The following is a 113,106-nucleotide window of genomic DNA, read 5'->3' as shown; positions in this document are numbered from 1 at the left end:
CGTGCAGGCCTCTTCCCAGGCGCTGGGACTGATGCCGAGCATGGGGCGCACGGCTGATGCCGTCGTAATAAGGTCCTGAGAGGTACGAATTCCGTCGCGCGCGTAGTCGATGATATCGGGACAGAGTTCGACCACCATGCGAATAGGGATTGCACCGGCGGATTGGGGCCGGTCGGCATCGGCCGTCTCCGGGGCGCCTGGTCTTGGGTCCGGTTCGGATGAGTTCGGCCTCTGAGGGGCTGAATTCGGAATCTGATCGGCGGGCAAGTTTGGAGGGCCGGACTCGATCGGATCAAGGTGTCGCTCGAGGACGCCGACGATCGTTTCCGCCAGGATCGCCAGTTCGACGACGATGGGTTCAAGGACTTCGCACGTCGGGGCGCGAGGAAGCCGGGCCATGATGTCGCGGAAGGTTCGATGAAGGGATCCCCAATCGGCGGCGCCGCGTTGCTCCACGCCAGTTGCAATCATCTTGGCGATGTCACGCCGCGCCAAGGTGATCCGCTCGCGAAGAACGGTAAGGGCTTGGCGTCTGGCGATCGCGGCCTCGGCCAGAGCGGCGAATTCGTCGGCGCGGGCTACGATCGGTCCGAGATCGAAGCCAAAGGCCTGTTCAATATCGCCCGAAGTCGCCTTGCGCGCATAGCGCTTGCCGTTCGGGCTATCGCGCCTAAGAACGAGCCCGCTATCGACCAGCCCAGCAAGGTGGCGGCGCAAGGTCGAAGCGGCCATTCCGTGGGCGCGCAGGCTGAGAAGCCGATTTGACGGGAATACGACGAGATCGGCGGCGCCGGCAGTCAACACCGTGTCAGGATGAAATGAGAGCAGCGCATTGAGGACCGCGAGCGCGCGGTCAGAAACCGGCAGCGATGTCCGCGCCTCGCATATGTTTCGGAATACGTGCCATTTGTGACCGGCTTGCCCTGGGGACATTCCCTGACGTCGCGCTGCACCTTTACGGTGCTGAGCGATAGCGGTCGTCGTCCAAACGGCGTTACGGGATTTGACCAAGCATCTCCATTCGCGTCCTCTCGTTGGTGCTTTGAAGTCGACAATACGATACGACTTCTTGTGGCCACCGCCACGGAAGCGGAGGCGCAGGATAAGATTGAGCAGCGTGCTCTTGCCGGAGCCGCTAGGTCCGACGATCGCGATGCGCTTTCCGACATCGAACTTCAGACTGAGGTTGTTGAGGACAGGTGTCTCACCGCCCTCATATTGAAACGTCACGCGATCGAAGGTGATGTCGTGGGTGATACGCGGCAGATCGGGCGCGCCGGGACGGTCCGCGCGCGGGCAAACAAAGACCGTGGCGTGAAAACGCGGATCTCCTTGAAGTCGGATGGTGCGGGCTAAAATGCGTTCATACGATTGGGGCATTATTGGCGTCGCCAGCTCGTTCATCCTCTCGAGAGACCCGGCTCTGCCGGGTTTTTCTTTGTCCGAACACACCTCTCAGGGTTGCCTGGAATCCGTCTATTATATTGAATGTTAACCAGCAGTCCAACGTGTAGGCTCGTCCGTCGGGCGGACGCATCGATCAACGTCGGGAAGTGCGAGGAATGAGCGATGGGCGAAAAGAAATGCCGCCGAAAGGCAGCTCACACAGCGCAAGGCAGCACGCTGCGACAGGCGTTCCAGGCCGGGTTGGAAGGCCTTCGGTTGGAATCAGGTTTGAGCCGACGGAAGTTTGCCGAACACTTGGGCATACCGCGATCGAGTTATTTCCACCTGATGACGACGGCCGCCAATCCCAGCCTGGACTACATCGAACTCATTGCTGAGCGTGCCGGCATCGACCCGCTGAGATTGCTTCGTCGATCGGCAAACACGGCGGGCGACCGTCGCCCGGAGGTCAGGGAAGACCGACCGGCAAGGTGAGTCGTTTCAAGCACTTGCCTGCTAAAGTTTCTAACGTCCAATATACTGGACCTCGGGCTTGCTGTAGGGTCCCCATAGTTCTCGCTATGGATCCGAAAGCTAGTCAACGATGCCGCCTGTTCGTAAACCGCTGCCCGTCGATCATTCGATCCTGAACGAGATGTTGGCGATCCGGCTGCAACAGCTCGAGATCGAGAACGGCGGCATGGAAGCCTTCCTGCCGAAGACGGGGCTGGCGCGCGGCACCTACTACACGATCCTGCGCGGCATCGGGAATCCGACGCTGAGGACGATGGAGCGGATCGCTTCGAGCCTGAATATGAGCGTACTCGAGCTTCTCGGCTTTGAGGTTGGAGATGCCCGCCGCGCGCTCAAGAAAAGCGGCGTCAACTACGACGAGCTGGTCTCGGCGATCGGCAAGAAAAATCGGGCCGACCGCGGGCTCGCGCGGCAGACCCGATCGCGAAAACTTCCTTCGTAGCGGTCCGAAGACTCGCTCGCGGCGGAACTACCTCGTCAGCCGTTCGACGAGGAGCAAGGTGGGGAGGCCGAAGCCTCCCCGCTGTTCGCTATGCCGCGGCGCGTTGGCTGGCCTGCGCCAACCGGCCGAGCTCCAGAGCGATAAGATCGACGGTGTAGACCCGCTGGCCATCGCGTTCGAAGCTGTTCTGCCGAAGCCGTCCGCGCACATGGACCAGGTCGCCCTTGCTGAGATGCTCGTTGACGTAGGACTGGATCGCCTTCGTGAAGATCGTGACCTCGTTCCAGTGCGCGTCGTCCTTCCACTGACCTTTGTCGTCCTTGAAGGGGTAGTTGGCGCAGATGCTGACGCGAACGGTCTTGCCTACCTGCTTGATGGTTCCGACCCGACCGATGAGGGTGAATTCGGCGATATTGCGCATTGTCTTTCTCCATCTTGTGGGGCTGTGCCCCGTTGCGATGGCTTTTCCGTAATGGCCGGGAAGACGAAACAGAGCCGGAGCCCGCCAGAGGCGGGCAGAGGGCAAGCGCAGCGCTGCGCCCCGGCCGGAGCCACGAATTTTGGCGCCGGAGGCGCATGCGCGAGGAATGCCGGTCGGGGTCCCCGCTTGCGGGGTGTCCGGCAGGGGAAAATTCTTGGCATCCAGGGGCCGACGTGCCGTCGACGGCCATAGGTATCCAGCCATGCAACCGGAAGCGACAGCCCAGACGGAAAGACCTGCGATCGCTGCCCGACCCAGCTCTTTGGTCGACGCGAGAAACAAGCACGGCAATGCCCTGTTATCGCGGGTTTTTGCGCACCTCCCGCAGGCGGACATTTCGGAAGCTCGGACGTGCACTGACGGGTACGATTGGCTTGGCGATTCCCAGTCAGCGTTTTTTCGTAGGCGGCGAGACCACGCAGTGTGGAACGGCCGCGCAGTTTCAGTTTTCCGCGGCCCTCGGGTCGCTCGATCACCCGTTCGCAGTCAGGTGCGCCCATAGTCCAAGCTCGAGAACGCAGGGCAAAGCGAGGATCTGGAGGTGAGGCCGTCATCGCGTCACGCCCGGCGCTTTTCGTTGAGACGCGAATTGATCTGCGACATCAAAATCGGGCCGAGCGAGAATTCTCCGGCCTCCGCTTTCCGCGTCAACCCGCGCAGGTAGCCGCCGGCGGATCTGATCGCGGCGCCGCGCTGCAGGATGCACGCGACGACAATCGCGGCCGGCGTTTCGCCTAAGATCGTTTGCGCGTCCTCCCAGGCGCTCGGACTGATCCCCAGCATCGATCGAACCACCGCGGCGGTGGCGAGCAAATCCCGCAAGCTCGAAATCCCGCCCTTGGCGTAGTCGATGATGTCGGGGCAAGCGTTCAGCACCATTCCCAACGGATAGCTCCCTTCCGCCACTCTCGGAGCTTGAGGTTTTGGCTCAGTCCTCGCCGCCCTGCCTTCGTGAAGGCTAGGTTCAAAATCAATAAGGGAGTCTGTATTTGAATTCTGTATGTGGCGCTCAGTATGGGACTCATTGGCGCTTGGATTCGTAGATTTGATATGTGTTTCCAGAAGATTGAGCACGTCATCCGCAAGCTGTGACAGCTCGTCAGCGACCGGCTCAAGTTCTTGCCTGGTCGCTGTGCGTGGAATCTGGTCGACGATCGAGCGGAAAGCGACGTGAACTTCCTGCCAGTCGGCCGGCCCCTGCCCTCCCCTGCGCGTCGGGACACCTTCCTCGATGCCGGTGGCGATCATCTTGGCAATGTCACGCCGGCAAAGGGTGATCCGCTCGCGGACAAGTTTGAGCGTCCGCGCTTCCGCCTCGATGTCGGCCGCCAGGCTCTCGAACTCTTCGGATCGCACAACCAGTGGCGATATGTCGAAGCCGAAGGCGAGCTCGATCTCGCCGGCGGTACCCTTACGAGCATAGCGCTTGCCGTTCGGACTATCGCGCCGGACGACAAGCCCGGCATCGACGAGAACCGCAAGGTGACGCCGCAGCGTCGAAGCCGGCATCCCATGCGCCCGCAGCGATAACTGGTGGTTCGACGGAAAGACGATCAGATCGTCTTCACCAGTGAGCGCGGTCTCCGGGTGAAACGTCAGGAGCGCGTTCAGGACTGAAAGCGAACGCTCGGAGACGCCAAGACGCGGCCGCGCCGTGCAGATGGCGTGGAAGATCTTCCATTTGTGCACGACCTTCTCAGGAGGTCGCGTCGTTGCCACCATCTGGCTTGCCACATGGGCAAGCGTCAGCGATCGCCGCCCAAAGGGCGTCGTTGGAGAGTGTGACTGCATGTCTTTGCCTCAGTTAGGGCAAAGAAAATCTGCTCGTCAAAACGACGCCGTCTCTCACGAGACACTTGACTGCGATTTGCGAAAGTGATTCTCTGTCAGTCGCCAAACACAACAGAGGGGCTTCCGGGACGGTGACGTTTCGGGGGCCTTTTCTTTTGCCTATAGTTCTCCGACTTGGTTGCGGTGTCTTGATCCGGTCGGCTCATTCCGACCAGGCAAGCTGGGTTATGCTGGCGGATCGCCCGCTTTGAATTCGTCGTAGAGCGTCTGAAGCCGCTTTCTGACAAAGTCGCCGAACTTAGGAGCGACGCGATCGTCAAATATCAGCGTAAGCTTCTTGCCGGCACGCGAGACCTTGGCAGCAGGCGTTCCATCCTTGGCCGCCCACGTTTCAGCGCGAGCGCGCGACGTCTTCTCGCGCAGCCCGGCCGCCAGTGTCTCAAAGCGTTTATCCGTTTCCAGGGCGCAAAAGCTTGGGGCCTTGACCATGTCGATCGCACGAGTGCGATTGTCTTCGTGCTCCAGCAGATCCGTTAGGTCCTGCCAGCGCACCCGGCCGAAGGCCGGTGCCGGTCCAATCGCTTCGATAACGGCAGCTGGCACTCGGGTCGCGATCGAGATGAGCCGCGAGAGAGCGGCTTTGTCGACGTTAAGCGATGCCATAATGATCTCGCGCGAAAACTTCCGATCTTCGAGTTTCGCAGCGAAGCGCGCACGCTCAATGAAAGTCAGGTCGGTGCGCCCGCTGTTCTCCTGGCCCTGCGCGACGACCAATTGCTCATCAGTGAGCGTGCGCACCACCGCGCGCACTTTGATGCCGAGATCTCGGGCGGCCCGCAGGCGGCGGTGACCGAAGGCCACCTCGTAGCGCTCTGTATCGCTCGGCTTTGGCCGAACGAGAATCGGGACGTTTTGTCCGTGCTCTCGAATTAGCTCGCGGAAGGCCGCGTTCTGCTCCTCAGGGGCTTCCATGCGGTCAGGGATGAAAGAATTGTCAATGAGCGCCGGGTCGAGTTCAACAATCACCTGGCCTTCGATGAGCTTTTGTTCGATCTCTTCCGCCCGTTTGACTTTCTCCGAGATGCCACCAAGCGATTGCGATATTGCGCCAAGCGCGCTCGATTGCTTGATCGGGCGATCAAGTCCCAACAACGGCCGAACGCGATTGGCAGGCGAAACGGGCGGCGCTTCGTGCGGTGTCTGCTCCGCCGTCGTTGGAAGATCGAAGTTGATCTTGCGTGCCATGGCTAATTCCTCTTCCAGACCTGCTTGATGAGGCTTTCGATTTCTCCGTTCACGAGATCCAAGGCTTCGATGGCGCGGTCGTACGTGCCGCGCGTAAACTGCTGTCGTTCGACCTCGTACAGGGTCTGCTTTGTGAGCCCGGCATCTGCGATGGCGGTGCTCTTTACCATCGGGTGGGTCAGCACGCGTGAGCCGAAGATGGAACGCATGAGACCAACCATGGTCGTTTGTGGGCCGTCACTAGGCTCATAACGGGTGACGAGATAGCGCATCCAATCGTATTGGGTCGCGCCTCCGGCCTCGGCGACGACATCAAGCAGACTTCCGGTCATGTTCAGGAATTGCGACATCGACATCACGTCGAGCATCTGAGGATGGACGGTAATCAAAACTGCTGTCGCGGCGCAGAGTGCAGACAGGGTGAGGAAGCCTAGTTGTGGAGGGCAATCGATCACCACGACATCGTAGACGTCGCTGACCTGCGCCAGCGCTTCGCCGATTCTGGCGAAGAACATCGAGTCGTTGCTCTGTCGCGTCATCAAAGCTTTGGGTGTCTCGTGCTCGAATTCCATGAGTTCGAGCTGACCCGGAACGATGTGGAGATTCGGAATGTAGGTGGCGCGCACGATCTCCGGCATTGGACGGCGCTCGCTGTCGTAGCGGATGGCACCGAAGATTGTCTCGTTGTCGCCGACATCGAGTTCGGGCTGGTGCCCGAACAGTGTTGACAGACTTGCTTGCGGATCGAGGTCAATGGCCAGGACGCGGTAGCCTCGAAACGCGAGATACTGCGCGAGGTGGGCGGCGGTCGTGGTCTTGCCGCTGCCGCCCTTGAAATTCATGACCGAAATGACCTGGAGCGCCTCGGTGTCGCGCCGGTGCGGAACGTAGCGACGAGCACCTTTGCCAGCGCTGTCGAGGTCGCGGCGTAACGCATCGATGTCTTCGATCGAATAACTCCGACGGCTGTTCGCTGGTGCTGAAGGGCCCTTTCCTTCGGACACCAATTGCCGAAGATAGCCTTCAGCTATGCCGATGAAGCGCGCTGCTTCCGCCGACGAAAACCGACGAATCGTCTTCTCAGCCGCCGGCGGGAAATCGCGAAGCTGCTGGGCGCGGAGTCGCGCCGAAAGCTCCGCTGCGTCCGCATTGATCAGGGAGCGGAGGTCACGCACGTTCTCGTCGAGTGGCTTCGCTGACGTTGGCATCCTAATCTCTGCATCTGCGGAATTTTGAGCAGTTTGCCTCAAAATGCGCTGATGGAGAGTAATGCCCGATTCTCTCGATGCCGCAAGGATTATTGAGTTAACGAGAGGTTAACGGTGCCGCGCTCGCATGTGGTATATTTCGGTACTGCACGCCCGAATCAGCCCCGATGTGGCGTAGTTGTACGCTGACAACTTAGCACCGACTAAGTGATTCGCCCCTCCCCCGCGGCCCGCGGCCCACTGAACAGTCCTCGCCGGAGTTGTACATGGACAACTTAACGAGGAGCCCCAGGCTAGACCCCCAGGCGGACGGCGCGCCCACGAACACGCTCGGCGTCATTGTAGTAGCCGCCTGTTGGACCGACCGGTGCTGCGATTGCTGCATCGCCTCCGGCAGCGCCACGCCCTGACGAGCAGCCTCAGTCAAATATCCCGACCTCAGCCCGTGCGCCGAAAACTCCCGCGGCTCAAGACCCGCCATCACGCAGCGCCGCTTAACGATGAGATTGATCGACTGCGGCGTCAGCGCCCGCTCCTCGATCGCCTCCCAGCGATCGATGGCGCGGAAGATCGGACCCTTGCCGATGTCGGCGCGCTCAAGCCATTCGCGCAGCGCTTCGACCGGCGGCCCGACCAGAAGCACCCTGCCCGCCTCGTCCGCGACGGCGGTTTTTGTCCGGCCGAGCTGGATCGTCACGCACGGCACTCTGGGCGATTTCGGATCCATGGGATTGAGCGCCACATCCGGCTCATCGCTCAGCTGCTCGACGCGCAGCCGCGCCACTTCGCTGCGCCGGCGCCCGCCGGAGGCGAACGCCAGGAGCAGGATCGCCAGATCGCGGGTGTCGGCGAGCCGATCGGAGCGGCAGGTGGCGAGCAGCCGGTCGAGCACGTCGCGGGTGACAGCCCGCATGCTCTTGCGCTGCCGGGGCCTGCTGCTGGCGCGGACCGCGAGCCTCAGCGCCGTGCGAAGACTGGGCGAATGGAACGGACCCTCCTGCCCCTTCCAGCGATGCAGTGTGCCCCAGTTCGCGAGCCGGCGCTTCACAGTCGATGGCGCATGCGGACCATCGGTCCGGAGCAGCAAGGCCGACCGCATGTCCGCTGCGACCTCGGCTGGCATCCCGTGTTGCGGGTCGGTTTCGCGCTCGGCCGGATCCCAGAGGTGATGCGCCACGTATTTCAGCGCCAGGCTTTCCGGCGCCGGCCACGGCAGCGGCGCGCCGGTCGCGGCTTTCGCCCAACCCTCAAGGTAGGCCAGATCGGAGGCCAGCGCCCGCAGGGTGTTTTCGCCCATGCCCTCCCGGGCAAGATGCTTCAGCGTTGCGACGTCATCGTCGGTCAGGAGTTCGGCGAGCCGGTCGCGCCGCTCCATCGGCAGGATCGCGGACAGCGCGTCGAGCTGCAATGCCCGCCGGGTTTCGGGATCGGAAACCAGCGCGCGGGAGGTGATGTCGTCCATGGGTGGCACTCCGTCAGAAGCCGTAGCTTCGATCTGCCCAGCGCAGCAGTACGACGCGCCGCGCCTTCAGGCCTTGCGCGATCGACAGGCCAACATCAGGGTCGACCCAGTGACCGCGGGTCATCATGGAAGAACCAGCCGAAGGGCAGGCCGACCTCGCGATCCACCGCCTCGATCCGGTCGATCAGCAGATGGACCGGAGCATCCGGCGTCATGAGCAGCCGCTCCGTCGGCGGCTGCAACGGCCGGAAACGCCGCGGTGAGGGCCGGGACCAGGTCGCTATCTGCCGAGGCTGGATCGAGCGCAGCGAGGACTGTTTCGAAGGAGGCGGCATCGGGGAGGCGGGCAGCGGCGGTCATCGGAGTGTGCTTTCAGTTGTGAGCAGGCCGTTCACAGTTCGATGTCACGCGGTCGATCACGGACTCGTTCGATATCCATCGGGTCCTGCCGCAAAGGCGAAGCCAGCAGGAAATCTGCCAGCGTGCCTTTGCGGGCTGTTCTGCGCGCCCATTCCTCGGCTGAGACGAGCACCGCGCACGGGTGGCCGCGTCGGGTAATGACCTGCGGGCGGGTCTGCGCCCGGTCGATGATCTCTGAAAACCGCACCTCCGCATCTGCCAAGGTCCAGATGTTCGAAGAGGGCTCTGAGCGTCCATTGTCCGTCATGGGGGCATCTTCCTATGAATACCGACTGCCTCCTGGCCCATTCTCCAAGCGCCGAGGACCACTTGCGGGATTACCGGGATTTCCATATATTACGGAACGAAGGAGATTTGAACCATGAGTTCGACCGTCACCGCCGCCGAGGTCTCGAAGAACTTCGGCGCCTACCAGGATGCCGCCGTGCGCGAGCCGGTGGTCATCACCAAGAACGGCCGGCCCCGCACGGTGCTGATGGCCTACGAGGATTTCGTTCGGCTGTCGAAGCGGGACCGACGCGTCCAGCGCACGATTGATCTGAGCGAGGCGGAGATCGCCGCGGTCGAGGCTGCCGAGATGACGCCTGATCCCGGCCATCTCAGCAGCGCACCCGACGCCAAACATGCTGCCGACTGAGATCAAGCTCGGCTGGATCTTTCGCTATTCCTATCTGTGGGATTGGCAGCACCGCGAAGGCCGCGAGGAGGGCGACAAGGACCGCCCGTGCCTGGTGCTGGCGATTGTCATGACAACGGAAGACGGCGCGCCGGTGGTGCGCGTGCTGCCGATCACCCATACGCCGCCGGCCAATCCGGCCGACGCGATCGAAATTCCGGCCGCGGTCAAGAACCGCCTGCGGCTCGACCATGAGCGCTCCTGGATCGTGCTGACGGAAAGCAATCGCTTTGTCTGGCCGGGCCCTGATCTGCGCAACATCGAGACCGACAGCGGCTACTACGGCGCGCTGACACCGGGTCTGTTCGGCGAGGTGAAGCGGCGGTTCGTGGCGATCGCCCGCGGTGAGGTTGCGATCAGCGCGCCGCACCGGAGCGTGCCGCGCAGCGAGTGACGGCCGCCGCCGGCGGCGAAAAGCGTCCGGAAGAGGGCAGGGGACTGGCAGCGGCGGTCCTCTCGTCAAGCGAAGCGCTGGCGGTGCGATTTGCCGGGCTTGCGGGCCGTCAGACTCGCTGATTTGCGTTGTGACGTCCCACCCTATCGATAAGGGGTAATTATCGATAGTGATACGGATGCGAAAACACGCATCGCTATAACGGAATACAAAGTGGTGTTAGCTTCCGTTTCACGGATTCACGTTAAGGTTATCAAAGTCTTGCCATCCGCTTACCAACTCCCCGACCCGCTGCCCTGGACCGCCATCGCCGCCCCGCTTGTCGCTTCTCCTTCCTGATTTCAACTTGAATGACTTAAGGGGGCGGGGAAGCCCTGCAGTCCCCTTTCGGTTTCAGGTCCGGGCGCTCCGAACCCTTGATCCCGTTGCGCTGTCCGCTCACAGGCCAGCGGCTTTCGTCAGATTGACGCGGAACCGATCACGCCGCCGCTGGTAACGCCTTGTCATCTCGGCCGAGGCGTGGCCGAGTTGGCGCTGGATATGGGCTTCGTCGACCGCGGCGGAGGAGGCGAGGCCGGCGCGCAGTGAATGGCCGGCGAAGGCGAGCGCCCGTTCGCCCTCCGGCAAATCGCCGCGAACGCCGGCGGCCAGGGCCAGCTTCTGGACCAGGCGCGCCACGTGGCGATCGCTGAGACGCCCGGATTGCATGCCGCCATTCGCCAGCGTTACCGGCCGGAACACCGGACCGTCGACGATGCGGCCGAGCTTCAGCCAGGTCTCGAGCGCCTGGACCGGGCAGCTGCGGTCCGACGAGCCACGGGCGATCTCGACGGTGCGCCAGCCGGTCTTGCCATCAATGGTGAGGACGACGCCGCCATCGAGGATTTCAATCCAGCCGCGGCTGTCATCGCTCTGCTTCGGACCGCAATCGAGCCCGGTGATCTCGGACCGGCGGAGGCCGCCGGCAAATCCGATCAGCAGGATGGCGCGATCCCGCCAGCCGCGCAGATTCTGCTCCAGCATCGCGATCATCGCCAAAATGTCCTCGGCGAACAGCGCCTCCTTCTGGCACGGCGGCCGGCCGTGGCTGCGACGGATGCCGGCCATGACGTCGACGATATGGCGATCCTGGCGGGGGAGGGGCGTTCCAGCGCTGCGATAGGTCGTGGTGACCGCCGCCAGGCGGCGTTCGATCGTCGAAACGGCGGCCTTTGCGATGCCCGTGCCGGCGGCCGAGGCGGCGATGAACAGCCCGACCACGCGCGGGTCGGGATGGCGGGCCTCAAAACCCTGGCGCCGACACCAGCGTTCGAATTGTCTCCAGTCCGAGGCATAGGCGCGGGTGGTGTGGGCGCTGTCTTTCGCTTTGGCGTAGCCGCGCGCCGAGCCGGCCAGTCGTTCGAGTTCCGGGCTCGGCAGCGGGGTGCCGCCGCTGCCATCAAAACCCGACAGCTGCGGCGTCGCACGCCGCGCCGGCGCGCGCGCCGCACGGTCTTCCGGTGGGCTGGAGGGCTGGTTTTGCGGTTCGAATTCGGGTGCAGCGGCCATTTTGCCAGGGTATCGAATCGTGTCCGATAAGGCAAGCTTATCGGATATGGATTGGCTCTGACGGCAGCGGCGGAAAACAGTCGATCTTGCGCCATTAGCGCCGTTGTGGCTAGGCTGCGACGATGGACGCGGCAGTGATTCCACCCCCCGATCGGCGGCGCCGGACGCGCGTGGCAAACCCCGGCGACGATCGAGACGTCGTCGCCAGCACTCTGATTCCACAGCCGCTTCCGCGCTGGGTGGGGTATGGCGCCGGTCCAAGCGCCGGCGGTGGCGCCCGCGACGCGGCCTTCGCGGCCGGCGCGGCGCTGTTGTCGCTCGACCAGATCGTCCGCACCCAGGCGCCCTGGCTCGGCGTCCTGCGCGCCCGCCTGGCGCTCAAGGCGACCAGCGTCGCCGCCCGGCTGCTGCGCCTCAAGGCCGACGCGGCCGCCTTGCGCGACGCCGAACATTTGACCCGTTCCGGCGACGATCCGGGGCCCGCCGGTCGCCTGCACCGGCTGCTGCGTCAGTTCGCGTCGCGGCCGACCCGACACGCCGGCGAGGTTTTGCCAATGCTCGAGGCCGAACTGCGCGGCGCGCCCGTCGCCGCCGAACTGGTGTCCTTGCTCGAAGCCGATCTGGCGCTCGCCCAAAAACTCGGCTGGACAACGCCGCTGCTGCTCCATGCCGGCATCGTGCTCGAGCCGGCGCTGCGGCCTGGCCCGGAGGGCCGCCGGCCGCGCGCCGACCGGCCGGACTGGTCGGCGGTCTGCGACCAAGTGCTGCTTTTTGCCGTGAGCGCATGTCACGCCGAGGCCGTGACGCTGGCCCGGCGCGCCGCGGCGCTGGCCGTGGCGGCCAGGCGCCTGCGCACGCGCGATCAGGGTCGAGGCCTGGCGCTGGTGCTGGCCGACGATGCGATTGCGCCCTGGCGGATGGTCGGCCGGGCCGGCCTGGGATCCGACCGGGCGGCGCGGCGCTTTTGCGAAACGCTTGCCTCCCAGGGGGTTTTGAAACGTCTGACCGACCGGCCGACGTTTCGGCTGTACGGGCTGTGACCATGCCCGGCGCCTCAAAACCGCACCGCTCGGGCCGATCGTGTGACGGGGCCGGCTGAGCCATGGCCAAGCGAGCGACCGCTGATGGGTTCGATGCCGAATTGGCCGATCTGCCAGCGGAGCTGCGCTGGCGCGAATGGATGGGCCGGGTCGAGGCGGCGATCTTTGCCTCGCCGACCCCGGTGCCGCGCGAGACGCTGGCCCGCCTCATCGGGCGGGCTTGCGTGCTCGACGAGCTCATCGCCGACATTCGCGACGAACTGAAGCCGCGCCCCTATGAGCTTGTCTTTGTCGCCGGCGGGTTCCAGCACCGCTCGAAGGCGCGGTTCACCGAGGCCATCCGCGCTGTGCTTGGCGGACGCGAGACCGGCCCGCCCGATCTGTCCAAAACCGAAAGCCTGGTGATCAGCGCGATCGCCTATCTGCAGCCGGTGACCCGGTCGAGCATCTCGCGGCTGCTCGGCAAGGCGATCAGCCGCGACATCATCGCCAAGCTCAAACGCCTCGATCTGATCGGCGCCGGGCCGCGCATGGCCGAGCCCGGCGCGCCGTTTTCCTATGTCACCACGCCGACATTCCTGTCGGTGTTCGGACTAGCCAGCCTGCGCGACCTGCCCGAGATCGAGGCGATGCAGGAGGCCGGGCTGCTCGATCTCGCACAAGACATCGCGCTGGTCGATCCGCTCGACGACGCTCTCGCCGACGGCGACGACTCGGATGACGACTCGCGCGATCAGGTTTTCGGCGCGCCCGATCGCTTGCCCGCCGACTGAGCATGGGGCCGGATCGCGACCGCCGCATAGGCTGTCAGCAGGTCATGCATAGTCGTTCGCGGCGAAACGGGCGGCAGTGGCGAAGGCGTCTTGGCCAGCGCCAAAATGCGCGGCCTGGCAAAGCTCAAGCAGCGGGCTCGCACCATCCCTGAAAGCTGCGTCAACGGCCGGGAGAGGGGCGGATCGAGCTCCAGCGGCAGCGCCAGGATTTTGGACCGATGGTGGAAGCCTGCGATCCGGCTGGCGCGCTCGAGCGCCAGCGCGATGCGCAAGGTCGACGTGCCCAGCTGAGGGCCAGCCGCCGCGCGCAGATCCTGGCCGCAGGTCGTGCAGGTGATGAACGGGCTCAGCGAGGCTGCTTCGCAGACCGCAAAACCCTGGCGGCAGGCTGGGCAACGGTCGATCAGCTGCCGGCCATGATGTTGGCAGATCAGCCTGGTCGCGAGCCGCCAGTGGCTGCGAAGATAGGGCGCCTCGTCCTCTTCGAGGCATCGCGGGCAAAGCTGCAGCCACGTCGCCTGGCGCCGGCCCACGGCTGACGATGAGACGTTCACGCGCGGCGCGAGCATCAGGATGTGGTCTGTCCTCGGAAGGACAAGCGTCGGCAACATGGCGGCCGACAGCCCGCTTGCCGTCTCGAGGTCGCAGGCGATCGCCGGCGACATCCCGCATTCGATGTTCCGCGCCCAGTTGCCGCTTTCCAGCCCCAGCAGCGCTCCAAGTGCGTGCGCCGGGACGCCGTTGGCCGCGCCAAACCGGATCAGCCAGCCCGGCAGCCATTCGTCGGGGCGCGGCGCGACCATCACGGGCCAACGTCGCGATGACGGTGACCGATAGCGCGGCTGCAGCGTGATCTCGATCTCGACGGCAGCCGGTCTCATGCCAGCACCTCGCGGGCCAATGACTGGCGCCGTCGCGACAGCGGGATGTAGCCGAGATCACGCAGGCATTCGCGACTGATACGCTCGGCCCCGGATCGCACCGCGGCGATCGCCGCCGTCGTGACGATCGCCACGGTCTCGCCGATCAGACCATCCGAGAGCTCGAAGATCAGCTTTGCGGTCGGCGCGTCGGAAAGCCCGGAGGCCTGCGCCAGCGGCAGCGCCGCCTCGAGACTGTCGAGCAGCGAGAGATAGGCCTCGTCATAACTCCAGCGCGGCACCGGCGCGAGCTGGAACCGGCTCGCCATCTCGGCCGTCAGCATGACGTGGTCAAAGATCGACAACTCGCCGACCAGCGCTGGCGAGAGATCATAGTCCCGCCCGAACCGCCGCAGCACCGCGAAAATCGCCTCGATGTCGCGGCGGCGGCCCCTCAGGCAATTGTGGAATTCGTCAAAGATCATCACGCGGGGCTTCAACTGTCGAAGCAGACGGTCGAGCTGATCGGCTTTTGCCGAGGTGTCGCGCGCCTTGATCTGCGGCGCTTCCAGCGCGGCCAGGATGCCCGCGTAGAAATTGACCAGGCCAGAGCCCTCGCGCGTCTGGACCAGCACGACGCGTCGCGGGTTTCGCGCGGCATCCGCGCGGCGGCGATCCATGATCGCGAAGCGTTCGGCGATCATGCTCTTGCCGTTGGCGTAGGGCCCGATCAGCATCACCCCGCGCGTGCGCAATGCTGGCGCACGATCGAGGCCTGCCTGCAGCAGGTCGATTGCGTCCCGCGCCGCTTGCGTGCCGATCCAGCGTGGGGCCTGCAGATGGGCGATGCGCTCGGAGGCGGGTTTTTGAAGCCAGGGTCGCAAGCTCTCGGTCAAATGCTCGCCCATGGCTCACCAGTCCTCGACCGGCAGTGGATTTCGCGCACGCACGGGGTGGTCAGGAAAACGCGCCGGTTGTGAGGCCAGCGCCTGATGCGGTTTCGGTGCGGCATGCGCAAGCGCCGTCCGCGCCGCCTGTCGTCTCGCGTGCTTGCCCGGTTTTGGCGTGTCAGGTTCGACGGCCGGGCGCATCGCGCCATCCGCGATCGCCCGGAGCGCGCGCCGGAGCGCGATCCGGGATTCAGGTCCACCGCCGAGCGCGCGCCTGATCGCGCGAGCGTGCTCATGCTCCCACAGCGTAACTGCGTCTGTACGGCCATCGCGCCGCTCAACGGCCAGGAAGGCTCCGGTGTCGGGATGGCGCAGATAGATATGGCTCAGATCGCGCGGATCGGTGCGCATCGCGAGTTTGCCGACCCGGTCGCGCCGCGGCACGAGTTCGCCCAGCCATGGGGCATAATAGTCGATCGCATTCACGCTGACGCCTTGAGGCGTGAGCCGCCGATCGCCGCCGGGAAGAAAGGCGATCAGCACCTGGTCGGGGTCGTCTTGATGCGGCGGCAAGCCAGCGGCATGGGCGCGCCAGACCTGATCGGGAATGTCCAAGGTCTTCTCGTTCGGTTTGGCGTTGTGCTCGAGCACTGCGAGCGCGACGCAGCGTTCGAGATCGGCGAAGCTGAGCCGGGCGCGGGCCTCCGAGGGATAGTGGTCGCGCTCCGTGACCGAGCGGCCGGTCTGGCCCGGCAGCGTCCGCAGCACCGTATTGAGCGCGCCGAGCAGCCGCTCGATCACGCCGCCCTGATGAACGTTCCCCTTGTGCCGCGGGCGGATCGTGATCCCGAAATCGTCGCAGCCGCGGGCAAAAGCATGGCCCTTGAACTCCTTGGCGCGATCGACCACCAGAACGCGTGGCCGGCCGGACATCGGCCAGTCGTGTTCGCCAAGACCATGCGCCGCGAGCCATGGGGCCTTCGGCGTCAGCGCCTGTTGCAGGCAAAGCGCCACCGAGAGTGAACTCGGCTTTTCCAGGGTCAGGCAGAACCCGAGAATGGCACGCGAGAAGACATCGATTACGACAGTGAGATAGGGCCGTCCGACCACGACGCCGACACCGTCGATCACCTCGACGAACTGGATGTCGGCCGGCGTGTGGTCGATCTGGCCAACATCGAGCAGACCCCTCGCCGAAATATAGCCGGGTCGCGCCTTCAATCGCCGCGCATGGCTGGGGTTGGCGGAGCGGCCCTTGGCGATCGCGAGATCTTCGAACAGCATCGGAATGCGCCGCTGAACCGCGCGATAAGAGGGCGGGCGCTCGCCGGCCTCACAGCACCGCGCCCGGATCTCGCCGACGCAGGGACGCAATTCCGGCCCCTCCTTGACCAGCCACTGCTCGCGCAGAACCTCTGCGATGACCGCCTCGACGGGTGCCGTCAGCCGCGTGGCTCGCGGCCTGTCCCGCCGCGGCAGCAACACTGTGATCCGCCGATCCGGCGCATAGCGCTTGAGCAGATTGTAGATATGCCGGGTCGTGAGTCCGAGCTCAGCCGCCGCCCGCGCGATCGACACCTGCCGCGGACCTTGCCCATCAAGGATCCGATCGAGTTCGCGCACTTGGCGCTTCGCTTGCGCCCAGGCATCATCTCGCGCAATCGCCACGCTGCGGGAGCCGCAGCCAGAACCCGATGCCGCCATGTGAAATCCCTCACGCGACAGGTCGAAATCGCAAGGACAAATCCGAGCCCCGAAATCAGGCTAAACCTCGGCAAGGACATGACGATCCACAGTTGCAATCGGCAAGGGAAAGCGACACCGCTCGCCGCCGCCGAGGATTCTTTGGCGCGCCTCGACGAGCGCCTCGCCAAGAGCCCGATCCGAGAAGGATGGATCGCCCGCACTCATTTTACCGACGCCGCGGCCTGCCTGTGGCTGGAGGGCGCGCTGGTCCACCTCGACGATTTCGTGCTCCACGACGCCGGCATGGACGTCCGCGCCCCGACCTTTGAGCTCACCCGCGCCCACGCCGTGCTGCGCACGCGACGGCGCATCGCCGAGGCGAAGCCGGATTGGGCGCTGTCGGCCGCCGGCTTGGCGGGACTGCTCGGCAGGGGAGGGCAGTGCGACCGGGAAGACGGGAGTGGCGACGGGGAAGAGGAAGGGGACGACGCGCTCGACATGGACGGGGATGGCGCGGCGGAGACAGCTGAACCGCTTCGCCTGACGCCACCCGACGACCAACTGGCCGACGTCTTCGCAGCCGTCGACGCCGCGATCGCGCAGGCCGACCGAACGCTTGCGGGCGACATCGCGACGCAGGCCAGACGTCCGCCCGAGCGGCACCCGCTGGTCTACGACCTCGACTGGGACGAAGAGGAACGCCTCGATGCCTGGCGCGCCGTCATCGACCAGACCCGCACGCTGCCGCCGACGCTGGCGGCGGCGATCGCCGCCGACGCCTGGAGCGCGATCGAGCCGCTGCAGCACACCCCTTGGATCGGACGTCTGCTCGCAGCTAGCGTGCTGCGCCAGCGCGGCAAGACGCGCTCGCACCTGGCCTGCCTCCATGACGGACTCAAAGCCATTCCGCGCGAGCGGCGACGACCGCGCGACAGCGCCGGGCGCCTTGCCGTCGGGCTCGAGGCGATCGCGGCCGCCGCCGCGGCCGGGCTCAAAGAGCACGACCGCTGGCTGATGGCCCGCACTCTCCTGACCCGCAAGCTTGATGGCCGTCGCTCAACCTCCCGGTTGCCCGCGCTCCTAGAGTATGTGCTCACCCGGCCGATCGTCTCGGCCGGCATGATCGCGGCGGAGCTGAAGATCACGCCGCGCGCCGCGCAGGACCTTGTGGCCGAGCTTGGTTTGCGCGAGGCCACCGGGAGAGGGCGATATCGGGCCTGGGGAATCCTTTGAAGAACTCGTCCCTCCGAAGGCAAAGGTCACACGTTCGAATCGTGTCGGGTGCGCCAGTATTTCTAGGGGTTTTTAGAAATATCGCTTTGACGGCAAAACACTCGGGTAAGCAATAGGTAAGCGCTGGCTGCCATCTCGCACCCTCCACCGTCTTCGAAATTTTTATGGCAAAGTACCCCACCTAGTTTGGGGCCCCATGCCGGGTCTCTGCGAGTAGCAAAAAGCGAATTACCCCGCGCTTCAACGGTGGTGCCCATTTTATTATGCCCGCTTCCCACGCCTTCTTCGATAGAAGCGGCGCCTACGGCTGCCCTCTCGGATTGTGAAGGAAACCGCCGTCTGAACACCAAGCTCCTCCATGATCTCATTCAGGGACGTGATCAGCGGCTTAGTGAGGTCTCGACCAATGCTCCGGTCGCCCTCTTCGCATCGCAAGCCATTGGCAATTAATGAGCCTACCGACTGGCCGCCGCTTCCTTTCGGGTGCGGATTGAGATAGTCGCCGGCAGGATAGCAGGTAACGCCGTTCGGACCGTAAACCCACACGTACGATGAGGACTTGGAGCGCTCCGTCATCTTGCCGATCTGCTCCGGCAGCTTTGGGTCCTTTGCAGAGTGGTCCCACTTGGCCTGGGCGAGCATCCCCTTGCTTACGTCCTTCCGATCTTCCGGGATAACAGCCACCGAAATATACACATCGGCACCCACCTTCCCTTCGAGCGCTCCGCGGCCTTGAGCCGGGAAGTCCCGCACCTCTACTTGGACGTTCAGGTCTCCGACATCCATCATTTTGATCGTGTGCTCGATCGCACCCGCGATCTTCGAGGTGAGCTGCGGCTCCTGAGTGAGCGCCTCATAATGCCCCTCCACGACCTCCGAAACGATGGTGTCAACGGCCTGCTCGATCGCCTGGAAGACGTGCTCTTTTTCTTCGTCCGTTGCCATGTCGCCCCCATCAAACACTACACGCCGGACGGGTATCCTGTCAGCAGACCGTCTTGCGATTCCACAAACAGTTTGCGGCACGTCGGTGCATACTAAAACCGACTATGCCGGACACGCTGGATTCCGCTGCGTCGGGATGCGATCTCGATGAGCCAGATTCTGACGCCCCTCAGTCACCATCCTGAGCGATCGAGTGGAGCCGATCCAAGATCTCGGAAGGCTTGAGAGCCAAATCGACTGTGACGAACCTGATATCATGGCCCTGGATGGTGAATGTCTCATCCACATCATGGTCGAGCGCGGGATAGAGCAGCACGCCTTCCGCCCTGTCGCACAGGCGTCCGCGGCCCCGCTGGGAGTGAAGATAGGCGTAGATCTGATAGATGTTGGCGCTCTTGAGCTTGTCCCTGTCGGCGATGCCTTTCGCGAGAATGCTGGTGAACTTGGTATCGATGACGATTCTGCGGTCCTGCTTTCTGTCCAGGATGATGTCAGGCTTCATTCCCGGCAACAGACCCACATCGCCGGATCGGCCCGGCTCCAGCTGCCAGCTCTGATAATTCTGCTCCCGCACGGACCAGCCATCGGCGGCACGCAAGTGATGCCGATAGAACCCCGTGACCGCCTTCTCGAAGATCTTTCGCAGGGTGATCTCGTCCCGCTTGAGCCGCGACAGTTTCATGTCACCAGGCGTTTCGTTCGGCAGCAGCATTTCGAACACGAGCCTGGCCGCGCTGATCATGAAGCGGTCTTCGGATTGATGGCTTCCGATCGTGTCTGCGGACATCTCCTGCTGGGTCGGCCGTGACGCCGCAATGCCCAGCCGCCCGAGATCGTCACCGAGCCGGCGGCAATCGGCGGCGACGGCATGATCCCGCACCCGTCCGGCGATCGCAATCAAAGCGCAGCGCACCAGCCGGTTTCGCGGCGTATCGAACGACAGTTCCTCGAACCGGCATGCGAGGCGCCCGCGCTGCAGATGCTGGCGGGACAGCGTCTGCAACCAGTCCACGCGCCCCCTGACCCGCGGAATGACGGCTTGCCTGCGCTGATAGCCACGCGACAGATTGGTCCTCAGCCGCCGCTTGGCCAGCCTGACCAGCAGGCGGCCGAGAATATCGGCCAGCTCGATATCATCATCCGTGCCTGCGCCGCACTGGCTCTCGAACTCGGCGAGACCGGACGCATAGACGAGCAACAGCCAGAGGTTCCGGATCGGAATGCCTGTTTGGCTGCGCCAGACCTGATCGGACATCTGCACCCCTCCCTACAGGCAGGCCTGCAGTGTCTTGACATGATCCTCCGCCTTCGCCCTCGCGTCGTACCAATATTCCAGCAGCAGCGGTTTGATCTCAGTCAGGATCACATTACCGATCCATGTCTTCCATCGCGCGGCATCCATGTTCTCAGCCGGCGTGAGAAAGCTGTGACCGACACTGAACTGAGCACCGAGCGACTGGTCCGCCGCAATGACCTCGTTCAACGCGACGATGGCCTGCCCTATGGCCTGCAGCAGCTCATCCGGAGCGCCTCGCGCCTTGCAGTATTGCTGCCAAGCAGCTCCGAAATTGGGATTGAGATTCACGAATGCGAAGCGGCGCCGCAGCGCGAGATCGACCAGCGCCAGCGAACGGTCGGCGAGATTCATCGTCCCGACGACATAGAGATTCGGCGGCACATGAACCCGCTCTGTCTGCGAGATCGGATAGGCCAGCCGGAGCGCCTCGCTCTCGCTGCGCTTGTCCGCTTCCAGCAGCGTGAGCAACTCGCCGAAGATCTGCGCCGGGTTACCCCGATTGATCTCCTCGATCACCAGAACATAAGGCCTCGCGGGCTCTGCCTTCGCCACTGCAACCGCTTCCAAGAAGGCGCCATCGACCAGTTGCAGGCCGGTGGTTCCGTTCGGGCGGTAGCCGCGGACGAAATCCTCGTAGGACAGCGAGGGCTGGAACTGCACCGCCATCAGTCGCGAAGGGTCCTTCTCGCCGATCAGTGCGTATCCCAGGCGCTTGGCGAGCCAGGTTTTGCCCGTTCCCGGAGGCCCCTGCAGAACCAGGTTCTTCTTCGTCTTCAGCAGGTCGATCGCCTGTTCGAGCGTCGCGCGCTCCAGGAAGCAGCCTTCATCTATAATGGCCTCAACCGTATAGGACGCCCCCGAGCTCGCCTCTTCCGCGATGATCTCGGGAGCTCCATCGTCCAGTGCCTCGGCCGCGACGTCGATCCGCCAGCGCTCCTCGAAATCCCGCGGCAGGGCGGATACATATTCCTGACCGTCATCCGTCAGATAGAGACGGTTGATGCCCTGAACAGTTTCGGCTCTCACGAGACCGGTTACTCTGGCCCACGCGATGATGTGCGACCCCGGCATCGTCGTGGTCCAGGTCGGTACCAGCGATTGCAGCCATTTGGCCGCATCAGTCGCCCCCATCCCCTCGGGGTGGCGCGACAGCTGAAGCAGCAGATGCCCCATGCCGAAGACACGACCGACCAGCGGCGCGCGCAGCACTTCCGCCGGTTCGTTCGCGGACAGCAGTTCAAGGCCGCGCTGCGTCGGCCGGTACGCCCCGTCGACGAGATGAATGAGTCCCAGTCCGCCCGTGGCCTGCGAGATCACGTTGGCGGCACTGTTCGTATTGAGCTGCGGCGCTTCCGACAGAATCACGCTGGCGAGGTCGTCCCGTGCAATCCCGTTCTCCGCTTCCCGGACAACGGCCACGAACACGCCGACCGCCCCCTTCATGCAGGCTAGGCTTCGCCGTTGCGCGCTCACCGGCAATAGCGACAAGGGCGGTATGTCGCTTGCCTCCGGCTGCGCCGCCTCTACCGTGATCGCCCCTTCGTCGGGACGGTTCAAATATCTGTTCCAGAGAAACCACGCGAAGATCGACTGGTCGACCTCGCCGGCGATGTCAGATGCAGGCCCGATCGCGTCACGAATCCGCTGACGGACTGCCGGATGCTGCGCGATGAATCCTCCGACGAGCCGGGGCGCCATGATCAGGCGCTGCGTCGCCCACACTCTGGGCGCATCCATCAGACAGGTCATGTCGCGCGGAAACATCGCGGCCATCAGCCGGACCAGGCGCGCCTTGGGCCGGCGCTTGGCGTGAGCCGGATAAACCTTGGCCAGGACATGGTCGAACATGTCCTGGAGCCTCTTCCCGCGCTCGGCGAGATCGCTGCCGATCGGTGCGTCCCGGAACTGAAGAAGCTCAAGCGAGATCGCGACGTCGGAATATGCTCCTTCCACCGTGACCGAAGTGCCCGGCCCGATGTTGGAGATCGGATTCTCATCCCAGAGCCTGCGCTGGAATGCGGGATCGAGCCATTGCTCCTTGTCGGCATTCCTCACTAGCTCGACATGGGCGACGTATTTCTGCCTCCATTCCACTGCCCATGGCTCGTCTCGGTACGCTCGAAACGGCCCGTTGAACGCTTCAATCAATGCCTTGTCATCAAATGAATCAACCATCTCGTCAGCCTTGATCTAGATGTCGACAGTACACTGGCCGGCGTTTGTTACGTCAATTCCGCGCCGTCGATTGCAGATGCAGCACTATTTCTTTCCGCGTCCTGGTTTGAGCAGCTTGCGGCGAGCCTTTGCACGTTCGCGGGGCGGCGTTGAGCGCTTCGTCGGGTGATGCTTGCGCTTCAGCTCCTGCAATCGGGCCCAATCCCTCTCGCGCTCGCCCGGAACGGCTGCACCGGCCACGCCGCCTTCCTCTGCTTTGTTTGGTGTACGCGCCTTGGTGAGACGATTACGTTTTTCGTGATTGATCTCGTTCACGGCGGCCCCCCTTAGCCTTATCTACTCGCACCAACGCTGCTGTTTTGGGATCGTACAGATAGTCAGTGATCGTTCCGTCCCTGATCCGATCGACCGCTTCGTTGACAACAAACAGCGGCACGAGAAACCATTCGCGCGGAATCACTGGCTGTCCGAAGCGATCCTTGATTTCGATATCGAGGCGCGCCAAGTCGAAAACGCGGTGGATCAGGTTCTCAAGGCGTGTGCGGTTGACGTTGAACAGCTCGTAAGTCGCGATCACCTCAACGTCGGCCATGAGAAACGTCGGGTCGTGCTTTGCGGCGGCAATACGGCGCGCAATGTCGCCTCCGGTGACGCCGATCTTGTGCAGCACATCGCGGTGGGCCGCGACGGCCGGATGGTCTGACTTGCTACGCAGCACATAGATCGTGCCGCTGGCCAAGTCGCCGTCTCCGCTCTCGCCGGAAAACAGCGGCCCTGCCGTGGGGTCGGTGATGCGCCGGCCCGCCTCATCGCGGTGGAGGGCACGTTGCAATGAGCGCAATAGAACGTCGCTCTCGGTGCCATTGTCGTAGATCACGCGCAACCGGCTGTCGCGCCGGTCGTACTCTGTCACAAATTCCGCCCCGACTTCCGCGACATAGGCGATCTGGCCGCCGACTATGAAAAATTCGCCGGGCTGGATCTCGGCCATCGTTTGGAATCGCCGTGTCTGGCGTATGCCGGCGTCGAGGTCCTTCTTTACCTGAACGAACAGCGGCTTGAAGTTGTCGAAGTCCTTGCAGGGCGTGCGGTTTGCAATCTCCTCGGCCGCGCGCTTGTCGGCGGCGGTGCGAACATGGCGAAGCTCGGTAATGTCGGACGCGCCACCCATGCCTTCCAGTTCGGCGAGCAATTCATCGTCACCTATCGTTTCGACTGGCTCGGTGGCAGGCGTCACCACGCCCGCCAAGAGGCCCTGCTTGTCGAGTGGGGCGAGAAGCGAACGGCATTCTTCCAGCCCGCGCAGACGGTCGAGGCGCACGGCATAAAGCCGCTCGAATATGTCGTTGCTCTCGCCATGCGCTGGCGCTCGGCCGTTGGCTTCGGCGAAACGCTGGACTTCCTCAAAGCCCGCGATGATGCGTTGCTCGCGTGCGCTACGGCCGCCTTTCTTGTCCTGCGGGGCGAAGTCGGCGAGGTCCGCCGCCAGCTCGTCAAGATCGAGGTCATCCGTCATAGCGGCCCTCCTTCTTGAAGCGCATGAACGCGACGGCCCCCTCGGCCATGCGTCGTTCCCAAGGGTCCTGGGCATCGACGGAGGGCAGCCGACCGCGCTCCCTCTTGAAGCGAGATGCGCGGATGGCAAGCTCTTTGGCTTCCTCCGGCGTTAGGCTAGTGCGCTTGGCGGCAATGGCCGCGGCGACCTGTTTCAGGCTATCCTCGCTCATGGTCTTGGCGAGGATGGCATAGGCTTCGCCGAACGGATTGATCCGGTCGATCAGGTCGATATCGAGTTCGCGAACGTCCATCGCGAATTTCCGCACCCCGTCGATCAGCGCAGTGTTGGCGCTCGGCTGGTCATCGCCGCCGGTCCCCGCCCCGTCGCCGCCAAGCGCAATCTGCTTGGCCTTCTGCGTGATGTTGAGGGCGGCGATGGCGTGTTGGCGCACGGCCTCCTGATCTTCCTCGTTCAGTTCGGGATACTTGTCCTTGATGATCTTCCCCAGGCGCACCTGGGTCAGTTCCTCCGGAATCAATTCCTCATCGAATAGCCCGCGCTCGATGGCCGTCTTGTCCTGCACGAAGGCGGCGATGACCTCATTCAGATCCTCGGTGCAGATGCGCGCGCCCTCCTTGCTCTTGGGTTCGGCAAGGCCCTTGATCTCGATATGGAACTGCCCGGTCTGCTCATTGAAGCCCACATTACCCTTGCTCGGATCGTAGCCGTCTTCGCCATAGTCGAAGCCGTCAACCGGGCCGCTCTGGGGATTCTTCGGCGTGAAGTTGAAGCGTGGCGCGAGCACCTGTTCCATCAAAAGGCTGGCTGCAATGGCTTTCAGAGTATCGTTGACGGCCTCGGTGACGGCCTCTTCGGAGGCGTCCGGCTCGGCGATCAGATTAGTGAAACGGGCGCGGGTTTTGCCCGGCGCGTCCCGGGTCGCGCGGCCGATGATCTGCACGATCTCGGTGAGGCTGGATCGATAGCCGACGGTCAGCGCGTGCTCGCACCAAACCCAGTCGAATCCCTCCTTGGCCATGCCGAGCGCGATGATGATATCCACATGGCCGCGATTGTGCTTCTGCGCGGGGTCCTTAAGTGCAGCCGAAACTTTTTCGCGCTTCGCAGGGTCGTCGTCGACCAGATCAGCGATGCGCAGGACGCGGCCATCGCGTTGTTTGACCAACTGGAACCCAGTCGCGGGGTCGATGCCTTGCCACTCGCCCAACGCCTCGATGATGTGTTCCACCTCCCTAATCTTATCCTTCGTGCTCTCACGCGAATTGACGCTTGGGATGTGGATGATGGTTTTCTCATTCGGGTCAAGGACGCTCAGTATGTCGTCGGCATAGGAACCGGAATAGAAGAAATAGCCGATGTCGAGTTGCTTGAGATATTCGTAGCCGTTGAGTTGTTCGTAGTAGGTATAGGTAACGGTATCGAACTTGGCCTCGTCCAGCGGGGCCAGTACCGGCACGGCATCGCCCCGGAAGTATGAGCCGGTCATGGCGACGATATGCACCTTGTCGCGGACGATGAGCGCGCCGAGATGCTGGCCGAGCTTGCTCTCCGGGTCGGCCGAAACGTGATGGAACTCGTCCACCGCGATAAGCCGGCTGTCGAACTTCTCGACGCCGAACTTGTCCACCGCGAAGCGGAAGGTGGCATGGGTGCAGACCAGCACCTTGTCGTCACTGTCGAGGAACGCGCCGAGAGAATTGACCTTGCCGCCGTTGTCGGAGCCGGGCGCGTCGCAGAGATTCCATTTGGGCGCAACCGTCCAGTCCGCCCAGAAACCGAACTTGGTCAGCGGCTCGTCATGGAAGCTCGCGCCGATGGATTTTTCCGGCACGACGATGATGGCCTGTTTCAATCCCTGATTGGCGAGCTTGTCGAGAGCAATGAACATGAGCGCCCGGCTCTTGCCAGATGCCGGCGGCGACTTGATGAGAAGATATTGCTCACCGCGCCGCTCATAGGCACGCTCCTGCATCGGCCGCATGCCGAGCGCGTTGGCCTTGGTCGATGAACCGTTGCGGGCATAGGAAACCGAAACGGAAGGGACGGTTTTCTCGTGGTCGGTCACGCGCTTACCTCCGTCTTTTTCTTCTTCGCCGCGGCTCCCGGCGACGCGATCATCTTGGTGTAAAGCTCAAACAGTTTTTCCAAGCGCTCCGTGTCATTGCGGAAACGACGGCCAATATAGATTCGCTCAAGCACTTCGTCGTTGCGCTCGTGCGCCGCGCGCAGATCGTCCGGCAAATTCTCCGGGTCATAGAGGTAGGCGATAGTTGCGGGGAAATTCGCCTCGCGCGCCAGCAGGATGTTCTCGGCGCAGCGGCTGAGGTCGGCCTTGTTTTTTTCCGTGAGCCTGTGGATTGGAAAGGTATGATAGGCCAGCTGAGATGAGTATCTGAGCCCGTCTCGCATTCCGCCTGCTACCGTCTTTGACCAGATGAGGTGCAGAGAGCTTGAGATGATAGAAAAAGCAACCATGTCCATAGGATATATTACAAAGGCAAGGTCGCTAATGACGGCATCTGATCCGAATACATCCGGCGTCAAATATGCGTCGTTTCCAGTGATCGTTTTGGGAATACCGATGCAAGACTCGTCTCGGTGACATCTCTGTGCAAATTTATGGGGGATGTTCGCGTAGCCGCGGGTCGTCTTTGCAGTAGATGCGGTTCGCTCTTTTTTCACTTGTTCAATTCGCCGTGCGACTTCAGGAATATCCTTAGCTCGCTGAACATCCTTATCTGTTATCCAGAGACAGTATCTTTTGCTGCCCTGATTTATCTCTTTCGTTCCGACAAGCTTCTTGATGAGCGAGACCGCTTGCGGATGGGCCGATAGCAGCGCCTCAGTATCGTCCCGGGACAAAATCAGATTGCCGCCATCACGAGCCATATTGCCGCTAATCATACGAGGCAAATCGGACGACACCGGCGAGTCTGCGGCTTCGACGAAGATTTCATCGCCAGGGATTAAGTAAGGCCCAATACAATTGACTTCACGAGCCGTATCAGCTTCGTAAATGAACTTCGCTCCGGAAGCTCTATTGCTCACGCCGACTATTACACAGTGCACACCGGCGTTATTCGATGCATTATTCCGCCACAAGAACGTTCGATGAGCAAAGAAAATATGTAAGTTCTTTGCGTACAGTCGCGACCACAGATGTGCGACCTGTTCCCCTTGCGCAATCGAGTTCGTGGCGACGAAGGCAAACGGGGCTCCGCAAGTTGTCGAATACTCTGACGCTTTGATGAACCAGCCAACTACATAGTCGCAGTCCTTGTAATCGATATTTCCGTGGAACAGGAGCGAGAGGTCATTTTTTTGATCCCGACTTTGCTTTCGCGCTCCTTTGAACTGAGGATTGCCGCAAATGTAAGTCTCGCCCCCTTGGTTCTCGAAATCGATCTGCGCCTGATCGAGCGGCGTGCTGAACAGGTCATCCGCTTGTAGCTTCACGCCCGTTCCGGTCGGCGGGCAGATGCTCAGCCAGTCGAGCCGCAGAGCATTGCCGCAGGTGATCCAGTTCTGTGCGTCGAGCGGCAGGAAGTCCTGCAAGGCTTCCTTCTGCCCGCGATAGAGGACATCGCATTGAAACTCGGCGATGATGAGGGCAAGGCGCGCAACCTCGGCCGGGAAGTCGCGTAACTCGATGCCGCGAAAGTTGGTGAGCGGGATATCCGTGCGCCGGTCGGCCTCGCCGCGCCGCCTGTTGATCTCAGCCTCGATCTCCCGCATGGCCTTGTAGGCGATGACAAGGAAGTTGCCGGAACCGCAGGCCGGATCGAAGACCCTGATTTTCGCCATGCGATTGCGGAGGTTCAGCAGTTTGCGGGGATTGTCGTCCGCTTCCGCAAGCCGGGCGCGCAGATCGTCGAGAAACAGCGGATTGAGGACTTTCAGGATGTTCGGCACGGACGTGTAGTGCATGCCGAGCGCGCCCCGTTCCTCGTCCTCGGCGACGGCCTGGATCATCGACCCGAAGATATCCGGATTGATCTTCGTCCAGTCGAGACTGCCGATATGGAGAAGATAGGCGCGGGCGATCTTGCTGAATCGCGGCGTGTCCACGCTACCGGAGAACAGTTCGCCATTCACGTAGGGAAAGGCGTCGGCCCATCGGGGAATGCCGACGCTCGCTCGGTCCTCCCGCTTGGTGTTCATGGAGAGGAACAATTCGCCGATCACCTTATGGGTGTCCGACGAGTCCTTGGCGCTCATCCGAGCGATGGTGTCGGTGAACAGGCCGATACCGTGGAAGATGTCGGTGCGTTCGGCGAAGAAGCAGAAGATCAGCCGCACCATGAAATGGTTCATGTCATGACGGCGCGCGGCGGTGCCCCAATCGGGGTTGTCTTTCAGAAGCTCGACATAGAGCCGGTTCATGCGGCTCGTGGCGCGGATGTCGAAAGAGCTTTCGCGGACCTGCTTGACGGTGGTGATGCCGGCGAGAGGCAGGAAAAAACCGAAATGATCGGGGAAGTCGGCATAGGCGCAGGCGACGGTTTCGCCGGTGTCCAACTCCTCCGCCTCAAAGTCTGCGCCGTCGGTCGCGAGGGTGAAACGCGCCTTTGCCTTCGCAGTGGCCGGGCTGGCTTTCAGCGCTGCCAAGGTCTTGGTGACCGCGCCCGGCGCGCAGACGGCGATATGAATATGGTTCCGTTGCAGGACGCCGCCCAGGTCGGAGCTATTCGACGCGCCTGCCCGCAGCTTCTTGATCGTCGTTTCCTTATTGCCGAAGGCTTGCAGGAAAGCGAACGGGAACTCGCCGCCGTCGAACGGCCGCTCGGCCAGGGCCGATATGGCTTCTTCAATCTCGACGGCGTTCATATTGCCCCCGCCCGAGCGGATGCCGGAAAGGACCGCTGGTGTAAATGCGGTCGAACTTTCCCTCTCCATAAAAGGGCATTATTTTTTTTGTTGTGATTTCTGAGAAAACATAGGTCTTTCATAGACTTCAACGGCTGCGGTAATTCAAGGAAATTCTGAGAAATCGAGTTGGTACTGCACTGTTGGGCGTCGGAGGTGTCCCACTGTCCCACACCCTAGGGGAGCGGGACAGCGGGACAGTGGTCGCTATTGTTTCGCTTCCGCCGGCTTGGCTTTCTTCGAGCGCTTGGCCTTCTTCAACAGCCGGTCAACCCTAGACTTGCTCATCGAAAGCTCTTTACCGATCTCGCGGGTGCTCTTACCCGCTTCCGACAGCTCCAGCACCTTCTGCACCTCCTCTGCATCTTCGCTCTTGAGATCGGTGCAGACCCACCGGGCCGCCCCTTCGTCGTCCAGCTCAAGTTTTGCCTCGAAGGCCAAGGCATCCTCGCCGAACACCCCGCGCGCCTTTGTCAGGTGCACCTCGAAGCGCGCTCCTTCGGCGGGATCATAGTCTTCCGGGTGCTTGAGCTGGATCACCGTGTCGAGCACGTCCTCCCGCTTGGACGTACCGCGCGCATTGCCCCCGCGGCCGGCGTGATGCACGACCAAGACCGTGACTCCGCGTCGCCGCAACTGGAGCAGCCAGGCCTGCATCGAGATCCAGGACTCTGCGTCACCGCATATTCATCCCAACACGCCTTGATGATCTCCCATCAATAATGCGCATCCGCGTTCGGCGGCTTGCTCTGTAGCAGCACACCGGAAACCGCCGCATTGAACCGTTCCGTCACTTCGACATGGGCGTATTCATGGACCAACGTGTGGAGGGCTTGTTCGTAGAATGCCCCAGCTCGTCTTCGAGCGGAAGCAGGACGCCGGCATTGAAGAGCATGTGGCTCTTGATTTTCCCGTCGCGGATGACGGCGGGCGTCATAGCGACGTCCAGTACAATGCCTTCCGATGGCGTGAGCTTAGGGAAGCTGCTAAATCGCTTTTTTCGTGGGAGGAGCTAAAGGCAACGTGAGTGCGGGCGCATAGGAACGGCCTCGTCCGCCATCGAAATCGAACTCGTACAGGCGGACGGAGCCGAGGGCCGTCTGGCGCTGACCGAGAAAGAAGGTGAAGGCGTTGGGTGCGGCGATGAACAGATGCGTAAGTCGTGTCCCCTCGGCCCTTGCAGAACGGACTGCGTCGATCGCCCCGTCAGCGAGCTCGAACGCGTGCCGCCCGCACGCAACGGCCTGGGCGCCGGAGCCGGTGCTCGGCTTCAGGATCAGTAACCGCCCCACGTCGGGAAGCTTTGCTTCGCAGTACCGCCGCACGTCCGCCGAGACGTCATGTGTCAGACCGAGCGCGACGGCGAGGTCCGGCTGATTCGGACGGAGCTCTATGGACTCCGCGATGAGGGGCGGCCAGCTTGGATCGGAGATCGCATCGTCGGCAGCCCAAACGCGCCGGCTCGTGCTGCGCTGCTCCAGTTCGACCTGGCGGCCCGACTTGATGTTGATGATCGAACCGGCGGCAAAGGCCAAGGTGACATGAGCGTCGAGCGCGAGCCGCAGGCGAGGGGGATCTTTGGCCGCCGCCAGCAGAAAGGTCCGAAGCGCGGGATAGAGGATAGTCTCCCAATCACTGTCGCTGCGGATGTAGCGTTCGTCGAAGGCCGGGATAAGGTCGAGGACCGAGTGACAGCGTTCCTCAAGCCTATCGAAGGCGTGCTCGAAGGATTTTATGCCATAAACGCGCCGCGCGCTCTGTGCTGGGCCGAGCAGGTCCTCGCGCGCGCAGATCGCTCGGAAGGCCGCGCGATCGAAATTGAGGCGCCCCTGCGCCATCCACTGAAAGACGACGTCGTCATAGGGAAACGCGCTCTGGTTCGCGGGAATGCGGCGCAGCCCGACCAAGCCGAACAGGATGTCGAGATGATCACGCAGGGCGTCGAGCGTGTCGGTCGCCTCGCCGAACGCGAGTGTACGCGCTAGGAGCCGAAGCTCCTCTTCGTCGATATCCAGATGCTCGCGCCAAGCCTTGCGCACCGCGCCCGCCTTGCTGTTGTCCGTCAGCGAGCCGTAGAGCCGGTCGAGGCGCATTGCGCCGGAGCGATTGCCGACCATCTCGCGCAAAGGATCTGCGCGGTCGAGGCGCCAATTCGTCACCAATTTGAACCGGACGCCGATCCCTGCGGGGGCGTAGGCGAGTTGCGCCTCGCGCGCCCGCTGCAAGAGCGAGCGCGCATTGGCATTGATAAATTCAGGATCGACGAGATGGGAATAGCCGTAGCTGTCCGGCGTCACGTGCCATTTGCACTGCATGTGCTCGCGCCGCAGTGGGTCGCCATACTGATCGAGCGCGCTACGTGCCGGATCGTATTCGACCCAGATGTCGTCGAAGCTCTTCGGACCGGTCTCGAAGCCCACCCGCGTGACCGGGCTTTGGGGATCGAGCAGGCGAGCGGCGTGCAGCCAGAAGATTCGCGCCTGAAAGGTATCGCCGTCGCGCCGGACAGTCACCGCTTGGGTCATCGACCTCTCCTCACGCCACTGGCTCGCCGTCTCGGAAGGGAGGTGTCGGCGTCATGGCTTTGGCGATCTCCACCGCGCGCGCACCATTAACCGGCCGCGAAGGATAGGCGTCGAGGACGATCGATGGCAGAAGCCGTTGGGTCAGATCCGAGAAGGTGAAGCCGTAATCCCGAGCACTGCGCTGCGGCCCGGTGGCAATGACGAGAGCGTCGATATGGTGACGGCCGAGGCCGATAGGTTCGAGACGGCTCGATAGGACAAAACGTCGCTGCTCGTCACCGGGACGGGCGAAACTAAGCACATCGGCCGCGCGCCGCCGCACCGCGGGGTCGAGTGCGCTCAGGCGGTTCGTGCACATCAGAACTGCTGCGGGAAGTTTGGCGTTGGCGATGCGGTCAATGCCGCGGATGAACGCATTCACGCCGGCCCTGTCTTCGTGGTGCATCTGCGCCGTCTCGCGTGACTGGGCAAGCGCGTCGGCCTCATCCACGAGAAGGATGACTGCTCCACGCGCCTTGCCGGAGGCGGACTTCAGCCGGGACGCTTCGGCCACCGTGTAGTCGAACGCGGCTGAGAGGAGTTGCGTCATCTCGCCGACGCGGCCTTGACCGCGGGTCGAGAGACTCAGCGGCAGAAGGGTAATGTCAATCTTCTCCTGCCGCGCGACCGCATCGCCGATCGTCTCGGCGAGTTCGGTCTTGCCCGATCCGACATCGCCGGCGAGCACCACCAGGGGCGGACGCCGCAGAACTGCATCAAGGAGCGCCTGGGTGCCAGGATGATGCCGCTGCGCCCACTCCGCCAGCCCACTGGGGTTGACGAGAAGGCCAAGGATTTTGGCGAGGCGACTCTTCTGATCGTCAAGACCGACCAGCCTTGCGAGCCGCGATTGCGGTTCGAAATCGGGATAGGTGATGCGCCGTTCGAAGAGCTCATCCAAAGTGGGCTTGGTGTTCATCAGAAGCTCCTGACACAGGCGCGATCGAGGGCTCGCCCGCCGGACGAATAGGAGTGGTCGTTGTCGAGATATCCGGAAACGCCCGGCTCGGCGGCGCCATTGCGTGAGAAGGGAAGCGTCGCCTTGAATGCGTCCCGCTGCGTCTGGGTCAGCTGGTCCCACGCGGCGCTGTAGGTCATATAGCTGTAGAACGACGCGCCGCTGATGTCCGCCCCAGGTCGGATACGGCCAGGATCGTCGTCATTGGCCGAGGCACCGGCAAGATCTCGGGCGGTGTAGCGCAGCGTCGGTTCGATCCAGTTGCCGTCCTTCCTGAAGCCGTAGGTGACCGTGCCGAGGTAGCCGGCTCTGATCATCTCGGTCGCTTCGGCTTCGTAGTTCGTAATGCTCTCATCGGACGGGCTGCCGTAGAAGCGCTGCATACGCTTGAGGTCGGTCGCGACCTTGGCTACCATGTGCCGGGCGTGGGTGACCGTGAAGGTCGAACTCTCGGTATAGCTCAAACTGTAGGACATGCAGTGACCTCACGCCTGGAAGGAGGAGCCAAAGACCTTCTGCCAATAGGCGACGGTCAGTTGCTTGTTGGGAGCGGCGAGCGCCGCGTCGACCGCGTCTCCGGCATCGATAGCGGCATCGACGATCGCGTCTGCGTTCGCCATGGTGTAGAGGCGCGCCACGTTGTTAACGGCGTTCACCGGATCGATGATCTGCACCGTGTCGGAAAACGTGCCCACCGACGAAACGGCGTAATAGTCACCGAACACGATGCGCTGCCGGAAATCGGTCCGAGCGATGTAGGTGAAGAAGTGCTGGAGCGCCTCCGGGTAGTCGGAGAAATCCAGACCGTCGTCACAGAGCTTGGCGAGAATCATCTCGATCATAAAAGATTTGAAGCGGAAGCCATCGCGCTCCTGCTTCATGCGTCGGGCCCAAAACTTCGCGAGCCGAACCACCTGCGCGAAATGCTTCTCTTGGGCGCGCTTGCGCTTGGCGGCGAAGTCCAGATGGAGCGGAATGCTCGTTTTCAAGAACGAGCCATCATCCTGGCTGATAAGGTTCCCGTACCATTGCGGGTCGCCGTCATAGAGGATCGGTACCACGTCCACGTCGAGCCCGGTCCCGCGGAAGGAGACCGTGACGGAATAGGTCTGCGGCTGCACCTGGTCGGGGCTGAAGTTAGGGAAGGCGTTGCGAAGCCGCTCGGCCAGATAATCGAGCAGCGCCCGCACATCCTTAGGTGCGTCTGCGCCGCTGACGTAGCAGGCGACGTCGATGTCGTTGAGGGAACGCAGCGCGGTGCCCTTCGCCAGGCTGCCCGAGAGCATCATCTTCTTGAGCGTGAAATCCGGATGTTCACCCAGATAACCTTCCAGCTTCTCACGAAGCCGGCGGGCCTGCGCCCGATACTCATCCGCCTTGACCTTCGGCAGGTTCACTTTGTCCTGCGCGAAGGTGGCGATCTCGCTATGGCCGACGTGCTGCCGTCCCATATGCCCAACTCCTGCTTGGCCGGCGACCCAAGGGCAGCGGCACGTTGAGGTAGTGATATAGTAGCTAAAAATTAGCTATTCAATAGCTACGCACTAGCTATTTTACGTTGACAAAAACATACTGATTCTCTATATGTTGTCACAATGACGGAGGACGAGATGACAGCGAAGAAGACGATGACGCTGAACCTCACCGACGCCGAGATGCGCGTGCTGGACGAATTGTCGGCGCGCAAGGATCTCACCAAGACGGCGGTGATCCGCCAGGCTCTGCGCCTCTATCAGACCGTCGAGGCAAGGCTCGAACGAGGAGAGAAATTCCTTTTCGAGAATGACACGACGAAGGAGAAGGCGGAACTGATGCTCCTGTGACGGAGATCTCGACCATTTACCTGCTCGATGGCGTGAGCGGGCAGGGCGTCGAGGCGGAGTTGCGCGATGCCATCGAGGAAGCTCAACTCGGCGACTGGCAAACGCAGTGGCAACCGGCGCTTATCAAGGTACTCCAGGAGTTGCGACGCAAAGGCGTCCCTATGGCTCAATGGCCGCAAAGCTGGCATTGGGATTGGCGAGAAAAGACGGCGCGCGTTCAAGGTTTCCTGGCGTTCCCTGGGTTTTGCATCGTCTGCGGTGGAGTGACCCAAGGCTTAATGTTGCTCGATCTGCGAAAAGTAGCCCGAGAGCCGTCGCAGACTGGCAAGCCTCTAGTCTACGTCGACTATCTCGAGGTCGCGCCCTGGAACCGTCCCGACCTCGAGCAGCGTCCGCAATTAAAAGGCGTCGGCATGGCTCTGCTCACGGCCGCCATCGCGCTTAGTGAGCAGGAGGGGTATCGTGGTCGGATCGGTCTCCATTCGCTGCCGCAATCTGAAGCCTTCTATCGTGACCGGTGTCGTATGTCGGACCTCGGTCCCGACGGTGCCTATCAGAACCTGAGATATTTCGAGATGACCGCCGAACGCGCGCGGTCATTTCTCGGCGAGGAGTGACGTCGATGAGAATCGAGCGAAGCAAGCAATGGTGGCTTGACCGCGCCCGGCTTGAAGGCGCCGACGTGATCGGCGCCGGTCTTGCTGCGCGCGATCCTGTTCTGGACGATCGGCCTATCGCTGGCGTGTCGGCTCCGCGCGAGGAGGCTCGCATCGCCTTCGGACGATTCATCAATCTGATGCGCCGTCAGCGCGGGTTCTCAATGGAGCGCCTAGCCGAAGAGGCTGAGCTCGATGCGAGCGAACTGCTCGTGATCGAAGGCGACGTCCATTACATTCCCGAGCCGCGCACCGTTTATCGGTTGGCGCAAACTTTCAATGTATCGCAGCAGCGGTTGATGCAGCTCGCCGGCCTCTCGGCCGCAAATGACAGCGGCCTAAGCCAAGAGGCAGTCAGGTTCGCCGCGCGATCGGAATCAGTACAGAAGTTGAGCCGGGAAGAGAATGCGGCGCTCGATGCCTTCGTTGCCGTGCTGAGCCGACAGGATGTAAAGCAGAGCAAGTGAAGAATCTCCAGCTTGGCGCCCGTACTGTTGCTGACATCGACGCACAGGTTGCCAAGGTCCTGCGGGGCCTTGGCAACCCCGAGCCGCCGATTGATCTCGCAGTCGTGCGCGACTTGCTTCGACTTGATCGATACTATTACAGCACGACAGATGATGGTCTGCTAAGTGAGACGATTAGCCGGTTGAAAGTTGCTGGACTTCAGGTTCTCCTGCGGCCCACCTTGCTCAAGGAAGCCGTTCGGAGCCTGAGTCTTAAGGCGCTTTACTTGCCCGATCAAAAGCGGATTCTTATCGACAAGGATCTCCCGAAACTCAAGCATCGTTGGAACGAAGCCCACGAGGTCGGGCACGATATCATCCCCTGGCATGAAGGCATGATGCTCGGGGACACCGAACAAACGCTCACTCCGACCTGCCACGCAATCATGGAGGCCGAAGCAAACTACGCCGCCGGCCAACTTCTCTTCCTCGCGGAGAGGTTCCGCTCAGACGCCTGCGATTCCGAGCCATCTCTTGGGCACATTCGACAGCTCAGCGAGCGCTTCGGCAACACAATGACTTCGACACTCTGGCGGTTCATCGAACAGGGACATCGCGGCCGGCCGATGGTCGCCCTTGTGACCGGACATCCGCACCAGATCAAGCGAAAGGCAGACTTCGACCCTGCAAATCCTTGTCGCTATTGCGTGCAATCGCCAGCATTCGTCCAACGTTTCGGTGGGTTAGGCGAAGTGGATTTGTTTCGCGTCGTAACGAGCTATGCCGGCGCACAGCGCGGCGGAGGTCTCGGGGCGAAAGAGGTCATTCTTGCCGATGCCTCTGACGAGCGGCACCTCTTCAAATTCGAGACGTTCTTTAATGGGCATGAAGCTTTGACGCTTGGGCACTGGCTTCGAGCAACTCCAAAGCCTGCCGTTTAGATGCATCACGGAAAGCTTCACGATGCTTCGGGACACAGCGCCTGGTTGATCTATCGTCGCACGGCGATGCTCGGTACGCCCTCATCGTAATACATCTGAACCGGAAGGCAGCGGGATTACCTCACAGCTCGACGGCAGGTTGATCGGGGAATAGGCCGGCACCGCCTTCATACGATCGATGACGGACTCATGAATGTAGGCGCCATCAGGAATTACGCGCGGCTCTGCGCTCGGGATGTAGTGGCGGAGCCACGACCGGCGATCCTTCCATTCTTTGAATCTGTCTGCTTTCGGTATCCACTCCAGACTGCGCCACGCAAGCGTCATCGATTGATGTGGATCACGCCTGATGTCGGGTGCCACATAGCTAAAAGGGCTTCCTCTACGTTGAATACCCCACGCCAGCTGATTGACGGTTTGTCGGCTAACCGTAAGGCCATATTTGACCGCCTCCTCGATCATCCAGAGTAACGGGAACTTCGAAAGACCGCTTTCTTTCTCAGCGTAACCTCCACCGATATCGGCATGCACGCCCGCGAACCACACTTGAAGCGAATCCTGCGGCTCGGCATTGTTCGTCGCACTGAAGCGATTGTGCATAAACGTCTGGGTCTCCTTCCACGGCTCAAGGCGGAGCATCCTGCGCCGCTCGTCGATGGCGATGGCGTGGCGAAACACCTTCACACTCGGATTGACCTGCGTGAACGACAGCTTTTGGAGACTGAAAGCATAAAAACGGTCAGGACGTGGCACGATGACACTTGCCACGGTGTCCCAAACGCCAAGAAATTTGATTGTAGGCCATCGGGTCGAAACGATCCGCGCGAATTGTGAGGCCGGATCATCACGCGCCGCCGGCGGCGCTTGCCGTTCGTCTTCCGTATCGACAGATGTATTGTCCGGGCCTTTTTGCTCATCCCGTTCAACGATCGTTGAATTCGCCTGTTTGTAGGCTGTGAGCGCGGCATCGGCTAGATTGCATTGTTGTGGAGCGAGCAGGCCGACCTTGTGGATAAGTCCTGCCAGAACCCGCACCGTATAGGCGCCGCGACTAAATCCGAACAGGAAAATGTCGTCACCTTCTTCGTAATTGTTGATCAGGAAACGGTAAGCTTTGAGAACGTTGTCGTCGAGACCATAACCGGTTGCGAGGCCCAGCACGGTGACCGTGTCCTGTTTGAGCTTGGTCCACGGATTCGGGCGCGCAAGCGTACCGACACCGGGATCGTAAAACGCTATTTGCCGGGGATCGGTCTTGTCCGTCTTGCGGAGCACACGATAAAGCTTCAGCACATTCGAAATGTTCTCACCGATCTCGTTTCCCGTACCGTCGCAACAGACGATTAGATTCTTCATGCTATTCCTCCGCCCCGTAACGACCGTTCCGGCGTTAGTTATATCGATGCAACCTGACTGTCGCGCACATACGTTTTGCACAATGCACCCGCACTCGAATCTTTGCGACTTGTTGCGCGCGAGCGTGATAGGCTAACGCGCGAATTGAGCACTTGCCCACACTTCAAACAGCGGTCTCTGCGCATGCTGCATCCAGTAGGCGCCGGTGCAGCGCTGTGATCCGCGTAATTCTTCTAAGCCTGAACTGCCTCCATGGAAAAGCCCCGCCCGAATCGATGGGCGGGGCTTTCACTGTGATCGCACCGTCCCGCCCCGCCGTCGGCCATGGCGCGCGAGGCGACGTCATGCGCGCGCTATTGAGTGAGACCAGCAGTGCAAAACGTGCTCGGTTCCAGTTCACCCACGGTGCACAGTGACTGGTTTGTGTTCTTACCGTCACGGTCCTGACTCATCCGGGGGTTAAACGGTCGGCATGAGGGAGTTCGTGTATGCTAAAGTTGTCACCGCAGAAATTCGCACCTGAGCTTGTTTCAACCATGCGCTCAGTGCTGAACGTTGCTGTCGATCAGATTGACGCGGCCCACCGCACGCCTGCTACCAAAGCGAAGATGGCCGAGCGAATCCTTCGAACGGCCGCTGAAGGTGTTACTGAAGCTCAGGATTTTATTACCGTAGCAATCGAGGAGGGGAAGCAGCCGGCAGACTAGACGCTCGATTCCATGAAAGCTACGCATATGCATCGCTTACTTTACCCAAGAAATACAGGCTGTTTCGAGAGCAACGATATGATTCGAACTTTGCAAGCGCCTGACTAGGCTTTCCACGTTGGAATTGGACGCCGCTTTTGTGTGCTTCCACCATGGTGTCGCGAGCGTTGTTTCTACGGTAATCTTCAACATCAAATACGGTGGATACGGAGGCACCATGCCGGCGGTTACGCTTTCGGCCACGCCCAAGGGCAATGGCTATCAGGCGACGGTAACGTTTCTCGACGGCGTCTCGATGAGTTCGGCCGAAACTTATCCTACAATCGCCGAGGCGATCGCCGCGGGCGCGAGGAAGCTGCTCGATACGCCAGAGCGCCTGGAAGCGCTCGATCGATCGGAAGCCGCACGCGTCTTCTGAAGCGCGGATAAGCCGGCGTCAGCGCCAGCCGAGCGCCGGCGCGACATGGGCCAGTATCGCCTCGATCACATGCGTATTGTAGGCGACGCCCAATTGGTTCGGCGCGGTCAGGAGCAGCGTGTCCGCCTCGGCAATCGCCTCGTCGGTCTTGAGTTGCTCGATGAGGACGTCCGGCTCGGCGGCATAGCTTCGACCGAAGATCGCTCTTGTCTTCTCATCGATGAAGCCGACCTGGTCCTTTTCCTCGCCGCCACGACCGAAGTAGGCGCGATCGCGATCATCCAGCAGCGCAAAGATGCTGCGGCTCACCGAGACTCGCGGCTCGCGGATATGGCCGGTCTCCTTCCAGGCAGCGCGGAAGGCCCGGATCTGGGCGGCCTGCTGCATATGAAAAGGCTCTCCGGTCTCGTCATTCTTGAGGGTCGAGCTCTGCAAATTCATCCCGAGCTTCGCCGCCCAAATCGCGGTAGCGTTAGAGCTGGCTCCCCACCAGATGCGGCCGCGCAGACCATCTGAATGGGGCTCGACACGCAGCAGGCCCGGCGGATTTGAAAACATCGGTCGCGGATTGGGCTGCGCAAACCCTTCGCCGCGAAGTAAGTCGAGGAACACCTCCGCGTGACGCCGGCCCATATCGGCGTCGCTCTGCCCTTCTGCCGGCTGGTAGCCAAAGTAGCGCCAGCCATCGATCACCTGTTCGGGCGAGCCCCGGCTGATCCCCAATTGCAGCCGCCCGCCGGCAATGAGGTCGGCCGCCCCGGCATCCTCGACCATGTAGTGCGGGTTCTCATAGCGCATGTCGATGACCGCCGTGCCGATCTCGATGCGGCTGGTCTTGGCGCCGACGGCCGCCAGTAGCGGGAAAGGCGAAGCGAGCTGGCGGGCAAAGTGGTGAACGCGGAAATAGGCGCCGTCTGCGCCAAGCGCCTCAGCCGCGACGGCCAGATCGATGGATTGCAGCAGCGCGTCGGCCGCCGATCGCGTTTGCGATTGCGACGAAGGCGTCCAGTGCCCGAACGACAAGAATCCGATCTTCTTCATAAGAACACAGCCTAACGATGGCTTACGCATGGGAGCAAGAGCAGAATATCGAAAGCGGTAGTCTCTGCGCGCGCTCCATCCGGCGGGCGCCGGTGCAGCGCTACGATCCGCGTCATTCTTCGAAGCCGGGACTGCCTCCATGGAAAGGCCCCGCCGATCGACGGCGGGGCCGGACTGTTCGCTCAGTCGCGGTTCGGACGAGACCAGATGAGCGAGTGGCCTTCCTCGCCTTCCACCTCGACCAGCGTGGCGTAAATCGGAGCCGGGAAGCTCGGGTCGTCCAGCTTGACCGAGAGGTAGTCTCGGTTCTGCTCCTGGGACTTCTTCTTCCACGCGGCGCCGAACTCGATGGTGCCCGCGAAGATCCGGTAGTCCGGGGCCTTGTCCGAGCTGCGCTCGGCCGGGACGATCTTCGCCTTCACGGTGCCGAGGGCGAGGGTCTTGACGGTGCCGACGAAGCCGTTGCCGTTGACGGTGAAGTTGCCGATGGTAGCCATGTTCGTGCTCTCTTTCGTTTCTCGGGCCGCGACCATCGCGACCTCGATGGCAGTCGTTGACCGAAGGCGATCGGGCTGCACCCGAAGGGCCGCAACGCAGTGGAGGGCGGCCAGGGCGAGGCTTTCTTGTCTCGCGAGGAATGGACGCGAAGCGGCCAGGGGAAGAAAGCTGAGAACGGCCGTTGCGGTCTTGAGAGCGAGACGGAGCGCAGCGACGACGGCCTTCGGTTAGACATGCCAAATCGAGGACGCATTGGGCGCGTCAGGCCGAACGATGCGGACACGACTGAGCGACAGGCACGCCACACCGCATGGCGACGGTCCCGGGCACGATGAAAGAGACTCGCATACACACCGCTGAAGGGTTCTCCGGCCCAGCCATCACAAGAGAGCCCGGACGGCAGATCGGGAGGCACCAGGACTCGGCCGCGGCGGGAAGACCGTCGGCCTAGGACAGCCCGACAGATCGGACAGCCTGGCGACACGTACCCACCTGATCTCGCCGGCACGGCTCGGCCAGGTGGCGGGAAGGACCACCATCTCCGGTCGACGGCATACGCATGACGATGCACGCAATAAGGCGGCCCCGCCGCACGGCGGGGCCTTATTGATCTCGAGAAAAATGAACGATCAAGCACACGCGACCAACGCGCGGAGCGCTAGCGCTTCATGCTGCTTCGTCGATCTCGGCCGGCTTCGGTTGAAGATCGTGCAGGTAGGCGACAGCGCGCTGCGCGAGCGCGGCCGCGCTGAAGATGAAACGCTTGTCGTTGGACAGGACCTCCAACCACGACGCCAGGTAGCTCGCGTGATCGGCGCGCGGCTCGAGTTCCGGCACAATGCCGAGATCGGCGCTGAGGAAACATGCGCCAAGTTCCGCCACGAGTTCTTCGCGGGCGCGTTCGCTGCGATCCTTCGCATAGCGGCTGAGATCGCGATTGGCGCGATGCGCCGGCGCAGTCCAATGTACACATTCATGTGCGAGCGTGGCGGCGTAGCTCTCGGCATCGCGGAAACTTTCAAACGGCGGCATCTGAATGAGGTCGAGCGACGGGGCGAAGAACGCCTTGTCGCCGCCGTGCCGGATGGTCGCGTCGGTGTTGGCGAAGAAGGCGTCCACCTGCGCGAGACGCTGCGCCGGCGCGATGCTCGGAGCCGGACGCCCATAATAGTGATCCGGCAGATTCTCGATCTGATCGACGCAGAACACCGTATAGGCGCGCAGGAATGGAATGGCGCGTTCGACTTCGTCGCCATGCTCATCGGTCTCGGTCTTGGTGATCTTGTTGGCATAGACCACCATCGTTCCGCTCTCGCCTTTGCGGACGTGACCGCCGAGTTCGAGTGACTGCTTGAAGGTCATCCAGATCGGCGACGTGAAGCCGCGCGCGACCGCTTCCGACCAGAGCAGCACGACGTTGATGCCCTGATAGGGCATGCCGTTGTGGCGTAGCGGCCGCGTGATGCGTCCAGCCGCGTTGGCTGCGTTCCATGGCTTGACCCAGGGACGGACACCGCGTTCGAGATCGGCAACGATGCGATCGGTGATGCGCGCGTAAATGTCGGCGCGCGGGTTGTCTTCCTTCCTGCTCATTTCCAGGACCTCCGTTTCGAAGGCCGCGCCAGTCGCGGCCCCTCGCGGGGGGGCGCAGCGGCGGATAAGGCGCTCGCGCACCCGACAGGGCCGCAGCGCAGCGGAGGACGGCGAAGCCGTTGCGCGTGCGCACATCCGCCGCAGGACCACGGACCGGGAGGGGCCGACTGGCGCGATGCGTGGTTCTTATTTTGCTTGATTCCGCCAGCGACAAAAAAGGGCCGGTCTTACGACCGGCCCACGAAGTTGCGACGTCGAAAAGGCGGGGCTGAAGCCCCGCCGTGACGGCTACTCGAAAGCCGCCATCTGGGCCACGGCCGCCTTCTTGGTGACGGTTTCACCGGCGTGTTCGATCTGCCGCTCGAAGGGCTTCCAGGCCTCGCCGATAACCTGCTCGTAGGCCGCGACGGCGCCCTCGGCCGCCATGCGGAGTGCGTGTGCCTGCAGGCCCATGTCGGCGGCGAACTCGCGCTTGCGCTGCGACTGGCTGTCGAAGCCGACCGGACCGTCAAGATCCTCGTCGCGCAGGTCGTTGGCGAGCTTGGCGGTCGCGTCGCGCGCCTCGGTTACGGCGCGTGAGTAGAACTGGCCAGCGCCGTGGGCAGAGCCAACATAGGAGCCGACGATGCGCTGCAGATGGATTTCCATCGCACGGTCGCTGAGCCCGTCCTTGAGGGCGTCGGCGGTCTCGACGATGAGCCGTTCGTGCAGGTCGCGGATGCCGTCGCTGTCGAGGATCGCGAGGCCGAAGCTCTCGGAGATGCGGAGCGCCTGGGCGGAGTCTGGGCAGGCGAGGCGGACCATTTCGAGGGTCGTGGCGCGGCGAAGCGGGATGACGCGGGCGGAGGCGCGAGGGGAACGGGCGGTCTTGGTCATGATGAGATCCTTTCTCGGTTTCGCCTTGGGAAGTGATCGGGCCCTTGGCCGTCACCCCCTCGGGTGCGGTCGACCGGAACCGGCTTCAGCGGTCCGCTTCAGGGGGCGGTGGCTGCCAAGGCGAGCATGGGCGGGTTGCGGACGAGCGGGCCTTCAGGCCTGCGAAGGACGCGGCCCCCCATGACGAGACGGCGGCCGCCGCTCGCTTGCGACTTGCCCTTGAAGCGGACCGCGGCCGGTTCAGACCGCAGCACAAATCGAGGGGGTGACGGCCAAGGGCTGGGCTGCGGCCAAAACCGTGAGAGGTCGTGTCAGACCGGCGAGCCCTCCTCGTCAGCACCAAGCGTTCGCACGTTCCGTTCGCACCCTGAAGAGCCCGGCGCTTCCGCTGCTGACCTCCATGCAGCGTAAGCGTGTTGGCGCGACCGAAACTCGGCAATCGCCTGGTCCTGCCGTTCGAGCTTGCGCGTGAGGGCGTCGATCTCGACGCGACGGGCCAGCGTGAGCTCCGCGACATGCTCCTGAAACAGCCGCTCATCGGCGTTTGTCCAGTTCGATGCGCCACGGCCGTGGTGCCGGCGCTTCGCCCGATCGGTGATCGTCAGACGTTCGGCGCGTGCTGCGATCTGACGCTCGATGATGCCGAGATGGCGCTGCGTCTCGGCTTGCGCGACTTCCATGCGCGCGAGCAGGACGCGTCGTTCCGGGAGCTCGTTCATCGCACCGTCCCCGTGGGCCATAACGGGAAGGCCGACACGCCCGGCATGTAGTCATCGGAGAACGAGACCCCGGCGATGGATGATGCAATGTCGTCACCGGCGATCGCCCAGTCGATAAGCGCTGAATTGCTGCCGGCATGTTTGTGCATATCCGGCGTCAAGATGCCATTGAGCGCGTCGGCGATGGCGCTCTCGGGACGATGATGCGCCTGCACGAGGAGATTCACGGCGACAAGGTAGGCCTTCATGACTGAATCTCCTTTCTGTCGGCGTCGACCGGGTAAGGTTGCGGCGCGTGGATAGACAGACGCACGGCGCGCTTCCAGGCTTCGGAACCGGTAAAATGCCGTCTGAGGCGGGGATGCCAGACGACGAGGATGGGCGTCGCGCCGTCCTCGTCGGTGGCCGTGCGCCAGCCGAAGGCTTTGGCGATGAGGCGCCAAGGCATGGGTCACCTCCATCCGACGAAGTTGGAAGGACCGCCGTAGAGTCGGTGGCGCGCCTCATTGATCACGAAGCCAAATCGGCCGAGGTGATATTCGTCGGACGGCACGAGATAGCGCCGCTGCTCGGCCGCACGGCGATCGCCGCCGAGCGTGGCGACGCATTCTGTCATGCCACGATGGTGATCGGAGCGGATCGCCGAGATCACGATCCAGTCGGAGGCATGATCTCGCTCGAAGGCCTGGCGATCCTTCTCGTGAGATTCTCCCGGCAGAAGTGGACGTCCGTGAATCGTCTCCCAGGCGTCGGGATACCAGTCGCGGATGGTTTGATCGGCGCAACGCCGTTCGAAGTCGGTGAACAATTCCGGAAACGCTTGCGCGACAGTCGCCCACGCGCAATCCTCTTCGTACCAGCCGCCACGCGCGCGAAAGGCAGGGTGTACCTTTGCATTGCGCGCGGCATCGAGATGAAAGCCGCCGTGTCCGGCGGTTGAGTGAGAGACGACGCCGTCCGCGTAGACGGTTACGCATTGCGAAGCGCCCCACGGCGTGTTCGCCCCGCTGCGGATTTCTCGACGCCCGAGGGCGGCGCGCTGGCGCTGGTGCTCGGCATTCTCATGGACGCGGGCGCGGAAAGCGGCTTCGTCCGCGAGTTCGCCGCCATGACCGTAGAAATCGCCGCGTGACCATTCTTCCATCGGCCGCGACAGCCGCCAGGCGGAGGCGAGATAATACCGGTCGTTTCTGGCTGGCATCATCGCGAAGGCGTTGTCGCGGATCTTGGCGACGAGAAGACCGTCATGGGTTCGGGTAAACAAAACCCCCGCCGCGGCGGGGGTGGGATGGTTGGCCTGATCACAGGTCCGAGGCGCGGTCATGCCGCCCTCCCTTCGCCAGAGCCTGCCGCCGTATCGTCATCGATGACCTCGTCGAGCACGGCATCGGAATAGCGATGCGAGGCGAGCCAGGCTTGCGCCGCCGCGCGATCGGCTGCGAGGTGGAGGAGCTCGGCGCGCCCACCAGTGCGATCAAGAACACGCACCATCCCGGGCGCCGGCCGTTCCACGATGGTGAATGCCAATGGCGAACCCACGGAAAAGGTCTTGAAGACCTTGAGCACCACGACGCCGGCGCTGCCGAAGTCGCCCTGGTGCAGAGTGAAACTCGCCGGTGTCGTGTGGTTGCCGATTGTGTGGGACTCGGCTTTGCGGACGAGACGTCCGACATTGTTGTTGCTCTCCCAGGCCGCAAGTTTGTTCTTGAATCGCTGCGGCGGCCGCGGCGTGCCATCCGAATAGCGGATGAGCGCGCCGATCGGCGCTTGGTCATAGATCGATTGCGCGGACATGATGTCCTCCTGTCGGTGATGGAGAAACAGAACCGCCGCCGGCTGGGGGCCGGCGGCGGGGATCGTTGGAAAAGGCAAGACAGCCGTTATTCGGCGGCCTCGGCGAAGCCAGCGGGCGTGTCGTCGTCCGCCCCTGTGTCCTCGGCCTGGGCGTCGGACTCGTCCGACGGTCCATCGCGTTCATCGTCCGGATCGGTGTCGCCGGAGAAGCGTCCAACCCACGCCGTGACGGTCTCGAGCGGCGGGGCGAACAGCGCGCTCGGATGAACGAACTGGCCATCGGCGAAGTGCTTCACCAGCTCGGCCCTGGTGTCCTTGACTCGAGGGCGAGGCAGGACGGACGTTCCCGCGCAGGCGCCCTCGAGCGCGGAACGCGAGAGGCAGGACAGAAATTCCTCCGTGCCCATGTTCGGCAGGAAGGCGTCCGCGCCGATCGCTTCGCCGGCGATGCGCGCGATGACGCCGCTGTCCGAGCGGTTCTCACGGCACGAAAGCACATCGCTCAGGACGGACCGGGCGACCTGGTGCAGGGTCTCCCGGTCGAAGTCGAGCTTGCCCTCTTGCGAGATGAGCCGAACGACGTGCCGCTCGACCCGTGCATGGCCGTAGGGATTGTCCGATGCACCCGAGGCGATGCTGACGTTCTGACCGGCGAAGGCCAGAACGAGCAGGGCAAGAAGAGTGTCCTCCTCGATGGGCGCACGGCCGAGCGCTTCGTGCAGCGCATCGGTGCGAATGTCGCCGATCATCTCGCACCCCTTGCGCGTCACGTCTGGCCTTGGCTTCGCCACCGCGGCTGCGTCGTCGCTTTCGGCCGGGGCGCCCTTGGTCTTCTTGTCCGGCTTCGGGACCCGATAGGCGACCGTCTCGACCTTGCCACTGCGGTCGAGATACATGCCGACGTGGTCGGATTTGCCAGGCTTGCCATACACGCGCTCGGCCTTCGCCGGCAGTTTCGGCTGGCCCCATTCGTTGACCTCGATGATGGCGCCACGCTTCGGCAGATGATTGGCCATCCATTCGTGCTGGGCGCCGAGAAAGGCCTCGACATCGGTCGTGTACCGGCTGTCCTCGTTAGCCGGCGCGAACAGGTCCTCCTGCCAGACGATGCCGTAGGCTTTGGCGAGATCATCGTCGAAGCTCGCGTCACGCGCATACATGCGGGTGCGTGTCAGAGCGCGCGCGACCTCGCTCCAGGAGACGGTCGGCTGTCCCTTCTTGGGCTTATGCTTCTTCCAGACCTCGCCCTGTTCCTCGTCGGCCGCGGCCGCGATAATGCGGAGCTGCTGCTCGCTCGGCATGTCCCCGCGAGCCATTTGGTCGAGCATCGCCGGCAGGACGTTCGCCAGGAGTCGCAGCTTGCGGACCTGACGCACGGACTGGGCGAGCGCGATGGCGATCGATTCCTCGGTCCAGCCGAGCCCGACCAGCCGCTCGATCGAACGCCACAGGTCGACCGGGTTCATGCCCTCGCGCGCAACGTTCTCGACGAGGGCACGGAGTGCATCCTTGTCCGTCTCGGGATCGGCGACGAGCACTTCGATCTCGGCGAGATCCGCGGCGATCGCCTGGGAGACGCGACGATGGCCATACTGGATGTAAAAGCTGTTGCCGCCGTCCTGCTGCGGCGAGATGATCGGCGGCTGCACGATGCCAACCGCCTTGATCGTCGCCAGCAAGAGTGCGTCGGCCTGCGGTGTCGCTGGCGTGCGTCGGGTCGGATCCGGATTGGGCTTAAGCGCGCGCGGATCGACTGTCATCAGTCTCATGGTATTTCTCCATTTCGGGGTTGCGGACCGCAGCTTTCCGGCGGTCCCTCTCTCGTCTTCTTCTCGAAGACCCCCTCCAGCCCGCAGGGCGGGCGGGGCGGCGCAACTGCCGGCGAGCATCCCTGCCCGGCAGGCGGGAGCGGGGTGCTTCAGCGCCCTGCGAGCGCGCCGTGGCCGGGATCGCGAGGCGGTCGGTTGAGCGTCAGCGGCGCCACGCCGATCGCTCTGCGAAAGGCTTGTTCAACCCCTCATGCGGCGATGCGTTTTGCCACTCCCGGCTTTTCCTTTTCCCCTTCGGCGCCGCTCGCGGCGAGATCTGCCTCGAGCGCGACCAACGCCTCGCGCTTGAGGCCAAGTTCAGCGTCAAAGGCGAAAGCTTCACCGACCCGAGCGGAAAACGTCGCGCGCCGTTTTTGTGCGTCGAGCAGACGACGACGGTAGGTCTCCTGCTCGCCGTGGAAGTTTGAGAGCGCATGCTCCAGCCTCGCAACCGCGCCCAGGGGTGACACCGTCATTGAAAGCTCAATCTCGAAGACCGCTCCTGTTCGCTGAAGCATGGTGGTGTAGGTGTAACCGTCGTGGCCGAGGCGTTGCCCCTCGAACCTGAGTTCGAACCCGCCGATCGATGCGATTGCGATGTCGCCGTCGTGCTGGAGCTGCACGAGTGTCAGGACCTCCTGCATCACAGCGCGACCCGCGAGCTTGCGCTCGGCGAAATGCTGGCCCTTGACCGACATGGCAAAGGTATCGCCGGCGGTCGGAATGAACCTCTCGATGTCCTGCCCGACTTCGCCGATCCGGCGCGTAGCAAGTTCGATCTCACGCCCGGCGTCGCGAATCTGTCGACGAATGGCGTGCTGATCGTCGATATGGGCGGCGCGCAGCCGCTCGAGACGGGCGATCTCGGCTTCGAGTCCCGCCTTCTGCATGAGGCGCGGATCGCCGGATGCGATCGCCTTGGCCATGGCGAACTGGTTGGCCTGTCCCTCGCCGAGGTCCTCTAGCCGGCGCACGCTGGTGTCGCCCGACAGCGCGGCGGCTATGAATCGAGCCTTCCGCTCGTTGTTTTGCCACATGGTGGCGTCGAGCGAGCCGAGCGTCGCATAAGCAAAGACGTCGACCTCGTCGTGCTGATTGCCCTGGCGCACGATCCGGCCCTCGCGCTGCTCGATTTGCGACGGAAGCCACGGAACGTCGAGATGATGCAACGCCTTGAGACGGAGCTGCACGTTGACGCCGGTGCCCATCGTATCGGACGAGCCGAGTAGAATGCGCACCTTGCCGGCGTTGAAGTCGTTGAACAGGCGCTGCTTCGCCTCGGACTTCTTGTGGTCCTGCATGTAGGCGATCTCGGGCGCTGGCACACCGAGCCGCACGAGCTCGTTGCGGATCCAGCGGTAGGCCGAGAAGCCGCGCGAGGCTTCGACCGAGATCGTGCCAAGGTCGGAAAAGATGAGTTGGCCCGCGCCGGGTTTCTCGAAGGGCTGGCCGTCCTTGAGCCGGAAGGTGTGGTGGCCAGTCTCCTGCCAGACCCGGAACGCGTTGGCGATGAGGGCGTTGAGCTTGTTGCCCTCTTCGTTGTCCTGCGTCGAGTCGACGAGACGCAGGTCGATCGCCGCGTGGCGGCCGTCGGTGATGACGGAGAGCAGGATGTCGTCGCCTGGCTCTGGCGCGCGGTCGCGCTCCTCGATCGCGGTGATACGCTCGTCGAGGAGTCGCTGATAGGCCTTGAAGGCCGCCGTCGGCTGGGCCGTGATGATCTGCCGCTTGCCGCTGGCAATCGTCGGCACCTTGACGAATGCGCGCAAGTCATCCGGCAGCACCACGTCCGCGAAGGAGCGGAACATGGCGATGAGTTCCGGCACGTTGACGAATTGCGCGAAGCGCGTGACCGGGCGGTACTTGCCCGACGGCTGCAGCTCGAGTTCGGTCGAGGTATCGCCGAAGGTGGACGCCCACGCATCGAATTCGTGCAGGCCGCGCACCTCGAGCGCCGCGCGATCCATCAACCGCTGCACTGTAAACATTTCGCCGAGTGTGTTGGTGATCGGCGTGCCGGAGGCGAGCACGAGCGCCCGGCCGGGATTCTTCATATCGATGAAGCGCGATTTGACGTAGAGGTCCCACGCGCGCTGCGAGCCGTTCGGGTCGACGCCACGCAACGACGTCATATTCGTGGCGAACGAGAGCTTGCGGAATTCCTGCGCCTCGTCGACGATGATCTGGTCGACACCGATCTCCGAGATGGTCAGGAGGTCGTCCTTGCGCGAAGCCAGCGCCTCGAGCCGTTCCTTGTGGCCCTCCTTCATGCGCTCGACGCGCTTGCGCGATAGCCGATCCTGCGAATCGATCCGCGTCAGCAGTTCCTCATAGGCCTCGAGTTCGTCCTGCAGTATCTGCTGCTCGAAGACGGACGGGACGGGGATGAACTTGAAAGCGGAATGGGTGATGATGATCGCGTCCCAATTCGCGGTCGCGGCCCGCGACAGGAAACGATGGCGCTTCTCCTTCACGAAGTTCGTCTCGTCAGCGACGAGGATGCGGGCGTTCGGGTAGAGCGCGAGAAATTCGCGAGCTGCCTGCGCCAAACAATGGCCCGGCACGACGAGCATCGCCTTGTTGATCAGGCCGAGCCGGCGCTGCTCCATGATCGCGGCCGCGATCGAGAGGGTCTTGCCGGCGCCGACGGCATGGGCGACGTAGGTCGCGCCCGAGGCAATGATGCGCCAGATGACGCGCTTCTGGTGCCCATAAAGAGAAAAAGCGCCAGAGGCGCCCGGAAGCTGGAGATGCGATCCGTCGAAATGACGGGGCACGATGTTGTTGAACGTGTCGTTATAGAGCCGGGCCAGCCGGTCGGTACGGTCGGGGTCGGCCCAGATCCAGCCTTGGAACGCGGTCTTGATCTTCTGGAGCTTCTCCTTCGCTGCCTCGGTGTCGACCGTGTTGAGAATGCGCCGCTCGCTGTCGCCATCCTTCACGATGTCGAAGATCTGCGGGACGGACGAGTTGAGGGCGTCCGAGAGAAGCTCGGCGGCGTGGCGACGATGCGTGCCCCATTCCGTGGTCCCCGCCGCCGTCCACGACAACTGTCGGGCGTTCACCGTCCAGCACGCGAGCTCGGGCGTGTGGTGGATGGTGATGTCGGCTTCCATCGTCTCCTTGACGAAGGCGATGATGTCGGTGGCCGGAATCCATGGAGCGCCGAGACGCGCGGTGATGTCGGACGGCTTGAGGTCCGCGGGCTGGACGCGTTCCAATGCGGCGGCGTTGCGCGCAAAGATCGGATCGAGTTTGGCGGCTGCCTGCGCGGCCACAAGCTTCGAGCGCACCGCGCCGGAGAGATAGGCGTCCGCGGTCTGCCAGGCACCGGTCTCAGGGTCGCGAAAGATCGCGTCGCCGAGTTCGGCGATTACGTCGTCGCTTTCGCGATGGAGGAGCTCAGCGACGTGGTCGGGATCGACGGCACCACGCTCGTTGAGCACGACGGCCAGGGCGTCGATTGCCGAAGTGATGATCGGCGCAGGGGGCGGAGCGATAACCCGCTCGGTGAAGATAGGCCCCGGCTTTGCGGTGTCGGTTTCGAGGTCGTAATCCTCGATCGACGCAACGAGCCAGCAGTCGGGATCGTCCGTGAAGGGAGCGAGGTTCGGTCGCCGGTGCGTCTCGCGCACCTCGCCGGTCTCGTCGTCCTCGGTCGACGAAACGACCGTGGTGTTGATCGGCCCGAAGTTGCGCACGAAGCTCGACCAGGCGATCCTTAAACGCACCTGCGCCTGCTTCCAGGGCTGATCGGTCTCCTGGCATTTGAGGATTTCACGAACGGCGTCGCGGATCGGGATGAGCTTGCGAATGATGCGGGCGTGTTTCTCGAAGATGCCATCGGTCGAACGGCCCTTTCTGACCGTGATGGTCACCGCCACGCCGTCGACTACCTGCATGAGGGCGCCATTCGTTCCGACGAAATAGCTGCCCTCGCGAACGGCAGAGGCCTGCGGTTCGCGGCCCGTGGCGGCGGACGGCTCGGCGTGATCGGAACGGACCGCCTCCGGCTCGCCGTCGTAGACTGCTTCCGGAAGCTGGAGGACGGCGGCGGTGAGCGCGGTCTCGAGATCGCTCCCCACGCGCGATAGACAGGTATAAGTCTCGTCGGGCCCGTAGACGCCGCGCCGCAGCGCATGCTCACCGAGGACCATGTCGGGACGTTCGGCAAAATACCGATTGACCCGGATTGCGCCCTCGTCCTCCGTTGCCGCGCGGACCTCGGACAGGTCGAGCCACGCGTCGTTCGCAACGGTCTCCCCATTCCGGCGCTTTCGGAAAAACAGGATATCGACGACGACGTCGGTGCCTGCGTCGGCGCGGAAGCTGGCTTCGGGCAGGCGAATCGCACCGAGGAGATCGGCCATCGCCGCGATCTGCTCTCGCGCCGTGGCGTCGGCTTTGTCCAACGTGCCGTGCGATGTCACGAACGCGGCGATGCCGCCGGGTTTCAGCCGGTCGATGGCCTTTACGATGAAGTAGTCGTGGAGCCGCAGGCCAAGCGAGCGGAACGCGCGGTCGCTGCGCACGGTGCGATCGGAGAAGGGCGGATTGCCGATCGCGAGATCGAAATGCTGCTTCAGGCTGCTGCGTGCGAAGTCCTCGTTCACGATCATCGCACGCGGCTGCAACAACTTGGCGATCCGCGTTGTGATCGGATCGAGCTCGACGCCGGTGACATGGCTGACGTCGCGAAGTGCCTTCGGCATCAGCGCAGGAAACAAACCCGTTCCGATGCCGGGCTCGAGAACCCGGCCGCCGCGAAAGCCGAGGCGCAAAGCGCCCGCCCACACAGCACGAGCGATATATTCCGGCGTGAAGTGAGCATACTGGGTGCAACGGGCGAGAGAGGCGTAGTCGGCCGTGCCGACAAGCTCCACGAGCTGTTGCCCAATCACTTCCCAGCCTTTGCGGAATCCATCCTCGCCGGGGCGGCGAAACACGCCGTTGGCGAGCTCCGAAGCGCCGAAGCCTGTGAAACGGATGAGTTGCGCCTGCTCGTCGGACGTGGCCGGGTGTTGTTCGGCTTCGAGGTCCGCTGCGAGACGGATAGCGACCAGATTGTCGCGCGCGCGGTCGCGCCAGGAGGCCGCCAGGCCCCGGCTATCGGCGAGATAGAAGTTCTCGCCTGCGACACGCGCGGTTTCCGACTGAACGACTGTCATAGGAGAGATGGCGGGCGAGGATGGTGAAGACGGATCGCGATCCGGGTCTTCACCTTCAACGGACGTCGCAAACGCCGTGACGCCGAGACCGAGGCCCGACGACAGGGAGGTGTTGTTGAAGAGATCAAGCGTGAATGGGTCTTTCTGCGTCATGACGATGAAGTCCTGCTGTTCGGGCGCGCGACGTCGTCCTGCCGTCGGGAACAGCGGGCTGATGACGAGGCTCGCGATGAGGGGAGAGGGGGTCTGAGCGCGCTCAGAGCCGGAAGGTGAGGACGAGTTCCTGGTGCCTTTGGTGGCAACCAAGCATTTCGCGATAGAAGCGCTTGCGCGCTTCTCTCATCGCCGCGCCGCGGCGATGTTTCCTGGCGATGCGGGTGTTCGCGGCCCGCACGACATCGCGCCATGACGCGAAGACATGGACGCGAAGACGGTCGTAGGCTCCCTGCATGGGACTGCTCCCTTGCTCAGGCGGCGACCGCGTCGGGCAGGTGGCGCAGATGTACTGGCAGTTTCGCCGAAATCTCCGCCTCGGTCAGGTCTCCGAGCAGCTTCAGCACCGTGCCCAGCGGGCCGCCATAAAGGAGCACCGTGCGCTTGCCGCGCAGATGCACCGCCCAGCGTTCACTGGCGTAGCCGCGATAATCATCATGGGTGCTCGACCAGATATGCTCGAGGCGCTCTTCGCGCGTCATGGCGCGGATCGGCCGGCACTCGCGATCGACGATCACCTGCTTCATGCACTCAGGCGATCGGCGATCGGAAAGATCGCAATAGCCGTGGAAGAAGCGCTTGCGGCCGTCGATCCAGAGCGCGAAGAAGACGCTCGTGACATTGCCGGTCATGAATTCGCGCATCGCGAACATGTCGGTGCGCATCCACAGCGGCGGCAGGATCTCGAGCATGTAGTCATGCTCGCGCTCGGCGATTTCGAACCACTCGCCGGCGAAGAGGTGCTGGGCATCGCCTTCGGCCACCGCCGGATCGCCGCGATGGCGGTTGAACATGCGATACATGTCGGGACGCGTGGCGACGCCTTCGAAGATCTTGCGGATGGTGGGTGAGGTGTGCATCGGCGGCTCCTTTCAGCCTGGCCGGGCCGAAGCGCGAGCGATCCGCCTGATCTCCTCATCACTTCAGTCCTTCGTCACACCTCTCCGGCGGCCGCCTCTCCGGTCCGGCGGGTCAAGGGCCGCGGCACGCGGGCGCAGCGCACCCTTGACGCGTCGGCCGGGCATGCGGCAGCGATTTCATGTTCCTTCGTTCTTTCCCTATTTCATGAAAGGCCCGCCCCCTGGCGTTCACGCAGCGGCCGTCACGCCGCGCCACCACGCGATCCGTTCTTCGCTCGACGCATTTGCGAGACGAAGCAGGAGATCGCCGTGGCACGCGCGCGGCGCGAAAGCAGACGAGGTCGCGACCGCGAAGCTCGTCGAGCGCGCGCAAGAGGTCGTGCTGATCGGCGAGCCAGCGCTCGTGTTTTGCGATGACGGCCGCCCGGTCGCCATCAGGGCCAATCCGGAACGGATTGCCCCATTTCGAGCCGCGGCCAATATAGACGGCGCCCGCCGGCACGCCCGCGTGATGCTCGTTGAGAACCCTGCACATCGCCTTTCGCTCCTGACCTCGTTGCGTCGGGGACGCGGTCGGATGCAGCCAGGCTTTGCCTGTCACGCATCAGATTGGATGCGGGAACGGCTTGCCCGTTGACTGGCAATGCGCTGCGTCCAGCGGATGTCCGACGCTCGGCGGCCAGGATGCCGATGGTGAGGCAGGGTTTTGAACGGCGGCGTGTCGACGCTGTTGGCTAAAGCGCGCGGGGCCCGGCGATGCGACGATGCAAGCTCGGATTCAGGCGGGGTGGATCCGATCATCGTCGAACGCGACGTCCTCGATCACCACCTCTCTGCCACCGGGCGTGATCCGGTCGATGAACGCAATGATGCCTTCGCGTCGTTCGTCGACATCGATGTGCTCGGGCTGCGCGGTCGAGTCCATCGCGCTCTTGGCGGCGGCCTTGGCCTTTTCGATCGCCTCCGCGTCGGACTCAGCCTCGATGCTGACGCTATGGTAGGCCCGCAGCCAGAAGCCGATCTTCACGATATATCCCGTCATGGCGCGTCTCCGACGATGTCGGGATCGCGTGCGCCTGCGAGGATCGCCTCGGCCTTGGCGATCGCGGGCTGGGCGGGTTCGCGCCAGAAGTTGGGATCGGGCGATTCCTGGTCCTGCTTCGCCAGAACCTTGACGAGACCGAGCAGCACCTCGAAATGCTGCACGATCCGCTGGTGCGTCTCGGTGTAGTGCGAGGGGATCGATTGGGAGGCGCCGCTATAGGCCGCGTCTGGGCCAGACCAGATTCCCGTCACATAGACTTCGCCTGCGGACTCATAGTCCCGCTTTTCATCGTCCCAGTTGTCATCCTCGATCGCGAGCCGGCAGGCTTGCGCCAGCGTCTCGGCCTCGTAGGTCTTGTGCCGGAAAACCGGCAGGCGATAGGTGGTTTCAATGGTCCTGAGAGCCATCGGTTGGTCCTTCCCTTTAGGTGTTGCGAACACCCTGGGGCGGCCGACTCTCCGGCGCCGCGGGTCAAGGGCCGCTGCTCAAGCGGGCGAAGCTTCCCTTGACGCGCCGACCGGCAGGCGGCATCGGCGACCTTACCCGCTGGCTGCGACAGGCTCTATCTCCAGTCGCATGACCAGAACCTTCAGATCCTCATTCCAGTCACCGGCGCGGGGACGCGATCGTGCGTAAAGCGCGGTCGCTTCCGCCGCGATGGCGCGAATCCGATCGGCGTAAACGTCGCCCTGCCGATTGTTGTCGGTCGCGGCAACAAGCCGGGTGTTCACGCGGCCGGCCAAGCCGCGGATGGCCTCATCGGTCGCCGGAGACCAGCCGCCTCCGGTGCTGACATAAAGTGTGTCGTCGCGCAGGACCTCGATCGCAGCGAGGCTCAGGGCATCGATCGCGGCTTCGGTGATGCAGATTCGCTGGGCGCCGATTGGCCCAAAGCGAAACAGCTCCTTGGTCCCGTCGGTGGCGAACCCGCGCCACCGCGGGCCACGCTCTTCCCAGCCGATGACGCGGCCGGCGAGGTCATCGTGCGCCGCCCACATGCTGCCCTGCGGACCCTCGCGCAGTCGACCTTGAACCACCGCTGCCGCGATAATGGTGTCAGGGATACAGCGCAGATCGGCGAGATAGCGCCAGGTCGCCGAACCGGGCCTCGGGACTGTCCGGCACGCCCAACGGTCGGCGACGGACGTGAGCGCCGGGGGTCTGGACACGCGTGTCCACACCGGCGAGCTTGGAACGAAGCCGACAAGAGCGGCGACGCGATCGCAGGCTTCAGGGAATCCGCTGGCGCCAAGATGTTCGACGAGGTCGAAGACATCCCCTTTGGCGGGCGACAGCGGATCGAACCAGCCGCGCCCCTCGTGGATGACGATGATGATGTTGGCATCGCGCCGATATTTGAGTGCGCGGCGCGTGCTCTCCTTCAGGTCGATTTTCCAACCATCCTTTTCGAGTACGGCCGCGCAGGCCACTTTGGCGCGCAGCTCTTCAATGTCCTTCTTTTCCATATCTCCGCACCGAGCGCGCTCAGCGCGCGACCCGGCCCTTTCTTCGGTTGGCTCTTCTTGTTCCTCATGTTCGGGAACGGGACCGACCGGCCGCGAAGCCTGCCGGATGCAAGGGCGCGCTGACAAGCCGTCCAACATGTCGGACTCCGGCCGCGGCGAAGCTTCCCTTGCGACCGGCACGGCGCCAGCGGCACCGGTCACCCGGCTCAATGAGCCGGGCACCACGGATCGTATTCATGCACGATGGCATCCTCTTCGCCGTCGTATTCACTGGAAACCATGACGCCGAATTCGTTATCAACCTGGAAGAGAACGACCGGCACCATCAGCGTGCGGGCCAGATCGAAGGCGTGATTCTGTGCGAGGGCGAGATTGTGCGACATCGTGAGGCTCCCGTCTTGGGGCGGGGACCATCCCCCGCTCGACAGGCGCCGACGTGTTCAGGGGCGGCCGCGGTCACCTCGCAGGCACAGCTGAAGAGGTCGCACGCTTGCGTAGCGAACCCCTTGCGGGTTGATCGTGGAAGGCCGCGCCTGAACCAAGGAAAGCCTATTCGAGAGCGGGGCCGGTCCTTTCCCGGAAGCACGGATTGCAGAACCGAACATCTCTGCTCTGCGGGTCCATGCCGCCCTGATCGACAGGCATGAACAATGGTTGTCTCTTCGCCAAGGGTTGGAGAAGGCCGCTCATCAACGCGTTCGAACCGGCTGTACGAAATGGAAACTGCGAAGCTCTGTTGGCGGGCGCCGCGCTGGCACGCACCGAAGATGACCGTCCCGACGTGGTTGGCGACCGACCGGATCAGATCGGATCAACCGTCGTCGCCGTTGGCAGGCTCGAAGCTCTTGCGTCAGGGATGGCAGCCCGCGAGGGGGATGACCCGCTTGAAGGGCTTCAGCGCAGCCGCCAGCCCGACCCCGCAGGGGTGACGCCCAATTCCTCTCTCGAACATGTCCAATGATTTTGAGCAGCACATCCTGTGGGCCTGATGCAGGCGATCGAGTTCGGAATCCCCACGATCATCGAAATAGCCATGCCGGTCAGATCGCTGCCAGCTTCACGCGCTCGGATAGCTTGTCAGCCGCTTCCTTGCGTTCACTGTAGCGGTTGGTGAGATAGGAAGAGAGGTCGCGGGTCAGCAGTGTGAACTTGAACAGTTCCTCCATCACGTCGACCACTCGGTCGTAATAGGAGGACGGCTTCATCCGTCCCGCCTCGTCGAACTCCTCGTAAGCCTTCGCGACGGAAGACTGGTTGGGGATTGTCACCATGCGCATCCAGCGGCCGAGTGTCCCGTCTGCATTCGTTGCGGCCGACTGAGCCGCGAAACATCGCACGCAAGACGCGCACCACCTCTCTGAAACGCATTCATGCGATGGAGCCGGCGGTGACGGCTGTATAACGTCATGCAATGGTCTTTTATGACCATACCGTGACCGGGCTCAGCGTGGCCAACTCGGCTTCTCCGATAAGCCGAGGAGTTTGCGATGCTGATGGTCATCCCCGGCTCGGACATCAGTCGCCATGCGGCGCTGATGGACCGGGCTTTCCGTTTCCGCCACACGGTATTCGTTGACGAAAAGGGCTGGGAGGACCTGCGTCAGCCCGATGGGCGCGAACGCGACCGCTTTGATGACGCGCATGCCATCCACCACATTTGCCTGCGCGGCGACGACATCGTCGGGTACCAACGGCTGCTGCCGACGACACGGCCGCATTTACTTAGCGACGTGTTGACGGACCTATGCCGGCATCGGCCGCCGCGCGGTCCACGTGTGTACGAGTGGACGCGCTTCAGCGTCGCGCCAGGACGCCGCGAGATGCGGCCGCACGGCGACGCGCCCTTCCTCGAACTGGCACTGGGTGTCGTCGAGTGGGGGATGGTGAACAAGGTCGACACGGTGACGGTCGCCATCGACTGGCGGCTTATGGTGATCGCGATGCAGCTGCGCTTCTTCGTGCGCACGCTGGGTTTTCCCAAACGCGTCGGCCGCGACGAGGCGGTCGCCCTGCGCATGTCTTTCAACCGCGAGACGCTCGCCGCAATCCGGCAGGCGCGCGGCTGTGACGATCGCGTTTTGCCCGATGCCATGTTGCCTACGGCTGCGTGAGCGATACCTCAACGTGAGAGGAGGCCCGCCCGTTGATCCACACTGCACATACGAAGATCGTCGCCGACGAACTCCACACACGCTACGACCACGCTCGCGCAGTGACGCTAATCAGCCGCACGCTACAGAAGGCGCTTTTTGCCGGGCGGTCCGACGAGGTCGTCTTTTGGGCCCTCGTGCACGCACATTATAGGGGTGGCGGCCTTTGTGATGCGACCGAGGAACAGCTGCACGCCTTCTCCGATTTCATCGTCCGGGATCCGACGGAGATAAACTAAGCGCGAATGGCGGGGACTTAATCGAGGACGCAGATGGCAAGGACTGCTTCGGATTGAGGTTGTGCTGCCAAACGGTGACGCCAGCTTTGCGCCTCAAGTCCGTCATTGGGCCTTTGACTGGCAGTTCTGAAAGCGGACATCGCACTGCCGCGCATACAATGTCGGAGATATAGACACTCCGCACCCCTGATATGCGGCGGCCACACCGCATTGGACCGGAAATATGCTTGCGCGGTAGTTTCAAAGTCAGCCGATGCCTTGGCGGTCCTCAAGGATTTGTGCAGCTAAACTCATTGCTCTGATGGCGGAGGATCAACGGTGGGGCAGATACGGCTCGCCGATGACGGAGGATACAGCCACCAGAAGCTCAAACTGGAGCAGGGCGGGTTTCTCGGGCCAATCGCCTGGCTTTACGCTTCGCGCCACCTCATAACCGGCGGGGTCAAGCCAAACAATCGCGTCCGCCTCCACAAGCGGCAATACGACTAGTCGTTGCTGCCGATACGCCTCGACGGGACGAACGCATTCCACTTTAATCGCTATCGTCGTTGTGCCTATCCGCGCTGCGCGTGCGGGCTGCCTAGCTTCCACCCATGCACGGATCGTCCGAGGGTCGAGAACAGCGTTGGCATCCTCGCCCTCCGGACGGCTTTCGTAATAGGTCTTCGCATCAAGCTCAGCCTGCGGACGATCAACGGCATCGCCACGCGCGAGGAGAAAAGCAGCCACCGGATCGAGTGTACCCCAGCTGATAAGCTCTTTCAGCCAGAAGCCGATCCACGGCAAACCGCTCATGGGCCAGTCGGTTATTTCCAGCGCGCGAATGGGCTGTCCGTCCTCGGTCGTATCCAGCAATAGGCCGATGACACTACCGAGTCCCCAAGTTCCGCGATAAATGAAGTTGTTCGCCACAAAGGCATACCAATTCGTGACCTCGTTCGGGCGGGGTTGTCGCACTAGCGTCGGCTTGGCTAGCCACCAACGAAGCAACATAGGCCAATCATCGAACTTTTTCTTTCTGCCGAGTTTTGTTTCTATCGCAAAAACCGGAATTTCCGATAAAAATGACAACACATCGCGGATGAAGGCGAACTGCTCTTCGGTAGTCCATCTCGCATAATCGCGGCCCTCCGATAGCTTCACGCGAATTGCCTCCGCGCGGTCCAGCAATAGCTTTGCAGATCGGGGCGTCAGGCTCGTCTTATATAAGCGTCGCCGCTGATCGGCATCGGGATACTGGGTCTTTACGGCTCTACCGCGGGCCAGCCAGATCGTCGCCAGATGCGCCTCACCATGCGAAGCAGCATGCGCATAGGTACGTCGCCAAATCTTAGCCAACTCCGCCTCAAGCTGGGCAGGGTCGAGTTCGATACCCCTGAGCTCCTCGACCTCCTGGATCGCCGCGATCAAAAATGCGTCCAGTGAATCGAGATAATCATGGCTGGACGGCGGGTATGCAGCCTGCTCAGTGACGGCCGTTTGCTCAAGCCAAGCGGTAAATTCGGTCTCGGTCCCGCCTCCCACTAACGCTTTCCATGCATGCTCTAATTCGCGCAGCAGATGGCCAAGCGGGCTTGATGCCTGATCGTCCGGGATGAGATCGCCTACTGCCGCGGTCGCAGCCTCAAGCTGGGCAACCAAGCTTTCGTATCCGTTCCACTGTCGGTTATAGGTCGGCACGATCCGCCGGAACCGGTTCTCGTAAGTGCGTTCGGGCAGGACAACGAGCGCACTGCCTTCTGTTGCGACACCGGGCCGTCCCGCCCGGCCGATCAGATTGCTGAATTCCTGCAACGGCAACTCGGCATTACTTCTGAAGACGCTTGGGATAAGCAGGAAATTGACCGGAATGTTTACCCCTTCCGAAAGGGTCGAAGTGGCGATGATGACTCGAACATAACCGCGATCAATAACAGTCTTCAGCCGCCGGGCGAGGAGGCCCGGCATCTTGCCGTGATGCACCACGATGCCGCGCGCTAGCAGTCGGTATTCGACTGAATCCGCTGTAAAATAGTCGATCGCAGTCGCCAGACAGCGCGCCCAAACCTCGTTGTCCTCCTCAATCGCCCAATAATCTGGAAGTGCGGTGTCCTGCCATTTGTCCAAGAGATCGGCGCACGTCGCGGCAAAGGTGTCGATATTCTGTGTCAACGAAATGAGGACCGAAGGCAATGAGCCGTCCGGCCGTTTTGCGGCCAGGTTGAGCGCCGCCCACAGCGTGGGCGCGCGCATCCGTACCTCGGGTCCATCTTGCGGATTTATACCCCCCGGAACAGCCGGGAATGGATCGGGTACGAACGGCGAGTCATCCCGCCGTTCGTCGTCAAACTTCAGCGAATGACCATCCATCAGGCTGTAACGGATCGAGAACTGGCCGGCTGGGCGTACTTCAAGACGCCCCAGCATCTGCCGTGTGCTGCGATAGGATGAGCTTGTGGGAATGGCGTCCGGCGCGTCGGAGACCCAGCGGGCCAAGGCTGGCGCTGCCCGTGCCGCGACCGCCGACAGCGCGACAATGCGGAAGTCGTGCTCCTCCCGCGCGCGCATCAGGCGTGTGCCGAGCTGCTCAAGCCGGAAGGCGCGCGATGTCCCGTCCCCCAGCCCAGTCAGCCGGGCCTCATCCTGCTCCACCATATGGGCTTCATCAATGATGACCGTGCGAACCCTGCTGAGGAACAGAACGCCCAAATAGCGCAGGAGCGCATCGGCTTTCTCAAACGTGCATATGACCACGGTCGGCTGATCGGTTTGGATCCAGGCGTCGGTCGGCCCCCAATCGACACCTCCATACAGGCCCGTAACCACAACCGGCTCCGCTGCAATCCCACGAAGATCCTCGGCGAGGCGGCTCTCCACCTCCGCCGCGAGCGCGCGGGATGGAACGAGGTAAAGTACGAGATTTCCAGCAGCGCCTCCGACCGGGGGATCGGCGAACAGGCCTTGTACCGCGCCAAGGGTGGCGACCGTGGTTTTCCCTGAGCCGGTTGGCGTACACAGTACAAACGAACTGTTGTCGCGCAGCTTCGCGATGCCAGCCGCCTGCGCAGGCCAGACGAGTGCTCGCTTGTTGGCAAAGGCCGAGCGCGCAAACTGGATTAGAGCATTGCCGGCCGGGCCGCTGGACGTAAGGCGGAGCCGATCGATCTGCGGCCAAAGGCAGGTTTCGATAAACCGCCTTGCGCTAGCCGCCGTCAACCGCGCCAGCAGGTAGGAATAGGAATCGCGACTATGCAGGAATCCTAGGGCGAGCGCTTCCAGCTTGATCACCGCGCGCTCGACGGGGACATCCCCGCCCGTTCTAAGAAACGCGCAGATCGTCCCGACACACATGACTGTATGTTGGACTGCCGCGACTTCGAGGTCATTAGGATCGATGCGGCCTTCGGCCCGCAACCCACGATAATTGTTCCAGAACGTCTGCGCCGCCTGGAACGCGCCCGGGAAATCTGCGCGAACGAACTGGCGGAGCAGCTCTGAGAGCGGCTCCCCCTCCGGTAGTCGCCGTAAATGTCCCAGCGCCATCGCCGGATAATCGGCCAATTGATAGGCTGCGGCAGCCAACAGATGTAGCGGAGCGCCCGGCGGCTTTAGCCGGGATTGCGAAAGCCATTCGATGATCTCTGCCGCACGCTTGATCGAGGTGCGCCAAGGCGAGGTAATGTCCGCGCTTCGCTCAAACCAGCCGCTTTCCAGTAGCAACATCGCTTCTTCGAGATAACCGGCGATGTCTCCCGCTCCGAAACTCGCTAAATCATCACGGCCCATGTCGCGGCGTAACCGTTGGCTGTAGAGTTTGGCTTGGCGCGCCGTTAGGGCTTGGCCTGCCAAGTTCTCTCGAATTTCGCGGGCGATGGCGATAGTAGCTGCGTTTGCCATCTCAAGCGCCCCGATACAATATGTCGATTACGGCATCTAAGTTCTCGAATTGAAACTCCATCGCTTCGAGGTTGCGCTGTATCGTATATGCCGGATGAGGCGCTTCAGGAGGAAGCCAGGCGATCCGGTCAGCGGGCTGTTTAGGAGAGTGACCGACAGCATAAGCGAGCCCATCGTGGCGAGCTGCCGTGCGGAAACCGTCCCTATAGAATTGAAGCAGCGCCTGTTGCCAGGCCTCGGCTTCAGGCGTGTCATATTCCGTCAGAAGGTTGATCAGTTCGCGCACACCGCTGGGCCGGTTTCCGCCTACCATGAGCTTTTCGTGTGCGTCTTTCATGATGCCAGTATTATTGGTCGTGAGGCACTTGGCTTCGAGTGTCAGAATGTCGGTAATCACGCCATTTTCGTCTACTCGAAACGCCAGTCCGTCGTCGCCCGTCCGACCTGGCCGCTTCTCTTTGTCGGCGTCTGGTTCATGTGCTTCACCCGCCAGAAGGCGTTCATTGATCAGATCCAGATGCTGGAATTCCTGATCGTGAAAGCGGAATAGGAGAGCTGGAACCATCCAATTCGAATATCCGATCGCTCCGAAGTGCTCCACCGCGAGCACGCCAAGTGTTTCCCCAAGATACCCCTGAAGCGATATACGATTGAGCATTGCAGGATAATGTGCGGCAGGGTCATGCACCAGACCGCTGAAGGGCGATAGATCATCCTGGAAACCGGATCGAATACGCCGCCGGGCATCGTCCAAAGCTTCCTGAACGTAGGCGATCAGTTCATCACGCAATGGGCCGAGGGCAGCGTGAACTTCTCGCCAGACCCGCAATCGGTAGCGTTGATGCGTCTGGGGAATGCCTTGATCAACCAACCAGGAATTGAGATGAACAGGCTTTAGGCGACGAAATCGAATCACGTTATTGAGTCACCCCCATGCCCCACACCCTCCGTTAGCACCAAAATGATGGGGATGCATTCGAAGGGATGGCGCCTTGGTCAGGTCAATTTTACCGATTGGAAACAATGGTAACTTTCGAGGAGAACCACAGCGGGTTGTTTGGTCTGGAAAGAGGGGCTTGCGACTACCGCTGTCTCGCAGCTTGAAGGTCAGCTTTCCTGATGTCGCGCCTGAAACCGGATAGGTAGCTTACGGCCCCGAGCTGTAGCTCGGGCGTTTTCATTTCTCCATAGGTCAATCAAGGTCAAGGAGAACTGAAATGGGTTATTAACTGCGATTGGTCTGCGACGAGCAGAGTATGGCACCCACTCGCTGCGACGAACGAAAGCATCAATGATCTACAAGGCGACTGGCAATCTGCGCGCTGTACAGATCCTACTCGGCCACACCAAGATCGAGAACACCGTGCGCTACCTCGGTGTAGACGTCGAGGATGCGCTGCTCTTGGCCGAGCGAACTGAAATCTGAAATCGGGTGCGGTCATCCGGCGATACTGGATGGCCGCTTCCTGCGCCTAGCGCCCTTGCTCTTCAGCTCTGACATTGGTGGATTCCTGCCTGACCGTTTCAGGAAGACCGAACGCAATAGCTGCCGTTGATCGTGCCAGGCCAACGCGGCAGCTCGCGACCCATATCGACCGCTCAGCCTCCGATTTTCGATCCCCAGGTGCCGACCGTCAGCTTTCCTGATGGCTACGCCTCCGAGTAGCCGAAAGTGGTCAGTCCATTCTCAACAGCAAAGCCGCGCAAGCTGCGCTCCAGCTTAGGTTGCAATGGTCGATCCGCCAGTTCGCTAGCGACATGGCGACCGAACCAGCCGGGCCCACCAGCGATGGGGTGGTCGTCAGCCTGGGATGGCCTCTTTCCGCTAGGCCTTCCGGCGAGGCTTTATCGCACTCAGCGTGATGGTCGCATCGGTGAAGATCTCAGCATCACGGTGAAAGATGGCGGAGCCGCGGAAATAGCGGCGCTGTGCCATTTCCATCCTGGCGATGCCATTCTCGACCCGCCGATTGAAGAACCGGACGTCCAAGCTCGACGCATGGGCATCCGCGAAGCCAGCGTCCATTTCGACGGTCCAGATCAAGCTCGGTATGTCGAAATAATAGTCCAGCCTGAAGCGCGTCTCATCAATCGCTTCGGTCGATGTGATCGAAATGTCCTCAAGGCCGTCAAAATCCTCCACGGAGAAGCCCTCGATGGCGGTGAGTAAGTCCTCTGGGATATCGGAATCTTCGAGAAACTCTTGGATCCGCGATACAGGCAGGCCGTTCAGGGTCTGCAGAACAATCTCGACGGCGGCCTCTTCCAGCTCGCGGCCCCAATTCTCCTCGAAATCCTCGAGCTGTTCACGGTTCAGGGCAGAGGTCTTCACCTCTGTCCATTCTGCACGCGAAAGGGATGTGGTGAAGAGCGCCATCTCATCGTCGGAAAGCGCGATGCGGACGTCGCCGAACGGGTCGCGCTCGACACTGCCCTTGATTTTGGCGAGCCCCCATTCGTTCGCGCCCATCACGCTCACGGTATCGTTGACCTGTAGCCTAGGGACGGAACCTCGGACCCGCATGCGAATCGCATCCCAGATCAGCGTGACATAAGAGGGACCACCTTCGAACGACGAGGAGAGGATACCAACGAGATAGCCCTTGTCATTCACGACCGCGCCACCGCTCATGCCGCCTACCGTCTCCATGGCGACCTCGAAGCAGGGCGAGACCATGCGTTCGCCCCGCCCCATCGGAAAGGCCGCGGTGACCAAGCCTGACGACACCAGCGGCGTCACCAACGCAGCCTGCTTGTCGATGCCCTGGTGGCGGAAGCCCATCGCCCAAAGCCGGTCGCCAACCAGAGGCAGCGCGATCTGCATCGGCGCCAGCATGAGCGGCAGGCCCGCATGAGCCTCCGAATTTAATGTGCAGCTCACCAGCGACAGATCGGAGCTGATTTTCCGTTCCGCGTCGAAAATGCTCGGCCGCGAGATCGTTCGTACGTCCTGGGGGAGCCATGCTCGCTTGGCGCTGGGAAGAAAGGTCAGAAAAACGGGGCCGGGCCCATCCGCCGGGAATTCGTCGAGCACATGGGTGGCGGTCAACAGCATTCCGGGTGCCACCATCACCCCACTGCCCAGGATCGTCACGCCGTCCTCCTCGAAGCGCGCCACGGCAACGAGCGCGTCACCGGCTTCGTGCAACGAGCCCATCGGCCCGATGCCGTCCTCGGCGCCATACTCGGCCGTCCGCCAAGAGAGCGTCAGGTCGGTCAGGGCAGGATTGCCGCTCGTTATGCGGACGGAATGCTGTGCATCAGCGGTCACCCCTACATCCTCAGTTTCGCGTGCCTCGAGGTTGTGAGGCTGAGGCCTATACAGGTCAGGTGAATCACCGACATTGCCTGTTCGCTCCTCGCGCGTTGAAGCCAGAGCAATTTAACCCATGGGCTCACAAAAGCGATAATGGACAGAACCGCGAGAGCGCCGGTGAAACGCCAAGCCTCCCCATGCGCTCCACCTCTCCGACCGGACTCCCGTGGTAGCTTACCGTCCATGTGGCGTAGGGTCGAATGCTCCGGATGACCTCGTGGAGATAGGCCACATCGACGTCCGAGAGCGAGTGACCGAGCACGAGGACCTCATCAATGTTGGTGATACCGCTGAAGAAGGCGGCGTTGCGGCAGAGGATGTCGTCGGTCGGCTTGAAGGTGCCGGAGAAGTAGCCGTCGATCAGCTGATAGCCGCCAGCGACCCTCGTGTCCGTGTCCTCGTGGACCTTGGGCGACAGCTTCTCCTCCTCCAGACGTTCCCAGCCGTGGCCGAGCACGATCTGGTCGCTCGGGATAGTAGCGTTCCCGTGTATGTGCAGCACGTTCGCCGACGGCACGCCGTAGGTGGCCTCGAGCGTAGGAGTGTAGTTGAAAGTGAGATAGAGCGCGCCGGGATCTATGCATCGCACTGGTGAATACGTGTCTGGGATAGGCGGCGGAAGTTGGCGGATCCAGGCGGCGAAATGATCGCGTAGCTTTCTCGAGAGGGCATCTACGACCTGTTCGATCTCATACTCGAAATCGTGATGATAGGCGTCGCTCCAGTCGTCGGCGCCGTAGCCCACCAGAAACTGTTCGGCATGGTTGATGACGGCGTCCTCGTCGAATGATGCCAGGCGCTCTTCGAAGCATGCCCAGAAGTCCTCATCGACATAAAGGTACTCGTTGATCATCTGCCATGCCGTCGGATCCACAGCGAGAAGATATTCGCCGAACTGGGAGTAGCGGGAGGGTATCCCGTGATGGAGGTCGAACCCGTTTCCGATGATGAACAGCCGGTTGGCCATGGGCTGCGATCCTCTATTCTGCCAACTAGACGAAAAGACCTATACGGCCGGCCTGAGGGTTCTTGGTGAACTGATAATTATGGTACGGCTTGACCACGTCCTGATCAGACTTGTGGTTCTCGACTATGATGAACTGCGCCTTGTCAGAGAGCCCGTTCAGGTGTCGGTAGAAATGGGTGGCAACGTCGGCGTTTCGCAATGCGAGATCGTCATCGCCAAGATCCCCAAAGCGAGTTTCCTCGGCAGGGCGATAGGCCAGCAGCGGCGAGTCCAGGATTATAAAGCCCGGATGGGGTCTTCCCTTTTCAATGCAGTAGACTAGCACGCCAACCTTGAAGGCGGCGTGCAGCAGTGCGCGGACTCCTGCGCCATTGTCGCGTCGGCGCTTGCCATCGACGACTATGTCCTGATCGCCCTTTTCGAAGTGTACGGCTTGGGCTCCAGGATAATTCCATGCCGTGAGGACAGCGCGTACGGCGGTTGAGAGCTCATGCGCTTCGCTCGTCGAGAGGTCGAGATTGACGTCGAGCCCGTCGGCACGTGGACGCGACCTCACGCTTTCGGCGTTGATACGGGCCACATGTTGTTCGAGTTCGGACAGTCGCTGGCGATTATCCAGGTCGACCTCGAACCTCTCGCAACGCTCGCTGGCGCTTTTGAAGATCGAGCGTGCGCTGATTTCCTGTTGCTCGGCCTCCTTGCGTGCGAGCCGATGCCTTTCGAGTTCTTGCTCCGCGATGGCGATCAGGTTCTCGACACTATCTATTTCTGATTTGGCATCGGCAATGGCCGCGGCGAGGTCGCGCGCTTCGACACGGATCTTATCAATCTCTAGCTCGACGGCGTGACGCTGCTCTTCAATCCCGCCAAGGCCATGATCGTGCTGCTGGTGTTGGGGCAGCGCTCCGCAAAGCGGGCAATTTATCGTCGCGAAACGCTGCAGGAGAAAGCCACCCTCCTCCAACCCATCGAGACGCTCGATATCAGACGCGTAGACGCTCGCGAGTTCATCGAACCGGATGATGAGAGCTTTGAGCTCCGCGATGCGGGCATGATAGGCTCGAATGTCTGCAGCGAGTGACCTCTCCTCTGCGGAAAGCGTATCCAGGCTATCTTGGCGTTCGTTCACAACCTCTAGGAGCTCGGCTTTTTCGCGTTCTGCTTGGGTGAGCTCGGCAACGACAGTTGCGGTTTCAACTGTATCGTCGATGAGTTTGCGCAGCTGGTCGGCCATTTGCGAGAGGAGTTCGATCTTTGCCTCTTTTGCCGCCTTCAGCTGGTCGCCAGAGCGTACTTGCGGAATCGACGCCCCATCGATCCCGGTCAGCAGGAACTTAAGCAGGCTCTTGTCCTCGGAAGTGATCGCTATGTGATAGGCGAGCAGGAGGCTCTTCTCGTCGATCATTCTCGTTTCATCCACGAGAAGATATCGCATCAGCAGGCGGAGAGAGAAGGGTGACTTTTCGGCCCGTTCGTTCTTTAGAAGAAGGGCTTCGCGGAAACCCACCTGAGAAAGCAGGAAACGCGAGATGTTCGGGGAAGTGACGTGCTTGCGCGAGAAGGATTCGTACCCCGGCGAATTCTGGTCAACAGCATAGAGATGGCCCTCGGCTTTGTAGATGTCGCCGCCCAGTGCCGAGGCGCGCAGCGTGACCGGCCGGCCACCGGGAAGCGTCAGCCACAAAAGGTAGTTGTCCACCCCCTGGCCTTCAGGAGGGAGTGTCGGAAGGTCGCCTCCCAGAAGGTAGTCGATCGACTTCCGTACGAACGACTTCCCGCTGTTGGACGCCCCCCAAATGATGTTGACTCCAGACTGGAATGACACCTCTATCGGCCCGCGCTCAGGGCCCGTGAAGGCGAGTTTGTCGATGATAATTCGGCGACGGTCAGCCATTGTCGCTGGCCCCTCCGACAATCTCATGTGACCAACGCTCTAGGCTGTCCCTGAGTTTTTGGAAAAACCAGTCGTTTCCTTGGGCAGTGGCCTCTTCGGCCAGCCAACGTGCCGCTTCGGCTAGGCGGCGATTGTAGGAGCTCCCGAACAAGTCGATCATCGCGGTCGCGGTTTCATGGGCTTGAAATGTGATGCCGTCGTTTCCGAATACCTGCTCCACCAGCGATGCCCGAGCCATGAGGAGCAGCCCTTCTTCGACGAGATGACGCCGGACGAAATATTCGCCCGCGCGCGCCGCATTTTCGGGATGAATGCTAGGAGGCCCGCCGGCATCTCCGGTGTGAACTACATAATAGTCAAGCAGTGACAGAGTGGCGAGGTCGAAAGCTTGCGGCGCGAAGGCATCGAGGACCAGCAGCGCTCGAACGCCGGCTTCGAGGGGCGTGTTGAACAACTGCGGCGGGGTCACGAGCACACTCATGCCCAAGGCATTCTACCTACGTTCGCAAAATGATGGCAGACGCCCTGCTTTACGCTTGGGGTTACGCGATTGTGCCGGCCGAGGGGGCCTGTAATCTGTACTGTGGAGGCCGCACTCATAACTTCATTAAGCCTCTCGAAGAGCCGCGCTCTTTCCAACGCGTGATATCGATCGATCACGGTCTCGTGCACATCCTCGTCGACATTGTCGATCTGGTTTGCAGGAAGATTGTCACGGAAATGGCGCCGAAACGCCTTGCGTTCAAGATAGCGACGGCGGGCATTGACGATTTGCGGACCATAAGTGGCGTGCACCACAACCGCCGCATAGTCCGCCAACGCAGTCCCACTTTCAGCAGCGAACACCGCCACGAGTTGGGTGACATAGGCCATCTCTTCGTCGGCGACCTCTTCCGGAACCTCGTCGACATGAACACGGGGAGCCTCGCCCGGATCAATGTCCAGGTGTTCGTTGAGCACCGCCCGCATCCGCGGTTGCTCAACAAGCTCGCTCGCCTTCCATAGTTCGACGTGTTCGAACGCGTATGCTCGGATGGCGGCCTCTATCTCCGGAGTCAGCGGGGAGGCGGTTTTTGATATGCCGTTGAGGCAATACTTATCCCAGTGCTCCACCACGAAATCGGCGATCAAGGATGGCCTGTCGATGACCTTCTTGACGTCTCTCACCGCAGAGTTGGGGCAAACGAAGATGTATTTCGTCGGGGGCGTGAACTCTCCTCGGCAAGCATAGTGGAAGATTTTGCCGAGCTCGATCGTGAAGTCCGCCTTTCCAAGCGGTGCCTTGAGGTGCTTACACTGATAATTATGCCATTCGCCATCGTACCGCTGCGGTGACAGAAAGCCGACAGCATCTCGGCCCATGTCTGCAGATTGCGTGGGGCGTTCGAACCCGACATAGCTGTCCTTGAGGCATGCAACCCACTTCTTGATCAGGTCTTCGAGCTCGCTATCCGTCAGATTCAGGATGAGACGATCTTCATTGAATGCCATCGTGCCCTTATTCCCCCCGCTCGGATGAGAAATTGAACGATATTCGTCGCCCTCTCAAGTTGTATTTGTCTTATCGTACGATCCGATTTGAGGACTTTTTCATGTACGCGGCATTATCTCGCCCGATCTGGGCCGCGCATTCCGAAATCAACCTGCCGTTCCGCCATTCAAGGAAGCGACCGAAGACGAAATTTGCTCGATCCATTGCGGAGCCGGGGCGCGCCGCGGAATCTCGCCCATCGTCTCCGACGCCCTCGCCCCTGATGAGGCGCTTCCTGAGTTCTTTGAACGCCTTTTGGACATGGTCCGCCGAACTGGATGAGCGGCGGGATCGGAGGATAGCAGATCTTATTTGGAATTCATCGCAGGCGAATGGCCGATTTCTCGATGCTGCATGGCCAAACCTGCCAGCCTCCCAGACAAGTCTGGGCATTCAAGTGTGCGAAATCCACATGAACGAAAGACCGGTTCCGACGATCGGATAGGGGGCCATGAACGTCAACAACGTTGGCAGCTGCGGACGACGCGTTACACGGCTGCCCGGTGTCTGATATCCTCACCCTATCGCTCCAAAGCCGACCGAGCACTAAGTCCCACACTCAGTCGTTCGCACGGGCGTGTGCCATATGAACGGAAGGCCGCTTCCAGGAAAGGCTGAGTAGGCGTGGAATGACCCAGATTAGGTCGATTGGAGAATGGCCGCTTACCGCCAGATTTCTCCATGACCGGACTGTCTGCTCCCGGCCCTAATGCGATATTTGAGTAGCAACTCTGCAAGGTCAGCTTTTGGCGCAAGGCGATCATCGTCATTGTGGACGCCAATATAACTACGTTAAGGCTCTCGATCTTGATCGAGAGCGGATCGTGCCCTTCGTAGCGGCGAGCCGCTCGTTAGGCGTCATCAGTGCCGCCGGGGGGGGGCGAAGCCGACCGGTCTCGGCGTATCGCGTTCGAGCTGCGTCGATATCAGCAAGTTCGCAATCACCCGGTCGGCCAGCGCTTCAACGGGCTTCGCCGGCGCAACGTCCCAGCCCGCCGAAACAAGCGTCGCCGACTTTCGTCTCAGTCCTTCGGCCTAATCGTATAGCGCCATGTTGAGGCAGCGAACACCGGCGTGTTATTTGAACAGCTAGACGTCGCTCGGCGACACTACGACGGAGGCGCTGTCGGCGGCCGGCGGATTCGCGGCGATTCCCGTCGTAGTCGGGAAGTCGCCGGGACCGCTGGGAGACTGCACACAGACGGTCGACTGCTGTCCGGTAAAACACGAAGCGTCATAGCCGGCGCCGCGCATCAGGTAGGTGCAGACGCTCACGCCATTGCCGTCCTTGACGTTGCGCGCGCTACAATCGCCGCCCGCGGCGTAGTTGGCGAGCTTGCCTTTCGGGCCGCAGCCGAATTGGCATGCCATGAGGATCGCCGATTGATCGATGGTGGCGCACTTTCCCCCTGAACAGACCTGTTGGCCGACAAGCGAGGTCAGACCGTTCTTCTGCGCCTGGCTCCACGAGTTTTGTTCGTACTGCGTCCATGCAGCGGTCTGCGCGGATGGGCTGTTGAGAAAGCTCTGCGCGCTGTCGTTGTAATAGCGCTCGAAGGTGCCCGGGCAGAATTGAAACGCACCGAGGCAGCCATACTGATTGGTGGTGCCGAAATTGCCCTCGCTGCTCGATACCTTCGCTGCGAAGTCCGCGCAATTTGAGGGGATGCCAGCGGCCGTCAGGCTCGCGGCAGACTGTCCTGCGAAGGCCGCGGCGGCGGAAAGGCAGAGAATGAGCGCGGCGTCAAAGAGCGTTTGGCGAACGGCCGCGCGGATCGTCATGGCTTTGCCCCTGCGACCTCGAACTTATAGTCGCCGTTTACAAGCGTCTTGCCGTCCTCGCTTAGCGCGAAGGGTCGCCGCGCGAACGTCTTCTGCGCGTCCGACATCGGCGTAGTCGCGAAGCGCGGGTCATCGGGCGGCACGACCTGGTGCATCATGTCGTCAACGGCAACGGTTCGATGGCCGTCCTCTCCGATCCTGACGAGCCGCGTGGGGCAAGCGCCCGACGAACAGTCCTCGTTCCAGATCTGCGAGATCAGCCAGTCGCCATGGGCCGTGCGCAGCTGGTACTCGTGGATGGTCACCGTTCCCTTCGCCGTGGGGGCGAGCGCGGTGCCCGTCCAGACATGGTCCGGGTCCTCGGCGACGTTCCGGTAAGACGTCTTGTAGGCGAACGCGGCTTCGGCAGCCGTTGCGGGCGCGGCGTAGGCGAGGGCGAGGAAGCAGGCGGTGAGAAAACGGAGGCGGCGGCACTGCATTTGCGGCTTTCCCTCTTCGAGGCGAGTCATTGGCGATGGAGCGGGATGTCGAGTGAACACCCCTCCACAGCCCGGTGGTCAAGGATCATCCCGGTTTTAAGCGTTCTGGCTGCGACATCGTAAGACGCGTAGGCAACCGACGCGGCGGGGTCAGGCGGCGCACCCGGTGCGAGCTCCAGGAAGCACGAGCGGCCCGCGTCCATCGTGCGGACCTGAATGCCCTCGTAGATCGCGACCCGCGTCGGACAGAGTTTGACGGTCGCGTGCGCGTGGACGCCCACCTGCTTCACCGTGCATCCAGGCGCTGTATCGAGGACGCTGAGGACAACCGAGCGGCGCGTGCTCCAAATCACAAAATGAGCTTCCGTCGCCGGCGCGTTGCCCGCGGTGAAGCGTCGGTCTCCCGCCGCCGCATAGGCGCGGTTGTTGGAGTCGACGGCGTCCTTCCAGATGTCGAGGTAGGTGGCGGCCTGCGCGGAAGGCCGCTGCAGGTCGGCGTAAGCCATCGGCCGCCAGGCGCCGGGGTCTGGTGTCAATGGCCGCGCCTCGACGGCGCCGACGATCTCGATCATCATCATCATCAGGCTCGCGGCAACAGAGCAAAGGGCCCGGCGGGCGGGCAGGGCACTCGCTGCTGCCTCCCAACATCTAATATATTGTATTTGATGTGTCGATGCCACCGATGCTTCCACGGCGCGACCCTACTCGTAACGGGGTCGGCCCGGCACCCACCACCAAAAATCTTTCGGTGAAGCCTCCCGATTAAACCAAGGCGCCGCGGTCAAAGGAGGGTGGACCGGCTGCATGTTCCAGACGACGCCGTAATAATAGAAGTTCGCCGTCTCGCGCCGCAGCCTTCCGCCTGCAGCGTCGAGGTAGTCCGTGGCGCAATGCACCACGGGGCTGCGATAACGCGTGACACGTGCCGTCTCCTCGTCCAGGCCGCCGGGCTTGCAGCCGAATAGCCAGACGGATGCGGGGTAGTGCCCTTGCGCGGGTGCGCTGGCGACAAGCCTGCGGTAAGCCGCGTTCGCCTCCGGCTGCGTGGGGTAGGTGAAGCGCTCGGTCAGCACGGGCGCGAACGTCGAACGGTCCGGCGCATACTCGAGCCGCCCCGGCTTGACGCGCCCCGGACTGTAGAGCGGCTCCGATGCCGGCGTCACCACGTCAACAACCGGCGCGGTCGGTGCGGCGCAGCCGGCGAGGACAGCGAGGAGCGGCGCGACAAGTGAGTAAGCGCGGCGGATCACGGTGTTGCTCCGCGTTGGGCGGCTCGTGATGGATCGGTCTTCGCGCGCCAATCCCAGGGCATCTGGAATGTGCTCGACCACAGGCCCCGGTAGGCCTTGCGCGCATCCTGCTCGGCAGCGGCGTAAGCACGCACGCCCGGGTCCTCAGGCGTCGGCAGGCGCGCTACCGCGATCCCGTCGCGGACCATGTCGGCGGCGATATCAGGGTGACCGGCCGAGGAGCAGCGAGCGAGGTGCTCGCTTGCCTCGTCGCGCAGCGTCCTGCATGCGAGCCAGGCGTTGAGGGTGGCGGTCACGAGCCAGGCTGTCGCCATGGTTCCGCACGGCCATGGCTGTCGCTTGAGTCGCGCCGTCTGACCAGGCGCGCAGGTGTCGATGCCATATAGCTGATAAACCTCTTTGCTCTCCACGTCGCGGAAGCGCGTCCCATCGATCACCTCGACGCGCAGCGGCGGCGACTGGACCACGGCCTTCGGCTCGTAGACGCCCGGCGGCGCGTTGCCAGTCTGAGCGAGCGCCATTGACGCGCTCAGCACTGCCAGCGCCGAAACCACCCCGAGCACGACGCTAGGCGGCGGCATCGTTGCGCTGCCCGAGATCGAGCTTGTGGAAGACGTTGGCGATGACGTCGGTCGTGTAAACCGTCTCGCCGTCCTTCTTGTACGATCCGTCCGCAATGCGGCACTCGGCGTAGACGGCGTCTCCCTTGGCGACATTTGCGATTGCCCACTCCGCCGCCTTCTCGTTGAGGATGGTAACGGTCACCCAATCCGTCTCCTCGCGCCGCTCGCCCTTGCCGTCGGTCCAGGCGCGGTCCGTCGCGACATTGATCTTGGCGGCCTTGTTGAAGGCCTTCGGCGCCTGCCCGACGCGGCCTCGCAGGATAAAAAGGTTGGTGGTTCTCATTCGCTCTCTCCTGTGTTGTGAGTCGTTCTCATGGCGTCGCGAGTTGCGGCGCCGCCGGCGTGGGCGAGGGCGTTCCCTCGCGCAAAGTGCGCAAGATGATGGCGTTCGGCTCCGGCATGTCGGCGAAGGCCCAAAGGCCTGCCTTGGCGCGCTGAGCGACGAGTTGCGCCACGAAGTACGGCGCATGCACGGGCTGCCCATCCGGCTTCAACGCGGCAAAACCAAAGCCCGTCGCGATCAGCGCCGTGCCGAGGTCGATGCGTGAGCCCTGGCCCGAACCAACAGTTCGGGTGGCGACGCAGAAAACGAAGACCGTCTGCGTCTGCGGTTGCTCGGCCGCGTCGTAGCATCGCGGCTGCAGATCCCGCGTCAGCGCGACCAGCATCGCGAGCGACGCCTCCCCGCAGTCCCGCCGCATCCCGTGCGCATTGGTGAAACTGGTCCCGCGCAGACACGACTGCACCCCGTACAGCCGGTAGATGGTGCCGGCGTCCGACCAGCTGTCGCCCGTCAGGTAGACCGCACTCGCGGGGACCGGGAACCAGCGCGAGGGTGCGGTCTGCGCCGACGCGCCGTTGAGCACCGCGAGCGGCGCGAGCGCGACGGCAAGGGCGTGGGACCAGCGCACGCTAATAGCCCTGCAGGGAGAAGTAGAACCGCTGGCTTCGGTTCGCGGTTGTGATGTCGACGAAATAGGGGTCGCTGCGCGCTTCGCGCGGCGTGGTTGGATAGCTCGCGGTGCAGCCGCCGTCTCCGCCGGAGCACACTTGCTGCGGCCTCGACAGGTCGGCGCAGAGGCCGCCGTTCGAAGCGCGCTCGAGGCCGGCACCGCCATCAGCCGCTAGTTGAACCGGCGTTAGCTCAGACGGGCAGGCCTGGTAGGGCTCGTAGCCATGGCCGCTGGTGTTGCCTTCCGCGCAAGATGGCCATCCGCCGCCTTTTGCCAGCTGCCGAAAAAGCGTCTGCATCACCGGCACGCAATAGGGAATCCCAGCCCAGCCGGGCGCGGGCGCGGGCGCCGCGGCGCACAGAAGCACCTTGCAGCCGAACGAGGCGTCCTGCGCGGTCGCGGGGGGCGGCATGTCGAGCCCTGACCCGAGGCCCACCACCGCTATCACGAGCGCCCCACGACGCATCATCCATCCTCCGCAGCCAGCCTGTGGACGACCCGAGTCCAATTCAGTTGCCAAGATATCAACATTCAATATATTGTCTATTGGAAAATGGAAATGGGGTGGCATGTTGATTCGCGTCGCAGCGATCGGGTTCGGCGTCCTGGCGAGTCTCGCGGGCGCAGCGGCGCAAGACGCGAGGCCGCAGACGCTGGCTGCTGTCGACGCCTCAGGACACGTGCTGCCGCTCGGCGCCGCGCCCGTTTCGGTAGAGCGGATCGGCGCTGCCCAGGTGTCCCAGGTCGCCTCGCCTTGCCCCGACGCCGTGGCGATGGTCCCGGAGGAGGCCCGCGCGCTCGTCACACGCATCGCGACGGAAGAGGCCTTCTATCCAGACTTCGTACTGTCCGTCGCAAAGGCGGAGAGCCAGTTCAATTCCGTAGCGCTCTCGGACAAGGGTGCCTTCGGGCTGATGCAGCTCGAGCCGGAGACGGCGCAGCGCTTCAAGGTCGACCTTTGCGATCCCGTCGGAAACATCCGCGGCGGCATCCGCTTCCTTCGCGCGCTGCACGAGAAATATCGCAATCCGCTCTTCATCCTGGCCGCCTACAACGCCGGAGAGGGCGCCGTCGAGCAAAGCCGAGGCGTTCCTCCTTATCCCGAGACGGTGCGCTTCGTCGCACAGGTCCTCAACGACTTCTACGCGTGGCCAGCGCTCGGCCCAGCCGCGGCACGCGGCCCGCTTCGATCTGCGTCCCGGACGCTAGAGGCGCCCGACTTGATCGAGCCGCGAGAGGCCACCGCGCCGCCCAAGACACCGAAGCCAGCCCCCAAAGACCGCACGCGGTGGGATAACGGCTTTGTCATGCACGTCGACTAAGAACGGAGGACTGGATGAAGACAATGCTCTCACGAACGCCGCTCGCCGGAGTGCTTCTCGCTCTGAGTGCTGTTGAGGCAGCCGCGCAGTCGAGCGGCGGCACGCTGCAGCCGGTTCAGTCGACGCTGACGCAACTGGTCTCCGCACTCACCGGCCCGATTGCAACAGCGCTCGCAACCCTCGCCGTGATCGCCTGCGGATTCTTCGCGTGGTCCGGGCGCCTGACCTGGGGCATCGCGGGCAGCGTCATTTTCGGCATCGTGCTCGTGTTCGGCTCGGCCCAGATCGTGCAGTTCTTCCAGTCGGCGGTTGGGCAATGACAGGAGACGAACTCGAAGACCCGCTCATCAGCCCGCTCGTCAAGGCGCTCACACGCGCGCCGACACTGATGGGCGTGCCGTACATGTACTTCATGTTCAATGGCGTGGTCTCGAGCGTCTGCTTCCTGGTGACGCATAACCTGTTCATGCTCCTCGTCGCGATCCCACTCCACCTGTTCGGCTATGTCATGACGCTCCGCGACGATCGAATCTTTGAGATCCTCTTCGTAAAGTCGACGAAGTGCCCGCCGCGCTCGCGCGCCTTCTGGGCTGCCGACAGCTATTCGGCGTGAGGACTCGGAAATGGTGGCGCGCGCATTACTCGACGAACTGACATTCGGTGCCGTGTCGCGGCGCGAGCGCCCCGTCGCCTCCCACGTCCCCTACACCCGCCACGTCGACGACCATATCATCAAGACGCGCGACGGCCTCGTCCTCACAACCCTCAAACTCGACGGGTATTCCTTCGAGACATCCGACATGAGCGAGGTCAACGCGCGCCTTCTCGGCCGCAACGACGTCGTTCGCACGCTCGCGAACTCCCGCTTCGCGCTCGTCTCCCACATCGTCCGGCGCGAGGTCCAGCCACGGATCGTGTCGACCTTCGACAACGCGCTGTGCCGGGAGCTCGACGAACGATACAACGCCGCGCTCTCCAAACGGCGCATGTTCGTCAACGACATCTATCTCACCATCATACGTCGACCGCTGCAGGGGCAAGCCGGCACGTTCGATGCGATGCTGACGCGACTTCTCGGTCGCAAGGACGTAGCCGGCGAATCAGTCGCCATGCAGACCGCGTTGGCGGAGCTCCGCGACGCGGCGACCGCGGTGCGCGAGAACCTCGCCGGCTATGGCGCACGGCAGCTCGGCGTCGTGCGTCGCGACGGTGTCTGGTTCTCTGAGCCGCTCGAGTTCCTCACGCTGCTGCTTAACGGCGGCCTTCCTCGTCCGATGCATCTGCCACGCATGAACCTCGCGGACGCGCTGTCGATGAAGCGCATCTTCTTCGGACACAACGCCATCGAGGTGCGGGGAGCCGGTCCCGAGGACACGCGCTTCGGGGCGATGGTGTCGATCCGCGAGTACCCGGCTCAGACGGGACCCGGCTCCTTCGACAACCTCCTGCGCGTGCCGCACGAGTTCATCGCGACGCAGAGCTTCGCGATCGTCGACCGCCCGGAGGCGGCCAAGCAGATCGACCGTGTATCGCGCCAAGTCGATATGTCCGATGAGGCGGGCTCGATTGTCTCGGAGCATCTCGACGACGCTCGCGACGAGCTGCTCGCGTCGGAAGCGATCTACGGCGAGCACCACATGACCGTGATGTGCCTCGGCCGCGACCTTGCGGAGGTCGGCGCAGCGGTCACGGCGGTAGGCGCCGCGCTGACCGATCGCTCCGTAATCTGGACGCGCGAGGATCTCAATTGCGAACCCGCGTTCTGGGCGCAGCTGCCGGGCAACTTCACCTACATCGCGCGCAAGGGCGTCATCTCGTCGAAGAATTTCGCGGGCTTCACCTCGCTGCACAACTACCCGAGCGGCCGGCCGGCTGGCAATCACTGGGGCCCGGCGATTTCCGTGTTCGAGACAACGTCGCAGACGGCCTACTATTATAATCATCACGTCCGCGACATCGGCAACTTCACCGTCGTCGGCCCGACCGGGTCCGGCAAGACCGTCTTCTTGTCATTCATCGCCGCCCAGACACAACGCATTCAGCCGCGGCCCAAGCTCCTGTTCGTCGACAAGGACCGCGGCGCCGAGATTTTCATCCGTGCGCTGGGAGGCCAATATGAGACACTCGTGCCCGGAGAACAGACCGGCTTCAATCCGCTCTCGCTACCGGACTCGGCGCCGAACCGAGAGTTCCTCTACCAGCTCTTCGCCTTCATGCTGCGACCCGGCAAAGGGGGCGAGCTCAGCGCCTCGGAGGAGCAGGTGATCCGCAACGCGATCGCGTCGGCGCTCGCGGCAGGGCCGGCAGGCCGCACGCTGAAGGCTTTCTCGACGCTGCTGCGCGGCCGCATCCGGGCAGGCGAGGGCGACCTTCTCGCACGCCTCGAGAGCTGGATGCGCCCCGACCAGCGCGGCTGGCTCTTCAACAATGACGAGGACAGGTTTTCGCTCTCCAGCGTGTTCGGTTTCGACATGACGCGCGTGCTCGACGACCCCGTCGTCCGCACCGCAGCTCTGATGTATATTTTCCACCGGACGGACGAGTTGCTGACAGGCGACCCCGTAATGATCTTCCTCGACGAAGGGTGGCGGCTGCTCGACGACGAGGTGTTCGCGTTTTTTATTCGCGACAAGCTCAAGACGATTCGTAAGCAGAACGGCATCGTCGGCTTCGGCACACAGTCGGCGGCCGATATCGTGCGCTCGAAGGCGTCGAATACGCTGATCGAGCAGACCAGCACCAACATCTTTTTCCCAAACCCGAAAGCGGACGACGAGAGTTACAAGCAGGCTTTCCGCCTCTCCGGCCGGGAGGTTGCGTGGATCAGAGGCACGGTACCGGAGAGCCGCTCCTTCCTGATCAAGCATGGGCGCGACAGTGTCGTGGCGAAGCTCAACCTCGCCAACATGCCGGACCTGATCAAAGTGCTGTCCGGGCGCACGGAGACAGTCGCCGAACTCGATGCGTTGCGGGCGCGCGTCGGCGACGACCCGGCGGCGTGGCTACCGATCTTCATGGGGAGGGCCCAGGGATGAGATGCGCAATCGCCGCCACTACAGTGGTGCTCTTAGCGATGACCGCCCCCGTGCTTGCCAGCATTCCGGTGAACGACGCAGCGCAGCTGACGCAGCACTCGCAGACCGCCAGCACGACCGTGAAGCTGGTGCCCGTGACGACGCAGCGCCAGGACGCCAACAGTGGCGTCAAGTGCGCGGTGACGACCGGCAAGAAGGCGAGCGTCACCGACCCAACCGCCCAGCCGCAGAGCGGTGCAGGCAGCAAGGCGATCCAGTCCTACGCGCCCGACCAGCCGGCGGCCCCCGATACGGCGGCGCAAGGCGCCGCTCTCAACAACCAGACGCTTTTCAAATCGAGCGGCGACGTCGTCGCCGGGCTTGATGCGTCTCGCCAGACCCTGAGCGCCGCGCAGACGGCGTTCAAAACGGCAGGCCAGCAGGTCGGGACGGCCACAACCGTGATGGCGGCGATCGACATGAACAGCGCCGCGCGGCTTCAGAATAACCTGGCGTGGAATAGCGCGATCGGCTCCGCCAACCTTTGGGTCACGGCCTTGAACGCGCTCAACCTCGCGCTGACCAGCGACACGAGCCGCGCTGCACTCGGTATGCGCGCCACGGCGACAGCCGGCGCGACGCCCCGACAAGGCCCTGCCTGTCCGCTTGGCATGATCGGGGCGGGCACCGCGGCCAACCCCTGCCGCGCGCCGTCGACATGCTCGACGACGCCGGCCGGCTCCCCGACTGATCCCGCGTGCATCGTTGCGCGCTACGTCGACAGCGACGGCAACGTCGTCTTCTACCTGTCTCAGGCACAGAGCGCAGCGAATGCTGCCGGAAGCCTGAACGCCTTCACTGCCGACGATGTCGCGGCGGGGCTCGCCGCAATCGCCTCAAACAGCCGCTAGGGAGGTCCTCATGCGCCTGAAATTCGTACTCCTCGTTTTGGCCGCGCTGATCGCCACCGGCGTGCCGCCAGCTGCCGCGCAGGTCCCGGTCCTCGATAACGCCAACCTCGCAAAGGCGCAGCAGATCGCCACGAGCACGCAGCAGATCCTGACTGCGGACAAGCAGATCCTGCAGTTCACCCAGAAGACGTTGCAGGCGGTGACCGGGGATAGGTCGTCGCAGGCGCAAGGCACTCTCGCACAGATGGCGCTCGGTGGCGGCTTCTCGATGGCGCAGGCGCCATCGCTCGGCTCCGTGATCTCCGGCGGCGCGCTGTCCTTCGCCGGTATGGGTTCGGCGTCGCAGAACATCGTCTCGACGCTCATCAATGGCCTGCAGCTCGTGCAGACGATCACGGGGCTGGTCAACGGCCAGAGCCATCCCGCGGACACAGCCTACAAGAACTCCGTCAACGTCGCGGCGACGCTGTCGGGGCTCATCAACTCGACGCAGGGCGCGGTGCAGCAGAGGTCCTCGGCGTTCACGCAGGGAGGCCAGCAGATCGGCAAGGCCCAGGACCTGAAAGGCAGCGTCGACCAGAACACCCAGGTGCAGATTCAGACGGGGCAGACGATCAACGAGCTCAATGGCGTCGTCAACAACGCGGCAGCCGCGGCCAATCAGGCCAACCTCGACCGGATCGCAGCAGAGTCGTCGGCGGCGCGCGCCATGAAATTCACGCAGCAGTGAACCGCAAGGGAGGGCGAAGCGTGTCGAAGCGCAATCTGATTCTGATCATCGTCGTCGCCGTTGCCGCTTTCGCGATCGGCCGCTTCGTGGTTTCGCGCGGCCCGACGCCGTCCGCCGAGTCCGGCACCACCGGAGATCAGAGCGCGGCGGCGAAAGCCGCGTCACGGGCCATGACGTTCACACAACCGAAGGCGCCCGCACAGTGAGAACCGCCGCTCTCGCACTTCTGGTGCTCGTCGCCGCGGCGCTCTCAGGATGCGCATACAAGCCGCTGAAGGCGCCCTGCTCGCCGGATGAGGGCGGCACGCCGCTGGGCTACGCCGACATGCAGGCGCCCACGCAACCCGAAGCGTTCAAGAGCCTCGACCGCTGCGGGCCGATGCGGCCGATCTGAGAGGGGCGATGGGAAACAGCTTCAGCATTACCTCGCTTCTGCAATCGGTCGACCAGCTCGGTCAGAACTATGTATCGACCGCCTACCAGGCCTTGGCGAATGCGGCGACCTCGGGCGGCGCGACCAGCGTCGCCGGCTCGCTGCTCACGCTCTACATGATTTTCTGGGGTATTGGCATCTGGCAAGGCACATCAACCGGCGGTCCCGCCGATCATGCCTTCCGGCTGTTCCGCGCGGTGCTGATTTACACCATGGCGACGAAGTGGGGTGACTTCCAGACACTGGCCTATAACGCTCTCAACGACGGCCCGTCGGCGATCGGCAATGCGCTCTTGAGCGCGGTCACGTCGGCGAACAACACCGGCACGTCTGCGAATCTGAACTCGGTCAATGGCGTGCAGTCGGCGCTGCAGAACATGTGGGATACCACGAACAGCGCCACAGAGGCATTCCTGCAAAACGCCGGCATCACCAATTGGGGACCCTACATCTTCGCGGCCGTCTTCTACGTGGTGATGGCCATCCTGATCGGCTTCGCAATCTTCCTCATCGTGCTGTCGAAGATGTTCATGTGGCTGCTTTTAGCGCTGGCACCCTTGTTCATCATCCTGCTGCTGTTCGGCGTCACGACGCGGTTCTTCAGTGGGTGGCTGAGCGCGCTGGTCCAGTATTTCCTGGTGCAGGTCCTCGTCTATGCATTTCTGGCCTTCTACGTCTCGCTGATCCAGCAGACGATCGACACGCTCAACAGCGTCGCCAATTCCAAGTCGGCGACCTGGGCAACCATCGGCCCGGTCGTGCTGCTCGCGATTATCGGCATCCTACTGCTGAGCCAAATCAACAATATGGCGGCGGCTATCGCCGGTGGCGTTCCGATCTTCGCGCCTCGCATCGGCGCGGTGCTTGCGACCGCAACCGGCTATCGGCTTGGCGCGGCCGCAAACCGAGCGCGCCTCGCCTTCCGCAATCCGCTCAATCCCGCCTCGACGTCGCGGCGTGAGGAGTTGGCGTCACGTCAACGCGCGCGTGTTGGCTTGCGCGCAGCCTCCTGGGCGCAGTCGGCGGAATTCCGGCGCCTGGCCGACCAGCTCCGCAATCCCAACGTTCCGCCGGCGTCGAGCGGGAGTGGCCGGCCATGACGGAGACAACAGCCTCAGAGTCCGCGCGGGTCGATTCGCGCTATTACGCCGACGGCGCGACATGGGAGCGGGATATCGCGCGCCGAAATCGCAATTCGCGGGCGCTTGCCTGGATCGTCGCCGCGGTCATGACAATCGTGGCCGTCGGCGCACTCGGCACCTTGGCTTTGCTGGTCCCGCTCAAGACCTACGAGCCGTACATGGTCGTGGTCGACAAGACCACCGGCTTCGTCGAGGTGAAGCGGCCGATGGCGGAGGGTCCGCTGACCCAGGACGAGGCCGTCACGACATTCAATGTCGTCCGCTACATCAAGGCGCGCGAGACCTATGACCCGAAGGCGCTGAAAGATAATTTCGATCTGGCGCAATTATTGGCCAGTGGCGATGCGAGCCGTGAACTGACCGAAATCTATTCGCCCGCCAATCCCAGCAACCCTGTGAAAGTCTTCGGTTCGAACACCGTGATCGCCGTCAACATCAAGTCCGTGACCTTTCCGAACAACCGCACGGCGCTCGCGCGTTTCTCCACCGAGGAGAAGTCCTCGACCAACATCATCACCCGCAACTGGGTGTCGCTGGTGCGCTTCCGCTATACCTCCGCGCCGATGCGTAACGAATGGCGGTTCGACAATCCCCTCGGTTTCCAGGTGCTCGAGTATCGCCGCGATCAGGAGACCGCGCCCTCACCGGGAACGGTAGGTGCGCAGCAATGATCAAGGGTTGTGCCGTCTTAACTGTCGTACTCTGCATCACGGCCGGCGCCGCCTTCGCGGAGGCGCTGCCGCGGCCGGGTCGCGTCGATTCGCGAGTGCGGGACGTCGTCTACAACAAGGACAACGTAACCGCGATCGATGCGAGCTATGGCACCTCGACGATGATCGAGCTACAGCCCGACGAGAAGATCGAAACGCTGGCGCTCGGGGATTCAATCGCCTGGAAGGTCGAACCGAACCGCAAGGGTGACGTCATCTTCGTCAAGCCGGTTGAAAAGAACGCCCAGTCGAACCTCAACGTCGTCACCGACAAGCGCATCTATTCGTTCCTGCTGCGCTCGAACACGCGGCCGCCGGCAGGGCAGATCTACGCGGTGCGATTCCGGTTTCCGGATGACGAGGCCAGCGCGAAGCTCTTGGCTGAAGCCAAGGAGCGCGCCGCCAATCCGAATCTCAAGGATCTCAACATCGCCAACGCCAACAGCGATTACGGCTACAAGGGCTCGTCAGTGAACAAGCCGGTTGCCGCGTTCGACGATGGGACCAAGACCTGGTTCCGCTTCGAGGGCGAGACGCCGGCGATCTACATCGTCGATGGTGACCGCAATGAAAGCCTCGTCAATTTCCGGACCGAGGGGCCTTACGTCATCGTCGACAAGGTGTCGCCGCAGTGGACGCTGCGCAACGGCCAGGAATCGACCTGCGTCTTCAACCGCCGTCTGAACAATGTGCATGAGCCGAACGGGCTCGAGCCCTATGCGCCGCAGCGTGTGGGCTCGGCAACGAATCTGGGAGGTTGACGCGCAATGCCGAGCGCCGACGACTATCGCTCGTTCGAACTGGAGGCGGCGGCCGCGACCTCCGTCGCGCGCGGCCGCACCGCGCTCGGCAGCTTCCTGAAATTTGGGGTGCCGATCGGCGCGCTCATGGTGGCGGCCTGGATAATTTACGGCTCGGTGGCGCGACGCGCGCCGACGCTGACAACGCCCGACAAGGAGGAGTTCACAACGACACAGTTTCCCGCACCCTCGCTGTCGTCGCCGCGGACGCAAACCAACCAGGGCATGATCGTCATCCCACAGGCGCCGGCCGAACCACCTTCTCCCCCGGTTGCACCTCCCTTGGCGCTTCCGGCACCACCGCCACCTGAACCGCCGCGCGCCGCAGCGCCCCCGAACGACGACGAGGCGCGCCGTCTCGCCGAACTCGAGCGCCTGCGTCAGGAAGAGAGGCGGAAATGGGAACGCCTGCGCGCGCCCCAGGTGATCGCCGACAATGCGGCGGCGGCCGCCGCACGAAATCCCGAGGACGGGAGCAAGGCGGCAGCGGGTCCGGACGATGATCCCAATCGCCGGTTTCTGGCCTCGGTGTCAGCTGCCGGCGTCGAGGTCTCGCGCGCCACCAAGAACAATCGGATCGATGCGCTGGTCGCGCAGGGCACGATGATCCGCGGCGTACTGGAGACGGCGCTCCAGAGCGATCTGCCCGGCATGGTCCGTGCGGTCGTCAGCGAGAACGTCTGGTCCTTCGACGGTCGCCGCGTGCTGATCCCGGCCGGCAGCCGTCTCGTCGGCGAATATAAGTCGGGCATCGCCCAGGGTCAGACCCGCGTGTTCGTCGTGTGGACACGCATGCTGCGGTCGGACGGCGTCTCGGTGCAGCTCGGCTCCAACGGGGCGGACGATCTCGGCCGCGCGGGCAACGCCGGCTTCGTCGACAACCATTATCTGGAGCGCTTCGGTTCGGCGATCATGCTGTCGGTCGTTGGTGGGGTGTCGCAATTCCTTAGCGCCTATGGCCAGAACACCAACACCAACGGCAACGGCTCCATCATTACAACGACCGACCCGGTGACCGGGATCGTCACGCAGACGCAAACCGGCGTAAATCAAAGCCAGCTCAGCCTGCAGGCGCGCGCGATCGCCGCGCAGAACGTGTCGCAGACCCTCACCAATATTGCCCAGCAGGCGCTGCGAAACTCGATCAACATCCCGCCCACCATCTACCTCGACCAGGGTACCCAGATCATTGTTTTCGTGCGGCGCGACCTCGACTTCTCCGCGCTCTATTCCGACCCGGTCAAGGAAGCCTTGAGGGAGCTGAAACGTGAACGCATTGGCGCGAAGCCTGACGGTCTTCATTGATCGGGCCCTTGAACCGATCCGGCCGTGGCTCAAGGATGATCAGGTCGTCGAGATCTGCGCCAATGGGCCGGGTGAGGTCTGGGTCGAGCGGTTTGGCCAGTCGGCGATGGAACGCCATGACGTCCCACATCTGACGGAGCACGCGCTGCGCCACCTCGCGGAGCGCGTCGCCGGCCATTCCGGTCAGAGCGTCAATGAGGAGCATCCGCTGCTGTCGGCCGCCTTGCCGACCGGCGAGCGCTTCCAGGGCGTGATGCCGCCGGCGACCACCGCCGGGGGCGCGTTCGCGATCCGCAAGCAGGTGATCAAGGAGATGCGGCTCGACGATTACCGCAAGCTCGGCTCCTTCGAAAAAGTGTCGACAGCGGGCGAGGGCGCCCTCTCCGAAACCGACCGTCGGCTGTGCGAACACCTCGATGCTGGCCGGATCGAGGACTTCATCCGCTTGGCGGTCGCCAACCGCTATTCGATCCTTCTGTCGGGCGGGACGAGTTCCGGCAAGACAACATTTTTGAACGCAATTCTTAAGGAAGTGCCGGTCGACGAACGCATCATCACCATCGAGGATACGCGGGAGGTCAATCCGATTCAGAAAAACTACCTGCCGCTGGTCGCCTCCAAAGGAGACCAGGGCGAGGCGCGTGTCACGGTCGAAACCTTGCTGCAGGCCTCGATGCGGCTTCGGCCCGACCGCATCTTTCTCGGCGAGATCCGCGGCGCCGAGGCCTATTCATTTCTGCGCGCCATCAACACCGGCCATCCCGGCAGCATCACCACGGTGCATGCCGACAGCCCAGCGGGCGCGTTCGAGCAACTCGCGCTGATGGTGATGCAGGCGGGATTAGGCCTGCGGCGCGACGAGATCGTCGGCTACATCAAGTCGGTGCTGCCAATCGTGATCCAGCAGACCAAGGTCGGCGGCTGGCGCGGCACGTCGGCGGTGCATTTCTCGCGCATGGCGGAATGGCGGGAGCAGCGGACCGGAGGGAAAGGCCGTCATGGCGCGCGTCGTCGCCTATAGGATCGGCATCGCGGTCCTGCTGCTGCTCGCCTTCTGGCTGTTGTGGAGCATGGCCTACGAGGTTGTCGTGGCTCTTCGCTGGGCGCCGAGCCGGTTTCCCAGCGAAGGCGCATCCCGCTGGGCTTTGTTCCGGATGCAGAACACCGATCGCTCCGTCGACTTCTTTCTGATCGCTTGGCGTCATTTCTATGACCGGCTGCTGTTTCCAAGCATGCGCCTCGAAGCGCTGATCCGCGCCGGCTATGCCGTGGCCGCGGTTGGCGCGCTCGCCATCGCCGGGGTCATGTTTGCGGTCATCAATCGCCGGCAGATGCCCTACGGCGAAGCCCGCTTCGGCACGCTGATGGAGGCAGCCAGGCAAGGCCTCACGGCGAAGCAGGGCATCGTCCTGGGGACATTGGGTGGGGCGACCATCCGCTCGGACGAACCGGCACACATTCTCGTCGTCGGCCCCTCACGGTCGGGCAAAGGCACTGGCTTCGTCCTTCCGAATGGCTACCTCTGGCAGGGCTCGGCCGTGTTCTTCGATCCCAAGCGCGAGAACTTCGACGCGCTGGCCAATCATCGTGCGGCCATGGGCAACAAGGTGTTCATGTTCTCGCCCGGCTCGAACGACACCCATCGCTACAATCCCCTCGACTTTGTCCGGCGGGACGCGCGGATGGCGACGGACTGCCTGGTGGTGGCGTCGTTCGTGATCCCTGAGAAGGCCGACGATACCTGGGCGGGCGCCGGCCGTCTCCTGCTCTCGGCGCTGATTGGCTACGTCCTGTCGTCGCCCTTGATTGCCGGCGCACAGCATATGCGCACCGTCGCGCGAATGACCACAACGGGCAAGGACATTTCATCGGTCTTGCGCGCCATCGTGAAAACCGAATGTCAGCATCTCCCGACCTGGGTCGTCGACAGCTTTAACCAGTATATCGCGCTCGAGCCGGAGACCCGCAACAGTGCGGTGTTCAACGTCAATATGGCGACGTCGCTGTGGAACAACGGGCTGATTTCGGCGGCGACTGAGACCTCCGACTTCGACATCCGCGAACTGCGCCGTCAGCCGATGACCATCTTCATCGGCTGCACCATCGCGGAGCTCTCGATCTTCCGGCCGCTGATCCGGATTCTGTTCCAGCAGATCCACGACCTGATGATGGTGAAGATTCCAGGCGCGGACGAACCACACCAGGTGCTGCTGATGCTCGACGAATTCTACCATGTCGGGCGGATGGATTCTCTGATCTCCAAGATCACGATCAGCGCCGGCTACGGCTTTCGCATGGCGATTGTCATGCAGGATATCGCGCAGCTCGATGAACTCTACGGCAAGAATACACGCATCACCACGGTATCCGGCTCGCAGATCAAACTCTTCATCCAGATCAACGACCTCGAAACCTCAGACTTCGTGTCCGAGATGCTCGGGGAGACTACGCAAGTCTATAAGACGCCGATCCAGCGGCCAGGGCAGGGGATCTTCGCACCGCGCGTCTGGGCGCCGCATTATACGCCCCGGCCGCTTCGCAGTCCGCTCGAGCTTCGGGAAATGTCAGCGCGGCTCTCGATCCTGATGGTGAAGAACTCACGATCGTTTGAATTGACGAAAATCCGGCATTATCTCGATAAGCCATACAGGGCCTTCTACGAGAAGGCCAAGGGATCGCCGCCAGTCTTGCCGGCGTTGCGAGACTGGCAGGACGAGTCTCTCGGCGGCGCGATCAATCCGATGCCCGACCAAACGAAAAAACTGGCGGATGCCGGCCCAGCCCCAATGGAAATGAACTCACCAACTCCACGAAAGACAAAGTCGCGGCGCCCTCCAAAATCGGCATCCAACAAGGCGACGGCAACAGAACGGCCTCAAGCCCCGGCCGCGCCGCTCACGCTGGTCGCGCGACGAACGGCAAAGCCTGAATCGAAATCTCTGTCACTTGGTATCGCGCCACCCGCTCCGCCGGGAGAAAGCTGTGACGTTCGCAATATCCTGAAGTCTGCCGAGGCTCGCCAGGACGAAGAGTTCTCCGCCATGATGCGTGTCTTGGATACCTCATCTGGATCCAAAACGCGTGAGGCAGCCGACACTCTCGCATTATTGCACCGCTCCTTTGGCGATGACACGAAACCGTAAACACCTCGACTTTTGATGCGCAGAAACCGCTTTTGCGGTAGCGATGTTCATCGTCATCGAGTTTGGAGCGGCACGCAATGTGGAACGATCGGTTAGGTGATGTGCAGGTCGCGATGCCTGCTGGAGCGAATATAGCTCTCGCACATCTAAGCGGAGATGCTTGGCGTTTTCGAAGTGCCCAAGCCCGCGCACCTCTTCAAGCGCGGACGATCCATTCGGCAGTCGGATCGGGCTGATGACAGCCGGTCACATGATATAATGACCGCTGATGAACGCGTATCACTCAGGTTCGGTTGCCACCGCGCCCGGTTGACGAAGATACAGAAACACGGCGTCGCTTCAGTCACTTCGTGAAACATGAGGCCGACAGACAGGCCGCATTCTTGCCACAAGGATTCATTCTTTTGGTCAACGCTTTCACAGCAACCACCATGAGCGGAACGATGCCGATCGCGACGTCCACCCAACTTCCGTCTGTCCAATGCCGCTAGGACGAGCACGGCCCCCAATTAGGCAAAGAAGGACTTAAGCCTTTGTCGGACCGCTTAAGCCAAACCTTTCGCTTTATGGAGGCCGTGGAGCAGACGAGAACCGCAGCCGAAATAGAAGATTGCCTTTTGGGGCTCGCGGCGGAATTCGGCTTTACCGGTCTCTTCGGTGGCATCGTGCCGACGCGCCCAGCGCCACTGGCTGAACTTCGCTCACGAATCCTATTCCAGCGCTTTCCAGCGCAATGGTTAGATCGCTACAGCAGAAAGGGATACGTATTTCGCGATCCGATCATTCAGCACCTTTTTCATGAACGAACGCCGTTCACATGGCATGAGGGCTACAAGAGCTGCCCTCAGCGAAGCAATGTCAGGCTGATACAAGGCGAAGCCGCGGAATTCGGACTACGCGACGGTTACGTCGTGCCGATTTCGACAATAGACGGTGAGATTGTGTCTTTGTCGTTCGGCGGACCGGGAACACTTCCGGCTTCGGCCGATCTATCAGTGCTGAACTTTGCGGCCAGCTACGCTTTGGGTCGACATCTCCATCGTATTGCGACCTGGCGGCGCGTCAATAGCAATCTGACGGCACGGGAATGGGATTGTCTGCTTTGGGCGGGCGAGGGAAAGACGAACTGGGAAATCTCGGCGATTCTTGGAATCTCAAAATCAACTGTGACCAAGCATATCATGGCGGCGCGCGCGAAACTTGGTGCAGTCAGCAAAGCTCATGCCATTGCCATGGCGATTCGGACAAAGCTCCTTCGCTGAAGCGTTAGGCCATCCGTTGCCCTTTGATAGATTGAAAGATGCCATTTCTAGCTCGCGAACGATCTTTTCCTGCTCAGCGCGAGCCCACGAAGTGTTGCCCCGGGTCTGCGGGAATGGCTGTTCCGACATGTTCTGACATTTTTTTAATTTAGGAATATATTCCATAATCCATCTTATGCGAATCAAATTTCTAACCTGCTTACCAGCGCCCGACGTTATTGACGGCGGGGTCGCAATGCCATCAGCTTTTCGCCTCTTCGGCCACGGTGTCCTTGGTTGCATGCCTTGGCAGCAATAACAGCGCACCGAACGCGACCAGACTCAGCAACGACGATACAATCAGAACCGCTCCCCCGAGTGGATCAATCAGCAGACTAAAGCCCAGAGGAGCCAGGGCCTGACAAACGCGGGACGGCGCACCGAGCAGCCCGAGGCGATATCCGTAGTTTTCGGGACCGAAGATTTCCAACGGCAGTGTACCTCGAGCAATCGTGAGCAAACCGTTGCCTGCCCCGTGAAGCAAGGCGAATGCCGCCGCGGCACCGCCTCCGAAGATTCCGATTATGCAGGCGCCGATGGGATGTGTGATGCAGGCAAGCCGGGTCGAGAACAACGGATGGAATCTGCCCAGCGTGCCCGCTTCCAGGACACGCGCCGCCACCTGGGCGGGGCCGATCATCATCCCCGCAAAAACAGCCTGCGCTGGCGTTGCACCGAACGCCTCGACGATACGCGGCAGGTGTGCCGCCATCGCGGAGGTGACCGTCCATGCTGCCGCGAACGCCAAGGACAGCAGGATCATGGTGCGGTCGATCGGCATGTGCGGTTTGACGGTCGATGCCTCGTTACGCTTTGCCGTCGTAACCCTCGGCAGAAAGAGGAGGTTGAGAGGAAACCCGACCAGAAGGTGCGCGACGGCCCAGGCGTAACACGTGGCTCGCCATCCGATCGCCTCAAGCCCGAACGAACTGAGCGGCCAGCCAACCGTACTGGCAAATCCCGCGATCAGCGTAATTCCCGTGATCGCGCGTCGGGCATCGTTGCCATAGATGCGCCCCAGCGCACCGAATGCCGCATCGTAAAGCCCCGTTCCCATTCCGATGCCGAGCAGAAACCAAGCCGCTCCGAGCATCCAACCCGACGTCGATGCCCCAAGCAACGCCAGACCAGCAGCGAAGATCAAATTCGATCCGGAAAGGACTGGCCGTCCCCCGATCAGATCGATCTGACGTCCGACACGCGGCCCGAGCAATCCGGAGATGACCAAGGCGGCGGAAAACGCGGCAAAGAACCAGTTGCTCGAGATGCCGAGGTCTCGCGCGATTGGATCAGCCAAAATCGCCGGAAGATAATAGCTGGAGGCCCACGCGAGGGTTTGCGTTGTCCCAAGCGCGAAGATGACCGGAAGCTGGCGGCCGCTCACGCGGTCATCCTCACGAGCAACTGCACCCGGATCTCCCCGCAGTCTTCGCATCGGCATCCTCAGCGCAGCAGGCATCCGCACCGACGGGCGCCGGACCGCCACAACATCCCGCCGACGCGGTCCCGACCTCTACGCCACCCCGGGTGCAAACGCCTGTTTCCGGCAGATCGAGTTCGACCCGTGCAGCCGCTTCATGGTCACCGGCGATCTCTGCCGCAATGGAGCGGACTTGTTCGTACCCGGTAATCATCAGGAACGTCGGCGCGCGTCCGTAGGATTTCATGCCAGCCAGATAGAGACCGGGCTCATCCTGCCGAAGTTCTCGCGCCCCATGGGGGCGCACAGTCCCGCAGCTGTGTTCGTTCGGGTCGACCAGCGGCGCCAGATCGACAGGTGCCTCGATCGCGGAATCCAGACGCAACCGCATCTCACTTAGGAACCAGAGATCAGGCCGGAATCCCGTGGCCACGATCAACTCATCGACGACGACGTGGCGGCCGCAGCATGCCGAACCGGCTCCGATGCGTAGCCGCTCTCCGGAAGCGGAAACATGCGTGATGCCAAAACCTGTCTCCACCTGGATCGCTCCCTTCGATACGAGATCGGCGAAAGCCGCTCCCAGTTCGCCGCGAGCGACGAGCTTGTCGTTGGCGCCCCCGCCGAATGCCTTTGACGGATCGGTGCCGCGGAGAAGCCAAATGACATTGGTTGGAGGCGCATTGTCGCGAAGTCGGGCCAATTCGATCAGCGTTCCGATTGCAGAATGACCTGCCCCCACCACCGCAACAGTCTGGCCCTCATAGCGCTCCCGCTCCGTCCCGCGGACGTCCGGCATCCCATAGGTGATCCGAGCCGCACATTCCCTCTCACCGATGGCGGCAAGCCCATTCACGCCTGCCGGATTTGGAGAAGACCACGTTCCGGAAGCGTCGATCACGGCATCGGCACGCAGGGTTTCAGGTCCCTTGCCGTTCTGAAAGCGGATTTCGAATGGCGCGCTCTCGCGTCCCTTCGTCTTTGCCTTGTCGAATCCGACACGACTGATAGCCGTAACCCGGCTTGACGTCCTGATGACGTCCCTCAAGGGTGTCTTGGTTGCCAGAGGATCGAGGTAGCGCTCGATCAACTCGCCTCCCGTCGGGTAGGCCTCTGGATCAGGTGAATTCCACCCCGTAGCGGCCAACAGACGGGCGGCAGCACCGTCAATGTTGTATTTCCACGGCGAGAACAACTGCACATGCCGCCACTGCCGGACCGCGTGAGCAGCTTGTTCTCCGGCCTCCAGCACGATCGGCGTCATGCCGCGTTCCATCAGGTGAGCAGCGGCGGCAAGGCCGACGGGGCCTCCCCCGATGACAGCAACGATTTTCGAGGATGTCACTCTCATTCTCCATATTTCTAGAATAATAGAAATTATAGATCAAAAAAACTCATGCGGCCGTTTTCGCGTCCTTGCATCCCGCTTCGTCGGCACAGCACTCAGCGACAAGGAAATCCACCAGAGCGTGCATCGCGTCGTATTCGGCATGACAAACGAGCGTCGTGCTCTCACGGACCTGGCGAATGAGGCCGACGCTGACCAACGACTTGATGTGATGTGACAAGGTCGAAGGGGCGACCTTCAACTTTTCCTGCAGGCGACCGACGGGCATGCCGACCGTTCCGGCGCGAACGAGTGCGCGGTAGATCTTGAGCCGTGTCGGATTGCCGAGGGCTTCGAGGCGCGTTGCGGCATCATCAAGTTTCATGGGGACACGTTATAGTCTCCGACGACCGAGTCAACCGTATTTCTAGAATTATCAAAATATCTACGATCCCGCTTGACATTCCTCGTTATTTCTAGAAATTTCGACATATGGATACCTCGTTTGCGATCGCGGCACTTTCCGCCCTCGCCCAGGCGACCCGTCTGGACGTTTTCCGCCTGCTGGTGGAGCGCGAACCGGGTGGCGCGGCCGCTGGGGAACTCGCACGCCTCGCGGGCGTGCCGCAGAACACGATGTCGACCCACCTGGCAACCCTGTCGCGGGCTGGACTGGTGCGCGGGGAGCGCCGAAGCCGTTCGATCGTGTACCGCGCCAATCTCGAAGCATTCCGGAAAGTCACGCTCTTCCTGCTCAAGGATTGCTGCGGCGGGCGCACGGAGGTCTGTGCACCGCTGATCGAAGATCTGGCCCCTCTCCCGAAACGAAGGAACCCTCAAATGTCGGACAAGATATACAACGTGCTGTTCCTGTGCACCGGAAACAGTGCCCGCTCAATCCTCGCGGAATCGATCATGAGCAAGGACGGCAACGGCCGTTTCCGCGCGTTCTCAGCGGGCAGCCAGCCCAAGGGCAAGGTCAATCCATTTGCGTTGAGCGTACTGAACAGTTTCGGTTATCCGTCCGATGGTGCGCGTTCCAAAAGCTGGGAAGAGTTCGCGGTGCCGGACGCCCCGGTGATGGATTTCGTGTTCACGGTTTGCGACAGCGCCGCTGGCGAGAGTTGCCCAGTCTGGCCGGGACAACCGATGACTGCGCATTGGGGGATCGAAGATCCTGCGGCTATCGAGGGCACCGACATCCAGAAAGAAGCCGCGTTCGTTGCCGCGTTTCGTTATCTGAAAAACCGCATCAGCCTGTTCACCAATCTTCCGCTGGCAAGCATCGATCAGCTTTCGCTCGGTACGAAGTTGCGCGAGATCGGGCGTTTGGACGGTTCGACATTCGGACAAGGAAAGGTGATCTGATGGAAACCTACAGCCTGTCGCGCAGAGCGGTTGCGGAAGCGCTCGGGACCGGGCTTCTGGTGGCAACAGTCGTCGGCTCCGGCGTCATGGCGGAGACGTTGACCAAGGACACGGCACTGGCGCTTCTCGGAAACACCCTGCCGACCGGAGCGATCCTCGTCGTGCTGATCACGATCCTCAGCCCCATTTCGGGAGCGCATTTCAATCCGGCGGTAACGCTGGTCTTTGCGTTGAAGCGGGAAATGAGTGCGCGCGACGGTGTCTGCTACGTCGGAGCCCAGATCGTCGGCGGTGTCCTGGGCACCATCGTGGCACACGCCATGTTCGCGCTGCCCTTGCTGGAAGCCTCGACCAAGGTCCGCACGGGCGGTGGGCAATGGCTCGCCGAAGGCGTCGCCACGTTCGGTCTTGTCGCGACCATTGTCGCTGGAATCCGCTTCCAGCGCACCGCCGTCCCGTGGCTGGTCGGCCTCTACATCACGGCGGCCTATTGGTTCACGGCCTCGACGTCGTTCGCAAATCCTGCGGTGGCAATCTCCCGCGCGTTCACGAACACGTTTTCCGGCATCCGCCCGACTGATCTTCCAGGCTTCATCATCGCGGAGCTGTGCGGCGCCTTGGTCGGCATGGCTCTTATCGGCTGGCTCCTGCGTGCGGACGAAACCAAACCCCAACTCGCCCAGGAGGCGATCCTTTGACCATCACCATCTATCACAATCCGGATTGCGGAACGTCCCGCAACACCTTGGCGATGATCCGCCAAAGCGGCATCGAGCCGGAAATCATCGAATACCTGAAGCAACCGCCGTCGCGCGAAAAGCTGATCGAGTTGATGACCCGAATGGGTATTTCCCCTCGCGACCTGCTTCGCCAAAAGGGTACGCCCTACGACGATCTCGAACTGGCGGATCTTAGGTGGACCGACGACGAACTGATCGACTTCATGATTGCGCATCCCATTCTGATCAACCGCCCTGTCGTCGTGACGCCCAAGGGGGTCAAGCTCTGTCGCCCCTCCGAAGAGGTGCTTTCCATTCTTCCGAACCCGCACATCGGACGGTTCGTGAAGGAAGACGGTGAGATCATCAATGCGAACTGAGATGCAAGATTTGCCAAACGTCAATGACGAAGCCTTCTCCCTTCCCGATGCCGGATTATTGCATCGTCCAATGCCAACGCACCGTCCGCGCATTCTTCTACTGTACGGATCACTGCGCGAGCGATCGTTCAGCCGTTTCGCCACGGTGGAAGCCGCCCGTCTTCTTCAAACCTTCGGTGCGGAAACCAGGATTTTTGATCCTTCTGGCCTCCCTCTTCCGGACGACGCCCCGGCGACCCACGAGAAGGTCCAGGAGCTTCGCGAATTGTCGGCCTGGTCGGAAGGTCAGGTCTGGTGCAGTCCGGAACGCCACGGCGCGATGACCGGCATCATGAAGGCCCAGATCGACTGGATTCCGTTGTCGCTCGGCGCGGTGCGGCCGACGCAAGGCAAGACACTGGCCGTCATGCAGGTGTGCGGCGGTTCTCAATCGTTCAACGCTATCAACCAACTCCGTGTCCTCGGCCGATGGATGCGCATGATCACGATTCCCAATCAGTCGTCGGTCGCCAAGGCCTATGAACAATTCGATGAGGACGGGCGGATGAAGCCATCGCCCTACTACGATCGGATCGTCGACGTCATAGAGGAGCTTGTGAAGTTCACGCTGTTGACGCGGGGCGTTTCCGGATATCTCACGGACCGCTACAGCGAACGCAAGGAAACGGCCGAAAAGCTTGTAAAGCGCATGAGTCTCGATCAAGCACTTTAGGACTGGAATGGGCAGGCGGACGAGCGCGTTCTAAGCTCCGCAAATCCCCTCCTACCAACGGCTTGAGGCTATGTTTTATGACTCGAGCACCCGCGACAACGGGGTCGAACATGACACGTTGCTTGATTTTTGGCATTGAGCTTCAAAAAAATGCCCGAGCGGCGTTCCGCTCAGGCAAGGATGCGGGAGGATCGTTCAGGCCGTGTATTCGTCGGACTTGAAGCTCAGGTGCTTCACGCCCTCCGGAGCATCCGCGATCTTCCTGATACCACCCCAGGTCTGCTTATAGTTCGGGACGATGAACTCGTTGACCCCGGCGGACACGACGTTGCCAACAACCCCAGTCGGATAACCGAACAGCATGAACGTTTGTTTTCGTTTCGCACTGGCTGTCGGATAGACCATGGCCTGCGTGGAGCCGTTGTCGTTGTAGACCTCAACCAGATCGCCTTGATTGAGCTTGAGGTCCGCCATGTCCTGCGGATTCATCTGAATGAACGGGTACGGCATGCGATCCATGACGAATTCGTTCTTCTGATCGAGATAGGCGCTTTGCCACACGACGTTAGCGCGTCCGTTGTTGATGAGGAACGGCCACTTCTTGCGCTCCTCTTCCTTTCCTGCTGCCTGCAATCCGCGCCATTGGGTTTCCATGAACGTCGCCTTGCCGTCCTTGGAATTGAACTTCCCGTCGGCAAACAGTCGCTTGGTCCCAACGATCTTGCCGTCCCTGAAGGCCGTGGCGGGCTCCTGGAAGCCGTTGTTTCCCATCACGCGTAGACGCTCATAGGTGACGAACTCCCCGCCCTTTTCGTGACCATGATAGCCGTCCATGAAGGCGTCTTCCTCCGTCTTCCAGTTGAACCCCTTGAACTGGTCGGCGTATTTGCCTTTGCCCTGCTCGTGCAGGACGCGCTCCATGTGGTTCGCGATCCGTGCCGCGATCAGGCTATCGGGCATTGCTTGGCCGGGAGGGTCCATGTATTTTTCGGTCAGCCGCATGCGCCGTTCGCCATTCATGGAGGTGAGATTGGCTTCACCGGACGTGGCGGCAGGCAACCAGACGTGACACGCCTCGCCGATCTTGGTTGGCACGATGTCGACATCGACCGCGAATAGCCCGCCTTTCTTGATTGCATCGACGATGGCATTCACCATCGCGGCACGGTCGCCGTATGACGCCGTCATCATGGCGTCTTTCACCATGTCGGTGCGCCTCTTGTAGGTCTGCTTGAATTTGAAGGCGTTGAGCGTGGTCTTGTAATGATCGCATCCCCAGATGTGATGTACGCCGCCTTTACCTTCCATCAGCAGTTTATCCACATAGGCTGCCGGACGGCCGACATGCGCGTCCGAGGGTCGCGAATAGCCTTCTTGGTGGCCTCCCATCCGCACGCAGCCACCGCCGGGGCGTCCGACGTTTCCTGTCGCGAGCGCCAGGTTCACTAGAGCTGCGTTCGTCCGGTAGTTGTCGTTGCCCCAGATCAAGCCCTTTTCATAAGCGAACATCGTCCGCCGACGTGCGTTGCCGGATTTTGGCTGCGCGATCCATTCTGCCGATTGCCTGATCTGGTCGGCGGTGAGGCCCGTGACCCTCGCCGCCTCATCCAGACTGACATTGTTTGCGGTCCGCGCCTTGTCGAAGTTCTTGGTGGAAGCGTCGATGAAAGCTTTGTCGATCCAACCCTTGCTGGCGATATAGGTCAGCCATGCATTGAAGAGAATGAGGTCGGTGCCGGAGTTGACGGCGAGATGCATCACGCCGTCCTTGCCTGCTTCGGCTTCGCAGGCATTGATGGTGACTGTACGCCTGGGATCGACGACGATGATGCGTCCGCGATCGACTGGCTCCGCGCCGAACTCGGCCTTTTTCTTGTCGACGGAGCTGCCGCGCAGGTTCGGCACCCAATGATTGAGAAAATAGTTGGTTTGGGTTTCGAGTGCATTGGTTCCGACGGCGACGATGGTGTCGGCGAGTTCGGCATCCTCATAGCAGTTGTTGAGTTCACCGACGCCCATGTCGCGCGTGGCGTGAACCTCGGAATTGTAGGCGGGTCGGTTATGGATCCGGATGTTCTTGACCTTCATGGCTCCGAAATAGAGCTTTCCGGTGCCCCAAGTATTTTCATAACCGCCGCCGGCGCCGCCATGGTCATACGCGGAGACGAAGAGTCCATCCTCGCCCATGTCATTGATGACTGCGACGGTTACGCGCGCGACAAGGTCAAGCGCATCCTCCCACCCCGTCGGCTGCATCTGGCCGTAGCGCCAGACCATCGGGTCGGTGAGGCGCTGAAGCTGGGTGTTGCGTGCCTGCGAATAGCTCATCTCGGCGATGCGGGCGCCACGCACCGACCCGAGCCCGGAATTCACCACGCAATCCTGGTCCGGCTTGATGACAATGTGCATGTCTTCGCCGTTCTGGCGCACGATGTTGTACATCGAAGGCGCATACCAGTTGGGTGTATCCGCGCCCTGCTGCTTGGCTAGGTCGACGCCGAACTTGTTCTGGTCCGCCGCCGTGCCGCCCTGCTTGTTCGTCGGCCAAGTGTAGGCTTTGTAGCCACAGCCAACGATGCAGTAATGACAAGTGACGTTGAATTCCTTCGCATCCTTCGGGATGATCGGGAGACGATCGATCTGACGCTTGTAGGCCATGATATTTCTCCCTCACAACACGTTGGACAGACGACCGTACAAAAGCTCGTCCACACCCTCGGCGTAGATGTCGCCTTTGCCGTCGATGCGAAGCATGTACTGCGGGAGGTTTTGCGTGGCGTGGCCCCACACTTGCTGGCCGCCGGATTCGCAATCGAAGCGCGAGTAATGGCCAGGGCAATTCAGTGTCTTGTCGACGCCATTGTAATTGAGGGGAAAACCCTTGTGCGGGCAAATCGTGGAAAACCCCACGATGTCGCCGTCCGGTCCGGCACCGCCCGGAACGCGCTTGCCCAGCTTGAGAAGGACCCCGGGCGCATCCGCGTCGGGGTATGCCACGTTGAATGCCTCGTTGGGCTTCAACTCGCCGATGTTGGCAAGACGGTTTGAAGGGTAATCGACGCGCGCAGAACCAGGCGCGGCTTTAGCATGAACTGGTACCATGGTCGCAGCTGCAGCACCCGCGGCAGCGAGACCGGCTCCGCTCAGAAATTTGCGGCGCCCAACATCGACCAAATGATCGCAGTGAGACATTGCCGTTCTCCTGGAACGCACCGATACGCCTACCGGTGGGGTTTCCTCGAGGTTGGGTCGGTACGCCTACCGCCCGAGCGTCCCACTCGTTGTTACCGATCACATTCGAAATATGATTACGATATGTCGAGACGTCTCGACATATTTAATAATGGAAACGTTCTAGCTTGTCACCTGCCTGTCATATAAAAAGGTGAGGAGGATTGGATGCACTGCAGCAGGATGATTTGATGAGGAACGCAATGCTCGCGGTCGCAAGTCACGCGACGCGCGTTAGTCCGGGGCAAGACCTGTCGGAACCGCACGCGATATCGGCGCTGGCGGCACTCGCTCAACCAACCCGGCTTGCGATCTTTCGGTTGCTCGTGAAACATGAACCGGTCGGAATTACCGCAGGCGTCATCGCCGAAACGGTTGGCGCACCGCACAACACGTTGTCTACCCACCTTGCCATCCTGGTCAGGGCCGGACTTCTTCGCAGTTCGCGTGACGGTCGAACCATCATCTACCGTTCGGACGTCAAAGGCATGCAGTCACTGATCTCGTTTCTCATCGACGATTGCTGCAATGGACATCCCGAACTGTGCGGCATTCCGAACGCAACCGGGGCCTCGTGTGACTGCGAAACCGCTTCCAAAAAGGCATCTCCGAAGAAGCGCTCCGCACGGCAACCAAAGGCTTCCCGGAAGCGGGCTTAGCCGTCTTCGTCGAAAATCTATCGGTTCCAAATTTGGGTCGTGCTGGGCGGCGTCGCACGATTCTTGACTGTCGACGCCTTGGCCTCGCCGCAAACCTGGATCGACGGGGTCAAGCGCTATCATTGGGCCACGCGCTGTGACCACAGGTCAGCCGATCGAGAAGATCGAGCTTTAGTCGCTTGACCTAGGAGGTACCTCCAAGGGTTAGCATCGCTCCAATCCTGCAATATTTCAAATTGGAGCACCCGATGAAAACGACGACATTCAAAATCGAAGGCATGAACTGCGACGCCTGCGCCAACACGATCAAGAAGCTCGTGGAAAAGGAACCTGGGGTACGAGTGGCCGAGGTGTCGTTCGACGAGGGGTCGGCACGCATCCTCTACGATCCCCAATCCGTCGAGGAGGAACGGCTCGTCGATACGATTCAAAAACCCGGCTTTCGGGTCGTAGCACGCGGATAATTGTCATCGCGGCCCCGTCTCGCTTTCCCATTTCAGCGCGTGCTCGCGCACTCACGGAGACTCCGATGGCTCTTTCAACGGCAACCGACTCCCCATTCGCGCTTTGGACGGAGGAACCATCAACGCGACCAAATCGCAGAAAGATTCGCGCCCGGATCGGGGGGCTGCATTGCTCGCTTTGCACCGGCACCATCGAGAAAGCGCTCGGCCGCATGCCCGGCGTCGACAAGGTGGCCGTGAGCCTGACGCATGAACAGGCGCTGGTTGAGTACGATCCAACAATTGCGCGTCCCGAACATCTGCTCCAAACGTTGCGCGACATCGGCTACACGATTTCCGACCCTCGCAAGCTCAGGGCCTTTGAAGAGGAAGAGCACGACCTACTGCGCGAGGCCCGGCGTTTCGTTCTCGCGGTTGTTCTCAGTGTCGCGGCGATTCCCATCATTGCCGATCCGGCTGTGGGCTGGATCGGATTTCTACCGGCCATGGTGTGCCTCAGTCTTGGAGGGTTTGTCTTCCTGGTGTTGCGATCAAGCGGATTGTGGACCGCCATCGGCGCCGCGTTGGGCCTAACGGTCATGGCACTGAGCCTGCTTTACCTCAATCTGCAAGGATATCTGACGGACGCAGCACCTTGGCTTGCGGGTGCCTTGGCTCTGATGCTTGTCTTCGGAGTGGGGCGGCACATTCTCTACATGGCCGTTCAGGCGCTTCGCCGTGGCATCCTTAATCAGCACGTGCTTCTCGAGATCGGCGCGTTCGCAGGGATAGCTGGTGGTATCATCGGGCTGATCCTCGATCGGCCCGGCTATCCCACCGCGGCCTTCTTCGCCGTTTCGGTGATGGTCGGCACCTATCATATTTTCTCGGAGTGGCTTTCGCTCATCGTGAAGACGCGAAGTTCCCAGGCGGTGAAGCGCCTGCTGGACCTGCAGCCTGAGACCGCGCGCGTCGTGCGCGGCACCGAGGAACTGGAACTGCCGATTGATGAGGTGAGGATCGGAGATCTTGTGCGGATTCGCCCCGGCGAGCGCATCCCCGCAGATGGTACGGTGGTCGACGGTCATTCCGGCGTTGACCAATCATTGGTGACCGGCGAGGCTGTCCCGATCGAGAAGACCGAGGGGGATTCCGTCATCGGCGGCTCGATCAACAGCACGGGCACCCTCCTGCTGAGGATCACGGCGATCGGAGAAGGCAGCTTCCTGCATCAGGTGATCCGTCACGTCGAGGACGCACGGGCGCTGAAGCCCGGCCTTCTTCATCTCGTTGATCGCGTGCTGCGTGTTTACACGCCGACCGTTCTTTTGATCGCCGCCCTTGCTTTCATCGGCTGGCTCATCGGCTCCTGGCTCGGCACAGGCTATGTGGACGTAGAACGTGCCGTGTTTGCTGGTCTGAGTGTCCTGGTGATGGGATATCCCTGCGCCATCGGCATTTCAGCGCCGCTCTCCATCGTACGTGGTGCTGGTCAGGCCGCCGAGCGTGGCATCCTGATGCGGACTGGCGAAGCCTTCCAGGGCTTCCGAACGGTGACGAAAATCATCCTCGACAAGACAGGCACGCTCACCGAGGGTCGTCCAACGGTGCGCGAGATCAGAGCCATGGATGTAGGTGAGCAGGAGCTTCTTGCCATTGCCGCTGCCGCCGAAGCATCCTCGGAGCATCCGCTGGCACGGGCGGTGATCAAGGCGGCTTTCGATTACGGCGCAACGCCTCGGGACGTTGAGTCATTCGAGGCGTTCCCCGGAAAGGGTATCGTTGCACGCATCGACGCCCGCGAAGTCTTCGTCGGCAGTCCGCGCTTCCTCGCCGACCGCGATATTGACCTCACGCCTCTTCGTGAGGCCATTGACAGCCTGGAGGCCGCCGGACGCACCGTGATCGCCGTCGCTCGGGATGGACACGCGCTGGGCATTGTCGCCTTGGGCGATGCACTCCGACCGGACGCCGTCTCGGCCATCGCCGCGCTGCGCAAAGCAGGCCTCAGGACGATCCTCGTCACTGGTGACAATGAGCGCGCGGCACAGCGGGTCGGTCGGGACGTTGGCATCGACGAGATTCACGCAGGGGTCTTGCCCCAGGACAAGGCCAGAATCGTCCGAGAGCTTCAGATCAACGCCCGGGTCGCGATGGTCGGCGATGGCATCAACGACGCCCCCGCTCTCATGCAAGCTGATATCGGCATCGCCATGGGTAGCGGCACCGATATTGCGATCGAGTCGGCGGACATCATCATCCTGTCCAATCGTCTCGATGCGCTTCCGGTCGCCCGCGATATCAGCCGCCGGAGCTACAGCAAGATGGTTCAGAACGTCGCCCTCGCCTTTCTCTTCAACGGCCTCGGCATTCCACTTGCTGCCACCGGCCTGATCCATCCGGTGTGGGCGATGGTGGCGATGGCCGTCAGCGTCACTGCGATTTTCATCAACTCGCTATGGGGAACGCCGCGGCTCTTTTTTGATGCAATCCGGAGTGTCGGGCGTCCGATTGCTCGCACAACATCGCAGGCGGCGTGACATGGCACAGGATGATCTTGTGAGAGTGCGGCAAACGGCGCCGGGCGCGATCGACGATCACCGGCGCGAGCGCCTCCTGCGGATGCTCGCCGCGGCAACCTTCATCATCTTCTTTCAGGCCTACATGGTGGCGCCGATTATACCCGCCCTGTCGAATGCCTTCGGAACCTCGGTCCAAACCGTCGGGCTCATCGTGCCCGCCTACCTGATCCCCTATGGGATCGCGACCCTCGCGTACGGCATTCTGGCGGATCGGCTCGGTTATCCATGCGTGATGTTCGTGTCCTTGATGGCTTTCTCGGCGCTCACCATGCTGACGGCGACCGCGCAGTCCGTTGAGCAGCTCGCACTGTGGCGGACCGTGACTGGAATCGGCGCGAGCGGCGTCGTTCCGCTTGCGTTAGCACTGGTAGGACGGCTGTATCCCTACGAACAGCGGGGCCGACCGCTCGGTTGGCTGTTCGGCGCGATGGCTGGCGGCATGGCCTTCGGTTCGCCACTGGGCGCGATGATTGTGCCGTTCGTCGGCTGGCAAGGCTTGTTCGTCGTGGTCGGGGCTGTCGGCGCGGTGCTACTGCTTGTCCTTCTGCCCTATCGATCCGTCATTGCTGCCACGGCTCAATCGGTGACCGGCACGCTCCGGGATTTGGTCCGCGGCTACAAGGATCTCCTCGGCACGCCGCGTGGGCAGCGCACCTATGGTTATGTCCTCATCAACTCGATATTCCATTCCGGCGTCTTCACCTGGCTTGGCGTGTACTTCGAGCAGCGATACGGCGTCGGGCCCATCGGAATTGGCCTCGCGCTCCTCGGTTATGGCGTGCCCGGCCTCCTCTTCGGGCCGCTGATCGGTCGGGCGGCGGATCGCTTCGGCCGCGCCAGACTGATACCCATTGGTCTGTTGCTGAGTACTCTTGCGGCGGCGGCACTGATGCTCGGCTTCCCAATGGTCCTCGCCCCTGTCGTCGCGATGGTGCTGTCCCTGGGCTACGACATGACCCAACCACTTTTCGCGGGAATTGTTACCTCGCTCGGCGGCAAACGTGCCGGACAGGCGATGGGATTGAATGTCTTCATGCTCTTCGTCGGATTCGGACTCGGAAGCCTCATCTTCGGCGAACTGCTCCGTTACAACTTCGCGGCCGCGTTGGGCGTGTTCGCAGTCGTCGAGATGATCCTCGCCTTGTTGTCCTTGGCGTTGTTCCGTTCCGAGGTCCCGTCCGCCCGCCCAACGATATCCACCCAAGGGTGATGCAGGCTGGCCTGGATACCATATCCAGACCGACGCGCGGCAGGCGGCTGATGCCTCAATGATGCGCTTGACCCTGGAGTATACTCCGGGGTCTAGAACACACGCTGGAGAGACTGCATGTTCACCATCGGCAAATTGGCTTCCCTCACAAGCGTTAGCAACGACACGTTGCGCTATTACGAACAGGAAGGCTTGGTCGAGCCTGCAGGGAAAAGTCCCGCTGGTTATAGGCTGTACGACAAGGACTCAGCACGGCGCATCCGCTTCATCAAGCATGCCCAGAACTGCGGCTTCACGCTCGCGGAGATACGCGATCTCCTCGTCTTGCGGGGACGCGACAAGGCCTGTTGCGGCGACGTCCGCACCCGAGCCGTCGAAAAAAAATTGCAGATCGAAAGCAAGATTCGCGCGATGAAGGCGATGTCCAAGGCGCTCGATGAACTGATTGCCGACTGCGCGAACGAAACCCAGCCAGTAAACGAGTGCACGATTATCGCCGCTCTGGAACGAGCCAACGTCAAGACACCGGTGCATTAATCCATGAAAGTCGAGATGTTCTATAGCCCCGGCTGCTCCGAATGCGTCGCTGCGCACGCCAGGCTCCGGACAACCGCTCAGGAAGCGGTGAAGAATCTGGTGTGGCGAGAATTGAATGTTCTCGATGAACTCGATTATGCGGTCGAACTCGGCGTGCTGACGCTCCCATCCATCGCGGTCGACGGAAAACTCATTTTCACGTCAATGCCGACTGTAGCGCAACTGCGCACGGCGCTGATCGAGCGAAGTAAAGGGCGCGAATGATGGATACGGAATCGCTACGGCTGGCAGTGGAGCATGCGGGCATCGCCGCCGCGGGCGTCGCGTTTCTGACCGGGCTTGTATTCAGCTTTAATCCCGTTGCTTTGGCTTCGATCCCAGTCTCGCTCGCCTACGTCACCAAGGGTCGGAACAAGGACCAGGCATTCCTATTCGGTGCCATGTTCATCCTGGGCATGGTTCTCACCCATGTGCTTCTCGGCCTGATCGCAGGATTGGGCGGGAAATGGGCCGCGGATATTGCTGGACGAGGCTGGGGGCTTTTTCTCGGACCGTTGTTGATCATCCTGGGCCTGATGTGGGTCGGTTGGCTTCGGATACCGCTGCCATCGTTCGGTTTTCGAGCAAGCCGCCCAGCCGCCGCGTGGGGAGCTTTCCTTCTCGGAATCCCGTTCGCCATCGCGGTGTGCCCAATCTGCACGCCAACCTTGGTGGTTTTGCTCGGTGTCACGGCGGGAATCGGGTCGGTCTGGCTTGGAGTGGTGTTGCTTCTTGCGTTCGCTCTCGGCCGCGCCGTGCCCATCGCCATCGGCGCCTTCGCCGTCAGTTGGCTTGAAAACCTCAGCCACTTTGCCCGATACCGGCGAGGTTTCGAGATTGCTGGTGGCGTGCTCCTGATAGCAATGGGCTTCTACATGTTGAACGCGGTGTACATCTGGATTCCCGAACTGGCGGTCTGACAGGCTGGCTTCATGACGAGCAGAGAATCCGATAGTTCTCGCGACGTAACGCGCCTGCAAAATGCCGCCGCGGCGGGTGGTGTCCTGGGCGCTGTCGCGGCGTCGTCGTGCTGCATGTTGCCGCTGCTTCTTTTTACCCTGGGAGCCAGCGCTCCATGGATAGGCACGCTGGTTCGGCTCGCCCCTTATCAGCCCTACTTCATTGCCCTAGCTGTTGCCTGTCTTGGGTGTGGATACTGGCTGTGGCATCGCTCATCGAACCAAAAAAGAGATGCAGCATGTTCAATTCGATCGGCGAGCAAATTCGTAAATCCCGCGCTCGTCGTCGCGACGATATTGGTTGTCGCTGCGATCGCGTTCAACGTCCTTTGGCCCGTGCTGACATCATGATGGAGAGATCAATGACGAAGTTCCCCACTTCGCTCGCGCTCGGGTTGCTTATCATTTCCTCCGGCGGGGCAATGGCGGAGCAACGAACCGTCACCCTGGCGGTGGACAACATGTACTGCGAAGCCTGTCCTTACATGATCAAGAAGACCATCGAGAAGGTTTCCGGCGTCTCAAAAGTCACCGTTTCGTTTAAGGAAAAAACCGCAATCGTTGTGTTCGATGATGCGCGGGCAGAGGTCAACGATCTGACGAATGCGACGACCAGCGCCGGCTTTCCTTCGGCGCCGAAACGCTGAACGTCCGGGGCGGCATAATCCAACTTTCGCCAATGTGTGCCTCTCGAGGGCGCTTACGATCGTCTCGCGACGAAGCCCTACCTCTTGACTGATGTCGGAATCGGTCTTGTGACGCGGCGTCATGCGCAACATCTCTTCTATCATTTCGCGGAACAATCCGGCGCGATTGCAAAACGGCGGTGCCTTCCTGACAAAAAGCTGGGCATCGACGGGAGCCCGACCTCACCATCTGGTCTAGCAATGCTGCTCGATAAGCCTGTCGGTCTTTCCCGGCTCGGCGAAGATCACCGCGACACGATCACCCATCCTCCTTGCTGCCGTCGAACGGCTTTTCATTACCCGGGCACCAGATGCTGCGGATCGGTCGCCCGCTGATCGAGTGTCCCGTCATTCGAGACAATTCCAGGACATCAATTTATCACCACCACTTTCCGCTGAGAGAGTCGCCCTGCCGCTCACATCAGCGTGAACTTGTAACCAACACGGTGATCTCTTCGAACTTCCTTGTGGGGATTGTCAAATCACCGCGCTGACAGACTACATCGCGAGACCGCTGTGAGGGTTAGCCTTCCAGCGGGTGCATAAGGTTATCACTCTGGATAACGGGGCTATCGTCATCGAGCCAAACACAATTTTCGGGCTACACCGACCTACTTACAAAACGATCCCTCCACAACGCGCCCGGATCCCCGACATCGGTTCTCCAAATGCATTCCGCTTCTTCGAATAGTCCTTCGAGCGCAAACAGGGCCCCCGCACGCAAGCAGTCGGAAGTTAAAATGGTACACACGCCAGCAAACAACACTCTTCCAATCAGCGGACGCGATCATCGTCTTGATCTGTTTCGCGGCATCGCTAACTGGGCGATCTTTCTTGATCATATTCCAAACAACGTTGTCGCGTGGATCACGATCAGAAACTACGGCTTCAGTGATGCGGCTGAGCTTTTCATCTTTATGTCAGGATATATGACATCGCTGGTTTGCACGAATATTATGCGGCGGCGCGGCTTTGTTGCGGGAATGTCCTGGTTGATGAAGCGCGTCTGGCAGCTTTACGTCGCTCACATTTTCTTGTTTGTGTTGTATGCGGCCATGATCGGCCATATCGCACAAAGTTACGATAATCCTGCGCTCATAAATGAATTCAATATTGCCGGTTTGGTGAGCAACCCTTTCGACGTCCTTACCCAGGGCTTGCTCCTCCGTTTCAAGCCCCTTAACATGGACGTTCTCCCCCTCTACATTGTCCTTTTGGCAGGTATCTTGCCAATTTTATGGCTCATGTTGCGGTTGCCCGATGCTACGATGTTGGGATCATTGTATCTCTACCTCGCTGCGCGACATTTCGGCTGGAATTTGTCCGCCTACCCCGAAGGAGCATGGTATTTCAATCCCTTTACGTGGCAGCTGCTGTTCGTTCTTGGCGCATGGTTTGCTGTGGGCGGCGCAAAGCGATCACGCCGTCTCATTCGTTCACGAAGTCTTCTTTATGTTGGAGTCGTCTATTTGCTATTTTCATTCGCAATGACGATGGCCGGTCATATCCCGAATCTGGCGAATGAATTTCCAAAATGGCTCTTTGACGCATTCAATCCAAATGACAAGACCGACCTCGCTCCTTACCGCGTGATCCATTTTGCGTTCATTGCACTGTTGGCGACACGGCTTCTGCCCGTGAACTGGAGCGGCTTGCAATGCAGTATTCTTCAACCTCTGATCAAATGCGGAGAACAGTCTCTCCATGTCTTTTGTTCAGGAATTATCCTGTCATTCTTGGCCCATTTCGTATTGGAGTCAGGCTCGCAGACCGTGTTGGCACAAATCCTCGTCAGTGTAGCTGGACTTTCGATAATGACGGCAATTGCGTACTTCGCGTCTTGGTCCAAGACGTTCGATAAGCCACGATCGCTCGTATTTTTAGGGCACTCCGGGAGCGATGTGATCGAGACCGCTGACAGCGATGATGCTGAAGTGCGCTCCAAAACCGTACTTGCCTGGAGCGACCCGACTTTTCTTACGAAAGGTAAGAACGGCGGGTACGTGGGGATCGGCAGTCGCAAAAACGTTCACTTGAAGTGTCAATAGCTGGCCGTGATATCCTACTGATCGCCGGCAACGGCGGCTTCATTGCTCTGCGCTGATAAAATCGCGAACAATTTCTCGCAGGTTGGTTACGCAATGATTGATGCTCGGTCGGGTGGAAAGGTAATGTCGCAAACGACACTAGGATCGCGCGTTCACGAGAAACGACGCCTTCTCTCCGGACCGACAGCCACAATTTACCCGGCAACGTTTTTCCTGAGCCTCAGGGTCAATGTCTGTCGTCAGAATCGGTTTTGTGAACACCAGTTTTGACATTTGAACTGCCCGTGTCGTTCTGATTGCCACCCATATTTTTCATGCACATGAACATCATGATTGCACACGGCAGCAAGAACAGCAGTGGCAGCAGTTTTCCAGCGCTCTGCGTGCCGAACGCGCCACTGAACACAAGGATCGCACCGACGAAAACGACCGCGCAGACCGCAAGCCCGCTCCATCCACTGAGCCAACCTCGCTTTCTGCCTGCCGCCGGAGAGCCAGAAGATCGGGTCGTCAGATTTCTATTCAGTTCCATTGTTTCATCTCCTTTCAAGAGGACAATGTAATCTCTCCAACAATTGGAAGGTCAGGGTGCTGGTTCTCGGCCTCGACGCTCCATTGGACGACAACACTGGTCAGATTGAGCGGTCCTTTGCCGCCTTCAAAGCATCCGTCGAAACGAGTAGTTTCTAAAGGCTACGCGCCAACCGCGGTGATCCGGCCAGAACATCGGCACCCGTCTTTGGTAGCTCCGATATTTATCACCGTACTGTTGGATCATCTGCTTCTCCTCCATTCTGGCCAGGAGCCAGTACGCGCCGACGATGATAGGGAAGGCCGTCAGTGAGAATAGCGTTGGCCAATGCACAACACTTTCGCCAAACAGCGCCAGAAAGATGCCAGCGTATTGTGGATGGCGCATCAAGCTGTAAGGGCCACCCCTGGCGAGCCGCCCTCTCGCTCTCGCTCGATACACTTCACGCCAGCCGGCGATGATCAGAGCGGCTCCAAAAAAGACAACAGTGTAACCGAGAGCCATGGAAGCTGGCATTACCCACCAACTGCCCGTCAGATAAACCCAGAGATTGCCATCCCAAAGATTTCCCGCGACGTCCAGATTGAAGACTCGGGCTAATAGGTAAATCGTGAGGGGAAATCCATACATCTCGGCATAAAATGCGATGACGAATGCCTGCACGATTCCAGCGCGAGTCCACTCCCGCCAGCCCTTCGGCACGACAAGGCGGTAGAAACACCACGATACGACAACGATTGAAATCGTGGCACCTCCCCAGAGTATATTTTCGTTCATTTATCTGCCTCGTACCGATACCGATTCTTGATCGGCCAAAACGCCCCGTCTCCTGACGCGCGCGTTTGTCTCTGCAATCGCCGCGTTTATGGACGGCCATCCGATGGCCTCAACGCGATGCCCGACCTCGCGTTTCAATCAATGAGTCGGAACAATAGAAGCAGTGCATATCGTTTCTTTTCTCGGCTCCCGCCCGAAACGACAAAGCTATGCGTCCTCACCGCTCGCGGCCCGTCTTTTCGCGAACCTCGATCGCTCCTCGCGCGCCTGTTATTAAGTTAGTTCGAACAGAGCGAACGCATGGTTACAGGGCGTCGTCGGATTCTTTGAACATCGGCTTCAAACCCGTCATCGCAGGAACGCCCCGCGCCGGCTTGGCTCATGCCGGCCTCTCCAGCCCCGCGAACGATTAGGCCATGGAGCATGCTATATGGCGTTGTCCTCTGGGCTCCTAAGCGGAAACCGCTGGCACATTTCCGTCGAACGAGACTATACTGTCGTTACAATAGTGTGATGTGGCCTTCACGAAGCGAGGTCGCCATGTTCCAGCGAAACCGGAAAACCGAAGCTTTCGTCGATTTCATCAATCTCGCATTGGGCGGCTTTCTGATCTTGTCGCCCTGGTTACTCGGATTCAAATCGCAACTCGGATGGCACACATCATGGATGGCCGGCGCCGCCATTGGCGTCGTCGCAATCTTTTCGATTGCCGACCTTTTTGACACCGTTTCAATTCCGGCGTTTTTCGAATCGGAAGAATGGATCAATCTGACGATCGGATCGTGGTTGGCAATATGCCCGTGGGTCCTCAACTTCAACGACGATACCATGGCGATGCAGGTGCATCTCGTGGTGGGGATCGTCGTCGCAGCCATTGGCGCGGTCGAGCTCTGGGTGATCCATCACCGCCCCGCGTAAAAGGAGCGTGATAAGCTTTGTTGAATTCCAAGACAGGACGAAATTGCAAGTAGTCGCGCGGGGAGCCTACAATGCGGAAGGGTGTACTGCTCGGACTGGTCGTTTTGGTGTTTTCGGCCGGCGGCGCGGCGGGTGCAGATTTGACGACGAAGGCGCGCACTTCCGTACCCGCGTTGCCGTCCTGGTGGGATACCGTCACCATAACCGGCCATGTGCAAGCGGGGATCACCTTCAATGAGGGGCCTTCCGGCGGCATTAATTTTGGCCACCTCTTCACCGATAAGGCCAATTCCCTGTTGATGAACCAGGCGCTGCTGACGGTTCAGCGTCCGCTCGATCCCAAAGCGAGCGGATACGATTTCGGATTCAAGTTCCAGGCGATGTACGGCTCGGATGCCCGGTACACGCATTTTCTGGGTGAGTTCGATCAATCGATCAGCGGCCGCAATCAGTTTGACATCGTCGAGGCCCACGCTCTGTTTCATTTGCCGTGGCTCACGTCGGGTGGCGTGGATGTGAAGGTCGGACAATACGTAACCCTGGAAGGCGCCGAAGTTATTTACGCGCCGGACAATGCGCTCTACTCGCACTCCTACATCTTCAATTTCGGCATTCCGTTCAAGCACACCGGGATCATGACAACCACGCATGTAACCCCCATCCTCGATGTTTATGCTGGCATCGACACCGGCGTGAATACGACCTTCGGCAACAGGTTCGACCGCTTCAATGGCGGCGACAACAACATGGCCGCGGCATTCCACGGTGGGATCGGACTCAATTTGATGGACGGCGCGCTGACCGTGCTGGCGACGACCCACATCGGCCCGGAAAATCCCAATGTCTCGTCGGCCGTGCTTGCGGGTGTCAATCCGAATAGGGCTCTGCGTTATCTCAACGATGTGACGATCGTCTGGAAGGCAACCGACAAGCTCACGCTCACCACCGACCTGAACTATATTCGTGAGGAAGGCTTCAACGCGGCCGGGGGCGGCGTCGCGCAATACGTCACCTATGCCCTCAACGATTGGCTCAAGATCACCGGACGCGGAGAAGTCTGGCGCGACAACAGTGGTTTCTTCGTTGCCGCATTCCCCGGCAACCTGGACTTTGTCAGGCTCGAGCATGGCAATCCGTTGGGTACGGCGATCGGCGGCGGCGCGACCACCTACGGCGCCTTGACGGTCGGACTCGCGATCAAGCCCCCCGTGCCCAAAGAACTCGACGGCCTGGTTGTCAGGCCCGAAATTCGTTACGATACCTCGCTGAACGGAACGACGCCATTTGGCGCCGGAACGAAGCGTTCGCAATTCACGTTCGGCGGCGACATCATCATCCCGTTCAAAATCAGATGATTACGCCACGAGTGGTTGCGCGAAAGAGCGGACGTTGAATCGGGTTCTCGATCATTAAGACCCGAGTGCGATGATCCCATCGCTTTGGTTTGATACCCTGCGCGGTGTTGCGGCATGCTCTCAAAAAAGACGCGGGTCTTTTGGTCGGGATCGCACCGATCGATCGCTCTTCCCGGAACAGTCAGGCAGCCCGCCCCGTGCTGCGGGTGGCCTTGCCCTTGTGAGGCCGGGAAAATTATTCGCACGACCAGATACCCGTTTTGGGTCCTCCGCGATAGTTGCAAGTTTTCGGGCGCGGACGTGGAGCAGCGGCCCGATCGGTGCGGGGCACCACAGGTGCCATCCGCTCCGCGGTCGAGGTCCTCTGAGGACCCAAGCGTGCCTCGGTCCCGGTCGCGCGCGCAAAGCTTGGCGATGCTGAAGCGACCAATAACAACGACAACAATGCAACCAGGCTTGATCTGCGCATTTTTACCTCCCACGATTCCTCAGCCGTCCGATCCTAAATGGACCGCACATGAATGAATTCGGAAACGAAGCTGCGCCGGTTACAGGTCACGACTATGTGAGCGCGGTTGAATTCCTCGCCGCGCAGACGGAAGTTGCGGGAAAGGAAAGAGGTTGGGAGATCGGACGGAACGGTATCATTTCCGGCCGACTTCGCATCCACACCTGCATTCAACCCGCCTCCCGACTGACGCCGGATCAGCAGCTTTCGTCGGTGCCGAAGTCGGTCGGGCGCCACGTAGTCGCCTGACTTGGCCTGTGAGATGGAAGATAGTGTTAACGTAGGTCGCTAACGGTTCATCTGACGGCCCGAGACATTGCGAATCCGCAACCCCCGCGCAGTCAGATGCAAGCTATACTCCCAGCAGAGTTTTTGAAGTCCGAACGGTTTGATCAATGGACGCATTTCCATCCGATCCCCACTTCGCGATTGGGCATGGCTTTCGCGCCGCGCGGGCCTCACGATCTCGTGAGAGTGTAACCGTGGGCATTCTTCATTCGAATTCAAAGAGGGAGAAATGACCAAGGAGTCTGACCTCAAAGCGCTGATGGCGGCAAGTCTTGAAGGCGACTCCAATGCGCATCGATCACTACTCACGGCTTTGAGCGGACACCTGCGAAGCTATTACAAAAACAAGCTCGCACGAGCCGGACGCACGGCCGAGGAAGCTGAAGACCTTGTGCAGGAGGCATTAATCGTCATCCATACGCAACGTCACACTTACGATCCGGAGCAACCGCTGACGCCGTGGGTGTATGCCATTGCCCGCTATAAGCTTATCGACCATTTGCGACGCACCAGGAGCACGACGGCGGACGTGCCCTTGGAAAACGCCGAATACATGCTGGCATCCAACGACAACGCCGCCGCCGAAAGCCAGCTCGATCTCGCCAAGCTCTTTGAAAGGTTACCGGAACGAATGAGACTTTCGCTCCAATACGTGAAGCTCGACGGCCTGAGCGTGACCGAGGCCGCCGATCGTAGCGGGATGTCGCCATCCGCCG

At 61.7% G+C, this 113,106-nt stretch carries 110 protein-coding genes and 8 pseudogenes (2 of these 118 running past the window's edge); 50 read left to right on the top strand and 68 right to left on the bottom strand.

What is annotated here, in order from left to right:
- Both repC (NHAM_RS23060) and NHAM_RS29510 read right to left on the bottom strand, forming a co-directional pair.
- Positions 1-1,021 (bottom strand): annotated as a pseudogene (gene repC / locus NHAM_RS23060) (plasmid replication protein RepC); it reaches 222 nt to the left of the window's first position.
- A 116-nt stretch (positions 1,022-1,137) separates the two neighbouring features.
- Positions 1,138-1,380, bottom strand: a pseudogene (locus NHAM_RS29510) (plasmid replication protein RepC); the annotation flags it as partial.
- 189 nt (positions 1,381-1,569) lie between these two features.
- Between NHAM_RS29510 and NHAM_RS23055 the strand changes: the two are divergent.
- The gene (locus NHAM_RS23055) at positions 1,570-1,881 is read left to right on the top strand and encodes a helix-turn-helix domain-containing protein (RefSeq protein WP_011505044.1); all 312 of its coding nucleotides are present in this window, start codon (positions 1,570-1,572) and stop codon (positions 1,879-1,881) included.
- A 109-nt stretch (positions 1,882-1,990) separates the two neighbouring features.
- A complete protein-coding gene (locus NHAM_RS23050; RefSeq protein ID WP_011505045.1) occupies positions 1,991-2,362 on the top strand; it encodes a transcriptional regulator in 372 nt (123 codons plus the stop codon).
- Positions 2,363-2,450: 88 nt separating this feature from the next.
- On the opposite strand, the gene NHAM_RS23045 is transcribed toward NHAM_RS23050, so the two are convergent.
- The 7 genes and pseudogenes from NHAM_RS23045 to NHAM_RS23020 all read right to left on the bottom strand — a co-directional run bounded on the left by NHAM_RS23045 (position 2,451) and on the right by NHAM_RS23020 (position 9,216).
- A complete protein-coding gene (locus NHAM_RS23045) occupies positions 2,451-2,783 on the bottom strand; it encodes a single-stranded DNA-binding protein (RefSeq protein ID WP_011505046.1) in 333 nt (110 codons plus the stop codon).
- A 618-nt stretch (positions 2,784-3,401) separates the two neighbouring features.
- The gene (repC, locus tag NHAM_RS23040; protein ID WP_011505047.1) at positions 3,402-4,634 is read right to left on the bottom strand and encodes a plasmid replication protein RepC; all 1,233 of its coding nucleotides are present in this window, start codon (positions 4,632-4,634) and stop codon (positions 3,402-3,404) included.
- 225 nt (positions 4,635-4,859) lie between these two features.
- The gene (repB, locus tag NHAM_RS23035; RefSeq protein ID WP_011505048.1) at positions 4,860-5,879 is read right to left on the bottom strand and encodes a plasmid partitioning protein RepB; all 1,020 of its coding nucleotides are present in this window, start codon (positions 5,877-5,879) and stop codon (positions 4,860-4,862) included.
- A 2-nt stretch (positions 5,880-5,881) separates the two neighbouring features.
- Positions 5,882-7,087: a plasmid partitioning protein RepA gene (gene repA / locus NHAM_RS23030; protein ID WP_011505049.1), complete on the bottom strand. Its 1,206-nt coding sequence runs from the start codon at positions 7,085-7,087 to the stop codon at positions 5,882-5,884.
- A gap of 293 nt (positions 7,088-7,380) precedes the next feature.
- A pseudogene (locus NHAM_RS23025) lies at positions 7,381-8,549 on the bottom strand (site-specific integrase).
- 13 nt (positions 8,550-8,562) lie between these two features.
- A pseudogene (locus NHAM_RS25955) lies at positions 8,563-8,797 on the bottom strand (hypothetical protein); the annotation flags it as partial.
- A 143-nt stretch (positions 8,798-8,940) separates the two neighbouring features.
- A complete protein-coding gene (locus tag NHAM_RS23020) occupies positions 8,941-9,216 on the bottom strand; it encodes a type II toxin-antitoxin system Phd/YefM family antitoxin (RefSeq protein ID WP_011505051.1) in 276 nt (91 codons plus the stop codon).
- A 114-nt stretch (positions 9,217-9,330) separates the two neighbouring features.
- Here NHAM_RS23020 and NHAM_RS23015 point away from each other — a divergent pair, with 114 nt between their 5' ends.
- Both NHAM_RS23015 and NHAM_RS23010 read left to right on the top strand, forming a co-directional pair.
- Positions 9,331-9,606 carry a type II toxin-antitoxin system Phd/YefM family antitoxin gene (locus tag NHAM_RS23015; RefSeq protein ID WP_011505052.1) on the top strand — a complete coding sequence of 92 codons (276 nt, stop codon included), beginning with the start codon at positions 9,331-9,333 and terminating at the stop codon, positions 9,604-9,606.
- The gene (locus NHAM_RS23010) at positions 9,593-10,039 is read left to right on the top strand and encodes a hypothetical protein (protein ID WP_011505053.1); all 447 of its coding nucleotides are present in this window, start codon (positions 9,593-9,595) and stop codon (positions 10,037-10,039) included. The genes NHAM_RS23015 and NHAM_RS23010 overlap by 14 nt, the downstream gene beginning before the upstream one ends.
- A gap of 438 nt (positions 10,040-10,477) precedes the next feature.
- Here NHAM_RS23010 and NHAM_RS23005 read toward each other — a convergent pair whose 3' ends face one another.
- Positions 10,478-11,587, bottom strand: coding sequence for a tyrosine-type recombinase/integrase (locus NHAM_RS23005; RefSeq protein WP_011505054.1), 1,110 nt, complete (start codon positions 11,585-11,587; stop codon positions 10,478-10,480).
- 122 nt (positions 11,588-11,709) lie between these two features.
- Here NHAM_RS23005 and NHAM_RS23000 point away from each other — a divergent pair, with 122 nt between their 5' ends.
- Together NHAM_RS23000 and scpB are read left to right on the top strand one after the other, a co-directional pair.
- On the top strand, positions 11,710-12,627 hold the full coding sequence (locus tag NHAM_RS23000) for a DUF1403 family protein (protein ID WP_041359672.1): 918 nt from the start codon (positions 11,710-11,712) through the stop codon (positions 12,625-12,627).
- Between the two features lie 62 nt (positions 12,628-12,689).
- Complete coding sequence (gene scpB / locus NHAM_RS22995; protein ID WP_011505056.1) at positions 12,690-13,400, top strand: SMC-Scp complex subunit ScpB; 711 nt, start codon at positions 12,690-12,692, stop codon at positions 13,398-13,400.
- Here the strand turns inward: scpB and NHAM_RS24325 are convergent.
- From NHAM_RS24325 to NHAM_RS22980, 3 genes are all read right to left on the bottom strand, one after another.
- Positions 13,361-14,203 (bottom strand): TniQ family protein, encoded by an 843-nt coding sequence (locus NHAM_RS24325; protein ID WP_245270137.1) that lies wholly within the window; start codon positions 14,201-14,203, stop codon positions 13,361-13,363. The genes scpB and NHAM_RS24325 overlap by 40 nt on opposite strands.
- A gap of 74 nt (positions 14,204-14,277) precedes the next feature.
- On the bottom strand, positions 14,278-15,168 hold the full coding sequence (locus NHAM_RS22985; RefSeq protein ID WP_011505058.1) for a TniB family NTP-binding protein: 891 nt from the start codon (positions 15,166-15,168) through the stop codon (positions 14,278-14,280).
- Between the two features lie 3 nt (positions 15,169-15,171).
- On the bottom strand, positions 15,172-16,854 hold the full coding sequence (locus NHAM_RS22980; RefSeq protein ID WP_011505059.1) for a Mu transposase C-terminal domain-containing protein: 1,683 nt from the start codon (positions 16,852-16,854) through the stop codon (positions 15,172-15,174).
- 78 nt (positions 16,855-16,932) lie between these two features.
- On the opposite strand from NHAM_RS22980, the gene NHAM_RS22975 reads away from it, so the two are divergent.
- Positions 16,933-18,069 (top strand): RHE_PE00001 family protein, encoded by a 1,137-nt coding sequence (locus tag NHAM_RS22975; protein WP_049769485.1) that lies wholly within the window; start codon positions 16,933-16,935, stop codon positions 18,067-18,069.
- 261 nt (positions 18,070-18,330) lie between these two features.
- On the opposite strand, the gene NHAM_RS22970 is transcribed toward NHAM_RS22975, so the two are convergent.
- The 13 genes from NHAM_RS22970 to NHAM_RS22920 all read right to left on the bottom strand — a co-directional run bounded on the left by NHAM_RS22970 (position 18,331) and on the right by NHAM_RS22920 (position 33,844).
- Entirely contained in the window at positions 18,331-19,014 is a 684-nt protein-coding gene (locus tag NHAM_RS22970) for a hypothetical protein (protein ID WP_011505061.1), read from the bottom strand.
- A gap of 169 nt (positions 19,015-19,183) precedes the next feature.
- On the bottom strand, positions 19,184-20,269 hold the full coding sequence (gene mcrC, locus NHAM_RS22965) for a 5-methylcytosine-specific restriction endonuclease system specificity protein McrC (RefSeq protein ID WP_011505062.1): 1,086 nt from the start codon (positions 20,267-20,269) through the stop codon (positions 19,184-19,186).
- A 12-nt stretch (positions 20,270-20,281) separates the two neighbouring features.
- Positions 20,282-22,486 (bottom strand): McrB family protein, encoded by a 2,205-nt coding sequence (locus NHAM_RS22960; protein WP_011505063.1) that lies wholly within the window; start codon positions 22,484-22,486, stop codon positions 20,282-20,284.
- 84 nt (positions 22,487-22,570) lie between these two features.
- Positions 22,571-22,801 (bottom strand): hypothetical protein, encoded by a 231-nt coding sequence (locus tag NHAM_RS27345; protein WP_157043855.1) that lies wholly within the window; start codon positions 22,799-22,801, stop codon positions 22,571-22,573.
- Positions 22,773-24,002, bottom strand: coding sequence for a GIY-YIG nuclease family protein (locus NHAM_RS22955; protein WP_011505064.1), 1,230 nt, complete (start codon positions 24,000-24,002; stop codon positions 22,773-22,775). The genes NHAM_RS27345 and NHAM_RS22955 overlap by 29 nt, the downstream gene beginning before the upstream one ends.
- Positions 23,992-26,070, bottom strand: a complete 2,079-nt coding sequence (locus NHAM_RS22950; RefSeq protein ID WP_011505065.1) for a DEAD/DEAH box helicase — start codon at positions 26,068-26,070, stop codon at positions 23,992-23,994. Before NHAM_RS22950 ends, NHAM_RS22955 begins: the two co-directional genes overlap by 11 nt.
- Positions 26,067-28,832: a class I SAM-dependent DNA methyltransferase gene (locus NHAM_RS22945; RefSeq protein WP_011505066.1), complete on the bottom strand. Its 2,766-nt coding sequence runs from the start codon at positions 28,830-28,832 to the stop codon at positions 26,067-26,069. Before NHAM_RS22945 ends, NHAM_RS22950 begins: the two co-directional genes overlap by 4 nt.
- A gap of 246 nt (positions 28,833-29,078) precedes the next feature.
- Positions 29,079-29,528: a hypothetical protein gene (locus NHAM_RS22940; RefSeq protein ID WP_011505067.1), complete on the bottom strand. Its 450-nt coding sequence runs from the start codon at positions 29,526-29,528 to the stop codon at positions 29,079-29,081.
- Between the two features lie 133 nt (positions 29,529-29,661).
- Positions 29,662-29,808, bottom strand: coding sequence for a hypothetical protein (locus tag NHAM_RS27340; protein ID WP_157043854.1), 147 nt, complete (start codon positions 29,806-29,808; stop codon positions 29,662-29,664).
- Between the two features lie 49 nt (positions 29,809-29,857).
- Entirely contained in the window at positions 29,858-31,396 is a 1,539-nt protein-coding gene (locus NHAM_RS22935; protein ID WP_011505068.1) for an SAVED domain-containing protein, read from the bottom strand.
- A gap of 10 nt (positions 31,397-31,406) precedes the next feature.
- Complete coding sequence (locus NHAM_RS22930; RefSeq protein ID WP_011505069.1) at positions 31,407-32,354, bottom strand: AAA family ATPase; 948 nt, start codon at positions 32,352-32,354, stop codon at positions 31,407-31,409.
- Positions 32,354-32,869, bottom strand: a complete 516-nt coding sequence (locus NHAM_RS22925; protein ID WP_011505070.1) for a hypothetical protein — start codon at positions 32,867-32,869, stop codon at positions 32,354-32,356. The genes NHAM_RS22930 and NHAM_RS22925 overlap by 1 nt, the downstream gene beginning before the upstream one ends.
- 9 nt (positions 32,870-32,878) lie before the next feature.
- A complete protein-coding gene (locus tag NHAM_RS22920; protein WP_011505071.1) occupies positions 32,879-33,844 on the bottom strand; it encodes a CBASS oligonucleotide cyclase in 966 nt (321 codons plus the stop codon).
- A gap of 159 nt (positions 33,845-34,003) precedes the next feature.
- On the opposite strand from NHAM_RS22920, the gene NHAM_RS22915 reads away from it, so the two are divergent.
- From NHAM_RS22915 to NHAM_RS22900, 4 genes are read left to right on the top strand one after another with little or no spacing between them, the layout of a single operon-like run.
- Positions 34,004-34,216, top strand: a complete 213-nt coding sequence (locus NHAM_RS22915) for a ribbon-helix-helix protein, CopG family (RefSeq protein ID WP_011505072.1) — start codon at positions 34,004-34,006, stop codon at positions 34,214-34,216.
- A 59-nt stretch (positions 34,217-34,275) separates the two neighbouring features.
- Positions 34,276-34,833, top strand: a complete 558-nt coding sequence (locus NHAM_RS22910; RefSeq protein WP_245270123.1) for a GNAT family N-acetyltransferase — start codon at positions 34,276-34,278, stop codon at positions 34,831-34,833.
- Positions 34,834-34,838: 5 nt separating this feature from the next.
- A complete protein-coding gene (locus tag NHAM_RS22905) occupies positions 34,839-35,339 on the top strand; it encodes a helix-turn-helix domain-containing protein (protein ID WP_011505074.1) in 501 nt (166 codons plus the stop codon).
- Complete coding sequence (locus NHAM_RS22900; protein ID WP_011505075.1) at positions 35,336-36,259, top strand: ImmA/IrrE family metallo-endopeptidase; 924 nt, start codon at positions 35,336-35,338, stop codon at positions 36,257-36,259. The genes NHAM_RS22905 and NHAM_RS22900 overlap by 4 nt, the downstream gene beginning before the upstream one ends.
- Positions 36,260-36,340: 81 nt before the next feature.
- On the opposite strand, the gene NHAM_RS22895 is transcribed toward NHAM_RS22900, so the two are convergent.
- Positions 36,341-37,615, bottom strand: coding sequence for a DUF2235 domain-containing protein (locus NHAM_RS22895; protein WP_011505076.1), 1,275 nt, complete (start codon positions 37,613-37,615; stop codon positions 36,341-36,343).
- Positions 37,616-38,103: 488 nt separating this feature from the next.
- On the opposite strand from NHAM_RS22895, the gene NHAM_RS22890 reads away from it, so the two are divergent.
- A complete protein-coding gene (locus tag NHAM_RS22890; RefSeq protein WP_011505077.1) occupies positions 38,104-38,322 on the top strand; it encodes a hypothetical protein in 219 nt (72 codons plus the stop codon).
- Positions 38,323-38,539: 217 nt separating this feature from the next.
- Positions 38,540-38,740 (top strand): hypothetical protein, encoded by a 201-nt coding sequence (locus NHAM_RS22885; RefSeq protein WP_041359723.1) that lies wholly within the window; start codon positions 38,540-38,542, stop codon positions 38,738-38,740.
- 18 nt (positions 38,741-38,758) lie between these two features.
- Here the strand turns inward: NHAM_RS22885 and NHAM_RS22880 are convergent, their stop codons facing one another.
- The 19 genes and pseudogenes from NHAM_RS22880 to NHAM_RS22780 all read right to left on the bottom strand — a co-directional run.
- On the bottom strand, positions 38,759-39,781 hold the full coding sequence (locus NHAM_RS22880) for an LLM class flavin-dependent oxidoreductase (RefSeq protein ID WP_011505079.1): 1,023 nt from the start codon (positions 39,779-39,781) through the stop codon (positions 38,759-38,761).
- Between the two features lie 182 nt (positions 39,782-39,963).
- A complete protein-coding gene (locus NHAM_RS22875; protein ID WP_011505080.1) occupies positions 39,964-40,314 on the bottom strand; it encodes a DUF736 domain-containing protein in 351 nt (116 codons plus the stop codon).
- Positions 40,315-40,945: 631 nt separating this feature from the next.
- Entirely contained in the window at positions 40,946-41,872 is a 927-nt protein-coding gene (locus tag NHAM_RS22870; RefSeq protein WP_011505081.1) for an ArdC family protein, read from the bottom strand.
- A gap of 288 nt (positions 41,873-42,160) precedes the next feature.
- Positions 42,161-42,748, bottom strand: a complete 588-nt coding sequence (locus NHAM_RS22865; RefSeq protein ID WP_011505082.1) for a hypothetical protein — start codon at positions 42,746-42,748, stop codon at positions 42,161-42,163.
- A 311-nt stretch (positions 42,749-43,059) separates the two neighbouring features.
- Complete coding sequence (locus tag NHAM_RS22855) at positions 43,060-43,467, bottom strand: hypothetical protein (RefSeq protein WP_011505083.1); 408 nt, start codon at positions 43,465-43,467, stop codon at positions 43,060-43,062.
- Positions 43,464-43,715, bottom strand: a complete 252-nt coding sequence (locus NHAM_RS22850; protein ID WP_041359664.1) for a hypothetical protein — start codon at positions 43,713-43,715, stop codon at positions 43,464-43,466. The genes NHAM_RS22855 and NHAM_RS22850 overlap by 4 nt, the downstream gene beginning before the upstream one ends.
- The gene (locus tag NHAM_RS22845; protein ID WP_041359661.1) at positions 43,712-43,915 is read right to left on the bottom strand and encodes a hypothetical protein; all 204 of its coding nucleotides are present in this window, start codon (positions 43,913-43,915) and stop codon (positions 43,712-43,714) included. Before NHAM_RS22845 ends, NHAM_RS22850 begins: the two co-directional genes overlap by 4 nt.
- Positions 43,916-43,918: 3 nt before the next feature.
- Positions 43,919-44,791 (bottom strand): DUF7007 domain-containing protein, encoded by an 873-nt coding sequence (locus tag NHAM_RS22840; RefSeq protein WP_011505085.1) that lies wholly within the window; start codon positions 44,789-44,791, stop codon positions 43,919-43,921.
- Positions 44,788-45,261, bottom strand: coding sequence for a hypothetical protein (locus tag NHAM_RS22835; protein ID WP_011505086.1), 474 nt, complete (start codon positions 45,259-45,261; stop codon positions 44,788-44,790). The genes NHAM_RS22840 and NHAM_RS22835 overlap by 4 nt, the downstream gene beginning before the upstream one ends.
- A gap of 86 nt (positions 45,262-45,347) precedes the next feature.
- Positions 45,348-47,030, bottom strand: a complete 1,683-nt coding sequence (locus NHAM_RS22830) for a ParB N-terminal domain-containing protein (protein WP_011505087.1) — start codon at positions 47,028-47,030, stop codon at positions 45,348-45,350.
- Positions 47,031-47,278: 248 nt separating this feature from the next.
- Positions 47,279-52,390 (bottom strand): helicase-related protein, encoded by a 5,112-nt coding sequence (locus NHAM_RS22825; RefSeq protein ID WP_011505088.1) that lies wholly within the window; start codon positions 52,388-52,390, stop codon positions 47,279-47,281.
- 103 nt (positions 52,391-52,493) lie between these two features.
- A complete protein-coding gene (locus NHAM_RS22820; RefSeq protein WP_011505089.1) occupies positions 52,494-52,688 on the bottom strand; it encodes a hypothetical protein in 195 nt (64 codons plus the stop codon).
- Between the two features lie 16 nt (positions 52,689-52,704).
- Positions 52,705-53,310 carry a DUF1419 domain-containing protein gene (locus tag NHAM_RS22815; RefSeq protein WP_011505090.1) on the bottom strand — a complete coding sequence of 202 codons (606 nt, stop codon included), beginning with the start codon at positions 53,308-53,310 and terminating at the stop codon, positions 52,705-52,707.
- Between the two features lie 228 nt (positions 53,311-53,538).
- Positions 53,539-53,845, bottom strand: a pseudogene (locus tag NHAM_RS25950) (DUF4326 domain-containing protein).
- A gap of 243 nt (positions 53,846-54,088) precedes the next feature.
- Positions 54,089-54,352, bottom strand: a complete 264-nt coding sequence (locus tag NHAM_RS22805) for a hypothetical protein (RefSeq protein ID WP_011505092.1) — start codon at positions 54,350-54,352, stop codon at positions 54,089-54,091.
- A complete protein-coding gene (locus tag NHAM_RS22800; RefSeq protein WP_011505093.1) occupies positions 54,349-54,762 on the bottom strand; it encodes a hypothetical protein in 414 nt (137 codons plus the stop codon). The genes NHAM_RS22805 and NHAM_RS22800 overlap by 4 nt, the downstream gene beginning before the upstream one ends.
- 132 nt (positions 54,763-54,894) lie before the next feature.
- The gene (locus tag NHAM_RS22795; RefSeq protein ID WP_011505094.1) at positions 54,895-55,821 is read right to left on the bottom strand and encodes a DUF3991 and toprim domain-containing protein; all 927 of its coding nucleotides are present in this window, start codon (positions 55,819-55,821) and stop codon (positions 54,895-54,897) included.
- 206 nt (positions 55,822-56,027) lie between these two features.
- On the bottom strand, positions 56,028-56,204 hold the full coding sequence (locus tag NHAM_RS27820) for a hypothetical protein (RefSeq protein WP_011505095.1): 177 nt from the start codon (positions 56,202-56,204) through the stop codon (positions 56,028-56,030).
- Positions 56,205-56,861: 657 nt separating this feature from the next.
- Positions 56,862-57,116: pseudogene (locus tag NHAM_RS22780) on the bottom strand (arsenical resistance protein ArsH); the annotation flags it as partial.
- Between the two features lie 192 nt (positions 57,117-57,308).
- Between NHAM_RS22780 and NHAM_RS22775 the strand changes: the two are divergent.
- Positions 57,309-57,932, top strand: coding sequence for an acyl-homoserine-lactone synthase (locus NHAM_RS22775; protein WP_011505097.1), 624 nt, complete (start codon positions 57,309-57,311; stop codon positions 57,930-57,932).
- A gap of 32 nt (positions 57,933-57,964) precedes the next feature.
- Positions 57,965-58,210 (top strand): hypothetical protein, encoded by a 246-nt coding sequence (locus tag NHAM_RS22770; protein WP_011505098.1) that lies wholly within the window; start codon positions 57,965-57,967, stop codon positions 58,208-58,210.
- A 312-nt stretch (positions 58,211-58,522) separates the two neighbouring features.
- Here NHAM_RS22770 and NHAM_RS22765 read toward each other — a convergent pair whose 3' ends face one another.
- A complete protein-coding gene (locus NHAM_RS22765; protein WP_011505099.1) occupies positions 58,523-62,086 on the bottom strand; it encodes a DEAD/DEAH box helicase in 3,564 nt (1,187 codons plus the stop codon).
- A gap of 1 nt (position 62,087) precedes the next feature.
- Positions 62,088-62,957 (bottom strand): hypothetical protein, encoded by an 870-nt coding sequence (locus tag NHAM_RS22760; protein ID WP_245270122.1) that lies wholly within the window; start codon positions 62,955-62,957, stop codon positions 62,088-62,090.
- Positions 62,958-63,311: 354 nt separating this feature from the next.
- Here NHAM_RS22760 and NHAM_RS22755 point away from each other — a divergent pair.
- A pseudogene (locus tag NHAM_RS22755) lies at positions 63,312-63,512 on the top strand (tyrosine-type recombinase/integrase); the annotation flags it as partial.
- 399 nt (positions 63,513-63,911) lie between these two features.
- Here NHAM_RS22755 and NHAM_RS22750 read toward each other — a convergent pair.
- The 13 genes from NHAM_RS22750 to NHAM_RS22685 form a co-directional block, all read right to left on the bottom strand.
- Entirely contained in the window at positions 63,912-65,243 is a 1,332-nt protein-coding gene (locus NHAM_RS22750; protein WP_157043853.1) for a trypsin-like serine peptidase, read from the bottom strand.
- A 238-nt stretch (positions 65,244-65,481) separates the two neighbouring features.
- Positions 65,482-66,369 (bottom strand): bacteriophage abortive infection AbiH family protein, encoded by an 888-nt coding sequence (locus tag NHAM_RS22745; protein WP_011505102.1) that lies wholly within the window; start codon positions 66,367-66,369, stop codon positions 65,482-65,484.
- Positions 66,370-66,394: 25 nt separating this feature from the next.
- Entirely contained in the window at positions 66,395-68,263 is a 1,869-nt protein-coding gene (locus NHAM_RS22740; protein WP_011505103.1) for a hypothetical protein, read from the bottom strand.
- Positions 68,256-68,732 carry an ABC-three component system middle component 2 gene (locus NHAM_RS22735; RefSeq protein ID WP_157043852.1) on the bottom strand — a complete coding sequence of 159 codons (477 nt, stop codon included), beginning with the start codon at positions 68,730-68,732 and terminating at the stop codon, positions 68,256-68,258. Before NHAM_RS22735 ends, NHAM_RS22740 begins: the two co-directional genes overlap by 8 nt.
- Positions 68,733-68,740: 8 nt before the next feature.
- Positions 68,741-69,754, bottom strand: a complete 1,014-nt coding sequence (locus tag NHAM_RS22730; RefSeq protein ID WP_011505105.1) for an ABC-three component system protein — start codon at positions 69,752-69,754, stop codon at positions 68,741-68,743.
- Between the two features lie 1,129 nt (positions 69,755-70,883).
- Positions 70,884-71,576, bottom strand: a complete 693-nt coding sequence (locus tag NHAM_RS22720) for a hypothetical protein (protein WP_011505106.1) — start codon at positions 71,574-71,576, stop codon at positions 70,884-70,886.
- Positions 71,573-72,055 carry a hypothetical protein gene (locus NHAM_RS22715; RefSeq protein WP_011505107.1) on the bottom strand — a complete coding sequence of 161 codons (483 nt, stop codon included), beginning with the start codon at positions 72,053-72,055 and terminating at the stop codon, positions 71,573-71,575. Before NHAM_RS22715 ends, NHAM_RS22720 begins: the two co-directional genes overlap by 4 nt.
- Before the next feature lie 26 nt (positions 72,056-72,081).
- Entirely contained in the window at positions 72,082-72,636 is a 555-nt protein-coding gene (locus NHAM_RS22710) for a hypothetical protein (RefSeq protein WP_245270121.1), read from the bottom strand.
- A gap of 120 nt (positions 72,637-72,756) precedes the next feature.
- The gene (locus tag NHAM_RS22705; protein WP_011505109.1) at positions 72,757-73,305 is read right to left on the bottom strand and encodes a hypothetical protein; all 549 of its coding nucleotides are present in this window, start codon (positions 73,303-73,305) and stop codon (positions 72,757-72,759) included.
- Complete coding sequence (locus NHAM_RS22700; RefSeq protein ID WP_011505110.1) at positions 73,302-73,886, bottom strand: thermonuclease family protein; 585 nt, start codon at positions 73,884-73,886, stop codon at positions 73,302-73,304. The genes NHAM_RS22705 and NHAM_RS22700 overlap by 4 nt, the downstream gene beginning before the upstream one ends.
- A complete protein-coding gene (locus tag NHAM_RS22695) occupies positions 73,873-74,211 on the bottom strand; it encodes a single-stranded DNA-binding protein (RefSeq protein WP_011505111.1) in 339 nt (112 codons plus the stop codon). Before NHAM_RS22695 ends, NHAM_RS22700 begins: the two co-directional genes overlap by 14 nt.
- Positions 74,212-74,239: 28 nt before the next feature.
- Positions 74,240-74,839, bottom strand: coding sequence for a succinoglycan biosynthesis protein exoI-like (locus NHAM_RS22690; RefSeq protein WP_011505112.1), 600 nt, complete (start codon positions 74,837-74,839; stop codon positions 74,240-74,242).
- Between the two features lies 1 nt (position 74,840).
- Complete coding sequence (locus NHAM_RS22685; RefSeq protein WP_011505113.1) at positions 74,841-75,350, bottom strand: hypothetical protein; 510 nt, start codon at positions 75,348-75,350, stop codon at positions 74,841-74,843.
- Positions 75,351-75,450: 100 nt separating this feature from the next.
- On the opposite strand from NHAM_RS22685, the gene NHAM_RS22680 reads away from it, so the two are divergent.
- The 15 genes from NHAM_RS22680 to NHAM_RS22610 all read left to right on the top strand — a co-directional run bounded on the left by NHAM_RS22680 (position 75,451) and on the right by NHAM_RS22610 (position 89,653).
- The gene (locus tag NHAM_RS22680) at positions 75,451-76,203 is read left to right on the top strand and encodes a lytic transglycosylase domain-containing protein (RefSeq protein WP_011505114.1); all 753 of its coding nucleotides are present in this window, start codon (positions 75,451-75,453) and stop codon (positions 76,201-76,203) included.
- 14 nt (positions 76,204-76,217) lie between these two features.
- Entirely contained in the window at positions 76,218-76,523 is a 306-nt protein-coding gene (locus NHAM_RS22675) for a TrbC/VirB2 family protein (protein ID WP_011505115.1), read from the top strand.
- The gene (locus NHAM_RS22670) at positions 76,520-76,816 is read left to right on the top strand and encodes a type IV secretion system protein VirB3 (RefSeq protein ID WP_011505116.1); all 297 of its coding nucleotides are present in this window, start codon (positions 76,520-76,522) and stop codon (positions 76,814-76,816) included. The genes NHAM_RS22675 and NHAM_RS22670 overlap by 4 nt, the downstream gene beginning before the upstream one ends.
- Before the next feature lie 10 nt (positions 76,817-76,826).
- Positions 76,827-79,238, top strand: a complete 2,412-nt coding sequence (locus NHAM_RS22665; RefSeq protein ID WP_011505117.1) for a VirB4 family type IV secretion system protein — start codon at positions 76,827-76,829, stop codon at positions 79,236-79,238.
- A gap of 38 nt (positions 79,239-79,276) precedes the next feature.
- Positions 79,277-80,128, top strand: a complete 852-nt coding sequence (locus tag NHAM_RS22660; protein WP_245270134.1) for a hypothetical protein — start codon at positions 79,277-79,279, stop codon at positions 80,126-80,128.
- A 10-nt stretch (positions 80,129-80,138) separates the two neighbouring features.
- On the top strand, positions 80,139-80,858 hold the full coding sequence (locus tag NHAM_RS22655; RefSeq protein ID WP_011505119.1) for a type IV secretion system protein: 720 nt from the start codon (positions 80,139-80,141) through the stop codon (positions 80,856-80,858).
- Positions 80,859-80,878: 20 nt separating this feature from the next.
- Positions 80,879-81,064: a hypothetical protein gene (locus tag NHAM_RS22650; protein ID WP_041359646.1), complete on the top strand. Its 186-nt coding sequence runs from the start codon at positions 80,879-80,881 to the stop codon at positions 81,062-81,064.
- Positions 81,061-81,252 carry a hypothetical protein gene (locus NHAM_RS22645; protein WP_041359644.1) on the top strand — a complete coding sequence of 64 codons (192 nt, stop codon included), beginning with the start codon at positions 81,061-81,063 and terminating at the stop codon, positions 81,250-81,252. Before NHAM_RS22650 ends, NHAM_RS22645 begins: the two co-directional genes overlap by 4 nt.
- A gap of 8 nt (positions 81,253-81,260) precedes the next feature.
- On the top strand, positions 81,261-82,391 hold the full coding sequence (locus NHAM_RS22640; protein WP_011505121.1) for a type IV secretion system protein: 1,131 nt from the start codon (positions 81,261-81,263) through the stop codon (positions 82,389-82,391).
- Positions 82,388-83,104 carry a virB8 family protein gene (locus tag NHAM_RS22635; protein WP_011505122.1) on the top strand — a complete coding sequence of 239 codons (717 nt, stop codon included), beginning with the start codon at positions 82,388-82,390 and terminating at the stop codon, positions 83,102-83,104. The genes NHAM_RS22640 and NHAM_RS22635 overlap by 4 nt, the downstream gene beginning before the upstream one ends.
- Complete coding sequence (gene virB9, locus NHAM_RS22630) at positions 83,101-83,904, top strand: P-type conjugative transfer protein VirB9 (RefSeq protein WP_011505123.1); 804 nt, start codon at positions 83,101-83,103, stop codon at positions 83,902-83,904. The genes NHAM_RS22635 and virB9 overlap by 4 nt, the downstream gene beginning before the upstream one ends.
- 6 nt (positions 83,905-83,910) lie before the next feature.
- Complete coding sequence (gene virB10, locus NHAM_RS22625; protein ID WP_011505124.1) at positions 83,911-85,248, top strand: type IV secretion system protein VirB10; 1,338 nt, start codon at positions 83,911-83,913, stop codon at positions 85,246-85,248.
- On the top strand, positions 85,211-86,269 hold the full coding sequence (virB11, locus tag NHAM_RS22620) for a P-type DNA transfer ATPase VirB11 (RefSeq protein ID WP_041359641.1): 1,059 nt from the start codon (positions 85,211-85,213) through the stop codon (positions 86,267-86,269). Before virB10 ends, virB11 begins: the two co-directional genes overlap by 38 nt.
- Positions 86,247-88,391, top strand: coding sequence for a type IV secretory system conjugative DNA transfer family protein (locus tag NHAM_RS22615; RefSeq protein ID WP_011505126.1), 2,145 nt, complete (start codon positions 86,247-86,249; stop codon positions 88,389-88,391). The genes virB11 and NHAM_RS22615 overlap by 23 nt, the downstream gene beginning before the upstream one ends.
- 533 nt (positions 88,392-88,924) lie before the next feature.
- Positions 88,925-89,653, top strand: coding sequence for a helix-turn-helix transcriptional regulator (locus NHAM_RS22610; protein WP_245270133.1), 729 nt, complete (start codon positions 88,925-88,927; stop codon positions 89,651-89,653).
- A 241-nt stretch (positions 89,654-89,894) separates the two neighbouring features.
- Here NHAM_RS22610 and NHAM_RS22605 read toward each other — a convergent pair whose 3' ends face one another.
- The 3 genes from NHAM_RS22605 to NHAM_RS22595 are packed head-to-tail and all read right to left on the bottom strand — an operon-like array spanning position 89,895 to position 92,824.
- Positions 89,895-91,076 carry an MFS transporter gene (locus tag NHAM_RS22605; RefSeq protein WP_011505128.1) on the bottom strand — a complete coding sequence of 394 codons (1,182 nt, stop codon included), beginning with the start codon at positions 91,074-91,076 and terminating at the stop codon, positions 89,895-89,897.
- A 10-nt stretch (positions 91,077-91,086) separates the two neighbouring features.
- Positions 91,087-92,463, bottom strand: a complete 1,377-nt coding sequence (locus NHAM_RS22600) for an FAD-dependent oxidoreductase (protein ID WP_198137075.1) — start codon at positions 92,461-92,463, stop codon at positions 91,087-91,089.
- Between the two features lie 43 nt (positions 92,464-92,506).
- Positions 92,507-92,824, bottom strand: a complete 318-nt coding sequence (locus NHAM_RS22595) for an ArsR/SmtB family transcription factor (RefSeq protein WP_011505130.1) — start codon at positions 92,822-92,824, stop codon at positions 92,507-92,509.
- 107 nt (positions 92,825-92,931) lie between these two features.
- Between NHAM_RS22595 and NHAM_RS28710 the strand changes: the two are divergent.
- From NHAM_RS28710 to arsH, 5 genes and pseudogenes are all read left to right on the top strand, one after another.
- Positions 92,932-93,165 (top strand): annotated as a pseudogene (locus tag NHAM_RS28710) (ArsR/SmtB family transcription factor); the annotation flags it as partial.
- A gap of 114 nt (positions 93,166-93,279) precedes the next feature.
- Positions 93,280-93,807 carry an arsenate reductase ArsC gene (locus NHAM_RS28705; protein WP_041359713.1) on the top strand — a complete coding sequence of 176 codons (528 nt, stop codon included), beginning with the start codon at positions 93,280-93,282 and terminating at the stop codon, positions 93,805-93,807.
- Entirely contained in the window at positions 93,807-94,505 is a 699-nt protein-coding gene (locus tag NHAM_RS22585) for an aquaporin (protein ID WP_011505132.1), read from the top strand. The genes NHAM_RS28705 and NHAM_RS22585 overlap by 1 nt, the downstream gene beginning before the upstream one ends.
- On the top strand, positions 94,502-94,906 hold the full coding sequence (arsC, locus tag NHAM_RS22580) for an arsenate reductase (glutaredoxin) (protein ID WP_011505133.1): 405 nt from the start codon (positions 94,502-94,504) through the stop codon (positions 94,904-94,906). The genes NHAM_RS22585 and arsC overlap by 4 nt, the downstream gene beginning before the upstream one ends.
- Positions 94,896-95,618 (top strand): arsenical resistance protein ArsH, encoded by a 723-nt coding sequence (arsH, locus tag NHAM_RS22575; RefSeq protein ID WP_011505134.1) that lies wholly within the window; start codon positions 94,896-94,898, stop codon positions 95,616-95,618. Before arsC ends, arsH begins: the two co-directional genes overlap by 11 nt.
- A gap of 195 nt (positions 95,619-95,813) precedes the next feature.
- Here arsH and NHAM_RS22570 read toward each other — a convergent pair whose 3' ends face one another.
- Together NHAM_RS22570 and NHAM_RS22565 are read right to left on the bottom strand one after the other, a co-directional pair.
- Positions 95,814-98,276 (bottom strand): arsenate reductase (azurin) large subunit, encoded by a 2,463-nt coding sequence (locus NHAM_RS22570; RefSeq protein WP_011505135.1) that lies wholly within the window; start codon positions 98,274-98,276, stop codon positions 95,814-95,816.
- Positions 98,277-98,288: 12 nt separating this feature from the next.
- Positions 98,289-98,810 carry an arsenate reductase (azurin) small subunit gene (locus NHAM_RS22565; protein WP_011505136.1) on the bottom strand — a complete coding sequence of 174 codons (522 nt, stop codon included), beginning with the start codon at positions 98,808-98,810 and terminating at the stop codon, positions 98,289-98,291.
- A 230-nt stretch (positions 98,811-99,040) separates the two neighbouring features.
- Here NHAM_RS22565 and NHAM_RS24315 point away from each other — a divergent pair, with 230 nt between their 5' ends.
- The 10 genes from NHAM_RS24315 (at position 99,041) to NHAM_RS22515 (ending at position 108,012) form a co-directional block, all read left to right on the top strand.
- Positions 99,041-99,508, top strand: a complete 468-nt coding sequence (locus NHAM_RS24315; protein WP_011505137.1) for an ArsR/SmtB family transcription factor — start codon at positions 99,041-99,043, stop codon at positions 99,506-99,508.
- A 248-nt stretch (positions 99,509-99,756) separates the two neighbouring features.
- The gene (locus NHAM_RS22555) at positions 99,757-99,972 is read left to right on the top strand and encodes a heavy-metal-associated domain-containing protein (RefSeq protein ID WP_011505138.1); all 216 of its coding nucleotides are present in this window, start codon (positions 99,757-99,759) and stop codon (positions 99,970-99,972) included.
- 65 nt (positions 99,973-100,037) lie between these two features.
- Positions 100,038-102,491, top strand: coding sequence for a heavy metal translocating P-type ATPase (locus tag NHAM_RS22550; RefSeq protein ID WP_011505139.1), 2,454 nt, complete (start codon positions 100,038-100,040; stop codon positions 102,489-102,491).
- Positions 102,492-102,573: 82 nt separating this feature from the next.
- Positions 102,574-103,743, top strand: a complete 1,170-nt coding sequence (locus NHAM_RS22545; RefSeq protein WP_245270132.1) for an MFS transporter — start codon at positions 102,574-102,576, stop codon at positions 103,741-103,743.
- 117 nt (positions 103,744-103,860) lie between these two features.
- Entirely contained in the window at positions 103,861-104,280 is a 420-nt protein-coding gene (locus NHAM_RS22540) for a heavy metal-responsive transcriptional regulator (protein WP_011505141.1), read from the top strand.
- Positions 104,281-104,283: 3 nt separating this feature from the next.
- Positions 104,284-104,544, top strand: a complete 261-nt coding sequence (locus NHAM_RS22535; RefSeq protein WP_011505142.1) for a glutaredoxin family protein — start codon at positions 104,284-104,286, stop codon at positions 104,542-104,544.
- Positions 104,541-105,239: a cytochrome c biogenesis CcdA family protein gene (locus tag NHAM_RS22530; protein WP_011505143.1), complete on the top strand. Its 699-nt coding sequence runs from the start codon at positions 104,541-104,543 to the stop codon at positions 105,237-105,239. Before NHAM_RS22535 ends, NHAM_RS22530 begins: the two co-directional genes overlap by 4 nt.
- Before the next feature lie 12 nt (positions 105,240-105,251).
- Entirely contained in the window at positions 105,252-105,629 is a 378-nt protein-coding gene (locus NHAM_RS25935; RefSeq protein WP_011505144.1) for a mercuric transporter MerT family protein, read from the top strand.
- Positions 105,518-105,925: a cation transporter gene (locus NHAM_RS22525; protein ID WP_245270131.1), complete on the top strand. Its 408-nt coding sequence runs from the start codon at positions 105,518-105,520 to the stop codon at positions 105,923-105,925. Before NHAM_RS25935 ends, NHAM_RS22525 begins: the two co-directional genes overlap by 112 nt.
- A 779-nt stretch (positions 105,926-106,704) precedes the next feature.
- Positions 106,705-108,012 carry an OpgC domain-containing protein gene (locus NHAM_RS22515; protein WP_198137074.1) on the top strand — a complete coding sequence of 436 codons (1,308 nt, stop codon included), beginning with the start codon at positions 106,705-106,707 and terminating at the stop codon, positions 108,010-108,012.
- 226 nt (positions 108,013-108,238) lie between these two features.
- Here the strand turns inward: NHAM_RS22515 and NHAM_RS22510 are convergent, their stop codons facing one another.
- Together NHAM_RS22510 and NHAM_RS22505 are read right to left on the bottom strand one after the other, a co-directional pair.
- Entirely contained in the window at positions 108,239-108,544 is a 306-nt protein-coding gene (locus tag NHAM_RS22510; RefSeq protein ID WP_041359634.1) for a DUF2933 domain-containing protein, read from the bottom strand.
- A 126-nt stretch (positions 108,545-108,670) separates the two neighbouring features.
- Positions 108,671-109,321: a methyltransferase family protein gene (locus tag NHAM_RS22505; protein WP_011505149.1), complete on the bottom strand. Its 651-nt coding sequence runs from the start codon at positions 109,319-109,321 to the stop codon at positions 108,671-108,673.
- A gap of 540 nt (positions 109,322-109,861) precedes the next feature.
- Here NHAM_RS22505 and NHAM_RS22500 point away from each other — a divergent pair.
- The 4 genes from NHAM_RS22500 to NHAM_RS22485 all read left to right on the top strand — a co-directional run.
- Positions 109,862-110,239 (top strand): SPW repeat protein, encoded by a 378-nt coding sequence (locus tag NHAM_RS22500; RefSeq protein ID WP_011505151.1) that lies wholly within the window; start codon positions 109,862-109,864, stop codon positions 110,237-110,239.
- Between the two features lie 71 nt (positions 110,240-110,310).
- Positions 110,311-111,594: a porin gene (locus NHAM_RS22495; RefSeq protein WP_011505152.1), complete on the top strand. Its 1,284-nt coding sequence runs from the start codon at positions 110,311-110,313 to the stop codon at positions 111,592-111,594.
- A 517-nt stretch (positions 111,595-112,111) separates the two neighbouring features.
- Positions 112,112-112,351, top strand: coding sequence for a hypothetical protein (locus NHAM_RS27335; RefSeq protein WP_041359632.1), 240 nt, complete (start codon positions 112,112-112,114; stop codon positions 112,349-112,351).
- Between the two features lie 268 nt (positions 112,352-112,619).
- A protein-coding gene (locus tag NHAM_RS22485; RefSeq protein WP_011505154.1) for a sigma-70 family RNA polymerase sigma factor crosses the window boundary here: on the top strand, positions 112,620-113,106 show its 5' portion. It continues 68 nt past the right edge of the window; the window shows 487 of its 555 coding nt (coding positions 1-487); the start codon lies at positions 112,620-112,622; the stop codon falls past the right edge of the window.

Source organism: Nitrobacter hamburgensis X14, assembly GCF_000013885.1.
GTDB classification, from domain to species: domain Bacteria; phylum Pseudomonadota; class Alphaproteobacteria; order Rhizobiales; family Xanthobacteraceae; genus Nitrobacter; species Nitrobacter hamburgensis.
This window is presented reverse-complemented; position numbering and strand designations above follow the sequence as displayed.

Coding starts and splice junctions, on each gene's coding strand:
- NHAM_RS22655 (WP_011505119.1), top strand. CDS start 80,139: ATGCGCCTGAAATTCGTACTCCTCGTTTTGGCCGCGCTGATCGCCACC.
- NHAM_RS22880 (WP_011505079.1), bottom strand. CDS start 39,781: ATGAAGAAGATCGGATTCTTGTCGTTCGGGCACTGGACGCCTTCGTCG.
- NHAM_RS22850 (WP_041359664.1), bottom strand. CDS start 43,715: ATGAAGGCCTACCTTGTCGCCGTGAATCTCCTCGTGCAGGCGCATCAT.
- NHAM_RS22980 (WP_011505059.1), bottom strand. CDS start 16,854: ATGGCGGCATCGGGTTCTGGCTGCGGCTCCCGCAGCGTGGCGATTGCG.
- NHAM_RS22805 (WP_011505092.1), bottom strand. CDS start 54,352: ATGACGGGATATATCGTGAAGATCGGCTTCTGGCTGCGGGCCTACCAT.
- NHAM_RS22920 (WP_011505071.1), bottom strand. CDS start 33,844: ATGGGACGGCAGCACGTCGGCCATAGCGAGATCGCCACCTTCGCGCAG.
- NHAM_RS22635 (WP_011505122.1), top strand. CDS start 82,388: ATGACGGAGACAACAGCCTCAGAGTCCGCGCGGGTCGATTCGCGCTAT.
- NHAM_RS22945 (WP_011505066.1), bottom strand. CDS start 28,832: ATGAACGCCGTCGAGATTGAAGAAGCCATATCGGCCCTGGCCGAGCGG.
- NHAM_RS23050 (WP_011505045.1), top strand. CDS start 1,991: ATGCCGCCTGTTCGTAAACCGCTGCCCGTCGATCATTCGATCCTGAAC.
- NHAM_RS22840 (WP_011505085.1), bottom strand. CDS start 44,791: ATGACCGCGCCTCGGACCTGTGATCAGGCCAACCATCCCACCCCCGCC.
- NHAM_RS22970 (WP_011505061.1), bottom strand. CDS start 19,014: ATGGCAACGGACGAAGAAAAAGAGCACGTCTTCCAGGCGATCGAGCAG.
- NHAM_RS24325 (WP_245270137.1), bottom strand. CDS start 14,203: ATGGTCGCGCCGCGCCCCGACGAATGGCTGCCGGGCTGGCTGATCCGG.
- NHAM_RS22525 (WP_245270131.1), top strand. CDS start 105,518: ATGTTCAATTCGATCGGCGAGCAAATTCGTAAATCCCGCGCTCGTCGT.
- NHAM_RS23010 (WP_011505053.1), top strand. CDS start 9,593: ATGCTGCCGACTGAGATCAAGCTCGGCTGGATCTTTCGCTATTCCTAT.
- NHAM_RS22960 (WP_011505063.1), bottom strand. CDS start 22,486: ATGGTTGATTCATTTGATGACAAGGCATTGATTGAAGCGTTCAACGGG.
- NHAM_RS22825 (WP_011505088.1), bottom strand. CDS start 52,390: ATGACGCAGAAAGACCCATTCACGCTTGATCTCTTCAACAACACCTCC.
- NHAM_RS23005 (WP_011505054.1), bottom strand. CDS start 11,587: ATGGCCGCTGCACCCGAATTCGAACCGCAAAACCAGCCCTCCAGCCCA.
- NHAM_RS22585 (WP_011505132.1), top strand. CDS start 93,807: ATGGAAACCTACAGCCTGTCGCGCAGAGCGGTTGCGGAAGCGCTCGGG.
- NHAM_RS27820 (WP_011505095.1), bottom strand. CDS start 56,204: ATGTCGCACAATCTCGCCCTCGCACAGAATCACGCCTTCGATCTGGCC.
- NHAM_RS23020 (WP_011505051.1), bottom strand. CDS start 9,216: ATGACGGACAATGGACGCTCAGAGCCCTCTTCGAACATCTGGACCTTG.
- NHAM_RS22540 (WP_011505141.1), top strand. CDS start 103,861: ATGTTCACCATCGGCAAATTGGCTTCCCTCACAAGCGTTAGCAACGAC.
- NHAM_RS22505 (WP_011505149.1), bottom strand. CDS start 109,321: ATGAACGAAAATATACTCTGGGGAGGTGCCACGATTTCAATCGTTGTC.
- NHAM_RS25935 (WP_011505144.1), top strand. CDS start 105,252: ATGACGAGCAGAGAATCCGATAGTTCTCGCGACGTAACGCGCCTGCAA.
- NHAM_RS22695 (WP_011505111.1), bottom strand. CDS start 74,211: ATGAGAACCACCAACCTTTTTATCCTGCGAGGCCGCGTCGGGCAGGCG.
- NHAM_RS22820 (WP_011505089.1), bottom strand. CDS start 52,688: ATGCAGGGAGCCTACGACCGTCTTCGCGTCCATGTCTTCGCGTCATGG.
- repC (WP_011505047.1), bottom strand. CDS start 4,634: ATGCAGTCACACTCTCCAACGACGCCCTTTGGGCGGCGATCGCTGACG.
- NHAM_RS22775 (WP_011505097.1), top strand. CDS start 57,309: ATGCTGATGGTCATCCCCGGCTCGGACATCAGTCGCCATGCGGCGCTG.
- NHAM_RS22685 (WP_011505113.1), bottom strand. CDS start 75,350: ATGATGCGTCGTGGGGCGCTCGTGATAGCGGTGGTGGGCCTCGGGTCA.
- NHAM_RS22750 (WP_157043853.1), bottom strand. CDS start 65,243: ATGGGCTCGTTGCACGAAGCCGGTGACGCGCTCGTTGCCGTGGCGCGC.
- NHAM_RS22550 (WP_011505139.1), top strand. CDS start 100,038: ATGGCTCTTTCAACGGCAACCGACTCCCCATTCGCGCTTTGGACGGAG.
- NHAM_RS22905 (WP_011505074.1), top strand. CDS start 34,839: ATGAGAATCGAGCGAAGCAAGCAATGGTGGCTTGACCGCGCCCGGCTT.
- virB10 (WP_011505124.1), top strand. CDS start 83,911: ATGCCGAGCGCCGACGACTATCGCTCGTTCGAACTGGAGGCGGCGGCC.
- NHAM_RS22845 (WP_041359661.1), bottom strand. CDS start 43,915: ATGCCTTGGCGCCTCATCGCCAAAGCCTTCGGCTGGCGCACGGCCACC.
- NHAM_RS22835 (WP_011505086.1), bottom strand. CDS start 45,261: ATGTCCGCGCAATCGATCTATGACCAAGCGCCGATCGGCGCGCTCATC.
- mcrC (WP_011505062.1), bottom strand. CDS start 20,269: ATGTCCGATCAGGTCTGGCGCAGCCAAACAGGCATTCCGATCCGGAAC.
- NHAM_RS22715 (WP_011505107.1), bottom strand. CDS start 72,055: ATGCAGTGCCGCCGCCTCCGTTTTCTCACCGCCTGCTTCCTCGCCCTC.
- NHAM_RS22570 (WP_011505135.1), bottom strand. CDS start 98,276: ATGGCCTACAAGCGTCAGATCGATCGTCTCCCGATCATCCCGAAGGAT.
- NHAM_RS22500 (WP_011505151.1), top strand. CDS start 109,862: ATGTTCCAGCGAAACCGGAAAACCGAAGCTTTCGTCGATTTCATCAAT.
- NHAM_RS24315 (WP_011505137.1), top strand. CDS start 99,041: ATGAGGAACGCAATGCTCGCGGTCGCAAGTCACGCGACGCGCGTTAGT.
- NHAM_RS22600 (WP_198137075.1), bottom strand. CDS start 92,463: ATGAGAGTGACATCCTCGAAAATCGTTGCTGTCATCGGGGGAGGCCCC.
- NHAM_RS22830 (WP_011505087.1), bottom strand. CDS start 47,030: ATGAGACTGATGACAGTCGATCCGCGCGCGCTTAAGCCCAATCCGGAT.
- NHAM_RS22865 (WP_011505082.1), bottom strand. CDS start 42,748: ATGACCAAGACCGCCCGTTCCCCTCGCGCCTCCGCCCGCGTCATCCCG.
- NHAM_RS22720 (WP_011505106.1), bottom strand. CDS start 71,576: ATGACGATCCGCGCGGCCGTTCGCCAAACGCTCTTTGACGCCGCGCTC.
- NHAM_RS22855 (WP_011505083.1), bottom strand. CDS start 43,467: ATGAACGAGCTCCCGGAACGACGCGTCCTGCTCGCGCGCATGGAAGTC.
- NHAM_RS22515 (WP_198137074.1), top strand. CDS start 106,705: ATGGTACACACGCCAGCAAACAACACTCTTCCAATCAGCGGACGCGAT.
- NHAM_RS22800 (WP_011505093.1), bottom strand. CDS start 54,762: ATGGCTCTCAGGACCATTGAAACCACCTATCGCCTGCCGGTTTTCCGG.
- scpB (WP_011505056.1), top strand. CDS start 12,690: ATGGCCAAGCGAGCGACCGCTGATGGGTTCGATGCCGAATTGGCCGAT.
- NHAM_RS22925 (WP_011505070.1), bottom strand. CDS start 32,869: ATGTCCTACAGTTTGAGCTATACCGAGAGTTCGACCTTCACGGTCACC.
- NHAM_RS22955 (WP_011505064.1), bottom strand. CDS start 24,002: ATGACGGATGACCTCGATCTTGACGAGCTGGCGGCGGACCTCGCCGAC.
- NHAM_RS27340 (WP_157043854.1), bottom strand. CDS start 29,808: ATGACGCCCGCCGTCATCCGCGACGGGAAAATCAAGAGCCACATGCTC.
- NHAM_RS22595 (WP_011505130.1), bottom strand. CDS start 92,824: ATGAAACTTGATGATGCCGCAACGCGCCTCGAAGCCCTCGGCAATCCG.
- NHAM_RS22915 (WP_011505072.1), top strand. CDS start 34,004: ATGACAGCGAAGAAGACGATGACGCTGAACCTCACCGACGCCGAGATG.
- NHAM_RS22665 (WP_011505117.1), top strand. CDS start 76,827: ATGGTGGCGCGCGCATTACTCGACGAACTGACATTCGGTGCCGTGTCG.
- NHAM_RS22555 (WP_011505138.1), top strand. CDS start 99,757: ATGAAAACGACGACATTCAAAATCGAAGGCATGAACTGCGACGCCTGC.
- NHAM_RS22710 (WP_245270121.1), bottom strand. CDS start 72,636: ATGATGATGATGATCGAGATCGTCGGCGCCGTCGAGGCGCGGCCATTG.
- NHAM_RS22730 (WP_011505105.1), bottom strand. CDS start 69,754: ATGGCATTCAATGAAGATCGTCTCATCCTGAATCTGACGGATAGCGAG.
- NHAM_RS22815 (WP_011505090.1), bottom strand. CDS start 53,310: ATGCACACCTCACCCACCATCCGCAAGATCTTCGAAGGCGTCGCCACG.
- NHAM_RS22670 (WP_011505116.1), top strand. CDS start 76,520: ATGACAGGAGACGAACTCGAAGACCCGCTCATCAGCCCGCTCGTCAAG.
- NHAM_RS22870 (WP_011505081.1), bottom strand. CDS start 41,872: ATGAGCAGGAAGGAAGACAACCCGCGCGCCGACATTTACGCGCGCATC.
- repA (WP_011505049.1), bottom strand. CDS start 7,087: ATGCCAACGTCAGCGAAGCCACTCGACGAGAACGTGCGTGACCTCCGC.
- NHAM_RS22795 (WP_011505094.1), bottom strand. CDS start 55,821: ATGGAAAAGAAGGACATTGAAGAGCTGCGCGCCAAAGTGGCCTGCGCG.
- NHAM_RS22680 (WP_011505114.1), top strand. CDS start 75,451: ATGTTGATTCGCGTCGCAGCGATCGGGTTCGGCGTCCTGGCGAGTCTC.
- NHAM_RS22935 (WP_011505068.1), bottom strand. CDS start 31,396: ATGACCCAAGCGGTGACTGTCCGGCGCGACGGCGATACCTTTCAGGCG.
- NHAM_RS22740 (WP_011505103.1), bottom strand. CDS start 68,263: ATGGCTGACCGTCGCCGAATTATCATCGACAAACTCGCCTTCACGGGC.
- NHAM_RS22875 (WP_011505080.1), bottom strand. CDS start 40,314: ATGGTCGCGGCCCGAGAAACGAAAGAGAGCACGAACATGGCTACCATC.
- NHAM_RS22545 (WP_245270132.1), top strand. CDS start 102,574: ATGCTCGCCGCGGCAACCTTCATCATCTTCTTTCAGGCCTACATGGTG.
- NHAM_RS23015 (WP_011505052.1), top strand. CDS start 9,331: ATGAGTTCGACCGTCACCGCCGCCGAGGTCTCGAAGAACTTCGGCGCC.
- NHAM_RS22930 (WP_011505069.1), bottom strand. CDS start 32,354: ATGAACACCAAGCCCACTTTGGATGAGCTCTTCGAACGGCGCATCACC.
- NHAM_RS22895 (WP_011505076.1), bottom strand. CDS start 37,615: ATGAAGAATCTAATCGTCTGTTGCGACGGTACGGGAAACGAGATCGGT.
- NHAM_RS22495 (WP_011505152.1), top strand. CDS start 110,311: ATGCGGAAGGGTGTACTGCTCGGACTGGTCGTTTTGGTGTTTTCGGCC.
- NHAM_RS22510 (WP_041359634.1), bottom strand. CDS start 108,544: ATGGAACTGAATAGAAATCTGACGACCCGATCTTCTGGCTCTCCGGCG.
- virB9 (WP_011505123.1), top strand. CDS start 83,101: ATGATCAAGGGTTGTGCCGTCTTAACTGTCGTACTCTGCATCACGGCC.
- NHAM_RS23000 (WP_041359672.1), top strand. CDS start 11,710: ATGGACGCGGCAGTGATTCCACCCCCCGATCGGCGGCGCCGGACGCGC.
- NHAM_RS22700 (WP_011505110.1), bottom strand. CDS start 73,886: ATGCCGCCGCCTAGCGTCGTGCTCGGGGTGGTTTCGGCGCTGGCAGTG.
- NHAM_RS27335 (WP_041359632.1), top strand. CDS start 112,112: ATGAATGAATTCGGAAACGAAGCTGCGCCGGTTACAGGTCACGACTAT.
- NHAM_RS22615 (WP_011505126.1), top strand. CDS start 86,247: ATGGCGCGCGTCGTCGCCTATAGGATCGGCATCGCGGTCCTGCTGCTG.
- NHAM_RS22940 (WP_011505067.1), bottom strand. CDS start 29,528: ATGCAGGCCTGGCTGCTCCAGTTGCGGCGACGCGGAGTCACGGTCTTG.
- arsH (WP_011505134.1), top strand. CDS start 94,896: ATGCGAACTGAGATGCAAGATTTGCCAAACGTCAATGACGAAGCCTTC.
- NHAM_RS22975 (WP_049769485.1), top strand. CDS start 16,933: ATGACGATCCACAGTTGCAATCGGCAAGGGAAAGCGACACCGCTCGCC.
- NHAM_RS22765 (WP_011505099.1), bottom strand. CDS start 62,086: ATGGCAAACGCAGCTACTATCGCCATCGCCCGCGAAATTCGAGAGAAC.
- NHAM_RS22885 (WP_041359723.1), top strand. CDS start 38,540: ATGCCGGCGGTTACGCTTTCGGCCACGCCCAAGGGCAATGGCTATCAG.
- NHAM_RS22565 (WP_011505136.1), bottom strand. CDS start 98,810: ATGTCTCACTGCGATCATTTGGTCGATGTTGGGCGCCGCAAATTTCTG.
- NHAM_RS22985 (WP_011505058.1), bottom strand. CDS start 15,168: ATGGGCGAGCATTTGACCGAGAGCTTGCGACCCTGGCTTCAAAAACCC.
- NHAM_RS23045 (WP_011505046.1), bottom strand. CDS start 2,783: ATGCGCAATATCGCCGAATTCACCCTCATCGGTCGGGTCGGAACCATC.
- repB (WP_011505048.1), bottom strand. CDS start 5,879: ATGGCACGCAAGATCAACTTCGATCTTCCAACGACGGCGGAGCAGACA.
- NHAM_RS23055 (WP_011505044.1), top strand. CDS start 1,570: ATGGGCGAAAAGAAATGCCGCCGAAAGGCAGCTCACACAGCGCAAGGC.
- NHAM_RS22530 (WP_011505143.1), top strand. CDS start 104,541: ATGATGGATACGGAATCGCTACGGCTGGCAGTGGAGCATGCGGGCATC.
- NHAM_RS22745 (WP_011505102.1), bottom strand. CDS start 66,369: ATGGCCAACCGGCTGTTCATCATCGGAAACGGGTTCGACCTCCATCAC.
- NHAM_RS22660 (WP_245270134.1), top strand. CDS start 79,277: ATGACCGCCCCCGTGCTTGCCAGCATTCCGGTGAACGACGCAGCGCAG.
- NHAM_RS22640 (WP_011505121.1), top strand. CDS start 81,261: ATGGGAAACAGCTTCAGCATTACCTCGCTTCTGCAATCGGTCGACCAG.
- NHAM_RS22890 (WP_011505077.1), top strand. CDS start 38,104: ATGCTAAAGTTGTCACCGCAGAAATTCGCACCTGAGCTTGTTTCAACC.
- NHAM_RS22535 (WP_011505142.1), top strand. CDS start 104,284: ATGAAAGTCGAGATGTTCTATAGCCCCGGCTGCTCCGAATGCGTCGCT.
- NHAM_RS22675 (WP_011505115.1), top strand. CDS start 76,218: ATGAAGACAATGCTCTCACGAACGCCGCTCGCCGGAGTGCTTCTCGCT.
- NHAM_RS28705 (WP_041359713.1), top strand. CDS start 93,280: ATGTCGGACAAGATATACAACGTGCTGTTCCTGTGCACCGGAAACAGT.